The organism is Streptacidiphilus jeojiensis, assembly GCF_042510965.1.
GTDB classification, from domain to species: domain Bacteria; phylum Actinomycetota; class Actinomycetes; order Streptomycetales; family Streptomycetaceae; genus Streptacidiphilus; species Streptacidiphilus jeojiensis.
In genome coordinates this window covers 283,655-372,829 of sequence record NZ_JBEUKS010000010.1, presented here as the reverse complement: position 1 = coordinate 372,829, position 89,175 = coordinate 283,655, and the positions used below count along the sequence as shown (strand labels likewise).

Sequence of the window (89,175 nt, the reverse complement as noted above, 5' to 3'; positions counted from 1 at the left end):
GTTTCGGTGGTCATAGCGTGAGGGAAACGCCCGGTAACATCCCGAACCCGGAAGCTAAGCCTCACAGCGCCGATGGTACTGCAGGGGGGACCCTGTGGGAGAGTAGGACGCCGCCGAACAACCATTAACAGGAAGCCCCCTGACCACCGGTCAGGGGGCTTCTCTGCATTCCCCGCCAGTGCGGTGGGGGAGGCCGGCCGCCGCAGGTGGGGCGGCTGCTGTGGGTGGCTTACATGGCGCCACCGTTGCCGCCCGCCCCCGTCCGTGGCTTGTTGCTGTTGCTCGGCTTCGCCTCGCGGGCCAACTACAGCGGGGGAGCGGGGCCGGTGCCGGGCGCCGTTGCCGGGTGCGGGCGTGCAGAAACGGTTCTGCGGCCGGGCCTCGCGCGAACCGGGGTCGATTCTCGTACGTCGGGTCACTCGTGGTACGCCAGGACCGGGTCAAATGGGGCATTACGGCATGATCAAGTGACACCTTGTCCCGAAAGTGACCCCGGTTCAGTCCAAGGCCCGCTCGCACCTCGGCAGGAACGGTTCTGCACCGCCCCGCACCCACCCGCCGCCCGGCAACGGACCCCAACCCGCCCCCGGCTCCTCGTAGTTGGCCGCGAGCGGAGCGAGCCACCTTAGCCACCAACGCACCAACGCGCCCCATGGAAGTGATGGCGGATCACCGGGAGCGAACACGCACCGGCAACCCGGCCACAAGACGGGGGCTCGGCAGCAAAACAGACCCCGCACCACCTCCGACCTGCCCCGACCTGCCGCCGATGCCGCGCGCTCAGTGGTCCCGCCGAAAGGTGTTCGAGTCAGCTGCGCCAAGTAGGTTGCAAGATCCGAGCGGGGCCGCGAATGTGTCGGTAACTGTGTTCAACGGCACCATACTTGGAGGCGAATCAGACAATGACCGACCAGGGCTCAGCCCCATCCTCGACCTCGGAATCCACCTCGACCGAGAGTCCGGCAGCACCGCTGCCGGGTGTCTACCGGGTCGACCCGGATCAGACCGTGATCCGGTTCCGAGCTCGTTCCATGTTCGGCCTGGTTCCGGTGAGCGGTACGTTCACGGTGGGGCAGGGGGAGTTCACTGTTGCCGAGGACGTCGCGGCATCGACGATCGACGTAACCGTGCTGGCGGAGAGCTTCGCGAGCGGTAACGCCAAGCGGGATGAGCACATCCGCTCCGCCGACTACCTGGAGGCGGCCGCGCACCACGACATCGTGTTCCGAAGCGCGAGCATCCAGCAGGGGAGCGCGACCACTGCCCCCGGTGAGCTCACCGTTCGTGGCGTGACGCAGCCCTGCGTGCTGACTATCGCCACAGTGACCGGCGACGACAAGACCGTGACGGCCAAGGCCAGCACGACGGTTGACCGCTATGCGTTCGGGCTCACCAAGCAGAAGGGCATGGTGGGACGCCAGACCAGTCTGGAGATTGACGTCGTTGCCGTTCGGGAGTCCGGCTCGGCCACCTCGGTGGTCTCGAGCGAGGCTCCGGCTGAAGCCGCCGAGGAGGTCGCTGTGCCGCCGGCTGAGGCTGAAGCCCCGGTTGAGGCCCCCGCTGAGGCGCCGGCCGAGCCGGTGACCGAAGCCCCCGTTGAGCCCGTCGCCGAGGCTTCAACAGAGGCTCCGGCAGAGGAGGCGACGGAGGAAGCGTCAGAGGAACCGGCCGAGGCGGTGACCGCCGAGACGGCGGCCGAGGCCGCCCCGGAGGCCTCGACCGAAGCGCCGGAGCGACCCGCGGACTAGCGCCAGGACCAGGACTGGGCGAGCTGCCAGTGCCCGCCTGGGCCCAGCCAGGTGTGGCCTGGCGGTCGCCTCCGTGCCCCGCTCAGGCCCCGCTCCCGCCACGGGTTCACCCGTGGCGTTCGGTGGCCCAGAGCAGTAGTCCTGCCGCGGGGAGTGCCGCGCCGAGGGTGGCGACTGCCGGCCACCCGTCGGCGCGGTAGGCCGTGGAGGCGACTTGCGAGCCCAGTGCGCCGCCGAGGAAGAAGGTGGCCATGTAGGCGCTGTTGAGCCGGGCGCGTGAGGCCGGGTCGAGTTGGAAGATGACGTGCTGGCCAAGGATGAGGGTGGTCTGCACGGCCATGTCCAGCAGGATCGCCGCCGCGCCGAGGGCGATGATGCTGTGTCGGCCGACGCCGGCGAGGCCGAAGGCCAGGGCCGCGGTGAGCAGCGCCGCTGCCGTCATCGGTCGGACCAGGCCGCGGTCGGCCCAGCGTCCGGCCAGTGGCGCGATCAGCACGCCGCCCGCGCCGACCAGGGCGAACAGGCCCACGCCCAGCTGGTTGTAGTGGAAGGGCGCGCCGGTGAGGACGAAGGAGACGGTGGTCCAGAAGGCGCTGAAGGCGCCGAACATGGTCGCCTGGTAGAGGGCTCGCCGTCGCAGGGCCGGGTGCTGCCGCATCAGGCGAGCGGTGGAGCGCAGGAGCGCCGGGTACGGCGCGCCGGTGCGCGGTCGGCGCGTCGGGAGGGTCGTGCGGAGCACCAGGGCCAGGACGGCCATCAGCGCGGCCGAGGTGAGGTAGACCACCCGCCAGTCGGTGGCCTGCGCCAGCAGGCTGCCGAGGGTGCGGGAGAGCAGGATGCCGGCCAGCAGCCCGCTCATCACCTGTCCGACGATGCGGCCGCGGATGTGGCTGGGGGCCAGATCAGCGGCGTACGGCACGAGGATCTGGACCACGACGAGGGTGGTGGCGAACAGCAGCGTCGCGCCGAGCAGCAGGGCGTATCCGGGTGCGGTGCCGGCCACGACCAGGGAGGCGGCGGTGATGCCCAGCAGCACCGTGACGAGTCGTCGGTTCTCCAGCCGGTCGCCCAGCGGGACGATGAACAGCAGGCCCAGCGCGTAACCGATCTGGCTGATCGTCACGAGCCAGCCGGCGGTGGCCGCGTCGATGCCGAAGACCTGGCGCAGGCTGCTGAGCAGTGGCTGGGCGTAGTAGAGGTTGGCGACGGCCAGTCCGCAGGCCACGGCCAACAGCAGGACCAGTCGGCGCGGCGGTTCTCCCGCCCCGGTCGAGGCGAGTGCGCCATCGACCTCGCCCTCAGTCTCGACGGCGGCAGTGGCAGCGGCAGCGGTGAACTTGGGCGACGGCTGGGACACGTGTGTCCCCCCTTCGATGGCAGCGGTCAGGTGAACCAGTCAAACCGGTTCCTGACGCTACCAGTTAAACCGGTTCGCGCAGTACTGTGTTCCGCATGACGGTCACTACTCGTGCAGCTGGGGAAGCAGCGGACAGAGGGGCAGAGGTGGTCCGCTTCCGGGAGGGGGCGGGCAGGCTCTCGCTCGACTTCATTCGTACGCTCCGGTACCGGGGCACCATCGGTTCCGTCGAGGAACTGCCCGATGTGTCCGCCCTGGTGGGCTGGATCACGCAGTGCGGACCCTGTGCGCTGGCGCTGGATGCCGAGCTGGTCGATCCGACGGTGGTGCGGGATGCACGGAGCCTGCGGGAGGCGGTCCACGAGCTGATCTCCGCCGCACGCAGCCCGGGCGGGGTGAGCTCGTCCAGCTTCCTGTCCCGTGAGCTGGTGAACCGGGCGGCTGCCGTCGCGGCTCCGACGCCGCGCGTCGATCCGTCGGGGGCTCTGCTCTGGATCGCCACCGATCCGGTCGCGGCCACGCTGTCGCTGGTGGCGAGGGACGCCGTCGACCTGGTCACCTCCCCGGCGATGGAGCGGGTGAGGGAGTGTGCCGATCCGACCTGCGGGGCGCTGTTCGTCGACAACTCCCGTCCCGGAAAGCGCCGGTGGTGCTCGATGGGCGCCTGCGGCAATCGCGCGAAGAAGAGCACGATCCGCAGCAAGGCCGCCCAGAGCCGGGACCAGGGGAAGGGCCAGGGGAAGGGCCAGGGGAAGGACGGCTCGGCCTGAGCCGGGCGGGGCTTGGCCCCAACCCGCTCCCGGTCAGTGCTGGACGGCGGCGGCCGGGGTGGCAGGCGCGGTCGGGAGCAGACCCAGGGCCCGGAAGCTGATCCGCTGGTCGAACCAGAGCAGGGTGACGGTCGCGGCGGTCATCAGGAAAGCCATCGTCAGGTGGCCCGCGGCGCTGGTGATCTGGGCTCCGGCGAGGCCGAGGAGCAGGTGCGCTCCCGCCCGCAGCGCGATCAGCCCGATGGCGATGGCACGGGTGCGGCTGTTCTTCAGCATGGCCTTGACCAGCTTGCGACGCTTTCCCAGGACCGTGATCCCGACGATCATGTTCACCGCGCCTAGTGCGGCGAGCACCGTCCAGGCGTCGGGGCTGGTCTTCAGGATGTCGTAGGCGCCACCCATCAGGCCCTCGAAGCCGAAGAACCAGACCGGCAGCGGCTTCAGGTTCTTCAGCGCCTCGGCATCGGCCTGCGCCTTCGCCTCGGCCTTGGCGGTCTGCTCCTCCACCGAGGCGGCCTTCTTGCTGAACCTGTCGGAGATGCTGATGCTCATGGTGTGTCCGCCCCCTGGGTCGTTCCGTCGATCCGCCGGCTCCCTGCCGACATGGATCATCCTGGCCCGGATGAGGGGCGCTGCAGCAGAGCCGCACATCCCGACCTGAGCAGTACATTTGTCATACGCGGCTCAGGTCCGGACGTCATTTCCGCAGCTCACTACGGTTCCTGAGTCGGTCCCTGGCCCTCTTCCTGCCCCTGCCCCTGCCCCTGCCCCGGACCCTGCGCGTCCTGCACCGGATGCAGTTGCACACCGGCCTGCTCGGCGAGCGCGAGGTCCAGGCTCTCCCTGCGGATCCGGCGGTCCAGGTACAGCAGGCCGTTGGTGAGCGGCGTCAGCGGCATCGCGAGCACCGTGACGAGCGCGCCGCCGACCGCCGCCGTCAGGTAGAAGAACGCCACCGCGCCGAAGCCGATGTGCGGCGTGGCGGCGGTGTCGGGGGTCCGCGAGAGCTGGTCGAACACCGGCAGCGAGCCGATCACCACGGCGGGGATCAGGATGAGCTGACCGACGACCGAGCCCACCAGGCTGACCAGGTAGGGGATGCCGAGGCTCCGCCACCAGGCGCCGCCGTTGAGCTTCCAGGCCCGGCGCAGCGCGGCGACCGGCCGCTGGTTCTCCAGCACCACGACGGGGATCACCAGCACCAGCCGCACCGTCACGTACAGCACCGCGACCATCGCGGGCAGCCAGAACAGCAGCAGCGTCGCCCCGAAGGCCGCGCCGCTCTGCGCGGCGGCGCCGATGCCCGCGGCCAGGCCGACGGCCACCACCAGTACGGCCAGGACGCCGCCGGCGAGCAGCAGGCAGACCGCGAGCACCCGCCACAGGTGCGGCCTCGACTCCCGCCACACCTGGCGCACCGTCACCTTCTGTCCCAGGACCGCATGGCGCAGCACCGCGGTGCTGGTGGTCGAGCCCACCAGATAGCAGGCCAGGGCGCCGAGCGCGATGATGAGGACGGCACCGCCGCCGAAGCCGGCCATGGTGAGGCCCTGTCCGGTGCTGGGGGTGAACGAGGAGTTGTCGCTGGCGGCGTCGTAGATGCTGTGCAGCGGGCCGTAGGCGAAGGCGGCCAGTGTGCCGAGCAGCAGGGCGCTGCCGAGGGCGGTCAGCAGCAGCGGGACGTAGACCGCCAGGAAGTGGCGGCGCAGGGTGCCGAAGACCCCGCTGAAGATGTCCCCCACGGACAGCGGGTGCAGCGGTATCACGCCCGGCTTGGGCGGACGCGGCGGCAGCGGGACGTAGCCCCAGCCGGGATAGCCGGGATGGCCGGGATAGCCCGGAGAGCCGGGGTAGCCGGGCCCGGGCCCGCCCGGACCACCGGGTGGCCGGCCGCCCGTGGCCCACCCGCCGGGACCGCCGCCGGGCCCACCCGGTCCGCCGGGACCGCCCCACCCCGTGTTGCCGCTCATCGCTCCGCTGCTCTTCTCTCTTGCGTGCTCGCTCCCGTGGAGTCACGAGCGTACGGGAGCGCCTTCCGTCGACGAACCTTCGATGCGGAAGCGTTGTGCGGCCTTCCGGTCCGCGAGCAGCAGCAGTTCGCCCTTGTCCAGGGCCCCGGGGGCGGTCGCGGACTCGGTCTCCGCCGGGCCGGACCCCAGCGCGGTCAGCAGGCCGTCGATGCCGGGGGCCGGCAGCGGGCCGAGCACGGCGCGGGCGTCCGCGTTTGTCCACAGGCTGTGGACGGCGCGCTCGTCCCAGCGCAGCCGGGCCTGTTCGGGGGAGCGGAAGACGGCGACCCCGGCCAGGCCGAGCGGGCCGCCGCGGGCCATCAGTTCGGGCAGGCCCGGGAAGGGCGCGACTGCGGCCGCGTTGTCCAGCAGGCAGAGCAGTGGTGGGTCGAGCCGACCGGAGGATGACCGTACGGCCATGCGCCGGCCGCGCTCGACCACGTCTTCCACGAGCGCGCTCAGCAGGGGCATCACGCTGCGCTGTGCGGAACCGTTACTGCCGACCCTGGTCTCGGTGGCGCGACCCAGTACGTAGAGCGTTCCCCGATGGCGCAGGACTGACTCCACATCAAGACTGTCAGTTGCCGAGGAAGAGGCTGAGGGCGCGCAGGCCTGCTGCACCTGGAGTTCGGACAGCGATTCCAGTGCGCCGCCGATGCGTTGCAGCGCGGAGTCGCGCAGCTCGGTCGAGTGGGTGAGCACCGTCTGCAGTTCGCCGTCCCAGCCGTCAGCGGCGGTGTGCGGGTCGGCGTTGCGCAGGATGCCCAGCGCCTCCTGGCGGTTGGTGCCGGAGGCCCAGCGCTGGATGTGCCGGAACGGGCGCCCGTCCAGCGCGGCAGCGTGCAGCCAGCAGCGGAGCACCGTCTGCGCGGTCTCCTGGATGCCGCGCTCGTGCGAGGCGCTGGAGGAGCTGGTGGAGCCGTCGCCGCGGGCTGTCGGGGCAAGCAGCGCACGGGCCCGGGCGGAGGCGACCGAGGGGTCGTCACAGTGGTCGTGCGGGGCCCAGCGGACCCGGGCGTCGGGGTCGTCGAGGGCGTCGACCAGTCGCAGCGGGTCGTAGAGGCGGGCGTCCCGGTGCGCGGGACGGGCCTCCCAGAGCGCGAGGTCGTCGGTGACGACGAGGACCGCCCCGGTCGCGGTCTCCACGGCCCGCTGCAGCAGCCGGCGCCGGTACGGGGCGGCTCCGACGTCCGGCACCAGCAGCGCGGTCATGCCCGCGGGGAAGGCGAAGGCCCGGGAGGCCGGGGCCGGGACCGGAGCCGGAGCCGGGGCGGCGGCAGGGGGAGGCCCGTCGGCGGCCTTGTGGATGGAGACGGGGGCGGAGCCGGTGACGGGCTCGGCGAGCGGTGGCGCGGTCCGGGGCTCGGGCACCGTAGCGGGCGTGGGCATCGCAGCGGGCGCCGCCGCCGCGCCACCCGTCCGTGCGGGCCCCGCCGTCGGATAGGACTCCTCCGGCCGGTACGGTTCCTGCGCCCGGTGCGCCTGCCGTGCGCTGCGCAGCCGCATCCACGCCGTCAGTATCGTCAGCGCCAGCGCGATCAGCAGTGCCAGCAGGACGAAGAAGGTGCTCCAGAAGGCCGTCGGCGACGGCAGCTGCGGCACCGGCGTGCCGGGCCAGGCCGCGCCCATGCTGTTCGGCTGGGTGGCCAGGTTCCGGATCGCCGTCGGCGTCCCGGCGAACGGCAGCGGATGCGGCAGGTGACCATGGGTCACCAGCGCGCCCAGGGCCGTGGACAGCCACACCAGGGTGGTGGTGCCGAGCAGCGTCGCCAGTACCCCGACGATGGCTCCGTCCGGTATGCCCCTGCGCGGCGGTACGCCGGCGCCGCTGCTGCCGTCCCAGCTCCTTCCGTCCCCCGGCCGCCCCCGGCCGCCCGGCTGCATCGACGACATCATGCCGCCGGGTCGTCCGCGAGCTGTTTGGAAGCCCGGGTGCGTTCGATAATGGCGTCCTCCGTCATCGCGCGGTCGGTGAAGACGAGCGGTCTCTCGTGCTCGGTGATCAGGTGCTTCACCACCTGGACGTTGCCGTTGACGTCCCACACCGCGATACCGGGCGACAGCGTGGGGATGATCTCCACCGCCCAGCGCGGCAGGCCCAGTACCCGTCCGGTGGCCCTGGCCTCGTCGGCCTTCTGCATGTAGATGGTCCTGGTCGAGGCCATCTTCAGGATCGCCGACGCCTCCTTGGCGGCCGCGCCGTCCATCACATCGGAGAGGTGGTGCACCACCGCCACGAACGACAGGCCCAGTCGCCGTCCGAACTTCAGCAGCCGCTGGAACAGCTGGGCCACGAAGGGGGAGTTGATGATGTGCCAGGCCTCCTCGACCAGGAAGATGCGCTTCTTCCGGTCGGGGCGCAGCCAGGTGTGCTCCAGCCAGACGCCGACGATCGCCATCAGGATCGGCATGGCGATGGAGTTGCGGTCGATGTGCGACAGGTCGAAGACGATCAGCGGGGCGTCGAGGTCGATGTCGGTGGTGGTCGGCCCGTCGAACATGCCGCGCAGGTCGCCGTCGACCAGCCGGTCCAGGACCAGGGCGACGTCCAGGCCCCAGGTCTGGATGTCCTCCAGGGAGACGCCCAGTGCGTCCACGGAGTCGGTGTTGGGGGAGCGCAGCGTGTCGATGATGTCGCCGAGGATCGGCTGGCGCTCGGTCCTGGTGGCGATGACATGGGCGTGCGCGGCCTTCAGCGCGAAGCCGGCCCGTTCGTCCAGGCCGCGGCCCATCGCCACCTCGATGATGGTGCGCAGCAGTGCCAGCTGGCCGGTGAGGGTGATCGCCGGGTCCAGCGGATTGAGCTTCACCCCGCCGTTGAGGGCCGCCTGCGGGTCGAGGCGCACCGGCGTTATCCCCAGCGCCCGGGCGATCAGGTTCCACTCGCCGACGCCGTCCTCGCCCTGTGCGTCCAGCACCACCACCTGGCGGTCGCGGAAACGCAGTTGGCGCAGTACGTAGGTCTTCTCCAGCGCCGACTTGCCGTTGCCGGACTCGCCGAGCACCAGCCAGTGCGGGGCCGGCAGCTGCTGCCCGTACAGCTGGAAGGGGTCGTAGACGTAGCCCTTGCCGCTGTAGACCTCCCGGCCGATGATCACCCCTGAGTCGCCGAGCCCGGGCGCGGCCGTCGGCAGGTAGACCGCCTGGGCCTGGCCGGTGGAGGTGCGGACCGGGAGCCGGGTGGTCTCCATCTTGCCGAACAGGAAACTGGTGAAGGCGTCGGTCAGGCCGCCCACAGGTGCTGCCATGCAATGCCTCCAGGGTCTGCGGGGATCGGGGGACTACGGGTTCGCGGGACTGCTGGCTCGTGGGTCTGCGGGGTTCGCGGGACGGGGTCAGCGGCGGATGCCGGTGGCGAACGGGAGGGTGTTGACGAAAGCCCGGTGGTGCTCCCGGTCGCACCACTCCAGCTTGAGGTAGCTCTTGCCGGCGGAGGCGCGGATCGTCCGCTTGTCCCGGGCGAGCGCCTCCGGCGTGCGGGAGCTCACCGTGATGTAGCCGACCAGGTTCACGCCCGCCGCGCCGGAGGCGAGGTCCTCGCCGCGCTGGTCGACCCGGCCGCTGTGGGCCGCGTCGCGCGGGTCGACGGTGCGGTTCATCTTCGCCTGGCGGCTGGCCTCGGCGTCGTCGTTGGTCTTCTCGGTCAGCATCCGCTCGATGGCGACGTCGGTGGGCTCCAGGTCCATGGTGACCGCGACGGTGCGGATCACGTCCGGAGTGTGCACCAGCAGCGGGGCCAGGAAGTTCACGCCGACCGGGGTCAGCGGCCACTCCTTCACCCAGGCCGTGGCGTGGCACCAGGGCTCGCGGGTGCCGGACTCGCGGGTCTTGGCCTGGAGGAAGTTGGCGTCGGTGGCGTCCAGCTCGGCCGGCCAGGCGTTGCGCCGGGACATCGCCTGGATGTGGTCGATCTGGTGGTCCGGGTCGTACATGGAGTGCAGCAGGGACGCCAGCCGGGCCTGGCCCAGCGGCTGCCGGACCCGGATGTCGGCCTCGGCCAGCCGGGCGCAGATGTCGGTCAGCTCACGGGCCATCACCGCGGCCAGGCCCTCGTCGCCGCGTGCCCTTATGTGCGCGGTCCGGCCGATGGCGTGGGCCTCGGCGGCCAGCTCCCTGGTGTACGGCATGCAGGCGACCAGGTAGGCGCGGTGCTGCTCGGAGGAGGTGGAGACCATTGACTGCAGCTGGTCGTAGGACTCCTTCAGCCACTGCGGCGAGTCCGGGTCGCCGCGCCGGGCGACGTCCTTGGCGTGCGCGTCCGGGTCGGCCGGCAGGGTGCGTGCCAGCACCTGGAGCCGGGTCACGAAGCCGTCGCCGTTGGCGACGTGCTTGAGCAGCGTCCCGAAGCGCTCGACCAGGGCCTCCTGGTCCTCGGAGTCGCGCAGGCCGACGCCCGGTCCCTCGATCTCGATCGCCGCGGTGACGGTCTTCCGGGTGAGGTGCAGCAGCACGGTCACCTCGTCCGGGCCGAACGGCGCGGCGAGCCAGCGGATCCGTCCGATCCCGGGCGGCGGCCCGATCTCGACCTCTCGGCCGTCCAGCTTGGTGCCGGCCTCCATCACCCCGGACCGGTAGGTGGCCATGGCCGAGGAGCGGACGGTGCGGCGGTAGCTGCGGTTGATCTCGGCCCACTTGTAGATGGTCCGCTTGCGGTAGGGCAGGTAGACGACGGCGAAGGCCATCAGCGGGAAGGCGACCAGGCCGATCAGCCGCAGCGGGAGGAAGGAGGTGAACAGCAGCCCCCACATCATCCCCAGGAACGCCCCGAAGATGATCAGGAAGACCTCGCCGGTCTCCCGGTTCTTCCCGATCAGGGCGTTCGGTTTGGCCTTGCCGATCAGGTAGGTGCGTCGGTAGCCACCGACTGGCTGGGTGGTCACGGCCGCGCCCCCTTGCTCATGGTGCTGTTACCCGTACCTGCGGGGGCGCGGTCGGACACGCCCCCGTTGTTCTGTGCCGGGGGCGCGGCTGCGCCGCCCCGGGGGCCTCGTGAGCCGTGCGCGGCGATGCCCGGTGTGACGCTGCCGCCGCCCGCGCCGCCGCCGCGGTTGCCGCCGCCCTGTTCGGACTCGCGTCCGGCGTGGGTGTTGATGCCCTGCTTCATGAAGTTCGCGGGGCCGTTCACCACGGCCGAGCCCGCGCTCACCGCGGAGGCGCGGGCCTGCCGCATCGCCGCCATGTCGTCGCCGAAGCCCGGTACGAAGCGGTAGATCGCGGTGCTGGCGAAGATCGAGAGGGCGAGGATCGCCAGTCCGGCGAGGACGGTGGAGAAGGCGTCGTTCGCCCCGGCGTTGGAGGCGATGGCTCCGGCGAGGCCCAGGATGATCACGATCACGGGTTTGATCAGGTCCACCGCGACCATCAGCCCGGCCCAGCGGCGTACGTGCTTCCACAGCTGACGGTCCACCAGGCCCGCGTAGACGGCGGTGCCGAGGAGCGCGCCGACGTAGAGCATCGCGGCCCGGATCAGCATCTCCAGCCACAGCACGGCGGCGGCGAGGATCGCCACCAGGGAGACCAGGACCTGGATGATCGGGCCGCCACCGAGGTTCCCTCCGGTGAGGGTGTCGGCGAAGGTGCCCAGGTAGTTGGTGGTGTCGGTCTTGGTCCCCGACGCGATGGCGGCGGTGATCCCGTCGGTGGCGCTGACGACGGTGTAGAGGACGAGCGGGGTGAACGCGGAGGCGATCACGGTCAGCCAGAGGAAGCCGACGGCCTCTCCTATCGCCGTGTAGATCGGCACACCGCGGACGGCCCGCTTGGCCACGGCGAGGAGCCAGAAGATCAGCGTCAGGAAGGTGGAGGCGGCGAAGACCACGGCGTACTGCTTCAGGAAGGTCGGGTTGGTGAAGTCGACATTGGTGGTCGAGTTGATCCCGTCCGAGAGCTTCCGCACCACCCATGCGGCGGCGGTGGAACACCCGTTCGCCAGCGACTGCAACGGGTCCAGCGTGGAGGTGCTGGGGAGCGGGGAGGTGTTGGAGTTCTGGTTCTCGCACAGTGACTTGCCCAGCCCGACCAGGCCACTGCAGTTCTTGGGGGTCGCCGACGGAGACGGGGAGGCCGTGGCTGCGGCTGCCAGGTTGGCCAATGACAGCATGGCCAACTGAAGCAGTGTCACCGAGCCACCGATTACGGCGATGCGGCGCTTACCTGGCATAGCGGAACCCCCCGAACTGCGAAACAGCGCTGCTGATGGCACCGGAGTCGGAGGCGGCCTGACTGCCACTGATCGGGACCGGTCCGTCCTTCTGGTTGTAGCCGGACATCTTCCAGTCTCCGTTCACCCAGCGAAGCTGCAGCACCTCGGTGAACCAGTACTCAGCGACCGGCTTGACCGACCCGGTGCCGGCGATGCCGCCGAGGGCGTTGCACCACACTTCTACGGTGGCGGTACCGCTGCTGTAGCTGTCGTTCTTGCTTCCGACCGGGATCGTCCGGGACACGAAGGTCTGCCCGGCCGGTGCGGCGCCGTTCACGAGTCCGAAGGTCTTCGCCTGGGCCTGGTAGGAAGTGTCCGACCGCGCCTGCAGGGCCGACTCGGCCGAGGGGTCGGTGATCGTGTGCAGTATCGTGTGCCGGCTCGCGTCCGCGTACATGTCGGCCGAACCCAGCGCCACCGCGTAGTTCACCGCTGCTGACTGGGCGCCCTCGCTGGTGTGCGGGAAGCCGGTGGCGATGCCGTTCTGGGTGGTGGTCACCGGTTGGGTGCCGGTCGGGGCCGTGGCCTGGTCGCCGGAGGTGCCGGTGGCGGCCTTCGCCGCCCCGCTCGACGGCGTCGAGCCCGCGGCGGTCGTGGATCCGCCGGTACGGTTCAGCACCGCCACCGCCAGCACCAGCACCGCCACCATCGCCAGGACCGCGACCAGCGTCCGCAGGGATCGACGACCACCCGCCTCCGGTGCGCCGGGTGACGGAGTCCCGGCCGGATAGCGGGTACGCGTATGCGGCTGGTCGTCAGGCGCTGACACAGCGGCCCCCTTGGGACGAGGGTGGGCAGGTAGACAGTTGTCGGCTTACGGGCGGACAGGGACGATGCGGACAGGGACGATCGCGACAGTGGCACCCGGACGGCGGCCCGTGGGGAGAGCTTTGCCGAACCGGTACATATCGTCGTACGGCAGGGTGATCAGATTAGACGTCTCGTCAGATCGCCATGCCATACACAATGGTGAACAAGGTACCGAGCGATCCGATGATGAACACGCCGGTCAAACCGGCGACGATCAGTCCCTTCCCCTGCTCCGCACTGAAGGTGTCCCGCAGTGCCGTGGCGCCGATCCGCTGCTTCGCCGCGCCCCAGATGGCGATGGCGAGACAGCCGAGGATGGCGACGGCCATGATGACCTCCACCATCGTCTTGGCCTCGGAGCCGAGACTGGCGAAGGGGCCCCAGTTGGGGGCGATCCCGCCGATGATGGTGTTGATGTCACCCTTGCTGGCACTGAGATACAAAACAATCACCTACCTGATCATCATTCAAAGCCCAGCACCCGGCCGTGGTGTAGGGCCCGGCCCTATTGTTGGCCAGAACCGAAGTCGACTTGGCCACTTTCCAGAGGATCGTCGTTGAGTTGTGTGCCACAGATGCCAACATTGGGCCTCATGGGTCCTGCAGCAGCTTGGTCGAGCCTACCGCTAACCGTGTGTATCACCAGTGATTGCGCAGAGCAACGCCCTGGTCCAGACTCTGTGGGGGCATCTGCGGGCACTCGAGGCAAAGGCCGGTGGCACATGCGCTCTACCTCGCCACTACTGCACTCCCCCCTTCCCGACATCCTGACGCCCGACATCAAGACGCACGGCGCTTCGTGACGGCCCGTCGGGCCTGGGCCCTCATCAGCGGAGGCGGCGTCACCGCTCTCGGTGTCGCACTCTTCGTCGTCATTGGCACATACACCGCCTCCGGGTCGATGCTGCAGGCCCAGGCCCAGGGGGCGGTGCAACTGGCGCCCGGGACCGTGCCGTCGAGCTATGCCGCGCTGATCCAGAAATGGGGCACCCTGTGCCCCGAACTGACGCCCCCTCTGCTCGCGGCGCAGATGTACCAGGAGAGCGGGTTCAACCCCAAGGCGGTGAGTCCGGTCGGTGCGCAGGGGATCGCCCAGTTCATGCCGGCGACCTGGGCCATCTACGGGATCGACCCCACTCATACCCATACACCGGACGTGTGGAACCCCGCGGATGCCATTCCCTCCGCCGCGACCTACGACTGCGCCCTGGCCAAGGACACCGCCAACGTCCCCGGCAACCACACCTCCAACATGCTGGCCGCCTACAACGCGGGCCCGTACGCCGTCATAAGCGCCCAGGGCGTCCCCTCCTTCTCGGAGACGCAGAACTACGTCACCTCCATCACCAAGCTGGCGGAGTCCTTCACCGGGGCCACCACCATCAGTTTCTCCAGCCAGGCGGCCGGGGCGATCTACTACGCCCAGAGCAAGCTGGGCACCCCGTACCTCTGGGGCGGGGAGGGGCTGGCCTCGCAGAACTACCGGTTCGACTGCTCGGGGCTCACCCAGGCGGCGTACGCCAGCGTGGGCATCACCCTGCCGCGGGTCGCCGCCGACCAGTGGTACGCCGGTCCGCATCCGACCCGCAGTCAGCTCCAGCCGGGCGACCTGGTGTTCTTCTCGCACGACCCGCACGACCCGACCCAGATCCACCATGTGGGGATCTACGTCGGCGGCGGCATGATGATCAACGCACCGCACACCGGAGCGGTGATCCGCTACGACTCCGTCGACTCCGAGGGCGACTACTTCGGCGCCACCCGGGTCACCGCGGGCGGTGCCGCGGCGCTGCCGACCCTGCAGCCCGGCGGAACCATCGCCAACGGCGGAGTACCGGTCACCAGCTGAGATGCGGGGCCGGCCCGCCGGTCCCGGTCCCGTCCCCCGGCCCCGCCGCCGTCTCACCCCTTGAGCAAGTGTCACGGACCGGGACCGGGCTTGTGGCGGAGCCGTGAGCGTCGCGTCACGTTCCAATAACTTCGGCCGCCCCCGGAACACTTTGGGCGATTCGCGCCGTTGTGCCCGATGCAGGGAGAGGACACTTGACCTTGCCGTACCGGAGCCCCGGCGTTCGGGACTCCTCTCCGTCGAAGCACGGCGAGTCGGGCGAAGAGATCGCGGAGGTCTGGCGTGGCGACGGTGGTGCTGCTGTCCGACGGCGAGGGCGGGGACATCGACTGGTCCCTGACCTCTACCATCAACGGTCTGGCCCGCGACCTTCCGCAGGCGGTCGACAGCGTGCTCGGGTTCCTCGGCGAGTACGGGGTGCCGCTGGCGTCGGTGCTGGTCCTGCTCGGCGCCTGGCTGCAGGCCCGGCGCCGCCCCGACGCGGCCGAGTCGGTGGCCGGAGTGCTCTGGGCCGGGCTGGCCGCCGGTGTGGCGCTGATCCTGAACGTCCCGGTGCGGGCGCTGGTGGAGCGGCCCCGCCCGTTCGTCTCACATCCCGGGCAGCTCGACCTCTTGATGGACCATCAGGCCAACGGCTCGTTCGCCAGCGACCACGCCACCTTCACCATGGCGCTCGCGGTCGGCCTGCTCCTGGTCAACCGCAGGTACGGGATGATCGCGCTCGGCCTGGCCGGGTTCGAGGGCCTGCTGCGGGTCTTCATGGGCGTCCACTACCCCACCGACGTCGTCGGCGGCTTCGCCCTCGGCACGGCCACCACCCTGCTGCTGGCGCCGATCGCGATGGCGGTGCTGGCCCCGTTGGTGCATGCGTTGACCCGCTCCTCGCTGGCGCCGCTGGTCCGTTCGGAGCGCCGGGTCCGCGGCACCCGGGCGACCGGTCGGCCGAGCACGTCCCTGGCCGGCGCCCCGGACAGCCCCGACACCCCGGACGAGCTGGCCGCATAACTGCCGGCCCTGCCCGGGGCCGCCGCTCACCCCAGCGGCACCGACTGCGGGAAGTGGAACATCCCGCCGGGGTCGTAGGTCCGCTTCACCGAGCGCAGCCGGGCCGCGTTGCCGCCGTAGTAGGCCTGCTCCCAACCCGTCAGATGCGGGTCGATGTAGTTCTGGTAGGCCTGTCCGCTGGAGTACGGGCGCATCGCCGACCAGACCCCGGTCAGCCAGGACCAGGAGCGGTCCGCCCCGTTTCCGCCCACCACGCCGTCCGGGTAGTTGGCGGTGTACTGCGCCATGAACAGCCCGTCGCGGTGCACGAAGGCGGTGTCCGCGGCGCCGACCCGGTTGATGGCACCGCCCAGCGCGTCGAAGGCCACCCCCGCGCTGCCGCCGGCGGGTCCGGTCCGGGGGTAGCGGTTGATCGCGGCGACCAGGGCCTCGGCCCCGGCCTCGCTGAGCGGGCGGGTGAACACGTCCGACTTGGCGCCGTAGGACTCACGGGTGACCCGGCCCGAGGGGTTCTGCCCCGGCAGGCTGCCGGCCAGGTGCGAGGCGGCCTGGGACCACCCCGACACCCCGCCCATCACCTGCATGGTCTCCAGGTAGGAGCGGGTGTGCAGGGACACCGACGAGGGGGTCACGGCCAGCCGGTCGACCTGGTTCGACAGTTCGCTCTGCGGGCCCAGGTAGTTGACGGTGGTGCCGAGCTGGGTGCGTCCGTCCGCCCACACCAGCAGGTGCAGGTCGGCCCAGAGTGCGTCAGGCGCGCTGGGCGCCCAGGCCTGCCAGGCCCGGATCACCGCGGCCGCCTTGGACCACGGCCAGCTGAGGAAGCCGTAGGCGCACTGCGCCGCCGGACGGGTGCGGAACGACAGCGAGGTGACCACGCCGAAGTTGCCCCCGCCCCCGCCGCGCAGGGCCCAGAAGAGGTCGGGATTGCTCGATGCGCTGGCCGTGCGGATCTGCCCGTCGGCGGTCACCACCTCGGCGCTGCTGAGGTTGTCGCAGGTCAGGCCGTAGGCGCGACCGGTGACGCCGACGCCGCCGCCGAGGGTGAGACCGGTCACGCCGACCGTCGGGCAGGAGCCCGCCGGGATGGTGACGCCCCGTCCGGCCAGGCCGGTGTAGACGTCGATCAGTCGCGCCCCCGCCCCTACCGTGGCGCTGCCGCCGGAGGCGGAGACCGAGCCCAGCTTGCCGACGTCCAGCACCAGGCCGCTCCCCGAGGACCAGCCGCCGTAGCTGTGCCCGCCGCTGCGCGCGGCCACCGGGACCCCGTGCCTGCGGGCGAAGGCCAGACAGGTCGCCACGTCGTGCGCCCCGGCGACATAGGCGACGCCGCTCGGCTGCAGCGAGTCGTACTGCGGTTGGAAGAGGTGACGGGCCGAGTCGTAGCGGCTGTCGCCGGGCCGGATCAGCAGCCCGTCGAGGTCCTTGGCGAGCGCGGTCCAGTCCGCGGCCCTGGCCGGGGTGGTGGCGGCGGTCGAGGCGGAGGGGGCGCTGGAAGCGGAGGAGGAGGTGGTCGAAGCGGTCGCGACCGCGGTCGTCCCCGAGCCGGCCGCGGTCGTGCCGGTGCCGCCGCCCTTCGAACAGGCCGTCAGACCCGCCACCGCGACCGCGCCGGCGGCCCCGGCCCGCAGCACGGTCCGCCTGGAGGTGATCGTTTCGTCCATGCCGGACCTCTTCTCGGAGCAGCAGCCGCACCATCTCGATCGCTGTGACGTCGGAACCGTACCCGCCGGTTCGCCCCGCACTGCGGTACCTACTGCTCCGCCTCGTGTTTCGCGGCGTCCTTGCGGGCCTTGTCCCGTGAGCGCCGGGCCGCGGACACCCAGCCGCAGCTGCAGCGTGCCGTCGCGAAGGAGCCCTTCTCCTTGACGGTCGTGCTGTGGGTCACGGCCGTTGGAGCGGTCCCGGGGATTCCGGGTGCCCCCGGCGGCCCGGGTATCGGGGACGGGGAGTCCGACTGGTCGCTGTGCACACCAGCCACGGTAACCCGGCCCGATCCGGAACCACGTCCCCCGGTGGGCCGTAACCTCCGGCACCTTCCCTCGTTGGTGCTGGGGAGCCCGGATTCGGGTGTTGGAGTTGGTGCAGGTGCTGTACGAGGGATGGGTGTGCTCCGTGGTCAACCGACAGGGCCTTCGCGCCGCAGGCGCCGTATCGGTCGCCGCCGCCATGACCGGCCTGCTGGCCGGGCTGCTGTCGGGCTGCTCCAGTGCGGGCAGCGGCAGCAGCTCCGACGCGGCCGCGGCCGCGGCGAAGGCGGGTTCTTCGGACACCCTCGCCGCAGATCCGCTGACCGCGGTCCGGAACGCCGCCGACATCACCGGCCGCACCGGTTCGGTGCAGGACACCACCACCCTGCAGACCTCCTCGCCCAGCAAGAAGGTCACCCTGCACGGGACCGGCGTGTACGACTACAGCACCCGTCTCGGCCGGATGGAGGTCACCGTCCCGCCCGGCGGCAGCACCACCGGCAAGCTCGTTGAGGTGGTCAGCCCCGGCATCGTCTACATGCAGAACAGCGGGGCCAAGGTCCCGGCGGGCAAGTGGGTGGAGGTCAACGTCCAGCAGCTGGCCGACGGGAACCTGGTGAGCAGCGGGGCGACGGATCCCGCCAGTGCCGCCAACGCCCTGCGCGGGGTGCTGACCGCGAAGCTGGTGGACTCCAGTACGGTCGGCGGCGTCCTGCTCAAGCACTACAAGGGCACCCTGGACCTGGCCAAGGCGTCGGCCGCGACCGGTGGCGGCGCCGGGGCCGGCCTCGCCCTCGGGGCCAGGACGTTCACGGTCAAGCAGGTTCCCTACGAGGTCTGGCTGGACGCGCACGGCCGGATCCACCGGATCACCGAGGACTTCACCTTCAGCCAGGTCGCCGGCTCGACCGCGGCCAAGGACCAGGTCCAGGTGGTGTCGGACTCGGTCTTCTCGGACTTCGGCGTCCCGGTGAAGGTGTCGCTGCCCGCGTCCAAGGACATCTACGGGGCCCAGTCCTCGAAGTGACGTCCCCGAAGTGACGCAGTGGGCTGCTGTGGGCCTGGCGGCTCCGGTAGTGCGGTTGTCCCAAACGGGGGGCAGGGAAATGACCCAGATGTGCCATGCGCGCCCCCAGTGCGCTCCCTACTCTGGTCGGAGGGTCGACTACTCCGTTCCCTGACGAGGAGGTGGTTCGTGTGGCTGCGCACGACCCGGTGGCCCTCGCGGAGATTGAGCTGTACGGCGAGTTGATCATCGCCGCTGCGGCCACCCCGTTCGACCGCCTCTCGCCGGACCGCATCGACCAGGTTCTCCGAGTGGCCGCGAACCGTCCGAACGATCATGCCGACGACGAGCCGGAGCGACAGCTTCCGAGGGTTCCCGCCCAGCGCGAGGGCCTCGCCTAGTCAGCTCCGCAGCAGGCGGGCGATGGCCGCCGTGGCCTCGGCGACCTTGTCGTCGCCCTCGGGCTCACCGCTGTCGACCGCTTCTGCGACACAGTGCCGCAGGTGGTCCTCCAGCAGGCTCAGCGCGAAGGACTGGAGCGCCTTGGTACTGGCCGACACCTGGGTCAGGATGTCGATGCAGTAGACGTCCTCCTCCACCATGCGCTGAAGCCCCCGGATCTGACCCTCGATCCGGCGCAGCCGCTTGATGTGCGCGTCCCGTTTGGGACTGTATCCGTGCGGACCGTGCGGGGACTCCGGGGACGGCGCCGCTTCGCCGACCGCCTCCGCTACTGCTGCCGCTGTGTTTTCCGCCACCCCTCCATCGTATGGCGTGCGGGTGGGGACGGGGCATTCGTGAAGACGCTGTGAACGCGGCGGCATCGGGGGGAAGCTTTCCGGCCGACCATCCGTCACACTGATGGTGCACAGCCCCTGCGCGGCATCCTGCTGTTCTGTAGGCGAGGATGAATCCAGGCACGGGTGCCGGCGCTGCCACCCCAGTGGACCCCAGTGGAAAGGCGGAGCCCACGCAGCGCCTAGCATCGCATCGACCGCACCCTGTACTTCGGAGACCTCTGTGCGTATTCGTCTGACCCCCCGGGAGACGAGCTTCTATGACATGTTCGCCGCATCGGCGGACAACCTTGTCACGGGCTCGAAGCTCCTGCTGGAACTGCTCGGCGCGGACGTCTCAGCGCGGCCGGAACTCGCCGAACGGATGCGCGCCGCAGAACACGCGGGCGACGACACCACGCATGCGATCTTCCACCAGTTGAACTCCTCCTTCATCACCCCGTTCGACCGGGAGGACATCTACAACCTGGCGTCGTCGCTGGACGACATCATGGACTTCATGGAGGAGGCGGTCGACCTGGTCGTCCTCTATGAGATCGAGGCCCTGCCCAAGGGCGTCGAGCAGCAGATCGAGGTGCTGGCCCGGGCCGCCGACCTGACGGCCGCGGCCATGCCCAACCTGCGCACCATGGACAACCTCGCGGAGTACTGGATCGAGGTCAACCGGCTGGAGAACCAGGCCGACCAGATCCACCGCAAGCTGCTCGCCCATCTCTTCGGCGGCAGCTACGAGGCCATCGAGGTGCTGAAGCTGAAGCAGATCGTGGACGTCCTCGAAGAGGCCGCCGACGCGTTCGAACATGTGGCGAACACGGTGGAGACCATCGCCGTCAAGGAGTCCTGAGCCCGTTGCTCCAGCTTTTCGGGGAGCGACCCCCCGAACCCCCACGAAACCCCACGTCGGCCAGCGTCCCCTGCGCCCAGATTCTGCCTGGAGAAGCTGAGTGAACATGCTCGGACTGATCCTTGTCGTGGGCGTGGCGTTCGGCTTCGCCTACACCAACGGATTCCACGACTCCGCCAATGCGATCGCGACCTCGGTGTCGACCAGGGCACTGACGCCCCGGGTCGCGCTGATGATGGCCGCGGTGATGAACCTGGCCGGCGCCTTCCTCGGGGTCGGTGTCGCACAGACCGTCAGCAAGGGGATCATCGAGACGCCGCACGGCACCAAGGGGATGGTGATCCTCTGGGCGGCGCTGATCGGTGCCATCACCTGGAACCTGATCACCTGGTACTTCGGCCTGCCGTCCTCCTCCACCCATGCGCTGTTCGGCGGGATGGTGGGCGCGGCGATCGTCGGTGGCACCGACGTCTACTGGTCCGGGGTGTGGGAGAAGGTGATCATCCCGATGATCACCTCACCGGTGGTCGGCCTGATCCTCGGCTTCCTGGTGATGCTCGCCATCATGTGGATCTTCCGTCGGGCCAACCCGCACCGGGCCAAGCGCAACTTCCGGATGGCGCAGACCGTCTCGGCGGCGGCGATGGCGCTGGGCCACGGGCTCCAGGACTCGCAGAAGACCATGGGCATCGTGGTGATGGCGCTGACCATCTCCAACCACTACTCCGGCACCGACATCCCGATCTGGGTGAAGGCCAGCACCGCGCTGGCGCTGTCGCTGGGAACCTGGGCCGGCGGCTGGCGCATCATGCGCACGCTGGGCCGGAAGATCATCGAGCTGGACCCCCCGCAGGGGTTCGCCGCGGAGTCGGTCGGCGCGACGATCCTGTACGTCACGGCCTACGCCTACAAGGTGCCGGTCTCCACGACCCACATCATCACCTCGGCGATCATGGGTGTCGGCGCGACCAAGCGGGTGCGGGCCGTTCGCTGGGGCGTGGCGAAGAACATCGTGATCGGGTGGTTCCTGACGATGCCGGCTGCGGGGATCGTTGCCGCGGTGGTGTTCTGGATCAGCTGGGCGATTATCGGCTGACCGTTCGTCGGGGTTGCTGTTCGCGCAGTTCCCCGCGCCCCTATAGATGTGGTGAAGGGCCCGCTCACAGGTGAGCGGGCCCTTCCAGTACTCCGTGGCGGCACCGCCTAGCAGCGCCACGGAGTAGTACACGCGCGCAGAGATCCGCCAGGCACCTCTTTTAGGGGCGCGGGGAACTGCGCGAACAGCAACCCCGAACGACGGGTCAGCCGAACCGCCCCGAGATGTAGTCCTCGGTGGCCTGGACCGACGGGTTGGAGAAGATCTTCTCCGTGGCGTCGATCTCGATCAGCCGACCCGGCTGACCCACCGCCGAGAGGTTGAAGAACGCGGTGCGGTCGCTCACCCGCGCGGCCTGCTGCATGTTGTGGGTCACGATGACGATGGTGAACTGCTCCTTGAGCTCCCCGATCAGGTCCTCGATGGCGAGGGTGGAGATCGGGTCCAGGGCGGAGCAGGGCTCGTCCATCAGCAGGACCTGGGGCTCGACCGCGATGGCGCGGGCGATGCAGAGGCGCTGCTGCTGGCCGCCGGAGAGGCCGGCGCCGGGGCGGTCGAGGCGGTCCTTGACCTCGTTCCAGAGGTTGGCGCCCTTGAGCGAGCGCTCCACCGCCTCGTCGACCATCTTCTTGTTGCGCACCCCGTTGAGCTTGAGGCCCGCCGCCACGTTCTCCTTGATGGACATGGTGGGGAAGGGGTTGGGGCGCTGGAAGACCATGCCGACGGTACGGCGCACGGCGACCGGGTCGATCCCGTTGCCGTACAGGTCCTCGTTGTCGAGCATGACCTTGCCCTCGACCCTCGCCCCGGGCACGACCTCGTGCATCCGGTTCAGGGTCCGCAGGAAGGTGGACTTGCCGCAGCCGGACGGGCCGATGAAGGCTGTCACGGAGCGGGGTTCGACGGTCATGGAGATGTCCTCGACCGCTCGGAAGTTGCCGTAGTAGGCGTTCAGCCCGCTGACGTCGATGCGCTTGGCCATGATGTGTGGTGTCCGTTCGATGAGTCTGGGGTGTCCTGCGACATGATCAAGACGCGACCAGCCGACGCGCGTCAGCGCGAAGCCTTCGGGGCCTTCCAGCGGGCGATCCCGCGGGCGACCAGGTTGAGCAGCATGACCAGCGCGATCAGCACCAGCGCACCGCCCCAGGCCCGCGCCTCGGAGGCGTCGGTCCCGGCGGAGTACTGCTGGTACACATACAGCGGCAGTGAGGACTGCGGGTCCTTGAAGGGATTGGTGTTGATCACATCAGTGCCGAAGACCAGCATCAGGATGGGTGCGGTCTCGCCGATGATGCGGGCGATGGCCAGCATCACGCCGGTGGTGATCCCGCCGATGGCGGTGGGGAGCACGACCCGGAGGATGGTCAGCCACTTGGGCACGCCCAGCGCGAGACTGGCCTCGCGCAGCTCGTTGGGGACGAGCTTGAGCATCTCCTCGGTGGAGCGGACCACGACCGGCAGCATCAGGATCATCAGCGCCAGGCTGCCGGCGAAGCCGGTGTACTGCTGGTCGAGGATCACGATCCAGAAGGTCAGGATGAACAGGCCCGCGACGATCGAGGGGACACCGGTCATCACGTCGACGAAGAAGCTCACGGCCTTGGCCAGCGGGCCGCCGGTGCCGTACTCGACCAGGTAGACCGCGGTCAGGATGCCGAGCGGGGCGGCGACCAGGGTGGCGATGCCGACCTGCTCCAGGGTGGCGATGAGCGCGTGGTAGAGCCCGCCGCCGACCTGGTTGGGCGAGATCAGGTTCATCGAGTGGGTCAGGAAGGTGCCGTTGATGACCCCGGCGCCCTTGGAGATGGTGTAGTACAGCAGGCCGAACAGCGGCAGCAGGGCGAGCAGGAAGGCCACCCAGACCAGACTGCTGACCAGGCCGTTCTTCGCCTGGCGCGGACCCTCGACCTGACGGGCCAGCAGGTACTGGCCGACCACGAAGAAGATCGCGGCCATCAGGCCCCACTGGAGCTTGCTGGTGATGTCGAGGCCCAGGCCCAGGCCGACCGCCAGGGCGACGGCGACCACGATGGTCGCGGCCGGGGCCCAGCGGGGGAGCCGGCGCTCCTTCAGCGAACCGTTCAGCGGGGAGCGGCGCGGGGAGGTGGTGATGGTGCTCATCAGGCGTTCGCCCCCGAGTATTCCTTGCGACGGGCGATGATCAGGCGAGCACCACCGTTGACCAGCAGCGTGATGAGGAACAGGACCAGGCCGGAGGCGATCAGCGCGTCACGGCCGACACCCTGCGACTCGCCGAACTGGGTGGCGATGTTCTGGGCGATGGTGCTGCCGCCCGGGTCGGTGAGGTGGAAGCTGAGCAGCAGGCTGGGGGAGAGCACGGTGGCCACGGCCATGGTCTCGCCGAGGGCGCGGCCGAGGCCCAGCATCGAGGCGCTGATGATGCCGGAGCGGGCGAACGGGAGCACCGAGGTGCGGATGACCTCCCAGCGGGTGGCGCCGAGCGCCAGTGCCGCCTCCTCGTACATCCGGGGCACCTGCAGGAAGATCTCGCGGCTGACCGCGGTGATGATCGGCAGGATCATGATGGCCAGCAGCACGCCCACGCTGAACAGGCTGCGCGGCTGGGCGCCGGGCTGGGACTGGCCGAAGATGTAGGTCCAGCCGAAGTACTGGTTCAGCCAGGCGTTGACCCCGAGCATGTGCGGCACCAGGAACAACGCGCCCCAGAGGCCGTAGACGATGCTGGGGACGGCGGCGAGCAGGTCGATCACGTAGCCGAGGGCCTGTGCCATCCGGCGCGGTGCGTAGTGCGAGATGAACAGGGCCACCCCGATCGCCACCGGCACGGCGATGATCATGGCGATGACGGCGCTGACGACGGTGCCGAAGGCCAGTACCGCGATCCCGAAGGAGAGCGGGGCCCCTTCCTGGGTGTTCCACTCGAAGGTGGTGAGGAAGTTGCCCTGGTCGTGGCTGATCGCGTTGACGGAGCGGATGGTGAGGAAGACCGCGATGGCGGCCATCACCACCAGCAGCACGATGCCGGAGCCGCGCGAGGAGCCGGCGAAGAGCCGGTCGCCTATGCGGACCTTGCCCCTGCCCCGCTGGGGGCCGGCCAGGGCGGGAACGGTTGCGGACGTGCCGGAACCCCGCCGCGGCCCCTTGGGGCTGTCGACGAGGAGGTCATCCTTGGAGGGTGGCACGTCCTGCGGAGGTGCCGTGTCGGGTGTGTCCATGACTTCTCCGGTCTGGGTGGCGGCGTCGTGGGGACGTCGCCTGGCGGCGGTGCACCGGACTGACGGTCGGTCGGAACTGCGGATGCGGTGGAACGGGTGGTGCAGATTCGGGTGGTGCCCGGTGGCGCCGGCCGGTCCTGTCTCCCCCCCAGGGACAGGACCGGCCGGCACCGGCTGTGGTGCTGCGTCCTACCGGGTGGGACTAGGAGAGCGCGGCGATCTCGGCGGCGACCTTGGCCTGGAGCGCGGCCGGCAGCGGGAAGTAGCCGAGCGAGCCGATCGAGCTCTGGCCGGCGGCGCTGACGGTGTAGTTCAGGAAGGCCTTCAGGGCCGGCAGGGTGGCGGCCTTGTTGCCCTTGTCGCAGACGATCTCGTAGGTCAGCAGGGTGATCGGGTAGGCACCCTCGGCCTTGGTGGCGTAGTTGAGCTTCTGCGCCAGGTCCGCGCCGGTGCCGACGGTGGTGGCGTCCGCGACCGCCGCGGAGGCGTTGGCGGCGGTGGCCTCGACCGGGGCGGAGGCGCCGGTCGCGATCTTCGCGGTGCTGATGTTGCCCGCGGTGGCGTAGGAGAGCTCGAAGTACGAGATCGCGCCCTTGACCGACTTCACCTGGGCGGCGAGGCCCGAGGAACCGGTGGCGGACTGGCCCGACTTGGCCGGCCACAGCTTGTTGGCCGTGTAGGGGAAGTCGGAGGCCGCGGTGGCCGCCAGGTAGGCGGTGAAGTTGGCGGTGGTGCCCGAGCCGTCCGAGCGGTGGAAGGTCTGGATCGCCAGGTTCGGCAGCGTGGCGGTGGGGTTGAGCGCCTTGATGGCCGCGTCGTTCCAGTTGGTGATCTTGCCGTTGAAGATCTTCGCCAGGGTGGGGGCGTCCAGGATCAGGCCGGTCACGCCGGGGACGTTGTAGCCGATCGCGATGGGGCCACCGACCATGGGCAGGTCGATCGCGGTGCCGCCGGGGCAGGCGCTCGCGGCGGCGGCGACGTCGGCCGGCTTCAGGGCGGCGTCGGAGCCGGCGAAGGCGACCTTGCCGGACTCGAAGCTGGTGATACCGGCGCCGGAGCCGTTGGCGTTGTAGTTGACGGTCACGCCGGGGCACTTGGCCTGGAAGTCCTTGACCCACTGGGTCACGGCGTTGGCCTGGGCGGTGGAACCGGCGCCCAGCAGCTGGCCGCTGCCGCAGTCGGAGGCGGCCGCGCTGCTGGAGCCCGCGGCGGCGGTGGTGGCAGCGGCGCTGGTGTTGCTGCTGCTGGCGTTGTTGTTGTCGGAGCCGCACGCCGCGAGCGTCAGCGAGCTGACGACCGCCACGGCGCCGATGGCGAGGGCCTTGGTGCGGCCGTTCCGCTGGAGCTTCACTTGGTGTCCCTTTCTGGGGGCCGCAGGCCGGGACCACCGTTTCGGTTGGCTCTGACCTGGGGCTTCGCTGATGTCCGGGGCCTGACGACCTCCGATAACCAGGACGTTAAGCCGGTGAGGTGAAGCGCCAGGCCAGCCCAAATGAACGGAAGGTGAACCTCGGACGGACGCCGGGATACGCAGTGCGGTAGTAACGGTTTCGCCACGGTGACAGCACGACCGGATAAACCTGACGGTTTTTCAGGGACGGCGTCAGAACTGCTCGCCGAGCAGCTCCTCCAGCAGCGCGTCGACCAGTTCGCGGTCGTGCTCGTAGCTCAGCCGCTTGCGCGCCTCGGCGGCCGGCAGCCAGACCAGCCGGTCCACCTCGCGGTTGGGCGCGAAGGCCCCGCTGACCCGGACCGCGGCCCAGTAGCGCACCCGCTTGGGCCTGCCCCTGACGGTGTAGTGCCGGGTCGGCAGCCGGAAGCACAGCCGCACCCGCAGGCCGGTCTCCTCCAGCGCCTCCCGCCGGGCGGCGTCCTTGGAGCGCTCCCCGGGCTCCAGCTTGCCCTTGGGGAAGGTCCAGTCGAACCGCTTGGGCCGGTGCACCAGCGCCAGCTCCGGCTCCTCGGCCGACCCCTTCCCCGGCTGCCACAGCACCACTCCGGCGGCCCGGATCGGCTGCTGCTTGACGAGAAGGACCCGGTCGGGCGAGCGGTCGGAGTTCAGCGAGTGGTCAGCCATGCGTCGGTCAGCCATCCGGAGCGGTAGAGGTCGGGCCAGGTCGTGCCGAAGGCGTGGCGCGTGGCTTCCACCTCCAGGCGTTGATCAGCATGGACCACGCCGAGGACGTAGCCGGTGGCGGGGGTTATCCGGGGCGTCAGCGCGGCCAGGGCGGCGGCCTCGGCGGCCTCGGCGGCGTCGCGGTGCCGGCCGAGGATCCGGCCCAGCTCGGTGAGGGCCGCCAGCGGGGGGCCGGCCTGCCGGCCGAGCAGCGGTGCGCACAGCTCCAGCGCGTAGCGGGTGCGCTGCACCATGTCGTGCACCTGGCGCCAGGGCTGGTCGTCGCCGGGTTCGTGCAGGCAGTCCCCGTTGTAGGCGACGGCCGCGCGTTCCAGCGGCAGCGCCTCGGCGGCCGCGGTCAGCGCGGCGGCCTCGGCGGCGGCGCAGGAGAGCAGTTCACCGGCCGGGGCGTCGCCGCCGCCGGCCCGCAGCGGCAGGTCGGAGACCAGCAGCGTCATCCGGTCGGCCAGCGCGTGGAAGCGCGCCGAGCCCAGCTCCTGCAGGGCGGCGGTGTGGGCCCGGGAGCGGCCCAGGGTGAGCTGGCGCTCCAGCAGCGCCCGGGCCTTGGGCGCGCCGGGGTGCCGGGCCAGCAGGCCCTCGGCCTCGCGCGGACGCGGGACCGGCCCGGCGGTGGCGGCGCCGGCGGGCGGCTGACCGGCCGGGAGCTGACCGGCCGGCAGCTGGGCGGCGCTGGCGGCGGGGTCCGTGCTGGTGAGCGAGTCCAGGCCGGCCAGCAGCCGGCTCAGCCTGCGGCCGTAGGCCCGTTCCTGGCCGAGGACGGCCCCGAGCCGGGACAGCTCCTCCCGCATCTCCCGTGCCCAGGCCGGGTCCAGCAGCGACTCGAAGGTGTGCAGCGCCGCGCCGACCCGGCGCAGCGTGTGCAGGTCCACCGAGGGCAGACCGCGCAGGAAGTCCCCGGCCTGTGTCGCGAGGTGCACCGAGAGGAGCTCGGCGGCGGAGCCGTCGTCCAGCAGCGCCGAGACCCGGCCCGGTGGGCTGCCCGGATGCGGCCGACTCTGGTGCGTCACCCTCTTGGCAGCCGACGGGGCCTCTGCGGCCGGGGTTGCGTCGGTCATGGTGCGTAAGTCCCCGTCGTCGTCGTTGCGGTCCCCGGGCGGCCCTTCGGGGCGCCCCGGTGTGTCAGGCGGTCGAGCCACTCTGGCCCCAGCCACCGGTACTGCGCTTGCGCCGCCGCGAGTCGATCAGCAGCTCCTGGACGTTGCGCAGGGGTCTGCCCTCGGCGTCGTGGGAGTGCCTGGTCCAGGTGCCGTCGGCGCCCAGGTGCCAGGACGAGGTGTCGTCGGCGGTGCCCAGGTCCAGCAGCCCGGCGAGCTCGCTGCGGTGGCCCGGGTCGGTGACCCGCAGCAGCGCCTCGATCCGGCGGTCCAGGTTGCGGTGCATCATGTCGGCGCTGCCGATCCACACCTCGGGGTCGCCGCCGTTGCCGAAGACGAACACCCGGGAGTGCTCCAGGAACCGGCCGAGGATGCTGCGGACCCGGATGTTGTCCGAGAGTCCGGGCACTCCGGGCCGGATCGCGCAGATCCCGCGCACCCACACGTCGACCGGTACGCCGGCCTGCGAGGCGCGGTAGAGGGCGTCGATGACGGCCTCGTCCACGATGGAGTTGACCTTGATCTGGATCCGGGCCGGACGGCCGGCCCGGTGGTGGGTGATCTCGTCGTGGATCCGCTGGACCAGGCCCTGCCGCAGCGAGCGCGGGGCGACCAGCAGCCGCCGGTAGGACTCCCGCCGGGAGTAGCCGGAGAGCCGGTTGAACAGGTCCGAGAGGTCCGCGCCGACCTGCTGGTCGGCGGTGAGCACGCCCAGGTCCTCGTACATGCGGGCGGTCTTGGGGTGGTAGTTCCCGGTGCCGACGTGCGCGTAGCGGCGCAGCGTGTCGCCCTCCTGACGGACCACCAGCGACAGCTTGCTGTGCGTCTTCAGCCCGATCAGGCCGTAGACCACGTGGCAGCCGGCCTCCTCCAGCTTGCGGGCCCACTTGATGTTGGCCTGCTCGTCGAAGCGGGCCTTGATCTCGACCAGGACCAGCACCTGCTTGCCGGACTCGGCGGCGTCGATCAGGGCGTCCACGATCGGGGAGTCGCCGGAGGTCCGGTACAGGGTCTGCTTGATGGCCAGCACGTCGGGGTCGTTGGCGGCCTGCTCCAGGAAGGCCTGCACCGAGGTGGAGAAGCTGTCGTACGGGTGGTGCAGCAGCACGTCGCGCTCGCGCACGGCGGCGAAGATGTCCGGCTGGGAGGCCGATTCGACGTCGGACAGGCCGCGCGCGGTGCTCGCGATGAACGCCGGGTACTTCAGCTCGGGCCGGTCCAGACCGGCGATGGCGAACAGGCCGGTCAGGTCCAGCGGCCCGGGCAGCGGGTACACCTCGGACTCGGAGATGTTCAGCTCGCGGACCAGCAGGTCGAGGACGTAGGGGTCGATGGACTCCTCGACCTCCAGCCGCACCGGCGGCCCGAAGCGGCGCCGCATCAGCTCCTTCTCCAGGGCCTTGAGGATGTTCTCGGTGTCGTCCTCCTCGACCTCGAGGTCCTCGTTGCGGGTCACCCGGAAGGCGTGGTGCTCCAGTACCTCCATGCCCGGGAAGAGCTCCTCCAGGTAGGCGCCCATCACGTCCTCCAGCGGGACGTAGCGCTGCGGCGAGGCCTCCAGGAAGCGGTGCAGCGACTGCGGGACCTTGACCCTGGCGAAGTGCTTGTGGCCGCTGATCGGGTTGCGCACCACCACGGCCAGGTTGAGCGACAGGCCGGAGATGTAGGGGAACGGGTGCGCCGGGTCGACCGCGAGCGGGGTGAGCACCGGGAAGATCTGCTGCCGGAACAGGACCAGCAGCCGGCCCTGCTCCTTGTCGGTCAGATCGCTCCAGCGCACCAGTTCGATGCCCTCGGCGGCCAGCTCGGGCAGCAGGTCCTGCTGGAAGCAGGCGGCGTGCCGGGCCATCAGCTCCCGGGACCGGCCCCATATCTTCTCCAGCACCTCGCGCGGCTGGAGCCCTGCGGCCGAACGGGTGGCGACGCCGGTGGCGATCCGGCGCTTCAGGCCGGCGACGCGGACCATGAAGAACTCGTCCAGGTTGCTGCCGAAGATCGCCAGGAACTTGACCCGTTCCAGCAGCGGGGTCTCCGGGTCCTCGGCGAGCTCCAGCACCCGCTCGTTGAACGCCAGCCAGCTGCGCTCCCGGTCCAGGAAGCGGTTGGCGGGCAGTTCCTCCTCGAACTCGGCGAACTCGGCGAGCTCCCGGCTGTCCGGGAGCAGCGTCGGGACGCCGTTGGCGGACACGGCGGTGGTCGCAGGGGTGGTGGCCGGTGTGGCGGCAGGTCGGGCGGCGGTCATGGTGGGCAGCTCCTCCTGCAGGGTGTCCGGCATCGTCGTTGCCCCTGCGGCTTGCATTTCGTGATCTTTGCAACGGCGTCTGAACTGGAAGTGAATAGCGGGTGGCCTACAGGAAAGCTGACGCGGACGCCTCAGCGCGGGCCACTCAGTCGCTGCTCAGCCGGTACATCAGGTCCACCTCGTACACCGTGAAGCCCAGTTTCTCGTATACCCGCACGGCGGCCGGGTTATCGGCGTCCACGTAGAGCAGCACCGTGCCGAGGCCCCGGTCCCGGCCCAGGTAGCGCAGCCCGACCGAGGTCAGCGCCCTGCCGAGGCCGTTGCCCTGCTCGGAAGGACTGACCCCGACGACATAGACCTCTCCCATGTCCCCCTCCACCTTGGTCCAGTGGAAGCCGACCAGCTCGTCGCCGCGGGTGGCCAGGAAGAACCCGGCCGGGTCGAACCAGGGCTCGGCGAGCCGTTCGGCCAGGTCCTGCTCGGTCCAGCCGCCCTGCTCGGGGTGGTGGGCGAAGGCGGCGGCGTTGAGCGCCAGCCAGGCCCCGTCGTCCTGGCCCGGACGGAAGCTGCGCAGTTCGACGCCCTCGGGGAGGGTGATCTCCAGGTCCTCCACCGGGAGCGGGCGGCGCATCTGCCGCAGCTCCCGCACCAGCTCGAAGCCCAGCTCCTCGGCCAGCCGCCGGGCCCCGGGGTGGCCGCCGTGCGCCCAGGCCGTGGTGGCACCGGCCGCGACGGCGGCCTGCGCCAGCGCCCGTCCGTGGCCCCGGCGGCGCCGGGCCGGGGCCACCGCCAGCTCGGCCGTGCCGGAGCCGTCCACCTGGGCGTAGCCGACCAGCTCGCCGTCGTCGTCCCGCTGCAGCAGGTGCCGCACCCCGGGCCTGGGGTTCCGCAGCGCCAGCCGCCCCTGCTCCGAGACGGCCGTCCGGCCGTCGCTCCGCTCCGCCGTCGCCAGCAGCAGCTGTATCGCCGCCAGCTCCGACCCGTCCACCGTCTCGACCACCTGAACCGCGTCCATCCTGCGACTCTAGGCCGCTCCGTCCACCGCCCGCACCGGCACCACCGCGATGGCGGCCACTCCGCAGACGGCCGCGCAGGCGAAGGCGGTGCCGTAGCCGGAGGCGCTGATCAGCGCGCCGACCACCGGCGGGGCCAGCGAGGCGGTCAGGTTCTGGCCGATGTTCTGCACGCCCAGGGCCCGGCCGGCCCAGCGGGGCCCGGCCAGCTCGGCCACCGAGGTGAACGACAGCCCGTTGGTGCTGGCGGAGAGCCCGCAGAGCAGGACCAGCAGCACCACCGACGCCGCTGAGGGCCACCACTGCGCGCAGGCGGCCAGCAGCAGCGAGGCGGCGCCCACCGCGCCTGCCAGCGCCCGCATCGGCCGCAGCCGGCTGCCGACCGCGTCGGACCAGCGGCCGGCGCCGATCCGGCAGCAGGCGGCCAGGGCCTGCCCGCAGGCCATCAGCTGGCCGGCCGCGACCGGCGACCAGTGCCGGACGTCGGTCAGGAAGACCAGCCCGAAGGCGCCCACGGTGAACTGCGGCCACACCATCAGCGCGCTGGCCCCGTGGATCCGCCACAGCGTCCGCGAGCCCCGGTACGGCAAGGCCGGACGGGCGCCGCCGGGGGCGGTCCGCGGCGGCCGGGGAGGGTCCACCACAAGCAGCGCCACCAGCACGGTCATCACCGCGCTCAGCAGGGTCACGAACAGCAGCGCGCCGCGCAGCCCGTACGCCGCCGCCAGCGGGGGCATCGACACCGCCGCCACCAGCATCCCCAGCGGGGTGGAGGTCTGCCTGATGCCCATCGCCAGTCCGCGCTGCTCCGGCGGGAACCAGCCCAGCACGACCCGTCCGCTGGCCGCCGACACCGAGGCCCCGGCCGCGCCCGCCAGCGCGAACATCAGGCCCAGCAGCACCAGGCCGTGGACCAGCAGGGCCGCGGTCAGCGCCAGCGTCGCCAGCCCCAGGCCGGACGCCAGCACCACCCGCTCGCCGTAGCGGTCGGCGGCGGCGCCCCACGCGTACAGGGCCAGCAGCAGTCCGACGGTCGGGCAGGCCACCAGCAGTCCGGCCTGCGAGAGGCTCAACCGCTCGCTGCCACGCAGCACCGGGATCAGGTAGGGAAGCCCGTAGACGAAGGCGAACGAGCTGGTCTGCGCGGCGGTGCCGAGCGCCAGCATCAGCCAGCGCCGGCTGCCGCCCCCGGCCGTCGCTGCCGTCCCGGTACCGGCCTTCGTGTCGGTGATCCCCATGGCTCTGCCTCCCCGCAGTCGCTTCTGCCTGCGGGGCCATCATGGCGGACCATCCAGTTGTTGGGACAGATCGTCTCAGATCCCGGACTTCAGCTCCTCGTCCGCGGTGATCTGCGGGGTGTTCTGCACGGTCGGCGGGGTCGGCGGCGGGGGCGTGGGAGCCCCGGGCAGCTGCACCGTCGCCAGCGCGCCGCCGGTCGAGCCGTCCGGCCCGGGCGCCGCCGCGGCCAGCGAGACCTCGCCGCCGGCGTCGCGGATGGTCTGCGCGACGATGGCCAGGCCCAGGCCCGACCCTGGCATCTGCCGGGCGGAGGGGGAGCGCCAGAAGCGGTCGAAGACGTGCGGCAGGTCCTCGGTCGGGATGCCCGGACCGTGGTCCCGCACCGTCAGGGTGCCGAAGCGCAGCGAGACGTCGATGCTGCCGCCGGGCGGGCTGAACTTCACCGCGTTGTCCAGCAGGTTGATCACCGCACGCTCCATCGAGTGCGCGTCGGCCCGCACGTACCAGGGCCGCAGCTCGACGTTGAAGACCAGCCCGGGACCGCGCAGCCGGGCCCGGTCCAGCGCGCGGGCGGCGATGTCGTGCAGCGGCAGCACCTCCAGCGGCTTGGAGCCCTTCGGCCGGGACGGCCGGGACAGTTCCAGCAGGTCCACGATCAGCGTGGACAGCTCCACCATCTGCGCCTTCATATTGCCGAGCATCCGGTTGCGGGTCGCCTCCGGCAGCGCCCGCCCGGTCTCCTCGCTGCGCACCAGCAGGTCGACATTGGTCCGCAGCGAGGTCAGCGGGGTGCGCAGCTCGTGCCCGGCGTCCGCGATCAGCTGCGACTGCCGGTCCCGGGACCTGGCCAGCGCCGTGCTCATGGAGTTGAACGACTCGCTCAACCGGGCGATCTCGTCCTTTCCGGACACCGTGATGGTCGTCCCCAGCTCCTCGGTGCGGGCGATGTGCTCCACGGCCTCGGTCAGCCGGTCCACCGGCTTGAGCGCCGCACGCGCCACCAGCAGTCCGATTCCGGCCGCACCCAGCACACCGGCGACGGCGACGCCGCACAGGATCAGCAGCAGGCTCTGCAGCGAGGACTCGAGGTCGTGCAGCGGGTAGGCGACCAGCAGGACGGCCTGGGACCCGTCGTAGGTCCCGCCGCTGACACGGACGCCGGTCACCCGGACGAGCGCCTTGGTGCCGTCGGTGTAGGTGCCGTCGCGGATGATGGTGTCACCGACGGCGAGCGACGAGTCCGACGTCTGGACGGTGATGCCCCTGGTGCCGGACTGGGGGATGCACACCTCCTGGCTCGTCGTGGTGGGAACGACGAGTTGGGCGTCGACACCGCCCAGGGGGCTGTGCCCGTCGCCCGGGCCGCCGGGCCCCAGCAGACCGCTGGAGTTCGCGCTCCTGTTGACGGCCGCGGCCGCGGCCGCGGTGGTGCGGCAGGTTGCGTCGTTGAAGGCGTTGCTGCTCACGTAGGCCGTCGTCAGCGACGTCCTGGCCTGGCTGTACAGCTGGTCCCTGACGATGAAGAAGCAGGAGAACGCGGCCGCGGCGATCGCCACGGCCACGGCCGCGGCGGTCAGGATCGACAGCCTTCCCCGGAGCGACATCCGGGTGAACCAGCCCGCGAAGCGGTGCCCCTGCTTCGCGGGTTCCTCCGCGGCGACAGCCGTGTCCGCGCTCACGTCCCGCTACCTGCGCGGAGCGCGTACCCCACGCCGCGGACCGTGTGCACCAGCCGGGGCATCCCGCCGGCCTCGGTCTTGCGGCGCAGGTACATCACGTACACGTCCAGCGAGTTCGACGACGGTTCGAAGTCGAAGCCCCAGACGGCCTTGAGGATCTGCTCGCGGGTCAGCACCTGGCGCGGGTGCGCCAGGAACATCTCCAGCAGCATGTACTCGGTGCGGGTCAGCTCCACCGGCTGGCCCGCCCGGGTCACCTCGCGGGTGGTGGTGTTCATCCGCAGGTCCTCGAAGGCGAGCACCTCGTCCTCGGCCGCGCCGCCGACCCCGGCCGCCTGGGCGATGGAGTTGCGCCGCAGCAGCGCCCTGACCCTGGCCAGCAGCTCGTCCAGTTCGAACGGCTTGGCCAGGTAGTCGTCGGCGCCCACGTCCAGACCGGTGACCCGGTCGCCCACCGCGTCCCGGGCCGTCAGCATCAGCACCGGGACGGTGTCCCCGCGGGACCGCAGCCGGCGGACGGTGGTCAGACCGTCCATCCGCGGCATCATGATGTCCAGCAGCACCAGGTCGGGCGACTTCTCGGCGATGGCGTCCAACGCCTCCAAGCCGTCCGAGGCGGTGGTCACCTCGTAGCCCTCGAAGGCGAGGCTGCTCTCCAGGGCGTCGCGCAGCGCGGGCTCGTCGTCGACGACCAGGACACGGGCGAGCGCGTCCTCGGTCGACGACGGGTCGTTGGCTGCGGGCTGCGCGGCGGAGGCACTCATCTGGCTGTTTCCTCGGATTCCTCGGGTACGGACACGATGGCATCTGTCCGCGATTGTCCGTCACGGGCGGGCCCCGCGTCAGGACGACGTCGTGTCGTGACTCCGCGACTTCGCGCCGCGGGCGTCAGGAGGTGATGTTCTGCCCGGCCTGGAGCTGCGGCAGGACCGCCTTCACCGCGTTGATCGGGATGGCGAAGCCCAGGCCGACGCTGCCGGCCTCGCTGCTGGAGCTGCTGCTGGAGGACGAGCTGTACATCGAGGCGTTGATCCCGATGACCTCCCCGGAGCTGTTGAGCAGCGGGCCGCCGGAGTTGCCGGGGTTGAGCGAGGCGTCGGTCTGGATCGCGTTGTAGGTCGCGGTCTGGCTGCTGGAGGAGCTGCCGGAGCCGGAGGAACCGCTGCCGCCCTGCTCACCGGACCAGCTTGGGAAGCCGAAGCCGCCGTTGGACTGGGTGGTGCTCTCGCTGACGTCCACGGTGACCTTGCGGTTCAGCGCGCTGACGATGCCGGAGGTGACGGTGCCGGTGAGGCCGTCCGGGTTGCCGATGGCGACCACGGAGTCGCCGATCGCGACCGAGCTGGAGTCGCCGAGCGAGGCGGGCTTGAGGCCGCTGACGTTCTCCGCCTTGATCACGGCGACGTCCAGGCCGGCGTCGGTGCCCACGATGCTGCCGGTGGCGGTCTTGCCGTCACTGAAGGTGATCTTGATGGTGGCGCTGCTGTCGCTCGCCGCCGCGGAGATCACGTGGTAGTTGGTCAGGATCTGGCCGGTGGAGGTCAGGATGATGCCGGTGCCGATGTCCTCGCTGTTGCCCGAGTCCACCGTGATCTGCACGGTGCTGGGCGTGACGGCGGACGCTATCGCGGCGGTGTTGCTGGTGGTCTTGGAGTCGGAGGTGACCACCGCGCCGGTGCTGTAGTTGGCGGTGGTGCTGCGCTGGGCGCTGATCACACCGCCGGCGACCCCGCCGGCCAGCGCGGAGACCAGGGCCACGGCCGCCACCAGGGCGATCGGACGGCGCAGCCGGCTGCGCTTCTTCGGGGCGGGCTCGGCCGCGTGGTGGGCGAGCTCGCCGGGGCCGCCGTCACCGGTGCCGCCCCAGCCGCTGCCGCCCGCGTACGGCGCGGGGGCGGGCATCGGGGGGCCGGGGAGCGGTGCGGGGTTGCCGGGGAAGACGGTGCCCTCGATGGGCGCCTCGCCGTAGTGGGCCGCCGGCGCGTGCTCCGGCATGGGGGGCAGCGGCACCGTCGGGTCGACGCCCGCGCCGTCACCACTGGTGTAGGGGTACACGCCCGGCTCGGGGGCGCCTTCAGAATTCCGGTGCGTCTCGCTCATGGCTTCAATTTCCGCCCGCAACATGAGAGCCCACTGAGAGCAAGCTCATAGCCCCACGAAAGAATCAAGGCCCATGCTCCGCTCAGATGAGTGTCGGCTCCACGCCGGGTCAGAGCTGCGCTCCGGCCCTCCGACGGTAAGTTCCGCCCGGCCTATCCGCAGCCGCACGAGCGCCTGGTCACCAGCCTGCTGGGGAAGCGCCGCACCCGCGGCGTGTCCGATCCGGGCACCAGCAGCGAGTCGTCCAGCACCAGGTCCACCGCGGCCTTGGCCATGGCGTCCCGGTCCGAGGCGATGGTGGTCAGCGGCGGGTCGCAGAACGCCGCCTCGGGGATGTCGTCGAAGCCGGCCAGGGCCAGGTCCTCGGGGATCCTGACGCCGACCTCGCGCGCCGCCCTGGCCACGCCGATGGCCTGGTCGTCGGTGGAGCAGAAGATCGCCGGGGGGCGGTCGGGGGAGCGCAGCAGCTCCACGGCGACGGCCCTGGCCCCGTAGCGGTCGAAGGGCGCGTCGATGAGCCGGCCCTCGGTGCCCAGGCCGGCCGCGCTCATGGCCCGGCGCCAGCCCTCGATGTGGTCGATCACCGGGTCGCCCGGGGCGGGCGAGGCGACCGGGCCGCCGAAGCAGGCCACATAGGGGTGCCCGTGCCCGAGCAGGTGCTCGACCGCCAGCTGGGCGCCGCCCACGTCGTCGGTGACCACGGCGACGTCCTCGGCGCTCTCCGGGCGGCGGTGCAGCAGCACCACCCGGGAGTCGTCCTGGGCCGCGAACTCGGTCGCGGCCTGCTGCGAGGGTCCCTGGCTGATCAGGATCAGCCCGGAGACGCGCATGCCCAGGAAGGCCCGGACGTAGTGCATCTCACGGTCGCCGACGTAGTCGGAGTTCCCTATCAGCACGATCTTGCCGCGCTCCGAGGCCACCCGTTCCACCGCGTGCGAGAGCTCGGCGAAGAACGGCTGGCGGGCGTCGGGCACGACCATGCCGATGAGGTTGGTACGGCGGCTCGCCATCGCCTGGGCGACGCTGTTGGGGCGGTAGCCGAGTTGCGCTATCGCCGCGAGCACGCGTTCGCGGGTCGCCGGGGCGACCGGGCGGGGGCCATTGTTGATGACGTAGCTGACGACCGCGGTCGAGGTCCCTGCCAGCCTGGCCACGTCGTCGCGGGTCACCTTGGGCACGGCGGCAGTCTACGCGCCTCACCGAACTGTGGTGGACCTGTCCAGAACCGAGCACTCCGGTCGGTGACCGAGCGGGCGTGCGGAAGGTGTCCGGAAGCCCCCGGACACCTTCCGCACGCCCGCTGGAACGGAGCGGCGGCTCAGACCTCCGCGTCCGCCTCGATCGGCTCGACGGCACCGACGGCCGGCGGGAACGCAGCGTCGCCGTCGGGGCGGGGGATGCTCCCCTTGTCGCCCTTCTCCGGCACCACGAAGCGGTAGCCGACGTTGCGGACCGTGCCGATCAGCTGCTCGTGCTCCGGGCCGAGCTTCGCCCGCAGCCGGCGGACGTGCACGTCCACGGTGCGGGTGCCGCCGAAGTAGTCGTAGCCCCAGACCTCCTGCAGCAGCTGCGCCCGGGTGAAGACCCGGCCGGGGTGCTGCGCCAGGTACTTGATGAGCTCGAACTCCTTGAAGGTCAGGTCCAGCACCCGGCCCTTGAGCTTGGCGCTGTAGGTCGCCTCGTCCACGGACAGGTCGCCGTTGCGGATCTCCATCGGGCTGTCGTCCTGGACCACCTGCATCCGGCCGGTGGCCAGCCGCAGCCGCGCCTCGACCTCGGCCGGGCCGGCCGTGTCCAGCAGCACGTCGTCGATGCCCCACTCGGCGGTGACGGCGGCCAGGCCGCCCTCGGTCACGATCAGGACCACCGGCGCACCGGGTCCGGTGGAGCGGATCAGCTGGCACAGGCTGCGGATGTGCGGCAGGTCGCGGCGGCCGTCGACGAGGACCACATCGGCACTGGGGGTGTCCACGAGGGCGGAGCCCTCGGCGGGGGCCACGCGTACGTTGTGCAGCAGCAGGCCGAGTGCGGGCAGTACCTCGGCGGACGGCTGCAGGGCGTTGGTGAGCAGCAGCAGAGAACTCATACCCGGTTAGTCCCCTTTCCGGGTGGGACGGTGAGGGTGGCGGCTCCGTGGGTTCCGGCCGGGCACACGGCGTTGTGCGTTCCGTCCGGAGAAGCCTCTCGCAGGTCACGCGTTCAGGATCTGTAACCACAAAAGGACCCGGGGGCGACTCTGCCCGGATCCCTTGGAGAAGGAGAATAGCCCACATGGACGCTGTCGCGAAGGGTCTGACCAGGACTGGTACGGATGTGCGGCCATGGAACGCCCCCGCCGAAGCACTGCTGCTGACTGTCGACGGCGTACGTATCCATGCAGCTCACCGCCCGCTGAGCGGTTCCGGGGAGTCCGCTGGGAGGGACCTCGCGGTGGTCGTCGCGCACGGCTTCACCGGCGCGGTGGAACGGCCCGCGCTGCAACGCGCCGCCGGGGTGCTGTCCCAGTATGCGGGCGTGGTGACCTTCTCCTTCCGCGGCCACGGCAGGTCCGGCGGGCTGTCCACGGTCGGCGACCGGGAGGTGGACGACCTCCAGGCGGCCGTCGACTGGGCCCGCTCGCTGGGTTACCGCCGGATCGTCACCGCCGGCTTCTCCATGGGCGGCGCGGTGGTGGTGCGCCACGCCGCGCTGTACGGGGGAGTGGCGGCGGTGGCCACGGTCAGCGCGCCGGCCCGCTGGTACTACCGGGGCACCGTCCCGATGCGGCGGCTGCACTGGGTGGTGATGCGCCCGCTGGGCCGGGTGGTGGGCCGGCTCGGGCTGCGGACCCGGATCGACCCCAAGGAGTGGCAGGAGATCCCGGTGCCGCCGGTGGAGGCGGCGGCACTGCTGGCCGAACGGGGCATCCCGCTGCTGGTGGTGCACGGGGACAGCGACCCCTACTTCCCGCTGGACCACCCGCGCTCGCTGCATCGGGCCGCCGCCGCGAAGGGCAGCTCGCAGCTCTGGATCGAGCCCGGCTTCGGCCACGCCGAGAACGCGGCGGACGAGGCCTTGCTCGAACGTGTGGGCGAGTGGCTGACCAGCGCGCGGTGACGGAAGCGGGTCCAGGAGTCCATGATGGCCCGATGCGAGGTTCCACTGAGGAGGGTGAGATGACCGCTGGTCCGGCATCCGCCGAGGCAGCAGGCGTACAGGAGGGTGTGCACCGTTCCCCCGGGGGGCGACCCCCGGTACCGACCGGAGTGATCCGCTACTGGGCGGCGGCTAAGGCCGAGGCGGGCACGGGCGAGGAGCCCTACCGCGCGGCGACGCTCGCCGCGGCGCTGGAGGCCGCGCGTGCGCTGCACTCCGACCGGCCGCGGTTCGCACAGGTCCTCGGCCTGTGCTCGTTCCTGGTGGACGGCGACCCGGTCGGCAGCCGCGACCACGCCGACGTCGAGCTGGCGCAGGGCGGCACCGTCGAGGTCCTGCCGCCGTTCGCGGGAGGGTGACGCAGAGCATGTCCGGATATTCGGGTTCCCCCATCTTCCCCGCCGAGGGTCGTCAGCCGTCCGAGTGGAACGAGGCCGAGCAGACCTCGCTGCTGCCGCCCTATCCGCAGGGCCCGCCGGACGCCGCCGCGGCGCCTCCGCCGACCTCGCGCTTCGGCCAGATCCACGAGCGCTACGCGACCACCGAGGTGCCGCTGCCGCAGGAGCTGATCCAGCCTCAGTTCCCGTCCCAGGAACAGGGGCAGGGGCAGGGCCAGGGCCAGGCCGGTCCTGGCTGGCCGTCCGAGTGGGAGCGCGGGGCGGCCCCGGCCGCCGCGCCGGCGCCCCCGACCGGCTGGCAGCCCCAGCAGCAGCCGGGCGCCCAGCAGTGGCAGCAGCAGCCGGGCGTCCCGCCGCAGGCCCAGTCCTGGCCCGCCCCGGACGCCGAGGCCACCGCCTTCCTCCCGCCGGTCCCGCCGCAGCCCGGCGCCCCCGGCTGGCAGCAGCCGGCTCAGGGCGCCGACGCCTTCCTCCCGCCGCAGGCCCAACCCGGTGCCCAGCAGTGGCAACAGCCCGGCGTCCCGCCGCAGGTCCAGCCCTGGGGCACCCCGGACGCCGAGGCAACCGCCTTCCTCCCGCCGGTCCCGCCGCAGCCACAGCCAGGAAGCCCCCCGGGCTGGCAGCAGCCGGGCACCCCGGGCGGCGACGCGGAGGCCACCGCCTTCCTCCCGCCGGTCCCGCCGCAGCCGCAGCCGGGCACCCCCGGCTGGCAGCAGTTGGGCACCCCGGGTGGTGACGCCGAGGCCACCGCATACCTGCCGCCGGTGCCGCCGGCCGGCGCGGCCGCCCCGCCGTACCCGGTCCAAGCGGCCCGGGCGGAGGCCCCCGCGCCCGAGTACTTCGACGCCCTGGGCGCCCAGCCGCAGTCCCAGCCGCTCGCCTACGGTGCGCCGACCTCGCTCCGGGAGACCTTCGCCGCCGCGCAGCCCACCGGACCGGCCGGGGAGTTCGCCCCGCCGCCACCGCAGCCGCTGGAGGCGCAGCCGGGCGGCTCGCTGCGCGAGGCCTTCGCGGCGGCGCAGCCCACCGGTCCGACCGCCCCGGAGGCCGCGGCCCACCCCCAGGGCCCGGCCGCACCGGCCGTTCCCGCCCAGGCCGCCCGCAAGGGCTCGCCGATCGTCGACCCGGGCATCCAGCCCGCCGCCGCGACCGCGGCGATCGCGGTGCTGCTGACCCTGGCCGCGCTGCTCGGCCGTCCCGCCCTGGTCGTCCCGACGCTGCTGCTGCAGGCGGTGACCTCCGCCGGATGGTTCCGGCTGAACGGCATGTGGCCCGCCCGGCAGGGCATCGCCCTGGCCGCGCTCGGCGGCGTCACCGCGGACGCGGCGATGCTGGCCGCCTCCGGCGGCACCGCGCCGGCCGTGCTGGCGGGCACCCTCGGCGGGTTCTTCCTGCTGGTGCTGATCCTGCAGATCTTCCGGCCCAGCAACCCCGACGAGCGCTTCTACGCCCTGACGGTGAGCGCCTCGGCGACGGTGATGACCGTCCTCGCGGGCTGCTTCCTGGCCGCCGGGTCGGTCACCCACCACGGCTGGTCGACCGGCGCCGCGGTCACCGCGGGCGCGCTGTCCGCGGCCGTCGCCACCGCGGTCTCCGCACTGCCGATGCTCCCGGCCAAGGCCGGCTTCGGCGCCGGTGCGGCGGCCAGCCTGCTGGTCGGGGCCCTGCTGGGGGCCGCGACCGGACTCGGCGCGGGCGGGGGCCTGCTGCTCGGCCTGGCCGCGGGCGCCTGCGCCCTGGTCGGCCGCCGGGTCGCCGGGTACGACTTCCCGTCCCGCTTCGTCCATCTGACGGCGGGTGTCGCGGTGCCGCTGGCCTGCGCGGCTCCGGCCGTCTTCCTGGTGGGTCACCTGCTCGCGGGGTAGACGTGGCAGCAGTACCCCGGGCGGTCCGCGGAACCGCGGACCGCCCGGCCGCTGTCTTCTCCGGCACGTCCGTCCAAGGAGGACTCCATGCGCGCCGCGCGCCGACTGCTGATCGTCCTGATCGTCCTCGCCGCCCTGTTCGTCGCGGCCGACAGGATCACCCTGCACTTCGCCGAGAGCGAGGCCGCGAGCAAGATCCAGTCCGAGCGGAACCTCTCGCAGAAACCGAGCGTCAGCATCGGGGGCTTCCCCTTCCTGACCCAGCTCGCCTCCAAGAAGTTCGACGAGGTGAAGATGAGCGCCTCCGACCTGACCGTGAACGACGGCAAGGGCGGGCCCAACATCCAGCTGCAGAACTTCCGCATCGACGCCAAGAACGTGAAGGTCACCGGCAACTACAGCGGGATCGTCGCCGGCAGCGGCACCGGGACCGCCCGGATCTCCTACGCGGACCTCTCCGCCGCGCTGCCGAACCAGGTCACCGTCGCCTACGGCGGCACCCCGGGCAAGGTGAAGGTCTCCGGCAAGGTCGACCTCCCGGTGCTGGGGTCGCAGCAGGTCTCCGGCACCGCCGACATCAGCGTGGTGGACGGCAACGGCATCAGCCTGACCAACCTCAGCGGGATCACCGGGGTCGACCCGACCGTGGCGAGCCTGGTCGCGTCCTTCCTCCAGCCCAAGCTGCAACTCGCCGGTCTGCCCAGCGGCCTCAGGCTGGACTCGGTGCAGCCGGGCCCGGACGGCATCGACATCACGGTCTCCGGCACCAACGTCTCGCTCAGCAACTAGCGGGTGTCCCGATCCGCGAGACGGGGTGTCCACCGCCGTCTCGCGGATCGGTGGAACACCCCTCCCCGGTCCCCCCGCGCCCCCGTCCGCACCCGGCCGGATCCGCGGCCGCTGCCGTTGATATCAACATACGGACCGTTTCATCTCAGAGTTCAAGACACCGATGACAGCACGCGCTCCGTTCCCTAGCATCGGAGCCATGAAGCGACAGGCGGATCTCACGAAGCGGCGGGCGGTAGACCTGTGCCGCGTGGCTGCCTGCCTCTGTCGAATGCGCTGACAGGGCGTCGCTCCGTCCGTTTCCAGGACGGTTCCGCCCGCAGGCCGCGGGCTCGCTGAGCCCGCAACACCGCGTACATCTCGCAGACCACCGCCGCGCTGTCCCACGATCCGGACTCCCCTCCGGACGCACGTCCGCGCGGCGCCGCTCTTCCGCAACTGCCCCGGATGGAGAATCCCCATGAGCCGCAGTGACGTCCTGGTAAGCGCCGACTGGGTCCAGGACCACCTGGACGACCCGAAGGTCGTCGTCGTCGAGGTCGACGAGGACACCGCCGCGTACGACAAGAACCACATCCGCAACGCCGTCCGGATCGACTGGAAGAAGGACCTCCAGGACCCGGTCCGCCGCGACTTCGTGGACCAGGCCGGCTTCGAGGCGCTGCTGTCCGCCAAGGGCATCGCCAACGACGACACCGTCGTCCTCTACGGCGGCAACAACAACTGGTTCGCCTCCTACGCCTTCTGGTACTTCAAGCTGTACGGCCACGGCGACGTCCGCCTGCTGGACGGCGGCCGCAAGAAGTGGGAGCTCGACTCCCGCGACCTGGTCGACGGCTCCGCTGTCCCCGAGCGCGCCGCCACCGAGTACAAGGCGCAGGCCCAGGACACCTCGATCCGCGCCTTCCGTGACGACGTGGTCGCCGCGATCGGCGCCAAGAACCTGGTCGACGTCCGCTCGCCAGACGAGTTCTCCGGCCGCCTGCTCGCCCCCGCGCACCTCCCGCAGGAGCAGTCGCAGCGCCCCGGCCACGTCCCGAGCGCCCGCAACATCCCGTGGTCCAAGAACGCCAACGACGACGGCACCTTCAAGTCGGACGAGGAGCTGAAGGCCCTCTACGAGGAGGAGAACGTCGACCTCTCGAAGGACACCATCGCGTACTGCCGCATCGGCGAGCGCTCCGCGCTCACCTGGTTCGTGCTGCACCAGCTGCTCGGCCAGACCAACGTCAAGAACTACGACGGTTCCTGGACCGAGTACGGCAGCCTCGTCGGCGTTCCGATCGAGCTCGGCTCCAACTGACCCCCTGAAGGAGAACACCATGTGTGGAGCGAAGGCCGGCGGCCCCGATCTGGCAGGAGTTGACGTGGCGAGCGAGACCATCATCCAGGGTTCGGTGACCCGGGACGGCGAGCCGGTCAACGGCTATGTCCGTCTGCTCGACGAGGGCGGCGAGTTCACCGCCGAGGTGCCGACCTCCGCGACCGGACAGTTCCGCTTCTTCGCGGCCCCCGGCACCTGGACGCTCCGCGCCCTGGTGCCCGGTGCGACCGTCGACCGCGTGGTCGCGGCCCAGCAGGGCGCGGTGGCCGAGGTCGCCATCGCCGTCTGACCGGCACACCCGCACCAATGACGAAGCCCGCCCGGCTCCCCCCCCAGGCGGGCTTCGCCGTTTCACGGCTGCGGCGGGCGCGTCCTTCTGCTTTTAGGGGCGCGAGGAACTGCGCGGCCAACCAAAGCAGACCGTCAGTAAACCAGCGCCTGAACCCCGTCCCCCATAACCTCGCTCACAAAAACCTGCGCGCCGGCGATCCGCACCCCCTCCACCACGTCGCCCGAGGCGATCCCCCGCCGCGCCGCACACTGCGTACACAACGTCACCCGCCCCGCGCCCAGCACCGCGTCCAGCAGCTCCGGCAGCGGCGCCGCCTCAGGGAGCTCGAACTCCGCTGCCCGCCCCGGCAGGGCGAACCACGCGGACTCGCCGGTGAGCCACAGCGACACCTCCACCCCGCTGGCGACGGCGACCGCCGCCACCGTGAACGCCTGCGAGCACCGCTCCGGCGCGTCCGCTCCCGCGGTGACCTTGATGACCAGCTTCTTCGACATACCGCCACCCTAGAAGCCCGACGTGGCGGGGCTCACCGCGAGTGCCCGCCCTCCGGCGACTAGAATCGGCGGAAGACCCTTTCCCTCCCCCGAGGAGCACCCGCGTGTCCAGCCTTGAGTACTTCTTCGACGGCCTGCTGATCGTCATCGCACTCGCCGTCGTCTGGTTCGCCGTGTTCTCGGTGAAGAAGCTCTACCAGGGCCAGCGCTGACATGGTCGCCAAGATCGAGGTCCCGTCCGGCCTGCACAAGGACGTCGTCTCGCTGGCCTTCCTGCTCGGCACCTGGGAAGGGGCCGGCGTCCACGACTTCCCCGGCGCGGAGAAGTGCAACTTCGGCCAGGAGATCGTGTTCCGCCACGACGGCCGGGCGTTCCTGGAGTACCGCTCCCGCAGCTGGGTGCTGGACGCCGAGGGCAACAAGGTGCGTCCGCTGGAGAGCGAGACCGGTTTCTGGCGGGTCACCAGCAACCAGCACGGCACCAGCGGCGCCCGCGAGGTGCAGTTCTCCTCGGTCCGCGACGACGGCACCGTGGAGATCTGGTACGGCGAGCTGGCCGACGGCAAGCCGCAGATCGAGCTGGCCACCGACGCGGTCGCCCGGATCGAGGGCGCGGCCCCGTACAGCGGCGGCAAGCGCCTGTACGGGCTGGTCAACGGCGAGCTGATGTGGGTGGGCGAGAAGTCCGCCCCCGAGGTGCCGCTGCGCCCCTACATGTCGGGCCAGCTCAAGAAGGTGCTGAACCCGGCGCAGCTGGTCCAGGACGTCTCCGACCTCCCGGACGACGGCATCGCCTTCTTCCGCTGAACAACACATCAGGGCCGCCCGCTCCCGCACCCCCATAGACTCGGGGTGCGGGCTTTTTGGGGCGCGCAGTCCGGCGTGCAGAGGGGCGACGTGGTGAGCGGCATCGACTGGCAGACGGATCTGAGAGCGCGTGGGTACCGGCTCACCCCGCAGCGCCAGCTGGTGCTGCAGGCCGTGGACAGCCTGGGCCACGCCACGCCCGACGACGTCCTCACCGAGGTCCGCCGCACCGCCACCGGCGTCAACATCTCCACGGTCTACCGCACGCTGGACCTGCTGGAGGAGCTCGGACTGGTCTCGCACGCCCACCTGGGCCACGGCGCGCCCACCTACCACCTGGCCGACCGGCACCAGCACATGCACCTGGTCTGCCGGGACTGCGAGAAGGTCACCGAGACCGATGTCTCGCTCGCGGCGCCGCTGGTGGAATCACTGAGGGCCAGCCATGGTTTCGAGACTGACGTGAAGCACTTCGCCATCTTCGGCCGTTGTGCCGACTGCTGCCGCAAGACCGGCCCGACCGAGGACGCTGACCAGTGACGACCACGCAGACCACCCCCGCCAGCCCGCTGCTGACCTCCGTCCGCGGCGCTGTCGCCGCCGACGGCGTGGACGCGCCGGTCGCCGCGCACTACGGCGAACTCTCCCGCGAGCAGCGCGAACTGGTCGCCGGCCGGGGCTTCGTCGACCTGTCGCACCGCGGTGTGGTCACCGTCAGCGGCCCGGACCGGCTGAGCTGGCTGCACCTGCTGCTGACCCAGCACGTCAGCGAGCTGCCGCCGCAGCAGGCGACCGAGGCGCTGATCCTCTCCCCGCACGGCCACATCGAGCACGCCCTCTACCTGGTCGACGACGGCGCCACCACCTGGATGCACGTCGAGCCCGGGACCCAGGGCGAGCTGGTGGCCTACCTGGAGAAGATGAAGTTCTTCAACCAGGTCGAGATCGCCGACGCCACCGCCGACTACGCGGTGGTCTTCCTCCCGGCCGGCTCCACGGCCTCGGCCGAGGGCGCCGCCGCCGTCCGCGAGCTTCCCTACGGCCGCGACCTGTTCCTGCCGCGCGCCGGGCTGGCCGAGCTGACGGCGGCCTTCGGCGCTCCGTCCGGGCTGTGGGCCTACGAGGCGCTGCGGATCGAGGCGTACCGGCCGCGGTTGGGCTTCGAGACCGACCACCGCACCATCCCGCACGAGCTGGGCTGGCTGGAGACCGCGGTCCACCTGCAGAAGGGCTGCTACCGGGGCCAGGAGACGGTGGCCCGGGTGCACAACCTGGGCCGGCCGCCGCGCCGCCTGGTCTTCCTGCACCTGGACGGCAGCATGGAGGTGCTGCCGCCGCACGGCACCGAGGTCCGCCTCGCCGCGGACGGCGCCGATGGCCGTCCGGTCGGCTTCGTCACCTCCTCGGCCCGGCACCACGAGCTGGGGCCGGTGGCGCTGGCGGTGGTGAAGCGGAACACCGCGCCGGACGCCCCGCTGCTGGCCGGCACCGTGCCGGCGGCGCAGGAGACCGTGGTCCCGCAGTAGCTCGGCCTCCGACGGCGGCTCAGAACTCCAGCAGCACCGTGAACGGGCCGTCGTTCACCAGCGAGACCTTCATGTCCGCGCCGAAGCGGCCGGTCTCCACGGTCGCGCCCAGCGCCCGCAGCTGTGCGACGACCTCGTCCACCAGCGGCTCGGCGACCGGCCCCGGCGCGGCGGCGTTCCAGGTGGGGCGGCGGCCCTTGCGGGCGTCGCCGTAGAGGGTGAACTGACTGATCACCAGCAGCGGGGCGTCCAGGTCGGAGCAGGACTTCTCGCCCTCCAACACCCGAAGCGACCAGAGCTTGCGGGCGAGCAGCGCCGCCTGCTCGGCGGTGTCCTCGTGGGTGACCCCGACCAGGACGCAGAGCCCCGGGCCGAGGATGGAGCCCACCACCTCCCCCTCGACGGTCACCTTCGCTTCGGTCACGACCTGAGCCACAGCACGCATGGCCCCATTCTGGTGCAGTCCCCGGCTGCTCCGACCAGGGGGCTTGCACGGATCATCCGCACGCCCCCTCGCCGACCGCCCGCAGGGCGTTGCGCAGGGAATATGCACCGGTCGTATGAGCCACCCGAATTCGCCAGGGGGTCCGTTGCGGCCGATTGGGTGCAGCTCGCCTGCGCTGGGCAGGTAGGGAGTGGGAGCATGCGAACTGAACGTACGGGCTGATGGTGCGGCGGCTGAGTGTGCGACGACTGAGTGTGCGGCGCGGGACGGACGATTTCGGGATGGCGAGTGTGGTGGGCGACAGGTACGACACGGGGACGGATCGCATCCCGGCGCGGGGGCGGGGGACCGTACCCGGGGCACCGGCCGTACCCGTGGGAGCGGACGCGCTCGGCCGCCTCGGCATCGAGGAACTGCGGACGCTGCGGCGCCAGGCCCAGGAGGACGAGGCCGACCTCTCCTACCTCCGCCGGCTGCTGCACGGCCGGGTGGACATCCTGCGCGCCGAGCTCACCCGCCGCAGCGGGCGGACCGCGGCCGCGAACACCCTTCTGGAGCAACTGGCCGCGATCCTCACCGACGTGCCCTCCCAGGTCCGCAACTCGGCCCGGCACCTCACCCTGAACACCCCGCGCAGCGAGGAGTTCCAGGCCCTCGCCGACGAACTGATGGACGACGTGGCCCTCGCCGACCTGGAGTCCCAGTCGGACGTGGCGCTCCAGGCGGCCTGCATCAGGCTCACCGCCCACGAGCGGATGCTCTCGGGGCGCAGGCAGGGGCTGCAGCGGACGGTGGACGGTTGCAGCGCGGAGATCACCCGCAGGTACCGTGAGGGGGAAGCGCGCGTCGACGATCTGCTCTCCGGAGGCTGAACCACCATGAACACCCAGGCCACCCCGGTCGTACCGCAGCCCCCCGTCCCCGACTCGGCGGTGCTCGCCGAGGTGGTCCGCTCGGGATTCACCGAGGGCCGGCACCGCGGCTCCCTGGTGGTCCTGGCCGCCGACGGCTCGGTCGACTTCGCCCTGGGCGTTCCGGAGCTGCCGGTCTTCCCGCGCTCCAGCAACAAGCCGATGCAGGCGGCGGCGATCCTGCACACCGGACTCCACCTCGACGGTGAACTGCTGGCCCTGGCGGCGGCCAGCCACTCCGCAGAAACGTTTCACCTGGACGGTGTCCGCAAGATCCTGGCCGGGGCCGGACTGACCGAGCAGGCACTGCAGACCCCACCCTCGCTGCCGCTGGACCCGGTCGAGTCGGAGGCCTGGATCCGCTGCGGCGGCCACCCCGAGCCGATCCTGATGGACTGCTCGGGCAAGCACGCCGCGATGCTGGCGACCTGCGTGGCCAACGGCTGGGACACCGGCTCCTACCTGGAGCTGGAGCACCCGGTGCAGCAGCAGGCGCTGGCCACGGTGCAACAGCTGAGCGGCGAGCAGGTCTCCGCGATAGGCACCGACGGCTGCGGTGCGCCGCTGATGGCCGTCAGCCTCACCGGTCTGGCCCGCGCGTTCCGGGCCATCGCCCTGGCCGACCCGGGCACCCCCGAGCGGCGGGTCGCCGACGCGATGCGGGCCCACCCGGAGTACGTGGCGGGCACCCGCCGGATCGACACCTGGCTGATGCGCGGGATCCCCGGGGCGGTGGCCAAGATGGGCGCCGAGGCGGTCCAGGCGGTGGCCCTGGACGACGGCCGGGCGCTGGCCTTCAAGATCGAGGACGGCGGCTACCGGGCCGTCGGACCGGTCCTGGCCGCGGTGCTCCGCCGGATGGGCGTCACCGCCGCTGGCGACGCCCTCGGCCGCATCGCCTCGGCCCCGCTCTACGGCGGCGGCCATCCGGTCGGCGAGGTGCGCGCGGCGTTCTGAGGGTTCTTCGGCTGCGGCGTGTGCCTGGTTGATCGCGCAGTTCCCCGCGCCCCTGAGGTGCTGCAACTGAGCCAGTTGCAGTCGGTAGGGGCGCGGGGAACTGCGCGACAAGCCATGCACATCCCGCACCCGAAAGCCCGTCAGGCCCCGTCGCCGCCGGTCAGCCGGGTGAACGCCTCCAGATTGCGGGTGGACTCCCCCCGCTTCGTGCGCCACTCCCACTCGCGCCGGATCGCCGTGGCGAACCCCAGCTCCAGCAGGGTGTTGAAGGGCTCGTCCGCGCTGCTCAGCACCGCGCCCAGGAGCCGGTCCACCTCCTCCGGCGTCACCGCCGCCAGCGGCAGCCGGCCGGCCAGGTAGACGTCGCCGAGCCGGTCGATCGCGTAGGCGATCCCGTACAGCCGGGTGTTGCGCTCCAGCAACCAGCGGTAGAACGCCTCGTGGTTCTCGTCGGGGTGGCGGACCACGAAGGCGTTGATGCTGAGGGTGTGCTCGCCGACCCGCAGCGAGCAGGTGGTGGAGAGCTTGCGGGTGCCCGGCAGGGTCGCCACGCAGGTGTACGGATCGCCGGAGGGCTGCTCCCAGGCCACCCCGGCGTCGTCCAGTGCCGACTGCAATACCGACAGTGCCCGCGCGCGGGCACTGTCCTCGTCCTCGACGTCCATGCCCTGACGTTACCGCGCGGTACCCAGCGCCTCGCGGTACACCTCGATGGTCTCCGCCGCCGCGCCGGTCCAGCCGAAGTTGCCGGCGTGGCAGGCCGCGGCCGCGCCCATCCGCAGGCCCAGGTCCGGGGCGTCGACCAGATGGTGCAGTGTGTGGGCCCATTCGCGGGGGTCGTGCCCCTGCACCAGGAAGCCGGTCTCGCCGTCGCGGACGGCCACCGGCAGGCCGCCGACCGAGGCGGCGACCACGGGAGTGCCGCAGGCCTGGGCCTCCAGGGCGACCAGTCCGAAGGACTCGCTGTAGGAGGGCATCACCAGGGCGCTGGCGGCGCGGTACCAGTCGGCGAGCTCGGACTGGCAGACCGGGGGGTGGAACCGGACCACATCGGATATGCCCAGCTGGGCGGCGAGCTTGTGCAGGCTCTCGGGACGGGCCAGCCCGCTGCCGCTGGGTCCGCCGACGACTGGGACCACCAGCCGGTCACGCAGTGAGGGATCCCGCTCCAGCAGTTCGGCGACGGCCTTCAGCAGCACGTCGGGGGCCTTGAGCGGCTGTATCCGACCGGCGAAGAGCAGCACCGTCGCGTCCACCGGCAAGCCCAGCCGGGCCCGGATCTCCGCGCGGGCGGCCGTCATCGCGCGGGGCCCGCTATGGTCCACCGCGTCGCCGACCGTGCCGACCGGCGTGGCCGTGGCCGGCCGGAAGACCTCCAGGTTCACCCCGGGGTGCACCACGGAGAGCTGGTCGGCCCGGGCACCGTAGTGCTCGGCCAGCTCGTGCGCCTCCTCGGTGGTGTTGGCGATGAGGCGGTCGGCGGCCTCCACGACCTGGCTCTCGCCGATGATCCTGGCGGTGGGCTCGGGGGTGTCGCCGACGGCGAGAGCGGCGTTCTTGACCTTGGCCATGGTGTGCATGGTGTGCACCAGCGGCACGCCCCAGCGCTCCGCCGCCAGCCAGCCCACCTGGCCGGAGAGCCAGTAGTGGGAGTGCACCAGGTCGTAGTAGCCGGGCCGGAAGCCCGCCTCGGCGCGGAGCACGCCGTGGGTGAAGGCGCAGAGCTGCGCGGGCAGGTCCTCCTTCAGCAGTCCCTCGAAGGGGCCTGCGGTGACGTGCCGGACCAGCACGCCCGGGGCCAGCTCCACGGTGGGCGGCAGGTCGGACGCGGTGGCCCGGGTGAAGATCTCCACCTCGACGCCGAGGGCGGCCAGCCGCTTGGAGAGCTCGACGATGTAGACGTTCATGCCCCCCGCGTCACCCGTTCCCGGCTGGTGCAGCGGGGAGGTGTGCACGCTCAGCATTGCCACGCGGGCAGGGCGCAGGGTCACCGCTCGTCCTTTCGCTCCGGCTCCGGCCGCACCGCGACCCGTCAACAGTGGGGGAACAGAATCCCGCGCCCGGTGATTCCCCCTTTTCCGGGGCCATCTGCCCTGAACAGCCGGGGTATCGCCGGAGCGGGGCCGCGTAGGCTGCCTGACATGCGTGTACGTACAGCGGGCGGCCGGGCCGCGCGTCCGGTGGGGGCGGTGACACGAGGTACCACCAATCCCAATCGGCTGCGTCGTATGGACCGCTGGATCGTGGCGGAACTCACCCCGGCGCTCCGGGCCGCGGACCCGCCCCCGGTCGCGGTCGACCTCGGCTACGGCGCGGCTCCGTGGACGGCCGTGGAACTGCGCAGCCGCCTGGCGGCGGTCCGGGCGGACGTGCGGGTGGTCGGCATCGAGATCGAACCGGAGCGGGTCGCCGTCGCCCAGCGCTATGCGAGGCCTCCGGAGCTGACCTTCCGGCGCGGCGGCTTCGAGGTCCCGCTGGACGGCCTGGACGGCCAGGAGGGTGCGGGCGGCCCGGGCCGGGCTCCCGGGGCCGGGGGCGCGCTGCTGATCCGGGCCGCGAACGTGCTGCGCCAGTACGAGGAGGCCCAGGTGGCGGAGGCCTGGGCGCTGCTCCGGGCCCGGCTGGCGCCGGGCGGACTGCTGGTCGAGGGCACCTGCGACGAGATCGGCCGCCGCCACGTCTGGGTGGCCCTGGACCGCGAGGGCCCCCGGACGCTGACCCTCGCAGCCCGCCTCGGCGGCCTGGAGCGCCCGTCCGACCTGGCCGAACGCCTGCCCAAGGCGCTGATCCACCGCAATGTCCCGGGCGAGCCGGTGCACGCCTTCCTCCGCGACCTGGACCGGGCCTGGGCCGCGGCGGCGCCCTACGCGGACTTCGGCGCCCGGCAGCGCTGGATCGCGACCGCCCGCACGGTGTCCGCCGACTGGCCGCTGGTCGGCGGCCCGCGGCGGTGGCGGCTGGGGGAGTTGACGGTCCGTTGGGACGCGGTCGCACCGGCTCCGGCATAGCGTCCGGCCGGCGTCGATGAGGGAACATCAAGTCCGGTCTCAGCCGGGTTTCACGTTCGGTTCTTACCTTGAGGCGCATGAGCTGGCAGAAGAAGATCAATGACACCCTGTCGGAGCGCGTCGGAATACGGGTCGTGCGCAACCGGCCCACCACCCCCGGGACGCAGCTGTCAGCCGGCAAGGTGTCGAGCGAAGCCAGACCGCCCGCCGATCCGGAGACCGACCGGCTGGTGAAGGCCCCGGTCTTCGTCCTGTCCACCCCGCGCGCCGGGTCCACGCTGCTGCGGGTCCTGCTCAACAGCCACTCCCAGCTGCACGCCCCGCACGAGACCCATGTCCGCCGCTTCACCGTGAAGGCCACCACGGAGCCGGCCGTCCAGGCGATGGAGGCGATGGGCCACAACGCAGCCGATGTCGAGCACCTGCTGTGGGACCGGGTCCTGCACCGGGAGCTGGTGCGCAGCGGCAAGCGGTACTTCGTGGAGAAGACCCCCAGCAACGTCTTCGTCTGGCAGCGCCTGGCGACCTGCTGGCCGGACGGACGCTTCATCGTGCTGCTGCGCCACCCCTGTTCCATCGTCAGGTCCTGGTACGAGGGGAATCCGCAGGAACGGCCGATGGAGCTGGCGCTGAAGCACACCCGCAACTACATGGAGTACCTGGAACACGCCAGGCGCGAACTCGACGCCCTCACCGTCCGCTACGAGGACCTGACCGCCGACCCGGCCCTGCAGACCCGGCGGATCTGCGACTACCTCGGCATCGGCTGGGAGCCCGGGATGCTCCAGTACGGCCGCAAGGACCACGGGGAGTTCGTCAAGGGCATCGGCGACTGGAGCGAGAAGATCCAGTCCGGAGCGGTGCAGGCCGGGCGCCCGCTGCCGAGGCCGCAGGACGTCCCGGCGGAACTGCTTCCGTACGCGAGGGCCTGGGGGTACCAGGTCGACGCCTGAGACCGTGCATCGGAGACCGTGCATCGGAGGTCGAGCTCGCGGCGGCCGGTTCGATGACCATTCTGGGGGTGGTCCGGCCGGACTAGCAGGCGATACGAACCACTTTCACTCGAACGAGTTATCGAATACTTATGGCGTGTTGACGCCCCCTCAGTCCACCATGGACCCATGCCCCAAGCCCGGTCCCGTGCATCACAGGCCCAACTCCCGGCGCACGGACTCGAACACCTCGAACGCCTCGCCCCCGAACAGCACGAACCGCACCTCGACCACCTGACTCTCCGTCCCCAATGCCACCTCCTGCACCGTCCGCAGCGCGATCCTCGCGGCATCGCGTACCGGCCAGCCGTAGATGCCGGTCGACACGGCCGGCACGGCCACCGTCCGTGCCCCCAACTCGTCCGCCACGCGCAGCGATTCGCGGTAGCAGGAGGCCAGCAGTTCGGCCCGGCCGGGTTCGCCCGCCGCATACCGGGGGCCGACCGTGTGGATCACCCAGCGCGCAGGCAGCCGCCCGGCCGTCGTCGCCACCGCCCTGCCGGTCGCCAGCCCCTTGCCGTAGTGCGAGGCCCGCAGCGCCCGACAGGCAGCCAGAATCTCCGGCCCGCCCTTCCGGTGAATCGCCCCGTCGACTCCACCTCCGCCCAGCAGCGAGCTGTTGGCGGCGTTCACCACCGCGTCCACCGCCTGCTCGGTGATATCACCCTGAACCGACGTGATCTCCATCACGCACTCCCTTCGATCGGTCGCACGCTATCGCTCCAGTTCCGGTGCGGGCAGCGGGTTATTCGTCGCCCCGGGCGTCCCGTCGCAGGCCACGGGTACCGCAGGTCACTTCGGCAGCTGTGCGGCCCGGTGTGCGGAGGGCCTGTGGAGATCACGTTAGGGTCACGGGAACAGAGCAGGTTCGTGGTGTCTTATGGGCACTGCGTCCGCCGGTCAACCGTTGCACAGCCAGGGAGAGGGAGGTATCGCTGATGCCCGCGATCGAACGCGCGCACGACCCGCAGTCGAGCATGGCCAGTCCGCGGCCGATACCGCGCCCGCGCCCTGCCACGGTCTCCGCCGCGCCGGCCCCTCCCGCGGTCACCCCGGCCGGTGGCGCCCTCTCCGTGCTGCTCATCGACGACAGCCCGCAGGACGCCGAAGCGTTCCACAACCTGCTCGCCGAGGTCGGCCCGGAGGTGGAGCTGCGCTGGGCCCGCACCCTGGACGCCGGCACGGCCATGCTCAACGCCGACACCGCCTGCGTCCTGCTCGACCTGGAACTCCCGGACAGCGGCGGTCTGGACGGCCTGCGCCGACTGCTGCGCCGCGCGCCCCGCACCGCCGTGCTCGCCGTCACCAGCACCGCCGACGTGCACCTCGGCGCCGCCGCGGTCGCGGCCGGCGCCCAGGACTTCCTGGTCAAGCAGGAGATCGACGGCCGGCTGCTGACCCGCGCGGTCCGCTACGCCGTGGAGCGCAAGCGGGCCGACGAGTCCCAGCGCAGGCTGGTCGAGGCGGAGCTGCGCGGTCAGGAGAACGCCCGCCTGCAGCGGCACCTGCTGCCCACCCCGCTGCTGGAGGGCTCGGGCCTGGCCTTCCACGCCCGCTACCGCCCCGGCCGCCGCCGCGCGCTGCTCGGCGGCGACTTCTACGACGCCGTGCGCACCGCCGACGGCACCGTCCATGTCGTCATCGGCGACGTCTGCGGCCACGGTCCGGACGAGGCCGCGCTCGGCGTGGCGCTGCGGATCGCCTGGCGCACCCTGGTCTTCGCCGGGCTCCAGGGTGAGGCCCTGCTCGGCACGCTGCAGCGGGTGCTGGAGCACGAGCGCCGCAGCGAGGAGATCTTCGCGACCCTCTGCATGCTCGCCATCGAGCCCGAGAGCGAGTACGCCGAACTGCACCTCGCCGGCCACCCCGCGCCGCTGCTGCTGCGCGAGGACCGCGATCCCGAGCTGCTGCCCTACGACTTCGGCGGCCCGGCCCTGGGCCTGCTGCCGATGCTCGGCGACACCGGGGAGGAGCAGTGGCCGCCGCGCAAGGTCAGGCTGGGCGCGGAGTGGGGGCTGATGCTCTACACCGACGGCCTGATCGAGGGCCGGATAGGGGCGGGCACGCGCCGACTCGGCCAGGAGGGGCTGATCGCCATGATCGGCGACCACCAGGAGAGCGGTCTGCGCGACGAACTGCTGATCGACACGGCCATGTCCGAGGTCGAGGACCTCAACGGCGGCGCGCTCGCCGACGACGTCGCCGTGCTGCTGCTCACCCGCAGCGGCAGCGCGCCGGTCACCTACGTGTAAGTCCTACGCCCGGCCCCCGGCGCCGGCAGGGGACCGCGGGGGTCACCAGGGTCCGTACGGCCCCATGTTGCTCCGGTCGTCCTTTTTGCCGCCCAGGCGGCCCTTGCCGCGCCGCTGCGGCGAGATCGCCCGGATCCGGGGGCGCACGTCCACCATGTAGACGATCGCCGCCACCAGGCCGATCAGGCTGAGCATCTGACCCAGGCCGGGCACCGAGAAAATGCTCACCGCCACCGCCAGGCCCAGCACGATCAGCCAGAACGGCTTGGTCTGCTTGTCCACGGCCCGGTAGGCGTCCTCGCGCCGGAACGCGGCGTCGATGAAGACGAACACCTTGAACGCGAGCAGGGCGAGCATCAGCCACCCCAGCACATTGCTGAACCAGTCAACCAGGATGCCGCCAGCCAGCTGCTCGACCATCACATCTCCTTAGGCCCCGCACAGTCCTGCCGGATTCTGCGGCACATCGTCCCACGGGGCTGCCCCCGCTGGATTGAACGAAAGGAACGCGCCGGAGGTGCCCGACGCGTCCCTTCCTTCCCTGCTGACCGCCTGTTCAGGCCTCGATCAGGCCTTGGGCGTGCTCTTCCGCGGCGTGGTGCGCTTGGCGGCCGGCTTGGCCGGGGCCTCCGGCTCGACCGCAGCGGCCGCGTCAACGGTCTTGTCGGCGGCGGTCGCGGCGACCTGGTCGACCTCGGCCGCGAAGGCGTCGGCCTTGGACTCGGCCTTGCCGGCGATGCCGACGAGCTCGTCCGCGGTCTCCTTGCGCTGGCGGTCCACCACGACCTTGCCGCGCTCGGCCAACTCGTCGTAGACCTCGCGGGCCTTGACGGCCAGCTCGGCGGCCCGGCCGACCGACTGCAGCGCCAGGTCCTGGGCCTTCTCCTGCAGCGACTTGAAGTCACCGGGCAGGCTGGACACCGTCTCGCTGACCTTGGCCTGGGCCCCGGTCAGCCGCGCCTGGGCCTCCTTCAGCCGGGTCGCGGCCTGCTCCTGCACGACCTTGCGGTCGGTGGCGGCGAGGGTGGCCGCCTTCTCGGGCACCTCGCGCAGCTTCTCCACCGCGAGGTCGCCGGCGCCCGCGAGCGCGTACAGCGGCGTGGGGTCCGAAAGGGTCTTGCGCAGATCGTCAGTGATGGGCATGGGAGTTCCTCCCCTGGTCGGGATCTTCGTGGGTCCTGCCGGCAGGTGTCCCCGCCTCCGCCTCGCCGGTCTCGCCCTCGTGGGCGTTCTCCTTGAGGAAGGAGTCGTAGACGGCGAGCAGCACCTGCTTCTGCCGCTCGTTGATCAGTGAGTCCGCGAAGATCGCCGCCCGGAGTTCCAGGCCGGCCTCCTCGCGCTCGTCGAGGATCCCCGCCTGCACGTACAGCGTCTCCGCCGAGATCCGCAGCGCCTTGGCGATCTGCTGCAGGATCTCCGCACTCGGCTTCCTCAACCCGCGCTCGATCTGGCTGAGATACGGATTGGACACCCCGGCGGCGTCGGCGAGCTGACGCAGTGAGTACTGCGCATGCCGCCGCTGCTCACGGATGTACTCGCCGAGCGAGCCGACGTTCAGTGAGGCCATGCCTCCACCATGCACCTCTGGTGCTAACTATTGCAAGCACATCGCTTGCAACTGTGACCCATGTCGCCCACCGCATCACTCGATCCAGTGACTCAGGGTGTCCTTCCGCGGGTCCTGCCGTTCGCTGACCGATCAGTCGCCGGCTCGCTGCAGATCGTTGGCTCCAGCGGCTTCGTCCAGATCGGCGGCCCCGACGGCAGCGGCTGCGCGGCCGACCGGATCGCCGGCTCGGTGGAGCTGCGGGCCGACCAGGGCGGCGTGGACCTGGTCGGAAACCGGATCGGCGGCACCTTGGACTGCGCCGCCAACACGCCCCCGCCCGGCAACGAGGGGAAGCCCAACACGGTGACCGGCCCGCGAACCGAACAGTGCGCGCTGCTCTAGCCGTTCGGTCCCCTGACACAGCAGCCGTCGATGGCTGATGCTGCGTCAGGGGCAGGCCGCGACCGGCGGGGCCTCACTGTTCGCAGACCTCGCCGCCACGGTGCCGCCCGCGCCCGTGCCTGCCTCCGCGCCGCTGCGTGGCCGCAGCGCGCCGGCGAGCAGGGCCATCAGCGCCGCCATCACCGTGACCAGTCCGAACGCCGCCGGGTAGGAGAAGGCGCCCGCGGTCCAGCCGGTCGCGGCCGGTGCGATCAGGCCGGACAGGTAGGTGATGGTGGCGACGCCGGCCACCCCCTCGCCCGCCGACGCGCCGGTCCGGCCCGCCGCGGCGAAGACCAGCGGGACGACCACGGCGATGCCGATGCCGATCATTGCCAACCCCACCATGCAGAGCCAGGGGGTGCGGGCCGACACCATCACCGCGCCGCCGGCCGCGGCGAGGCCGCCGCCGGCGCGGACCACCGCCACCGCGCCGAACCGGCGGACGAAGCGGTCGCCGAGCAGGCGGGTGGCGGCCATGCAGGAGGCGAACAGGGTGAAGGCCAGCGCGGCACCCCCCGGGCCGGCGCCGGCCACCTTGGTGACGTAGACCCCGGCCCAGTTGGTGCTGGCCCCCTCGGTGAAGGTGCCGAAGAAGCCCACCACGCCGATGCCCAGGATCGCCCTGGTCGGTAGCGAGAAGCGGCGCGGGGCCGGGGCGCCGGCCGCCGACGTGCCGTCGGGCGCCAGGCCCCGTCCGGCGACCAGCGCGACGGCCAGCAGCATGGCCGCGGTGGCGAGCAGGTGGGGCCGTGCCCCGATGCGGTAGTGCGCCGCCAGGATGCCCAGCCCGCCGGCCAGCAGGCTGCCGACGCACCAGAGCCCGTGCAGCCCGCTGATGATCGAGCGTCCCAACCGGCGTTCCACCGAGACGGCGTGGGCGTTCATCACCACGTCGCTGATCCCCGCCCCGGCGCCGAACAGCAGGAACGCACCGAACAGGAAGGGCGGCGAGGGGGCCAGTACCGGCAGCGGCAGCAGCACGCACCACAGGGCGATCAGCAGCCGTACGGTGCGCCGCCCGCCCAGGCGGTGCGCCAGCCGGCTGGCCATCGGCATCGCCACGAAGGCGCCGACGGGCGGGCAGAAGAGCACCATGCCCAGCAGTCCGGGGCTGAGGTGGTAGTGGGAGCTGAGCCAGGGGATGCAGGTGGTCAGGGTTCCGGCCACGGCCCCGTGCACGGCGAAGACCAGGGCGATGGCGCGGTGGTGCGTCAGGTATCGGGTCACGGGGATAAATTATCAGGCAGGCTTCCTGATGAAAAGAGTCAACAGGCAGGCTTCCTGACTAATATGGCCGCATGAGCGTTCCCACCGGCAGCCGCAACCCTGCCTCCGCGAAGACTGTGACGGCGGCGAAGACCGTGACTGGGGCGAAGACCGCGACTCCGGCCATGGCCCGCGCGATCAACGACCGGCTGGCCCTGGACCTGCTGCTGGAGCACGGACCGCTCTCCGCCCCCCAGCTGCGCGACCTCACCGGACTGTCCCGCCCCACCGTCGCCGACCTGGTGGAACGGCTGCGCGAGGCCGGCCTGGTCGAAGCCGGCGGTGAGTCCGGCGAGGAGCGGCGCGGCCCCAACGCCCGGCTGTACGCGCTGGTCGCCGGGCGGGCCCATGTCGCCGGGGTGGACGTCCGGCGCCGCGGGGTCGAGGTCACCGTCGCCGACCTCACCGGACGTACGGTCGGCCGGGCCGAAGGACCGTCAGGACCCGACCTGACGGCGGACATCGCCCGGGCGGTGACGGAGGCCGCCGGGGGCCGCCCGCTGCACGCGGTGGTGCTGGGGGCTCCCGGGCTGGTGCACCCGCACACCAGCGACCTGCGCAGTTGCGCGGGGATCGCGGGATGGAGCGACGACCTGCTGCCCCGGCTCCCGGAGCGGCTCGCGGTCGACGGCGTCCGCCCCGAGGTGCTGCTGGAGAACGAGACCAATCTCGCCGCCGTGGCCGAGCTTCGGACCGGATCGGCCGTGGGACGGGAGGACTTCGTCCTCTTCTGGCTGGACGAGGGGGTCGGCGGAGCGGTCGTCCTCGGCGGGCGGGTCCGGCGCGGGGTCTCCGGCGGCGCCGGGGAGTTCGGCACGCTGCAGGTCGCCGGCGGCGACTTCTGCTACGCGGTGAACCCGCGGACCGCGGCCGACCTGGGGGACGCGGTGCTGGCCGAGCGGATCGCCGCCGGGGCGGCCGACGTGGTCCGGGTCCTGGACCCGGGCCTGGTGGTACTCGGCGGCAACGTCGGCCGCGCAGGCGGCGAAGCCCTGGCCGCCCGGGTCGCGGACCACCTCTCCAGGCTCACCCCCGTACCCACCGAGGTCCGCGCGACCGCCGTCGAGGACAACGCCGTCCTCCAGGGCGCTGTACTGACAGCCCTCGACCTCACCCGCGACCGGGTATTCAGCCCGGCCTCCTGAGCGCGTCGCACCTCCCGGCGGACCGTCAGCGAGCGGCCGAAGGGGCGGGTGCCAGGCCGTCGGCGATCAGGCCGGTGAGGACTGCTTCGCCCAGGGTCTGGACGGCGGACTGCGGGCGGACCATCACGGTGATCTCCTTGATCCGGTTCTGCTCGTCGAAGTGCAGCAGGTCGATGCCGTGGATCTGCTTGCCGTTCACGGTGGCGCGGAACAGCAGGATCGCCGACGCGGCCTCGGCGCCGTCGCTGCTGGTCTCCGAGGTGCCGTCGAACCGTCCGACGTAGTGGAAGTCCTCGAAGGTGCGCAGCAGGACCCGGAACAGGCCCAGCACCATCGGCCTGCCCTCGAACGGCGTGAACTTGACCGGGCTGTAGAGCCGGACGTCCTCGGTGAACAGGTCCTCGAGAGCGGTCAGGTCGTGGCTGTCGACGGCGCTGCGGAAGCGGTCCGCGGTGGCGGCGGTGGTGGCCATGGGCCCTCCTTGATACTCATGGATATGACTATTCCTGTTCATGACTACCATGGGGAACGGACCGGTGAACAGGGGCGAGCAGGAGAGGTGGTTCCATGGCACTGCGCCACGCCGTGCTGGCGGCACTGCTGGACGAGGAGTTGAGCGGCTACCAGCTGACCAAGGCGTTCGACCTGGGCGTGGCGAACTTCTGGCACGCGCTGCCGCAGCAGCTCTACGCCGAGTTGGCCAAGCTGGAGCAGGACGGGCTGATCGCCGGCCGGGAGGTGGTCCAGGAGGCGCGGCCCAACAAGCGTCTCTTCCAGGTGACCGAGGCCGGACTGGCCGAGCTGGAGCGGTTCGCCGCGACCGCCACCAAGCCCTCCTTCATCCGCGACGACCTTCTGGTGAAGGTGCAGAGCGCCGACCATGTCGACACCGGTGCGCTGATCGCCCAGCTCACCGAGCGGGCGGCGTTCGCCGAGGCCAAGATCGGGCTCTTCGACGAACTGCTGCGGAAGATGCGCGGTGACCGCAGCGAGCAGGAGTACCTGCGCCACGGCGAACGGATCGGCCCCTACCTCACCTGCCTGCGCGGCCTGGCCTTCGAGCAGGGCAACCGGGACTGGTGCGAGCGTGCCGTGACGGTCCTGCGGGAACGGCGATCCGGCTCACGCCCGGCCGTCCGCACCACCGTCGCCACTCAGCAACCGGACGGCCCTGAGTAGCCGCGCCTGCCTGGTCTCCGGCGTGAGCGCCTGGAGCAACGGCAGGATCAGCTGATAGCGACCGGTCCTGTCGAGCGCCTCGAATGCCCTCCTGGCCTCAGGATCCGCGTCGAGCGCCGCCGTCAGGTCGGGCGGTGTCGTCGCCGCCTTCTGCGATGCGTAGGCCGCCGCCCACCGCCCGTCCTGCTGCGCCCTGCGGACCTCGGCCAGCCCGGGTTCCCGCATCCGTCCGGCGGCCACCAGCTCTACCACCTTGTCGACATTCACCTGCGACCAGAGGCTCTTCGCTCGACGCGGCACGTACTTCTGGAGGTAGTACTGCCCGTCGAACGACCGCCGTTGCCCGGAGACCCAGCCGTAGCAGAGCCCGACGTCGACCAGCTCGTCGTCGGTGACCGTCGGGATGCCGGAGTTCTTCTTGGCCACCTTGATCCATACGCCCTCGTGACGCAGGTGATGATCGGTCAGCCAGCTCTCGAACGCCTCGGCGTCCGGAAAAGCGATGATCTCCACGCCGTCGAGTTCATCCATGGGCCAGACCCTATGCGGCGGGGTGGTCCGCGGCGAGCAGCCAGCGCCAGCGCCGGCGTTCGGTGACCAGAGCGGCTGCGGCCAGCAGGCTCACCACGACCGCCGCCCAGACCGGCCAGGCCACCCAGGAGGAGACCACGGCCGCCGCCAGCTGCAGCAGCACCAGCAGGACGGTGGCCCAGCCCGGAACCGCGACGATCACCTTGGCCTTGTCCCCGGGCGTGGAGAACACCGTCGGCAGGCCGATCAGCACCACCACGGACAACGCAGCCAGCAGCCACGAACGTCCGGACAGCGCCCAGGGCGTGGCCACCCACGCGACAAGCTCCGTCGCGAACCGCAACACGGAGGCGACCCGATCGTCCGGCGGCCCGGAGGACGCGTCTGCTGCAGCGGCGTCAGTCACCAGGGGACGATCTCACGCCGACGGCCGGCGCCGCCAGAGGGGTCGTTACCGACACCCGGCACCGTCGTGATTGGTCCGGCTCCGGCCACCGTCCGTGGCAGGATGCGCGCCCATGACGAACCACCGGGAGACCCGCGAGGAGACCGAAGCAGTAACAGACCGGGGTTCACGGCCAGGCACCCGCGAGGCGTCGGTCGGAGACGAACCACCACGCCGGCCGAGTCGGTCGCTGTACCGGGACCGCGACTATCTGATGCTCTGGTCGGGGCAGGCCGTGAACAACGTCGGCGACGCCGTCAGCAGTGTGGCCCTCCCGCTGCTGGCCATCACGCTGCTGCACATCAACGCGCTGCAGGCCGGATCCCTGCGGGCGGCAGAGCAGTTGACCGCACTGTTCTCGGTGCCGCTGGGGGTGCTGGTCGACAGGGTGCGCAAACGCAGGCTGATGATCGGTACGGACCTGCTGCGCACGTCGGTGACCGTACTCGTCCCCGTCGCGGGCCTCGCGGGCTTCCTGTCCTTCCCACTGCTGATCGGTGTCGCGCTGGTGATGGGGTTGCTGGACTCGCTGTTCTCCATCGCCTACTCCAGCCATCTGCCCGACTTCCTGCCGGAGCGTCACCGGATGCAGGGCACAGCCCAGTTGGGAACCGGGAAGTTCGGCGCCCTATCCGGCGGCTACGCCCTCGGCGGCGTCCTGGTCTCGGTCGCCGGCGCGTCCCGCACCCTGCTGTTGGACTCCGCCTCGTACCTGGTCAGCGCCCTGACCCTGCTGGCGGTCCGCCGCCCGGACCCGCTGCCGGCACCCCGGACCTCGGGGGCCGTTCCGCGGGGCTCGGCCACCGGCTCCGCAGGGCTTTCGGCGACACTCGCCGGATGGCGGCAGGAGCTCGGGGTCGGCGTCCAGTGCCTGCGTGCCGATCCGCAACTGGGCGTCCTCGCCGTCACCATGACCTGGATCTCGTTCGCTCTGGCGCTGGCTGCTGCCGTGGAGATGCTGTTCCTGGTCGAGGATCTGCATGCCTCCTCGCTGGGCATCGGGCTGGTGCTGGGACTGCCGGTTCTGGCCGGAGTCCCGGGCAGCCAGCTCTCGGTCCGGCTGATGCGGCGTTTCGGACCGGCCCGGGTGATGCGTGTCGCCATCGTCGGCTACGCACCCGTCGTGGCGGCTCCGGCCCTTGCCCCGGCCGGGACCGTCGGACTCGTCGTCGCCGGTTGCGGCTGGGCCGCCCTGATCCTGGTGGCCGGTGTCTACAACGCCTCCAACAACGTCCTGCGCCAGCAGATCACCCCAGCTGCCGCGCGAGGCCGGGTCAATGCCTCCATCCGCGCCATGGCCGCGTCCGCGAGGTTGGTCGCCCTGCTGATCGGTGGGGCCGTCGGCACCATGCTGGGACTGCGGTGCGTGATGGTGGTCTCGGCGCTGGCCCTGGTCGGGCCGGCGGTGCTGCTGCTCTCGTCCAGCAGCTTCGGTTCAGGCCCGGTCGTGCCCGTGCCCCAGAGTCGGACCTGACGCCGCACCGCGACCGACCTGCTCGGCGGTCCGGCGGAGCCGACGGACCACTGAGCCGATCGCCCGCGGCTCTTCCCGCCGGCGCAGTTTCCGCCACGGTTTCTGAGTGAATGTCAGTACGGATCGCATGCCATCGACCTACCCTGGCGGCTGACAGCACCGGGGAGCCGAGCGGTACGGGGGAGGCGGGGGCACCGTGGCACAGGAGGCGGAGCAGCCGGATCGGACGGGCAGGACCGACAGAGCGGGCGGAACGGACAGTACGTACGGGGCGGACAGCACGTACGGGACGGACCACGCGCCGTCCGCCGACCTGAACATGGACATACCGCATCCGTCGCGGATGTACGACTACTACCTCGGCGGCAAGGACAACTTCCCCGCCGACCGCGAGGCCGCCGAGCAGGTGCTGAGCATCGTGCCGGAGATGCGGATGGCCGCCAGGATGAACCGGGCCTTCCTGGGCCGCGCCGTCCGCCACGCGGCGGCCGCCGGCATCGTCCAGTTCCTGGACGTCGGGACGGGCATTCCGACGGCAGGCAACACCCATGAGGTCGCCCAGCAGGTCAACCCGCGGGCCCGGGTGGCCTATGTCGACAACGACCCGATCGTGCTCACCCACGCCCGCGCACTGATGGCGGGGCCCGGCCACGGGGAGACCCATGTGGTCCAGGCCGATCTGCGGGAACCCGCACGGATCCTGGGCGATCCGACGGTACGGCGGATCATCGACTTCGGCGAGCCCGTCGCCCTGGTCCTGGCCGCGATCGTGCACTTCGTCCCGGACGAGGACGGTCCGCACGACATCGTCGAGCAACTGCTGAAGCCGCTGCCGGCTGGCAGCATGCTGATCCTCAGCCATGGCTCCTGGGAGGCCGAGGGGGAGGACTTCTCCGACCGTGCCGAGCAGATCAAGACCCCCTACAGCCGCGCCAGCGCGCAACTGCACCTGCGCTCCCGCGCCGAGATCGACCGGTTCTTCACCGGGGTGGACGTGATCGAGCCCGGCGTGGTGCCGGTCTCCAACTGGCGGGCCCGGGCGACCCACGAGGAGTGGCTGGGCGCCCGCGGCTTCTTCGGCGGCGTCGGCGTCAAGCCCTGACCGTCGTCAAGCCCTGACCGTCGCGGTCGTGGTGGCTGCCGGGCCTCCGCCGTGGAACGGACGATCATGGCAGGTGAGCAGGGTCACCCCCACGCGCCCGCCACGTTCCGCCCCCAGGTTCCGCTCCCAGGACGTCCGCGCCGTCACAACGGCTGCGTTCCGTCGGTCAGAGCAGTGACCGACGCGACGAAGGAATGGGATCGATGGACGACGAGACGAACGACAAGGAGTTCCTGGCCCGGCGCTTCGAGGAGCACCGCGGCCATCTGCGCTCGGTGGCCTACCGCATGCTCGGCTCGCTCACCGAGGCCGACGACGCCGTCCAGGAGGCCTGGCTGCGGCTCAGCCGCACCGAGGAGCGGGCGGAGGCCGAGGAGATCGAGAACCTGGGCGGCTGGCTGACCACGGTCGTCGCCCGGGTGTCGCTCTCCATGCTGCGCTCGCGCCGGATCCGCAGGGAGGAGTCGCTGGACGCGGAGTTCTTCGTCCCCGACCCGATCATCGAACGCATCGAGGGGGGCACGGGGACGGGCGGCAGCGCCGCCGACGATCCCGAGCAGCAGGCGCTGCTCGCCGACTCGGTCGGGCTGGCCCTGCTGGTCGTGCTGCAGACGCTGACCCCGGCCGAACGGCTCGCTTTCGTGCTGCACGACATGTTCGCGGTGCCGTTCGAGGAGATCGCCCCGATCGTGGAGCGCACCCCGGCCGCCGCCCGGCAGCTGGCCAGCCGGGCCCGCCGCCGGGTGCAGGGCACGGCCCCGGTCCCCGACCCCGACATCGCCCAGCAGCGCCGGGTCGTCGACGCCTTCCTCGCCGCGGCCCGGGGCGGGGACTTCGAGGCGCTGCTCACCGTCCTGGACCCGGACGCGGTGCTGCGCGCCGACGCCGGCGTGCTGCCCGGCGCCGCCGCCTCCCGTCTGGTGCGCGGTGCGCATGCGGTGGCCGAGCAGGTGATGGGCTTCCGCCAGCTCGCCGAGTTCTCCCGTCCGGCGCTGGTCAACGGGGCGTACGGGCTGGTCACCGCGCCCGGCGGGGTGCCGGTCTCGGTGGCCGGGTTCACCGTCGTCAACGGCAGGATCCTGGAGATGAACCTGCTGGCCGACCCCGAGCGGCTCGGCCGTCTGGACCTCACCGTCCTCGGAGCCTTCCCGGCGGCGGAGGAGAAGTGACCCGCCCCTCCGTCAGCTGACCCTGACCCGACCCTCCGTCAGCCGGCCGTGGCCGCCGCCCCGTCGGTGGCCTCGGCGAAGGCCGGGGTCCGGTACGCGGCGGAGACCGTCGTACGGTCGAACACCCGCCAGGTCGCGGCCGAGACCAGGGCCGCGACCACGAACCCGGCCCAGTAGGGCGCGGTGATCCCGAAGCGTGCCGCGACCACGCCGCCGAGCACCGCGCCGACGCAGTTGCCGCCGGCCGCGACGAACAGGTTGGTGCTGCCGACCCGTCCCTGCATATGAGGAGGCGTCAGCCGCTGCCGCAGCGAGCTGGCCACGATGGTCCAGAGCGAGCCGTGCAGGCCGAAGGCGAAGAGCGCGAAGCCGATGAACCAGGCGCTGTGCGAGGTGGCCAGCGCCAGGTGCAGCCCGGCCTCGACGAGCAGGCCGACCCTGATCGTCCAGGTCGCGCCGACCCGGCCGATGAGCCGGTCGCCGACGACCGACCCGAGGATGCCGCCGACGGCCATGCAGGTGAAGAGCGCGCCGTAGCCGACGGAGCCGAGGTGGAGCCGCTCCCTGGCCAGCAGCACCAGTACGGCGGTGGCGGCGGTGAGGGTCACGTTCAGCAGCCCGATCAGTACCGCCATGGTGCGCAGCAGCCGCTGCCGCATCAGCCAGCGGAAGCCCTCGCCGATGTCGGCCAGGACCGACGAACGCGGCGCGCGCCCGGTCCCCGGCCCGGCCCCGGCCCCGTCACTGGCCCCGGTTCCCGCCCCGTCCCCGGCCGCGGCCTTCCGTGGCTCGGCCCGGTACCTTCCGGCGACGGTCCCGATCAGGACGGCGCTGGCCGCGTAGGTCCCGGCGTTGACGAAGAAGGGGATGCTCGCCGCCAGCAGGAACAGGAACCCGCCGAGGGGCCCCGCGACCATCTGCTGCATCAGCGTCACCCCGCCGACCAGCCAACCGTTCGCCCGCTCCAGCCGCTCCCGCGGCACCACCGCCGGGATCATCGCCTGGCTCGCCGAACGGAACACCACCTCACCGGTGTTGACGACGAACAGCACCGCGTAGAGCAGCGCGATGCTGGGGTGGCCGGTCGCGATCGCCGCCGCCAGCGCGGCCATCGCCGCCACCCGGACCCAGTCCACCACGATCATCAGCCGCCGCCGGTCCACCCGGTCCACCAGCACCCCGCCGGGCAGCGCGAACAGCAGCCACGGCAGCCAGGCGACCCCCGCCGCGGCGGACACCACCACCGGGTTGCTGGTACGGGACGCCACCAGCAGCGGTGCCGCGATCGTGGAGAGCCCGCTGCCCAGGGCGGACGTCGTACCCGCCGCCCACAGCCTGGCGAAGCGCGGGCCCAGCGGAGCCGTGGGAGAGGGCGGAGCGGGCTCAGGCGTTCGGGGCGGTTCAGGCATTTCGGGCGACCGGTCGCATGCCTGCTGATCCCTTGCCATGAGCACGAACCTACCAACGGGGCCCGACAACACCGAAGGGGTTTTCCGTGCTTGAACATGTTCAAAAATCCGTCTAGAGTCCTGACCGACGCAGAAACTGAACGCGTTCAAAACTCACGCACGGTCTCTCACGCGAGGTGCACCATGGACCGCACAGTCATCACCTATGTCCTCTACCTGGCGCTCAGCATCGGGCTCACCATCTGGGTGGCCCGAACCCTCAGCAACAGCGGCAGGGTCTTCCTCGCCGACGTCTTCCACGGGAGCGAGAAGCTCGCGGACGCCGTGAACCACCTCCTGGTGGTCGGCTTCTACCTGGTCAACCTGGGGTTCGTGGCCCTCTGGCTGCGCGGCGGCGACACCGACGTGCAGAACGTCAGGGGCATCTTCACCGCCCTGTCCTACAAGGTCGGCACGGTGCTGCTGGTCCTCGGCGTGCTGCATCTGCTGAACGTCTACGTCCTCAACCGGATCCGCCGCCGCGGCATGATCGACAGCGAGCAGCGCCCGCCGGTCCCGCCGCAGGGCTGGACCCCGGCCGCGCCGCTCCCGCAGGCCTGAGCCGGTGCCGCCGATGACCTCCGCCGGCCAGGACCGGGACCAGGACCGGGGCTCCGGCGACGCCCCGGTCCTGTGGTTGACGGTCCTCTACGACCCGAGCTGCCCGCTCTGCCGACATGTGAAGGGCTGGCTGGAGCGGCAGCGCAAGCTCGTCCCGATGGACTTCGTCCCGGCCGGATCCCGTCAGGCGAGGGTGCGCTTCCCGGCCCTGGACCACGCCCGCACCCTCCGCGAGATCACCGTGATCGGCGACTCCGGACAGGTGTACGAGGGGTCGGCGGCCTGGGTGGTCTGCCTCTGGGCGCTGCACGGCTACCGGGACATGTCACACCGCTTCAGCACCCCGGCCGGGGCACCGCTCGCCAAGGGCATGGTCCTCGCCGCCGCCAAGTGGCGCGCGCGGTCCAAGCGGCCCCGGCGCAGGCCTTCCGGCCGACCGACTGCACAGGGGACAGCCGGTTGGCCGGGAACAGCGCCGGTCCGGATAGGGGAATGGGTCTGGAACGGTCGCCACTGGGAGGCAGCTGCCGCCGCGTCCGACTGCGGCGACACCTGTACCCCGCCGGGCGGCTAGCCTCAGGAACGTGAACGACGCCGTGCCGACCGAGCCCCCCGCCCCCGATCCTGCTCCGGCCACCCCGGGCCAGGCCCCGGCCCCAGCCCCGGTCTCGACCCCGGTCTCGGCGAAGGGCGAGCAGACCCGGGCCCTGATCCTGGAGACCGCGATGCGGCTCTTCCAGGAGCGCGGCTACGACAAGACGACGATGCGGGCCATCGCCGCCGAAGCGGGAGTCTCGGTCGGCAACGCGTACTACTACTACGCCGGCAAGGAGTTCCTGATCCAGGGCTTCTACGACCGGATGACCCACGAACACGCCGTCGACGCCCGGGCCCGTCTCGCGGGCACCACGGACTTCGCGGAGCGGCTGCAGATCGCCCTGGAGTCCTGGGTCGACTGCGCCGCCCCGTACCACGAGTTCGCCGCCCAGTTCTTCCGCACGGCGGCCGACCCCAACAGCGCCCTCAGCCCGTTCTCCAACGAGTCCCACCCGGCCCGCACCACCGCTGTCGCCATCTTCCGCGAGGTGATCGACGGCTCCCAGCTCGGCCCCAAGCTCGATCCCGAGCTGGAGGAACTCCTCCCCGACCTGCTCTGGCTGCACCTCATGGTCATCGTCCTCTACTGGGTCTTCGACCGCACCGAGGACACCGAACGCACCCGAGCCTTCGTGGCCCGCTGCGCCCCCTTCGTTGCCAAGGTGGTCGCCCTGTCCCGGTACCGGGTCTTCCGCCCCCTGGTCCGCGACGCGGTCGACATGATCCAGGACTTCGTCCTCCCCACCATCGGCAAAGCCGCCCCGGCCCAGGGGCGGCGAGGGGTCAGAAACCGTCCGGGCACCACGGCCTGAAGTCCACTCGGAGCAGTGCGTCGGCCCGGGCTGCGCCGCCGGGGCGGAGTTCGTCGACCAGGCCGGCCGCGTGCAGCCGGGCGGTGGAGTCGTTGCCGGTGTAGAGGGTGCCCAACTCGCGGACGTCCAGGGCCAGATCGGCCTGCTCGCCGTCGCCGGCCCGGGTGAACCGTCCGGTGCCGTCCGCTGCCGCCTCCAGGGCCCAGCGGCCGTCGACGTAGCCGAGACGGTCGGTGACCTGGAGGACGACGCGGCCGGCTGCGGCATAGCTGCGGGCGGCGAAGGCGGTGGGGGCGTCGAGGATCCGCAGCCAGACGAAGTCGGAGCTGCTGTCGCCGCCGTCCACACACGCGCGGGGGTCGTCGAGGAGCAGCGGCAGCGGGTCGTCCGGGGCGATGTTGGGAATCTCGACCCGCTCGATCCAGTCGACCTGCAGCGCGTAGCGCCACAGCGCGGCAGCGGCGGCCCGGTCCACCGCGAAGTGGTCGCGGACCTTGAGCGCCGAGCGGGTGATCATGTTGGGCCACTCGTCGGTGACCGTGTACGCGAGCAGCCCGGCCGGACGGCCGGACGGATCGCGGTAGATCACGACCAGCGGTTCCTTCCACGACTTGTCCGGGTTCTGCAGATCCCCGCTGCGCAGCCGCCAGTTGATTGCCTTGCGGTCGATCGCCCCGGGCTGGGTGCGCCGGAAGCGCTCGTGCAGTTCGGGGCCGTTCTTGCGGTACTCCTCCATCGTCTGCAGCTCGAAGCTGCCGCCCTCCGCCGAGGCGGGGACGCGTACCCCGCCGGCCAGCCGGCTGTGGACGGTCACGCCCTTGTGCTGGGTGGCCGGGCCGAAGCCGAACCGGCCGTAGATGCGGTACTCGGCGGCGACGAGGATGGCGAGGCTGTCGCCGCGTTCGGCGGCGGTGGCCAGGTCCTGGGTCATCATCCGGGTCAGCAGACCGCGCCTGCGGTGGGTCTGCGAGACGGTGACGTTGGTGATGGCGTCGGTGGTCAGCGAGGCACCGCCGGGCACCGTCAGCTCGCGTACGGTGCTGCGGAACGTGCCCACGCAGCGCGCGCCGTCGAAGGCGCCGAGCGAGCGTCCGGGGACGAACTGCTCCCGGATGAAGTCCGGTGACCCGTCGCCCTTCGCCTCCATGAACCCGCTGCTCAGGGCCCTGCCCCACTCGGCGAGGTCCCCTTCCTGCACCACTCGGATCTCGATGCCGTCGCTGTCCGTCTGCCCACGGGTCGTCAGTGTCGTCGCCATACCGGGCACCTTACGATCCCGTCCCCCGGACGGCATCCGGGTTTCTCCGACGAGATGCCATGGAATGCCATGTCCTGCCACCCCGCAGGAACGGTTCGGCACTCCGAGGGCGGAACCATGCTGGTTGAGGGCCGGAGATTCCGCCTACGCTGGAGACAGTCGTGGACCCTTCCGGAGGAGACATGAGTACCGTGCTGACACCACCTGAGGAGTCTCTCACTCCGGAACCCGTGCCGGACTGGCTGATGCCGCCGCCGCAGGGCTTCACGGCAGAGGATCTCGACCGACTCACCGGCCTGCCCCCGCACACCGAGCTCATCGACGGGAGTCTGGTCCTGGTGAGTCCACAGGTCGATTACCACTCGCTCGCCATCGACCTCCTGGTCGCAGGCCTGCGCCGACAAGCCCCCGACACCCTTCGTGCCCGACGTGAGATGACGGTCCAGCTCGGAAAGCGCCAGCGTCCGGAGCCCGACCTGCTGCTGATCCGGGCAGATGCCGATCCCGGCCCCAAGCGCACCTTCTACCAGCCCTCGGATGTGCTCCTGGTCGCCGAGGTCGTCTCCGAGGAGTCCGCGGAACGCGATCGCAAGCGCAAGCCGCAGCTGTACGCCAAAGCCGGCATCCCGCACTTCTGGCTGGTCGAGATCGTGAACGCGGCGCTCGAGGTGCATGTCTACCAACTCGACGAGGTGACCGAGTCCTACGCGCTGCTCGGCATCCACCGCGACCGGCTGGAACTCCCCGCGCCCTTCCCGGTGGACATCGACCTCACGGAGTTGCAGCGGATGTGACCGCGGGCCCCTCCGCGACCACCACCGTGGGCGCGGGCCCGGTGTCCCGGCCGCGCAGCAGCCAGACGTAGCCTGCCGCAGCCACAGCACCCAGCAGGGTGCAGCTGAGCCAGACCGCACCGGCCCCGGAGGAGGCCAGCAGGAAGCCGGCCGACAACGGCGCCAGGAACGAGGCCCCGGACCAGGCCAGCGAGTAGACGCCCTGGTACCGCCCCCGGGCGTGGACCGGGGAGAGTTCGGCGACGATGGCCATGCCCGGCGGGACCCGCAGCATCTCGCCGGCCGTCCACACGGTCACCGTCAGGGCGTAGAACCAGGCACCGCCCGCGAAGGCGGTGAGGCCGAATCCGCAGCCGGTGAGCATCGCGGCCACGCTCAGCATCAGCGCCCGGCTGCGGCCTTGGATGATCCGCGTGATCGGGATCTGCAGCAGCACGATCAGCACCCCGTTGAGACTGACCACCAGGCCGTAGTCGGCGGGGGAGAAGCCCTGACGGCCCATCACGATGGGCAGGGCGATGCTGCCCTGGCCGTCCACGAAGGCGGCCAGGAAGGTCAGCCCGACGAACGCCATGAAGACCGGGTCGCGCAGCACCGCCCCCAGCCCGACCGGAGCAGGAACAGCAGCGGCAGCGGAAGCGGGTGCCGCCGCAGACGACGCAACCGGTGCGTCGGCCGCCTCCGGTCGGGTCTCCGGCACCCGGGTGAACACCACCACCGCGCAGAGCAGGGTCGTCCCTGCGTCCCCGACGAACAGCAGCAGGTAGCCGTGCGCCGCGATCAGCCCGGCTGCCGCCGCCGAGACGGCGAAGCCGATGTTGATGGCCCAGTAGTTGAGGGAGAAGGCCCGCACCCGGTCCTCGGGCCGGACCACGTCCGCCATGATCGCGGAGACCGCCGGGCGGGAGGCGTTGCTGGTGAAGCCCAGAACCGCAGCCGCCGCCGCGATCGCCCAGGCCGGATGCGCCAGGCCCAGCGCCAGCGTCATCACCGCCGTGCTGGTCTGGGCGACCAGTAGCGTCGGGCGCCGCCCGATCCGGTCCGCGAGCACGCCGCCGGCGACCGAGGCGGCACTGCCGCCGAGCCCGTAGAGCGAGGCGACCAGGCCGGCGAAGGCGGGGCTGAAGCCCCGGTCGATGGTGAGGTAGAGGGCCAGGAAGGTCACCACGAAACCGCCGAGCCGGTTCACCAGGGTGCTGGTCCAGAGCCACCAGAACGCCGCAGGCAGCCCGCCGACCGTTTCCCTGGCCGCCGTCGCCAGCCGCTCGCCCGGGCCGGGCCGATGCAGGGGTGACGAGGGCGTTCCAGGCATGGCAGTGCTCCTGAGCGGCAGAAGTAAGTGTCACATAAGCGCTTCGGAGATTACCCACCGGACCGCCCGGGGCGCCACCCGTTAAGTGAAAGACGCAGCGTGCTCGACTAGGCTTCTGGCCATGGCTGAAGCTCCCTACCGTCTTGTCCTGCTCCGCCACGGCGAGAGCCAGTGGAACGAGAAGAACCTCTTCACCGGCTGGGTCGATGTCGACCTGAACGAGAAGGGCGAGAAGGAGGCCGTACGCGGTGGCGAGCTCCTCGCCGCCGAGGGTCTCCTCCCCGACGTTCTGCACACCTCACTGCTGCGCCGAGCGATCCGCACCGCCCAGATCGCCCTCGACCGGGCCGACCGCCACTGGATCCCGGTGCGTCGCTCCTGGCGCCTGAACGAGCGTCACTACGGTGCGCTCCAGGGCAAGGACAAGGCCCAGACCCTGGCCGAGTTCGGCGAGGAGCAGTTCATGCTCTGGCGCCGCTCGTACGACACCCCGCCGCCCGTACTCGCCGCCGACGCCGAGTACTCGCAGGCGGACGACCCCCGCTACGCACTGATCCCCGCCGACGTCCGGCCGCAGACCGAATGCCTCAAGGACGTCGTCGAGCGGATGCTGCCCTACTGGTACGACTCGATCGTCCCGGACCTCGCGGACGGCCGCACCGTCCTGGTCACCGCGCACGGCAACTCCCTGCGCGCCCTCTTGAAGCACCTCGACGGCATCTCCGACGCGGACATCGCCGCCCTCAACATCCCCACCGGAATCCCGCTCCTGTACGAGCTGGACGCCGACTACCAGCCGCTCACCAAGGGCGGCCGCTACCTGGACCCGGAGGCGGCCGCCGTCGCCGCCCAGGCCGTGGCCAACCAGGGCAAGAAGAAGTAGGCCCGAGCACCGAACGCAAAGCAGAGGACCCCGACCGACGGCACACCACCGTCGGTCGGGGTCCTCTCGTCTGCGGTGGCCGGCGGCCGGCGACCGGCGGCCGTCAGCAGCGGCGCGTCAGTGGCAGCAACCGCCGCCGCACTGGCAGGTGCCGCCGGACTGGCAGCCGCAGCCGCAACCCGAGCCGCAGCCGCAGGCGGCCACCAGTGGCAGCGGGATGCGGAGCGTCTGCTCGGGGCCGGGTTCGGTGGGATCAGCCCTGATCGGGGCGGGCGGGGTCGGGGACTGAGTCATCGGTGGTGGACCTCCTTCAGGCGGTCATGCCTACGACTCAGTGAAGCCCCCCGCCTACGCAGCGTCAACGGGCGTACGGGATCATCCCGTACGCCCGCCCGCGCGCCCCCGCTGCCAAGGGCTGTCGTGCGGCTAGGCCTCGGGCACGAACTCGTCGGCGTGCTCGCCGGTCACCAGGAACACCACGCGCTTGGCGACCGACACCGCGTGGTCCGCGAAGCGCTCGTAGTAGCGCCCGCACAGGGTCACGTCCACGGCCGTCTCGATGCCGTGCCGCCAGCGGTCGTCCAGCAGGTGCGAGAACAGCTGGCGGTGCAGCTCGTCCATCGCGTCGTCGTCCCGCTCCAGCTCCAGCGCCGCGTCCACGTCCTTGGACGCGATCACCTGGCCGGCCTTGGCGACCAGGCGCTGGGCCAGCTGACCCATCTCCAGGACGATGGGGTGCAGGTCGGCGGGGACCGCCGACTCGGGGTAGCGCAGCCGGGCCAGCTTGGCCACGTGCCGGGCCAGGTCGCCGGCCCGCTCCAGGTCCGCGCTCATCCGCAGCGAGGTGACCACGATGCGCAGGTCGGTGGCGACCGGCTGCTGGCGGGCCAGCAGGTCGATGGCCCGGTTCTCCAGCTCGTGGTGCAGTGCGTCGACCTTCTCGTCCGCGGCGATGACGCTCTCCGCCAGTGCGAGGTCGGCGTCGAGCAGCGCCGTGGTCGCCCGGCCCATGGCGGACCCCACCAGACGGGCCATCTCGACCAGGCCGTCGCCGATCGAATCGAGTTCCTCGTGGTAAGCGTCGCGCATCGGTCCTGTCCTCCTGCTTGTCCCAGCTGTCTGTACCAGGGCTGTCCGTGTTAGGGGCGTGCGAGTCAACCATGCGCCGTTCGGACGTACCGCTTGCTCAGTGCGAGTGAACCACTTGCGACGCCAAGGTGAATTCTCGGCGACCTGGGGCTGATGCCCTTATCCAGGGGTTACAGCAGGTCACCACCATGCGCTTACGCTGAACGCATGGACGTGACCGTGGCTGAAGCCGCAGCGAGCGCGCTAGCCGGGCTCGGAGTCGGCCTCACCGCCGCGCTGTCCTTCCGCTGGAGCGAGAAGGATCGCAAGAAGAGTGCCAAACGGGTGGAGCAGCAGCCCGAGCCCGAGCTGCCGCCCGGTGTCGACACCGTGCTGTCGGTGCTGCGCTCCTGCGCGGTGGTGCTCGACGACAGCGATCAGGTGATCAAGGCCAGCTCGGCCGCGTACGCCCTCGGACTGGTCCGGGGCGGTGCCATCGCGGTGAACGAGATGCTCGCCATGGCCCGGCTGACCCGGCGCGACGGCGAGATACGGCAGGCCGACCTGGACATCCCCCGGGGCGGCGGCAAGCAGACCGGTGACGCCCTGGCCGTCTCGGTCCGGGTCGCCCCGCTCGGTTCCCGGCTGGTCCTGGTCCTGGTCGAGGACCTGACCGAGGCCCGCCGGATCGAGGCGGTCCGACGCGACTTCGTGGCCAATGTGTCGCACGAGCTGAAGACCCCGGTGGGCGCCCTGTCCCTGCTCTCCGAGGCCGTCCAGGACGCCAGCGACGACCCCGAGGCGGTCCGCCGCTTCGCCGGCCGGATGCTGATCGAGGCCACCCGGCTCACCAGCCTGGTCCAGGAGATCATCGAACTCTCCCGGGTCCAGGACGACGACCGGCTGGTCGACGCCGAGCCGGTAGCCGTGGACGAGCTGGTCGCCGAGGCGATGGACCGCTGTCGGCACCAGGCCGCGGCCAAGCAGATCACCATGGCGGCCGGCGGGATCGCCGGCCTCTATCTGCACGGCAACCGCGGCCAGCTGGCGGCGGCGCTGGGCAACCTGGTCGAGAACGCCGTCAACTACAGTCCGGTACGGACCCGGGTCGCCATCGCCGCCCGCAAGGTCCCCGGCTCCAGGGTCGACACGGTCGAGATATCGGTCACCGACCAGGGCACCGGGATCTCCGAGAAGGACCGCGAGCGGATCTTCGAGCGCTTCTACCGGGTCGACCCGGCCCGGTCCCGGGCCACCGGCGGCACCGGCCTCGGCCTGTCCATCGTGAAACACGTCGCCGCCTCCCACGGCGGCACGGTCTCGGTGTGGAGCGTCGAGGGCCAGGGCTCCACCTTCACCCTGCGCCTCCCCACCACCACCCCCGCCGGCACGGCGACCACCGCCGGCACCGACGCCGCACCAACCGCCGAGACCGACATCGAGACCGACATCGAGTCCGACAGCGAGATCGGTATCGACAGCGACGTCGACGGCCGCACCGAAGCCGAGCCCGAGCCCGTGACCGAACACCCCCTGCCTGTCCACCACCCTGCCCCGGAGGTCCAGTCGTGACCCGTGTGCTTGTCGTAGAGGACGAGGAGTCCTTCAGCGATGCCCTGTCCTACATGCTCCGCAAGGAGGGTTTCGAGGTGGCCATCGCCGCCACCGGCCCCGACGCACTGGACCAGTTCGAACGCAACGGCGCCGACCTGGTCCTGCTGGACCTGATGCTGCCCGGACTGCCCGGCACCGAGGTCTGCCGCCAGCTGCGGGCCAAGTCCAGCGTCCCCGTGATCATGGTCACGGCCAAGGACAGCGAGATCGACAAGGTGGTCGGCCTGGAGATAGGGGCTGACGACTACGTCACCAAGCCCTACTCCACCCGCGAGCTGGTCGCCCGCATCCGCGCGGTGCTCCGCCGCCGCGGCGAGCCGGAGACCACCGTCGGCGGCCCCGGCGCGCTGGAGGCGGGACCGGTCCGGATGGACGTGGACCGGCACGTGGTGACCGTCGACGGCGCCAAGGTCGACCTGCCGCTGAAGGAGTTCGACCTGCTGGAGATGCTGCTGCGCAACGCCGGTCGGGTGCTCACCCGGATGCAGTTGATAGACCGCGTCTGGGGTGCGGACTATGTCGGTGACACCAAGACCCTCGACGTGCACGTGAAGCGCCTGCGGGCAAAGATCGAGCCTGACCCGGGGGCCCCGCGCTACCTGGTCACGGTCCGCGGCCTCGGCTACAAGTTCGAGCCGTAAGCCGCCGGAACCCGGCCCACCCACCTCATGGCTGTGCCCCGGACGGATGAAGCGTCCGGGGCACAGCCATGTCGTCTGCCGTCCGGCCTCAGGGGGTCGAGGTCGCCGAAGCCGAGGCGGAGGCGGAGGCCGAGGCACTGGCCGAGGCGCTCGCCTTGCCCGTCGCCGGGGTGGTGGCGGGAGTGCTGGCGGCCACCGTGGGGGCGACGGTCGGCGCGTACGAGGTGTACTCGCCGGTGCCCGCGTTCACCAGGGCCTGCACGGTGACCGACCCGGCGTTGGCGAAGGTGAAGGTGATCGTGGCGTTCTGCCCCGGCTTCTCGTTGAGCGTCGGGACGGTCGCCGCCACCTGGTCCGGGCCGCTCAGCAGCAGCGAGCCGCCGGCCGGGACGGTCGCCGCCCCGCTCAGGGTCGCCTGGGTGCTGCCGTCGACGGTGACCCCGGTCAGGGTGTCGTCGGCGGACCCGTTGTTGGCGATGTTGACGGTGACGTTGGCAGGCGCGTTGCCGGCGGCGTCGGTGACCACCACGATGCCGTTGAGCTTCAGGGCCGAGTCGCCCTTGACGATGGAGGTGGCGGCGCTGTCGGGCTTCACCTGCAGGGTCGCCGCGTTGGACCCCGCGGAGCAGGCGGCGAGGATGGGAGCGGTCGCGAGGATGACGGCGGCGACTGCGCCGCGACGAAGACTGCGGCTCACGGCGGTGACTTCTCCTTGGACGTGCTGGGTCCTGGCAGGACGGCTGTCTGTGGGAGACCGCCGCGATCAGATTACCGAGCCTCTTTATCCGCTCCACACGGGGTGGCCCCGTGTCGCGTCCCCGTCCCGAACGCCACACCCGCCCCGGACATCTGCGAAAGCCGTTCAGTCGAAGATCAGATAACGTTTCGATTACGTCTTCCGCGTAAGATCAATAGCGGGTCGGCGAGGTGTGACCGGTTCGTGCGCAAGCGCTCCGACCTGCGGGAAGCTCTCCTCGAACTGGGGTCGCAGCACGCGGCAGGGGTGGTTGTCAAGCCCTGAGACTGGCTCTGACCTGCGAAAACACCCTTCGGATATGGCTGCAACCGTGTTATTCTGGAAAGCCACGGAAGGGGTACCTGTCACATGACGTTCAAGGTTGGCGACACCGTGGTCTACCCCCATCACGGGGCCGCGCTGATCGAGGCAATCGAAATTCGCCAGATCAAGGGTGTGGACAAGACCTACCTGGTGCTGAAGGTGCAGCAGGGTGACCTGACGCTCCGCGTACCTGCGGAGAACGCAGAGTTCGTAGGCGTCCGCGACGTGGTCGGCCAGGATGGGTTGGACCGGGTCTTCGAGGTGCTGCGTGCACCGTACACCGAGGAGCCCACCAACTGGTCCCGCCGCTACAAGGCGAACCTGGAGAAGCTTGCTTCGGGTGACGTTATCAAGGTCGCGGAGGTTGTGCGCGACCTTTGGCGACGTGAGCGCGAGCGCGGGCTGTCCGCTGGTGAGAAGCGGATGCTGGCCAAGGCCAGGCAGATTCTGGTCAGTGAGCTGGCACTCGCTGAGAACACCAACGAGGACAAGGCCGAAACGCTGCTCGACGAGGTTCTCGCCTCCTGAGCCTGGTTGAGTCGCTGTTCGGCCGAACAGTCCCTCGTGCACAGCTGTAGTGGTGCATGCAGTGTGAATCAGCGCCCGTCGTTGCCACGGCGGGCGCTGAGTCATGTCCACCGGGCGCCGGGCGATGGAACCTTGAGTGATGGAACCCCGCGCGCGGGCGGCCGGGCCGCGCCGGTACTGTGCCGTTCCGGGAGTGCTTGCCACCCCCGGTGCCGGGACGAGCAGGACGAGCTCCACGGAAGGCGCTCGGCCCAGCACGCCTTGGCCATACCCACTTCGCCGAAGGAACAAAACCTGAACGCCGCAGCAGTGGTCCCCGCCGCAGGTCGGGGCGAACGACTGGGCCCCGGTGCCCCCAAGGCCCTGCGAGAACTGGGTGGTGTGCCGCTCCTGGTGCACGCCGTCCGCGCGCTGGCGCGCTCCCGCGCGGTGACCCTGGTCGTGGTGGTCGCCCCCGTGGACGGCGTCGCCCAGGTCCGCCAACTGCTCGACGACTACGGCGTGGACGGGCACGACAGCGCCCGGATCGCGGTGGTGCCCGGCGGAGCCACCCGGCAGGAGTCGGTCCGGCTGGGCCTGGCCGTGATCCCCGAGGACGTCGACGTGGTGCTGGTGCACGACGCCGCCCGGCCGCTGGTGCCGGTGGACGTGGTGGACGCGGTCGCCCGCGCCGTCGCCGACGGCGCCGAGGCGGTGGTCCCGGCCGTCCCGCTGGCCGACACGGTCAAGCAGGTCCGGCCCACCGGTGTGCCCGGCCGTCCCGAACCGGTGGTGGCCACCCCGGACCGGTCCACCCTGCGCGCGGTGCAGACCCCGCAGGGGTTCCGCCGCGAGGTGCTGCTGCGGGTGCACGAGAAGGCGCTCAACGACGGGATCGAGGCCACCGACGACGCCGGCCTGGTCGAGCGCTACGCCGGCAGCGTGGTGGTGGTGCCCGGGCACGAGGAGGCGTTCAAGGTGACCAGGCCGCTGGACCTGGTGCTGGCCGAGGCGGTACTGGCGAGGCGGAGGGCGCTCGATGAGTTCTGAACCCGTGGTGAGGCTGCCCCGCACGGGGATCGGCACGGACGTGCACGCCTTCGAGGCCGGCCGCGAGCTCTGGGTGGCCGGGCTGCGCTGGGACGGCTACGAGCACGGCCTGGCCGGGCACTCCGACGGCGACGTCGCCGCCCACGCCGCCTGCGACGCGCTGTTCTCCGCGGCCGGGATCGGCGACCTGGGTGCGCACTTCGGCACCGACCGGCCCGAGTGGTCCGGCGCCTCCGGGGTACGGCTGCTGGCCGAGGCCGGACGGATCGTCAGGGCGGCCGGCTTCGAGATCGGCAATGTGGCGGTCCAGGTCGTCGGGGTGCGGCCGAAGGTCGGCAAGCGGCGCGAGGAGGCGCAGCAGGCGCTCTCCGCCGCGCTGGGCGCCCCCGTCTCGGTCTCCGGGACCACCACGGACGGGCTCGGCCTGACCGGGCGCGCCGAGGGGCTCGCGGCGCTGGCGACGGCCCTGGTGTACCCGGCGTCCTGAGGGGCCGTCACTCCTTCGGGGGCGGCATGGGAACGGCCGGGCGCAGGCTGAGACCGGCTCTCCGCATGGACGGACCGCACCCAGCAGCCCCGGGGACATCCGGTAAAAGCTACGGCGATGTGAACGGATCCGGGCCCTGTGCCCCGTTGGGGCCAGGGCACCCCGCTCTTCCCACTACGCTTGACGGTGTGAGTATTCGCCTGTACGACACCAGCGCCAGCCAGGTACGCGACTTCGTCCCGCTCGTGCCGGGCTGCGTCTCGATCTACCTGTGCGGTGCGACCGTGCAGGCCGCCCCGCACATCGGGCACATCCGCTCCGGGCTGAACTTCGACGTGATGCGTCGCTGGTTCGCGTACCGGGGCTACGACGTCACCTTCGTGCGGAACATCACCGACATCGACGACAAGATCATCGAGAAGTCGCGGCTCTCCGGGCTGCCCTGGTGGCAGATCGGCTACGCCAACGAGCGCGCCTTCAACGAGGGCTACGACGCGCTGGGCTGCCTGCCGCCGACCGGGGAGCCCCGGGCCACCGGGCACGTCCCGGAGATGATCGAGATGATGCGGACGCTGATCGGGAACGGCCACGCCTACGAGGCGGACGGCAACGTCTACTTCAGCGTCACCTCCTACCCGGACTACCTGTCGCTGTCGCACCAGGAACTGGACAACCTGCGCCAGCCATCGGGCGAGGGCGAGACCGGCAAGCGGGACCAGCGCGACTTCGCGCTGTGGAAGTCCGTCAAGCCCGGTGAGCCGAGCTGGGAGACACCGTGGGGGCGCGGCCGTCCGGGCTGGCACCTGGAGTGCTCGGCGATGGCGCACAAGTACCTGGGCGCCGCCTTCGACATCCACGGCGGCGGGCGCGACCTGATCTTCCCGCACCACGAGAACGAGATCGCGCAGTCCAAGGCGTTCGGCGACGACTTCGCCTCGTACTGGCTGCACAACGCCTGGGTGACGCTCAGCGGCGAGAAGATGAGCAAGTCGCTGGGGAACTCGGTGCTGGTCTCCGAGATGGTGCAGAAGTGGCGGCCGATCGTGCTGCGCTACTACCTGGGCACCCCGCACTACCGCTCCACCATCGAGTACAGCGAGGAGGCCCTGCGCGAGGCCGAGACCGCGTTCGCCCGGATCGAGAGCTTCGCGCAGCGGGTCGTCGAGCAGCACGGCGAGGTCACCGCGGCCGTGCACGTGCCCCCGGCGTTCGGCGAGGCGATGGACGACGACTTCGGCGTTCCGCAGGCGCTGGCCATCGTCCACACGGCCGTCCGGCAGGGCAATGCGGCGCTGGCGGCGGACGACAAGGAGAACGCGGTAGCGCGTCTGGCCGAGGTCCGTGCGATGCTCGGTGTGCTGGGTCTCGATCCGCTGGACGCCATGTGGGCCGGTCCGGCACAGGGCGAGGACCTGCACGGTGTGGTGGACGCGCTGGTCAAGCTGGTGCTGGAGCAGCGGCAGGCGGCGCGCGAGCGCAAGGACTACGCGACCTCCGACGCCATCAGGGACCGGCTCACCCAGGCCGGGCTCGCCATCGAGGACCGCGCCGACGGCTCGCGCTGGACGCTCGGCTGATCAAGCGTATGCAAGCACGCATACGGGTACGTACGCAGATTTTGTATTCATGGAAGCAGGACTGAACTGATGGCCGGCAACAGCCAGCGCAGGAACCGCCGCAACCCCGGCTCGAAGAAGGGCCCGTCGGTCGGAACCGGTGGCCACAGCCGGAAGGCACTGGAGGGGAAGGGCCCGACGCCCAAGGCGTCGGAGCGCAAGGGGCACAAGAAGAACCGGATGGCCAACGCCGCCGCCAAGCGCGCCACCACGGGCAACAAGTCCCGCGGCTCCGCCCGGCGCGGCGGCAAGGCGAGTTCCGAGCTGGTCTACGGCCGCAACTCGGTGGTCGAGGCGCTGCAGGGCGGGGTGCCGGCCTCGGCGCTCTACGTCCAGCAGTTCATCGACAACGACGAGCGGGTGCGCGAGGCGCTGACGCTGGCCAACGAGCGGGGCGTCCCGCTCATGGAGGCCCCGCGGATGCAGCTGGACAACCTCGCCGAGGGCCACAACCACCAGGGCCTCATCCTGCAGGTGCCGCCGTACGACTACGCGCACCCGGACGACCTGCTGGCGCGGGCCGCCGACAACCACGAGGACGCGCTGATCGTGGCCCTGGACGGGATCACCGACTCGCGGAACCTGGGCGCCATCGTCCGTTCCGTGGCGGCCTTCGACGGGCACGGCGTGGTCATCCCCGAGCGGCGGGCCGCCGGGATGACGGCCGGCGCCTGGAAGACCTCCTCCGGCGCGGCCGCCCGGGTCCCGGTGGCCCGGATGACCAACATGACCAGGACGCTGGAGGCATACCAGAAGGCCGGCTGCTTCGTGGTGGGCCTGGCGGCCGACGGCGAGGCCGAGCTGAGCGACCTCGAGGCGCTGACCGGCCCGGTGGTGATCGTGATCGGCTCGGAGGGCAAGGGCCTGTCCCGGCTGGTCTCGGAGACCTGCGACCTGACGGTGCGGATCCCGATGCCCGGCGCCGCCGAGTCGCTGAACGCGGGCGTCGCGGCCGGCATCGTGCTCTACGAGGCCGCCCGGCTGCGCAACAAGGGCTGATCGGACCGGACAAGGACGTTCGGACGCGTCGTCACCCTCGCTGTACCGCTCGTTCGGGCGTATGAGCGAGGGTTTCGGCGTGTCGCGGGGGATCGCCGGATCGGGTGACCCCCGGGGGTGTCCAAATGGCCTCTCGCTCGGTTAGTGAGATGTGGACACCAGAACACCTAACCGCCCTCAGGGGGGACGCGCCGAGGGGAGCGACGGTGGACCGGGGCTGTACGCGGTCAAGGTACCGACCGACCCGGCCCGGCTGAGCAGCACGACAGCGAGCTTCCGGGTGCGCCTCGGCGCCGCCGTGACCCCGCTGATCGATGCTCAGGTGGCCGCGCCCGCCTTCGCCGCGCCCCCCGTCGACTCCGGCTACTCCGGGATGAACCCCGACCAGACGCAGCCGATGCTGGTCCTGACCCCGCTGATGGAGGCGGGCGCCCTGGCGGGTGTGGCCGGAGCGGCCGGGACCGCGGGAGCGTCGGGCGTCGCCGGCGAGGCACGCCCGCGGCGCCCGCGCCGGGTCACCCCGATCACCTGGACCGGCGGGGCCGCCCCGCTGCTCGACGCCGTGCGGCAGGGCGGCGTCGGGCCGGACGCGGCCACCGGGGTGCTCCCGGTGCAGTCGTCCGCCTCGCCGGTCGAGACGCAGCTGATGCCGCAGTTCCCGGTCCCGCCGGAGGCCGAGGACGGCTACGGCCAGGGCCTGGGCCACGCCCCGGGCGGCGGTCTGGACGACGGGGTGACCTACGTCGGCGGGCGGCAGCCCTGGGGCTCCGGCCCCGAGTACCAGTTGGAGGCGCGGGAGTCGGGAGAACCGGTTCGCCACGCCTGGTACCCGGGCCGCCGCGTCGACCTGGGCCTGGTGCTGCTGCCGCTACGGATCTTCCTGGGCGGCATCTCCATCTACGCCGGGTTCAGCAAGGTCTCCGACCCCGTCTACTTCGACGGCGGGGTTCGCGGCTCGATGATGCACTGGCTGCAGTCGCTGCACCCCTGGCCGATGGCCCAGCCGCTGATGCAGTTCGCCCTGGCGCACCCGGTGGGAGCCGGGCTCGCGGTCGCCTTCATCCAGATCGTGGTGGGCGTGCTGTCCATCCTCGGGCTGTGGCAGCGGCTGGCGGCCGGTACGGCCATGCTGCTGTCGGCGGCGCTGCTGGTGACGGTGAGCTGGCGGACCGGCCCGGCCTACGACGCGCCGGACATCATCTTCCTGGCCGCCTGGAGCCCGCTGCTGCTGGCCGGCGCGCCGCTGTTCTCGCTGGACGGACGGCTGGCCATTGAGGCCTGGCACCGGCTCGGTGAGCGCACCCCGGTCGCGGTGCTGCGGCGGCGGGTGCTGCGCCGCGGCTTCGTGGTGGCGACCGTGGTGATCGGCTGCACCCTGCTGCTGGGCTCGGCGCTCGGCGCAGCGGTGCGCGACCACCGGATCGGGACCACCGTCGTCCCCTCGGAGTCCGGAGTGCCCACCGACTACCCGAGCCCGGTCTACCCGAGCACCGGCGCCCCGTCGGCGGGCGGGCAGGGGTCGGCGCACCCGTCCTCGGCCGCACCGTCCGCCTCGAACTCGCCGTCGGCCGCGGCGACGACGGCGGCCCCGTCGCACCGACCGACCCCGCGGCACAGCAGCAGCACCCACAGCGGCAGCTCGTCCAGCACGGGTACGGGGGGCAGCAGCCCGTCGTCCGGTGGCGTCAGCAGCACGCCGTCGCACCACCACAGCAGCTCGCCGACGCCGAAGAGCAGCAGCGGTGGCACCAACGGGGTGATCGGCGGCCTGCTGGGCACCAGCGCCCCCGCCCCGCTGCCGCTGCTGGGGATGCCGGGCAGCGGCGCGGGCACCGGCGGAGCGCCGGTGACCTGAGCGCCGGTCTCCCGACGCGCGAGCGGGGAACGGGGAACGGCCCCGGAACGACGTCGATGTCGTTCCGGGGCCGCTCTGCTGTCGGGTCTCCGGCCGGACAGGCCGGTGTGCTCTGGGCTACTGGGAGTCGCGGGCCGCGGCGAGCTCCTTGGCGGCCTCGGAGAGGTCCTTCGCGGTGTCGATGGCGCGCCAGTAGACGCCCTGGGGCAGCTCCCAGCCGGACAGGCGCCGCTCACGGGCCAGCCGGGGGAAGGTGCTGCGCTCGTGGTCGCCGAGGTCGGGCAGCATGCCGGTGAACGCGGCCGAGAAGACGTACACGCCGGCGTTGACCAGGTACGGCGACGGCGGGGCCTCGATGAAGTCGAGGACGTTGCCGAACTGGTCGGTGTCCACGGTGCCCCAGGGGAGCCGTGGACGGGCCAGGGAGAGGGTGGCGTGGGCGTCGCGCTCGGCGTGGAAGTCGGCCATGTCGCGGAGCCGGAAGCGGGTCCAGATGTCGCCGTTGGTGGCGTACCAGGGCTCGTCCTTGCGGGGGAGCGCGGTGGCGGCGAACTTCAGGCCGCCGCCGCGGCCGAGCGGCTCGGTCTCCACGACGGTGGAGACGTTGAGGGGGAGCGCTGCGGTCTTGAGCCAGTCCTGGAGGACCTCGGCCAGATGGCCGCAGGAGATGACGACATCGGTGACGCCCTCCTCCGCCAGCCACTGGAGCTGGTGGCCGACGATCGGAATCCCGGTGCCCGGGATCTCGATCATCGGCTTGGGACGGGTGTCGGTGTAGGGGCGAAGCCTGGATCCCTGTCCACCGGCCAGGATCACGGCCTGGGTCACCGGAGGGGACGAGAGCGGCGAGCGCTCCATGGAGGGGATGAGGTCAGCGGTCATGGGGAGAACCCTAGACGGAGCTGCGCCGCTCCCGTACCAGGGCCTGACGGCGGAGTGGGCACGGGAGCAGCTGGTGGTACGGGTGGAGCGGGCGCGGCGTGTGGTGCGCGTGGTGCGGGGGACCGGGGGTCAGCCCGCCGCGGAGAGGGTGCCGACGGCGAAGGAGCCGTCGCAGACGGGGCGCGCGAAGGACTGGGCGCGCTTCACGTCGCCCTGGTACTTGCGCACGGCGGCCTGCCCGAGGTCACGGGCGAGGTCGGTGCAGTAGCGGGTCAGCGACGGCTGCTGCTGCATGGCCTGCGCCAGCTGGTCCAGGGCGGCGCCCGGGTCCTGGGTGCGCAGGGTCTGCAGCAGGCGGGCCCGGAGCGCGTCCTGCGGGGTGGTCGCCTGCTGCCGCACCGCGTCGGAGCTGTTGCCGGAGGTACTGCTGGAGGCGGCCAGGACCTGCTGGTCGCCGGAGCCGGACGGAGCCCAGGGGACGCGGGTCACCGCAAGGGTGCCGGTCGTCACGAGGATGACGGGCAGGACGAAGGCGAGGGTCTTGCCGAGGCGGTTCGCTAGCTGCTTCACGACCAAGATGGTAGCGATGGGTGATGATTTGGCGACATTCGGTCACTCCAATGAGTGACGTCATTTTTGCAGCGGGCGCCGTCGGACCATCCGGACATGAAACGTCCCCGACGGCCGTGGTGGCCGTCGGGGAGGTTGTCGACTTGTCGTCAGTCGCTGAGGCGGGCGCCCGAGGAGGTGGAGAAGACGTGCGTCTCGCCGGCGCGCGGGACCACGTGCAGGACCTCGCCCTTCTGCGGGACGGCGCGGCCGCTCACGCGGACCACCAGGTCCTTGGACTCGTCGCCGACCTTGGCGGTGCCGTAGACGTAGCCGTCGGCGCCGAGCTCCTCGACGACGTTGACGGTGACGGCCAGGCCGGCGCCGCCCTTGGCGAGCGAGTCGCCCTCGCCGACCAGGTCCAGGTGCTCGGGGCGGACGCCGATGGTGACGGTGCGGTCGCCGGCGGAGGCGGCCTCGTCCACGGCGGCACGGGAGACCGGGATGACCGACTCGCCGAACTTGACGCCGCCGTCGGCCAGCGGGACCTCGACCAGGTTCATCGCGGGCGAGCCGATGAAGCCGGCCACGAACAGGTTGTTCGGGCGGTCGTACATGTTGCGGGGGGTGTCGACCTGCTGGAGCAGACCGTCCTTGAGCACCGCGACCCGGTCGCCCATGGTCATGGCCTCGACCTGGTCGTGGGTGACGTAGACGGTGGTGATGCCCAGGCGGCGCTGGAGCGAGGCGATCTGGGTGCGGGTCTGCACGCGGAGCTTGGCGTCCAGGTTGGACAGCGGCTCGTCCATGAGGAAGACCTGCGGCTCGCGGACGATCGCGCGGCCCATCGCGACACGCTGGCGCTGACCGCCGGAGAGCGCCTTCGGCTTGCGGTCGAGGTACTCGGTCAGGTCGAGGATCTTGCCGGCCTCCTCGACCTTCTTGCGGATCTCGGCCTTGTTGACGCCGGCGATCTTCAGGGCGAAGCCCATGTTGTCGGCGACGGTCATGTGCGGGTACAGCGCGTAGTTCTGGAACACCATGGCGATGTTCCGGTCCTTGGGGGGGAGGTGCGTGACGTCGCGGTCACCGATGCGGATGGAGCCGCCGTTCACGTCCTCCAGGCCCGCGAGCATCCGCAGGCTGGTCGACTTGCCGCAGCCGGAGGGGCCGACGAGGACGAGGAACTCGCCGTCGGCAATGTCCAGGTCCAGGGCGTCGACGGCAGGCTTGGTGCCGCCGGGGTAGATCCGGGTGGCCTTGTCGAAAGTCACCGTAGGCATGCTGCTGCTCTCCTTCACCGGCAGGAACGTGCCGGACGATCCGAGTAAAGGCGGATGGTGGTTCGCCCCTCCGCGTACCCGCCGTGCCGACCCGCCGGAGCGGCGCGGTGCGATGCGCTGATGAGGTCTAGTCCACCCGCGAAAGGTGAACTGCAGGTGACGCTACCTGCCAGGATGCGCCCCTGTCAGTACCTTCCGAGCACCCAAAACGACCACCTCTGCGCCTTACAACCTCTCAAATCACCCGAACCCGGACGCCCACCCCCGACAAAACAACGACCAACCCGACCACCCCGCCCGGTAGACTGCCCTCGGTCCTGCCGTGGCACGCCGCGGACAGGCACCACGCCTCCTTAGCTCAGCTGGCCAGAGCAACGCACTTGTAATGCGTAGGTCGTCGGTTCGAATCCGACAGGGGGCTCACATCGAAGCCCCGGTCAGATCGCTCTGACCGGGGCTTTCGTGGCTATCGGAGCCGTCTGCGGCGGAGAGCGCGAGCGTTTCTCGCGGCGCTGGTCTCAGTTTTCACCTGGGGCCAGACCGCGCCCCCATGCAGCGTGCCGCCTCTTCGGCCGGCGCAGGCCCGATCCATGTTGTGTGGGACGACGGCAGACTGGACGGCAACTGGGAGGGCCTGTGGGTTCTGTGGGAAGCGGCTTCTATGTCACCCGCCGACGGGTGGACCCACGCCATCCGGGAGGTTGGCCACAAGCAGGGCAGCCGCTTCTTCGGGAGTGCGTGTTTCACCCAGCAACCGCTCGTAGCGCGTCGCGTAGACCTTGTATCCGGGGTTGCTGGACACGATGAAGGGCAACTCCTCCTCTCCCAGGTCAAACGGCCACGGCGGCGGGGCGAGCCGCATGAACTTCAGGCAGCCGTGTGACGGAAAGGGGAACAGGGCACGCAGCCGGGGCTGTTCGTAGGCTGCCTGCACAACCAGCGGATCACCCTGGCGTCCTTCCGTGCGTTCCAGCAGACAGCGCCAAGCGGTGGCGATGTCAGGGGCTTCGGGCATGACATGATCTTCGTTCCCAAAGCCATTCGAGACAAGCGCCCAGGCTCAACCTGGGCCGTGCGAGGCAGACCAACGTCGCCCAACAACGACCACCGTCGTCGGCTCTCCCGCGGCTCAGGATTCCGCCCCAGGTCGAGATCGTCCGTGGGGTTGACGGCGGTAGTATCCGGCGTGCTCATACCCTGGCGATCCAGCGTCGACGTGTTCGCTCAGATCATGCGACGTCACGGCCTGGATCCTGATGCCGTAGACAATGTTGAGACAGCCTGGGTCGCGTTCGGAGAGTTCCTCCAGACCGGTGTCGATGGAATTCAAGGCCCCGATGAAGATGGCGACGGGTTCATCGTGGAGTGGGGGAGGTGGGGGTGGAACGATCATCGGCCAGCACTTTCCTTCGGTCGCCAGTTGGCCGTGAGCGACTCCGGCGACCGGGGTGACCCGTACTGGCAGCCGGACTACTGGAAGGTCGACCTCCAGATGAGCTTCGCTCCCGACCCCGCTTGGGACGATCTCGAGCGCGTCCCCTTCCACGACACGGGATTCGACTTCAAGGAGATCGGACCGTTGAGGACTGCTGCGCTCGTGGAGAGTCGCAGCTTCGTGCAGTCATATCCACAGCTCCGGGCCATGTGGCAGGGGCGACCGGTGCACAGTTGTCTCATGTTCGAGCAGGCGGGGTAGAGACAAGACGGCTCAGGCGCCCGACAGTTCGAGCCGCAGCACCCGCGCTGTCGGCGTCGTCAGCCTGAGCAGGTCAGCGATGCCATGGCCACATGTTCTTTGGGACGAAGAGGCCGCGGAGATGTCGACGCAGGGCAAGCAACTGTCGGGTCGGGCGGAGAGGGACATGGGCAACCAGGACATCGAGCGCATAGCCATCAACTACGTCATTGCCCTGGAGCGCACGAAAGGCCGCGAGCCCCTGGACGTCAGTACAAAGGGGTACCGGTATGACGTCGACAGTCCGCCTCGCAAGATCGAGGTCAAAGCCTTTGGAGGGTCGGCGCGTGGTGCGTCGATACCCTTTGAGGAGCGGCAGTTGGCCGAGGCGGAGGAGGACCCAGAACACTTCTACGTCTACGTGGTCGACAACGTGGGCCAGCCCGATGGCGCCATGAGTGTGCGAGTGCTTCATGGCCAGGTGCTTAGGGTGTTGATCGAACGAGCCAAGCCGTCCCGCACGTACTGGTCGACCCTCCGAGTAGCTGAGTACGATGC

At 71.2% G+C, this 89,175-nt stretch carries 92 protein-coding genes, 1 tRNA gene and 1 rRNA gene (1 of these 94 running past the window's edge); 46 read left to right on the top strand and 48 right to left on the bottom strand.

Annotation, left to right across the window (positions count from 1 at the left end):
• The first annotated feature begins 2 nt into the window (after positions 1–2).
• Both rrf and ABUW04_RS27540 read left to right on the top strand, forming a co-directional pair.
• Positions 3–119 (top strand): 5S ribosomal RNA (rrf, locus tag ABUW04_RS27545).
• Positions 120–902: 783 nt separating this feature from the next.
• Positions 903–1,748, top strand: coding sequence for a YceI family protein (locus tag ABUW04_RS27540; RefSeq protein ID WP_380566964.1), 846 nt, complete (start codon positions 903–905; stop codon positions 1,746–1,748).
• A gap of 106 nt (positions 1,749–1,854) precedes the next feature.
• On the opposite strand, the gene ABUW04_RS27535 is transcribed toward ABUW04_RS27540, so the two are convergent.
• Positions 1,855–3,105, bottom strand: a complete 1,251-nt coding sequence (locus ABUW04_RS27535) for an MFS transporter (protein WP_380566963.1) — start codon at positions 3,103–3,105, stop codon at positions 1,855–1,857.
• A 146-nt stretch (positions 3,106–3,251) separates the two neighbouring features.
• Between ABUW04_RS27535 and ABUW04_RS27530 the strand changes: the two genes are divergently transcribed.
• Positions 3,252–3,875, top strand: a complete 624-nt coding sequence (locus tag ABUW04_RS27530) for a CGNR zinc finger domain-containing protein (protein ID WP_380566962.1) — start codon at positions 3,252–3,254, stop codon at positions 3,873–3,875.
• Between the two features lie 33 nt (positions 3,876–3,908).
• On the opposite strand, the gene ABUW04_RS27525 is transcribed toward ABUW04_RS27530, so the two are convergent.
• The 8 genes from ABUW04_RS27525 to ABUW04_RS27490 form a co-directional block, all read right to left on the bottom strand.
• Positions 3,909–4,427 (bottom strand): hypothetical protein, encoded by a 519-nt coding sequence (locus ABUW04_RS27525; protein WP_380566961.1) that lies wholly within the window; start codon positions 4,425–4,427, stop codon positions 3,909–3,911.
• 161 nt (positions 4,428–4,588) lie between these two features.
• Positions 4,589–5,845 carry a hypothetical protein gene (locus tag ABUW04_RS27520; RefSeq protein WP_380566959.1) on the bottom strand — a complete coding sequence of 419 codons (1,257 nt, stop codon included), beginning with the start codon at positions 5,843–5,845 and terminating at the stop codon, positions 4,589–4,591.
• Between the two features lie 42 nt (positions 5,846–5,887).
• Entirely contained in the window at positions 5,888–7,780 is a 1,893-nt protein-coding gene (locus ABUW04_RS27515; RefSeq protein WP_380566958.1) for a TraM recognition domain-containing protein, read from the bottom strand.
• Positions 7,777–9,132: an ATP-binding protein gene (locus ABUW04_RS27510; protein WP_030255885.1), complete on the bottom strand. Its 1,356-nt coding sequence runs from the start codon at positions 9,130–9,132 to the stop codon at positions 7,777–7,779. Before ABUW04_RS27510 ends, ABUW04_RS27515 begins: the two co-directional genes overlap by 4 nt.
• A gap of 87 nt (positions 9,133–9,219) precedes the next feature.
• Complete coding sequence (locus ABUW04_RS27505) at positions 9,220–10,764, bottom strand: SCO6880 family protein (protein ID WP_030255882.1); 1,545 nt, start codon at positions 10,762–10,764, stop codon at positions 9,220–9,222.
• Positions 10,761–12,044, bottom strand: coding sequence for a hypothetical protein (locus tag ABUW04_RS27500; protein WP_380566957.1), 1,284 nt, complete (start codon positions 12,042–12,044; stop codon positions 10,761–10,763). Before ABUW04_RS27500 ends, ABUW04_RS27505 begins: the two co-directional genes overlap by 4 nt.
• On the bottom strand, positions 12,034–12,855 hold the full coding sequence (locus ABUW04_RS27495) for a hypothetical protein (protein ID WP_030255876.1): 822 nt from the start codon (positions 12,853–12,855) through the stop codon (positions 12,034–12,036). The genes ABUW04_RS27500 and ABUW04_RS27495 overlap by 11 nt, the downstream gene beginning before the upstream one ends.
• Before the next feature lie 175 nt (positions 12,856–13,030).
• A complete protein-coding gene (locus ABUW04_RS27490; RefSeq protein ID WP_030255873.1) occupies positions 13,031–13,339 on the bottom strand; it encodes a hypothetical protein in 309 nt (102 codons plus the stop codon).
• A gap of 356 nt (positions 13,340–13,695) precedes the next feature.
• On the opposite strand from ABUW04_RS27490, the gene ABUW04_RS27485 reads away from it, so the two are divergent.
• Together ABUW04_RS27485 and ABUW04_RS27480 are read left to right on the top strand one after the other, a co-directional pair.
• Positions 13,696–14,745, top strand: a complete 1,050-nt coding sequence (locus ABUW04_RS27485) for a bifunctional lytic transglycosylase/C40 family peptidase (RefSeq protein ID WP_380566955.1) — start codon at positions 13,696–13,698, stop codon at positions 14,743–14,745.
• A 282-nt stretch (positions 14,746–15,027) separates the two neighbouring features.
• Positions 15,028–15,750, top strand: a complete 723-nt coding sequence (locus tag ABUW04_RS27480; protein WP_380566953.1) for a phosphatase PAP2 family protein — start codon at positions 15,028–15,030, stop codon at positions 15,748–15,750.
• Positions 15,751–15,776: 26 nt separating this feature from the next.
• Here ABUW04_RS27480 and ABUW04_RS27475 read toward each other — a convergent pair whose 3' ends face one another.
• Complete coding sequence (locus ABUW04_RS27475; protein ID WP_380566952.1) at positions 15,777–17,414, bottom strand: FAD-binding oxidoreductase; 1,638 nt, start codon at positions 17,412–17,414, stop codon at positions 15,777–15,779.
• 89 nt (positions 17,415–17,503) lie between these two features.
• Positions 17,504–17,638, bottom strand: a complete 135-nt coding sequence (locus ABUW04_RS27470) for a hypothetical protein (protein WP_269665010.1) — start codon at positions 17,636–17,638, stop codon at positions 17,504–17,506.
• A 227-nt stretch (positions 17,639–17,865) separates the two neighbouring features.
• Here ABUW04_RS27470 and ABUW04_RS27465 point away from each other — a divergent pair, with 227 nt between their 5' ends.
• Positions 17,866–18,747, top strand: a complete 882-nt coding sequence (locus tag ABUW04_RS27465) for a hypothetical protein (protein ID WP_030255862.1) — start codon at positions 17,866–17,868, stop codon at positions 18,745–18,747.
• A gap of 161 nt (positions 18,748–18,908) precedes the next feature.
• On the top strand, positions 18,909–19,127 hold the full coding sequence (locus ABUW04_RS27460; RefSeq protein WP_037595657.1) for a hypothetical protein: 219 nt from the start codon (positions 18,909–18,911) through the stop codon (positions 19,125–19,127).
• Here the strand turns inward: ABUW04_RS27460 and ABUW04_RS27455 are convergent, their stop codons facing one another.
• Positions 19,128–19,484 (bottom strand): metal-sensitive transcriptional regulator, encoded by a 357-nt coding sequence (locus ABUW04_RS27455; RefSeq protein WP_030255860.1) that lies wholly within the window; start codon positions 19,482–19,484, stop codon positions 19,128–19,130.
• Between the two features lie 262 nt (positions 19,485–19,746).
• Here ABUW04_RS27455 and ABUW04_RS27450 point away from each other — a divergent pair, with 262 nt between their 5' ends.
• Entirely contained in the window at positions 19,747–20,367 is a 621-nt protein-coding gene (locus tag ABUW04_RS27450) for a DUF47 domain-containing protein (protein WP_030255858.1), read from the top strand.
• 106 nt (positions 20,368–20,473) lie between these two features.
• Complete coding sequence (locus ABUW04_RS27445; protein ID WP_380525323.1) at positions 20,474–21,463, top strand: inorganic phosphate transporter; 990 nt, start codon at positions 20,474–20,476, stop codon at positions 21,461–21,463.
• A 205-nt stretch (positions 21,464–21,668) separates the two neighbouring features.
• On the opposite strand, the gene pstB is transcribed toward ABUW04_RS27445, so the two are convergent.
• The 14 genes from pstB to ABUW04_RS27375 form a co-directional block, all read right to left on the bottom strand.
• Positions 21,669–22,445, bottom strand: a complete 777-nt coding sequence (gene pstB / locus ABUW04_RS27440; RefSeq protein WP_030255854.1) for a phosphate ABC transporter ATP-binding protein PstB — start codon at positions 22,443–22,445, stop codon at positions 21,669–21,671.
• Positions 22,446–22,516: 71 nt separating this feature from the next.
• The gene (gene pstA / locus ABUW04_RS27435) at positions 22,517–23,587 is read right to left on the bottom strand and encodes a phosphate ABC transporter permease PstA (protein ID WP_030255851.1); all 1,071 of its coding nucleotides are present in this window, start codon (positions 23,585–23,587) and stop codon (positions 22,517–22,519) included.
• Complete coding sequence (gene pstC / locus ABUW04_RS27430) at positions 23,587–24,663, bottom strand: phosphate ABC transporter permease subunit PstC (RefSeq protein WP_084714484.1); 1,077 nt, start codon at positions 24,661–24,663, stop codon at positions 23,587–23,589. Before pstC ends, pstA begins: the two co-directional genes overlap by 1 nt.
• A 202-nt stretch (positions 24,664–24,865) precedes the next feature.
• Positions 24,866–26,014: a phosphate ABC transporter substrate-binding protein PstS gene (pstS, locus tag ABUW04_RS27425; RefSeq protein ID WP_030255845.1), complete on the bottom strand. Its 1,149-nt coding sequence runs from the start codon at positions 26,012–26,014 to the stop codon at positions 24,866–24,868.
• 252 nt (positions 26,015–26,266) lie between these two features.
• Positions 26,267–26,740, bottom strand: coding sequence for an NUDIX hydrolase (locus ABUW04_RS27420; protein WP_051725468.1), 474 nt, complete (start codon positions 26,738–26,740; stop codon positions 26,267–26,269).
• Positions 26,722–27,855 carry a CHAD domain-containing protein gene (locus tag ABUW04_RS27415; protein ID WP_380566951.1) on the bottom strand — a complete coding sequence of 378 codons (1,134 nt, stop codon included), beginning with the start codon at positions 27,853–27,855 and terminating at the stop codon, positions 26,722–26,724. Before ABUW04_RS27415 ends, ABUW04_RS27420 begins: the two co-directional genes overlap by 19 nt.
• Positions 27,856–27,919: 64 nt before the next feature.
• Positions 27,920–30,136 carry an RNA degradosome polyphosphate kinase gene (locus ABUW04_RS27410; protein WP_380525310.1) on the bottom strand — a complete coding sequence of 739 codons (2,217 nt, stop codon included), beginning with the start codon at positions 30,134–30,136 and terminating at the stop codon, positions 27,920–27,922.
• A 145-nt stretch (positions 30,137–30,281) separates the two neighbouring features.
• Complete coding sequence (gene mshD, locus ABUW04_RS27405) at positions 30,282–31,151, bottom strand: mycothiol synthase (protein WP_380566950.1); 870 nt, start codon at positions 31,149–31,151, stop codon at positions 30,282–30,284.
• A gap of 9 nt (positions 31,152–31,160) precedes the next feature.
• Complete coding sequence (locus tag ABUW04_RS27400) at positions 31,161–32,387, bottom strand: MFS transporter (RefSeq protein ID WP_380566949.1); 1,227 nt, start codon at positions 32,385–32,387, stop codon at positions 31,161–31,163.
• A 75-nt stretch (positions 32,388–32,462) separates the two neighbouring features.
• Positions 32,463–33,992, bottom strand: a complete 1,530-nt coding sequence (locus ABUW04_RS27395; RefSeq protein ID WP_449341756.1) for a HAMP domain-containing sensor histidine kinase — start codon at positions 33,990–33,992, stop codon at positions 32,463–32,465.
• 71 nt (positions 33,993–34,063) lie between these two features.
• Entirely contained in the window at positions 34,064–34,831 is a 768-nt protein-coding gene (locus tag ABUW04_RS27390; RefSeq protein WP_030255828.1) for a response regulator transcription factor, read from the bottom strand.
• Between the two features lie 124 nt (positions 34,832–34,955).
• Positions 34,956–36,167, bottom strand: a complete 1,212-nt coding sequence (locus ABUW04_RS27385) for a S1C family serine protease (RefSeq protein WP_380566947.1) — start codon at positions 36,165–36,167, stop codon at positions 34,956–34,958.
• Positions 36,168–36,319: 152 nt separating this feature from the next.
• On the bottom strand, positions 36,320–37,345 hold the full coding sequence (locus ABUW04_RS27380) for a LacI family DNA-binding transcriptional regulator (protein WP_030255825.1): 1,026 nt from the start codon (positions 37,343–37,345) through the stop codon (positions 36,320–36,322).
• A 140-nt stretch (positions 37,346–37,485) separates the two neighbouring features.
• A complete protein-coding gene (locus tag ABUW04_RS27375; protein ID WP_030255823.1) occupies positions 37,486–38,253 on the bottom strand; it encodes a response regulator transcription factor in 768 nt (255 codons plus the stop codon).
• Positions 38,254–38,438: 185 nt separating this feature from the next.
• Between ABUW04_RS27375 and ABUW04_RS27370 the strand changes: the two genes are divergently transcribed.
• From ABUW04_RS27370 to ABUW04_RS27340, 7 genes are all read left to right on the top strand, one after another.
• Entirely contained in the window at positions 38,439–39,263 is an 825-nt protein-coding gene (locus tag ABUW04_RS27370) for an alpha/beta hydrolase (protein ID WP_380566946.1), read from the top strand.
• A 152-nt stretch (positions 39,264–39,415) separates the two neighbouring features.
• Positions 39,416–39,661, top strand: a complete 246-nt coding sequence (locus ABUW04_RS27365) for a MoaD/ThiS family protein (protein WP_380566979.1) — start codon at positions 39,416–39,418, stop codon at positions 39,659–39,661.
• Positions 39,662–39,669: 8 nt separating this feature from the next.
• A complete protein-coding gene (locus ABUW04_RS27360; RefSeq protein WP_380566945.1) occupies positions 39,670–41,565 on the top strand; it encodes a hypothetical protein in 1,896 nt (631 codons plus the stop codon).
• Positions 41,566–41,652: 87 nt separating this feature from the next.
• Complete coding sequence (locus ABUW04_RS27355; RefSeq protein ID WP_380566944.1) at positions 41,653–42,354, top strand: LmeA family phospholipid-binding protein; 702 nt, start codon at positions 41,653–41,655, stop codon at positions 42,352–42,354.
• Positions 42,355–42,517: 163 nt separating this feature from the next.
• The gene (locus ABUW04_RS27350; protein WP_380566943.1) at positions 42,518–42,634 is read left to right on the top strand and encodes an Ms5788A family Cys-rich leader peptide; all 117 of its coding nucleotides are present in this window, start codon (positions 42,518–42,520) and stop codon (positions 42,632–42,634) included.
• Between the two features lie 180 nt (positions 42,635–42,814).
• On the top strand, positions 42,815–43,657 hold the full coding sequence (locus tag ABUW04_RS27345) for a sulfurtransferase (RefSeq protein WP_030255812.1): 843 nt from the start codon (positions 42,815–42,817) through the stop codon (positions 43,655–43,657).
• Positions 43,658–43,676: 19 nt separating this feature from the next.
• Entirely contained in the window at positions 43,677–43,967 is a 291-nt protein-coding gene (locus ABUW04_RS27340) for a DUF1416 domain-containing protein (RefSeq protein WP_030255809.1), read from the top strand.
• A gap of 134 nt (positions 43,968–44,101) precedes the next feature.
• Here the strand turns inward: ABUW04_RS27340 and ABUW04_RS27335 are convergent, their stop codons facing one another.
• Positions 44,102–44,464: a DsrE family protein gene (locus ABUW04_RS27335; RefSeq protein WP_380566942.1), complete on the bottom strand. Its 363-nt coding sequence runs from the start codon at positions 44,462–44,464 to the stop codon at positions 44,102–44,104.
• Between the two features lie 213 nt (positions 44,465–44,677).
• Between ABUW04_RS27335 and ABUW04_RS27330 the strand changes: the two genes are divergently transcribed.
• The 3 genes from ABUW04_RS27330 (at position 44,678) to ygfZ (ending at position 46,797) form a co-directional block, all read left to right on the top strand.
• Positions 44,678–45,271: an FABP family protein gene (locus tag ABUW04_RS27330; RefSeq protein WP_030255805.1), complete on the top strand. Its 594-nt coding sequence runs from the start codon at positions 44,678–44,680 to the stop codon at positions 45,269–45,271.
• 93 nt (positions 45,272–45,364) lie between these two features.
• Entirely contained in the window at positions 45,365–45,811 is a 447-nt protein-coding gene (locus ABUW04_RS27325; protein ID WP_380566941.1) for a Fur family transcriptional regulator, read from the top strand.
• Positions 45,808–46,797 (top strand): CAF17-like 4Fe-4S cluster assembly/insertion protein YgfZ, encoded by a 990-nt coding sequence (ygfZ, locus tag ABUW04_RS27320; protein WP_380566940.1) that lies wholly within the window; start codon positions 45,808–45,810, stop codon positions 46,795–46,797. The genes ABUW04_RS27325 and ygfZ overlap by 4 nt, the downstream gene beginning before the upstream one ends.
• Positions 46,798–46,816: 19 nt before the next feature.
• On the opposite strand, the gene dtd is transcribed toward ygfZ, so the two are convergent.
• Positions 46,817–47,242: a D-aminoacyl-tRNA deacylase gene (dtd, locus tag ABUW04_RS27315; protein WP_030255799.1), complete on the bottom strand. Its 426-nt coding sequence runs from the start codon at positions 47,240–47,242 to the stop codon at positions 46,817–46,819.
• A gap of 374 nt (positions 47,243–47,616) precedes the next feature.
• Here dtd and ABUW04_RS27310 point away from each other — a divergent pair, with 374 nt between their 5' ends.
• On the top strand, positions 47,617–48,114 hold the full coding sequence (locus ABUW04_RS27310; RefSeq protein ID WP_037595654.1) for an RsiG family protein: 498 nt from the start codon (positions 47,617–47,619) through the stop codon (positions 48,112–48,114).
• 6 nt (positions 48,115–48,120) lie between these two features.
• Entirely contained in the window at positions 48,121–49,110 is a 990-nt protein-coding gene (locus tag ABUW04_RS27305; protein ID WP_380566939.1) for an asparaginase, read from the top strand.
• 140 nt (positions 49,111–49,250) lie between these two features.
• Here ABUW04_RS27305 and ABUW04_RS27300 read toward each other — a convergent pair whose 3' ends face one another.
• Both ABUW04_RS27300 and ABUW04_RS27295 read right to left on the bottom strand, forming a co-directional pair.
• Positions 49,251–49,775, bottom strand: a complete 525-nt coding sequence (locus ABUW04_RS27300; RefSeq protein WP_380566938.1) for a type III secretion system chaperone family protein — start codon at positions 49,773–49,775, stop codon at positions 49,251–49,253.
• Between the two features lie 9 nt (positions 49,776–49,784).
• A complete protein-coding gene (locus ABUW04_RS27295) occupies positions 49,785–51,074 on the bottom strand; it encodes a glycosyltransferase (RefSeq protein ID WP_380566978.1) in 1,290 nt (429 codons plus the stop codon).
• A 177-nt stretch (positions 51,075–51,251) separates the two neighbouring features.
• Here ABUW04_RS27295 and ABUW04_RS27290 point away from each other — a divergent pair, with 177 nt between their 5' ends.
• Both ABUW04_RS27290 and ABUW04_RS27285 read left to right on the top strand, forming a co-directional pair.
• Entirely contained in the window at positions 51,252–52,118 is an 867-nt protein-coding gene (locus tag ABUW04_RS27290) for a class I SAM-dependent methyltransferase (RefSeq protein ID WP_380566937.1), read from the top strand.
• Positions 52,119–52,195: 77 nt separating this feature from the next.
• The gene (locus tag ABUW04_RS27285; protein WP_380566936.1) at positions 52,196–53,071 is read left to right on the top strand and encodes a sulfotransferase family protein; all 876 of its coding nucleotides are present in this window, start codon (positions 52,196–52,198) and stop codon (positions 53,069–53,071) included.
• Positions 53,072–53,263: 192 nt separating this feature from the next.
• Here the strand turns inward: ABUW04_RS27285 and ABUW04_RS27280 are convergent, their stop codons facing one another.
• Positions 53,264–53,800: an O-acetyl-ADP-ribose deacetylase gene (locus ABUW04_RS27280; RefSeq protein ID WP_030255785.1), complete on the bottom strand. Its 537-nt coding sequence runs from the start codon at positions 53,798–53,800 to the stop codon at positions 53,264–53,266.
• Between the two features lie 248 nt (positions 53,801–54,048).
• On the opposite strand from ABUW04_RS27280, the gene ABUW04_RS27275 reads away from it, so the two are divergent.
• Positions 54,049–55,362 carry a PP2C family protein-serine/threonine phosphatase gene (locus ABUW04_RS27275; protein WP_084714475.1) on the top strand — a complete coding sequence of 438 codons (1,314 nt, stop codon included), beginning with the start codon at positions 54,049–54,051 and terminating at the stop codon, positions 55,360–55,362.
• 42 nt (positions 55,363–55,404) lie between these two features.
• On the opposite strand, the gene ABUW04_RS27270 is transcribed toward ABUW04_RS27275, so the two are convergent.
• From ABUW04_RS27270 to ABUW04_RS27260, 3 genes are all read right to left on the bottom strand, one after another.
• Positions 55,405–55,758, bottom strand: a complete 354-nt coding sequence (locus ABUW04_RS27270; protein WP_030255780.1) for a DUF2516 family protein — start codon at positions 55,756–55,758, stop codon at positions 55,405–55,407.
• Positions 55,759–55,929: 171 nt separating this feature from the next.
• Complete coding sequence (locus ABUW04_RS27265) at positions 55,930–56,505, bottom strand: hypothetical protein (RefSeq protein WP_380566935.1); 576 nt, start codon at positions 56,503–56,505, stop codon at positions 55,930–55,932.
• Positions 56,492–56,929 (bottom strand): helix-turn-helix domain-containing protein, encoded by a 438-nt coding sequence (locus tag ABUW04_RS27260; RefSeq protein ID WP_051725462.1) that lies wholly within the window; start codon positions 56,927–56,929, stop codon positions 56,492–56,494. The genes ABUW04_RS27265 and ABUW04_RS27260 overlap by 14 nt, the downstream gene beginning before the upstream one ends.
• Positions 56,930–57,016: 87 nt before the next feature.
• Between ABUW04_RS27260 and ABUW04_RS27255 the strand changes: the two genes are divergently transcribed.
• Positions 57,017–57,313: a hypothetical protein gene (locus ABUW04_RS27255; RefSeq protein ID WP_380566934.1), complete on the top strand. Its 297-nt coding sequence runs from the start codon at positions 57,017–57,019 to the stop codon at positions 57,311–57,313.
• 45 nt (positions 57,314–57,358) lie between these two features.
• Here ABUW04_RS27255 and ABUW04_RS27250 read toward each other — a convergent pair whose 3' ends face one another.
• Positions 57,359–58,582 carry an MFS transporter gene (locus tag ABUW04_RS27250; RefSeq protein WP_380566933.1) on the bottom strand — a complete coding sequence of 408 codons (1,224 nt, stop codon included), beginning with the start codon at positions 58,580–58,582 and terminating at the stop codon, positions 57,359–57,361.
• A gap of 164 nt (positions 58,583–58,746) precedes the next feature.
• Here ABUW04_RS27250 and ABUW04_RS27245 point away from each other — a divergent pair, with 164 nt between their 5' ends.
• The gene (locus ABUW04_RS27245; RefSeq protein ID WP_380566976.1) at positions 58,747–59,766 is read left to right on the top strand and encodes an ROK family transcriptional regulator; all 1,020 of its coding nucleotides are present in this window, start codon (positions 58,747–58,749) and stop codon (positions 59,764–59,766) included.
• 25 nt (positions 59,767–59,791) lie between these two features.
• Here the strand turns inward: ABUW04_RS27245 and ABUW04_RS27240 are convergent, their stop codons facing one another.
• Complete coding sequence (locus tag ABUW04_RS27240; RefSeq protein ID WP_380566932.1) at positions 59,792–60,238, bottom strand: nuclear transport factor 2 family protein; 447 nt, start codon at positions 60,236–60,238, stop codon at positions 59,792–59,794.
• Positions 60,239–60,333: 95 nt separating this feature from the next.
• On the opposite strand from ABUW04_RS27240, the gene ABUW04_RS27235 reads away from it, so the two are divergent.
• Positions 60,334–60,945 carry a PadR family transcriptional regulator gene (locus ABUW04_RS27235; RefSeq protein WP_380566931.1) on the top strand — a complete coding sequence of 204 codons (612 nt, stop codon included), beginning with the start codon at positions 60,334–60,336 and terminating at the stop codon, positions 60,943–60,945.
• Here the strand turns inward: ABUW04_RS27235 and ABUW04_RS27230 are convergent.
• A complete protein-coding gene (locus ABUW04_RS27230) occupies positions 60,889–61,476 on the bottom strand; it encodes a YdeI/OmpD-associated family protein (RefSeq protein ID WP_380566930.1) in 588 nt (195 codons plus the stop codon). The two genes, ABUW04_RS27235 and ABUW04_RS27230, sit on opposite strands and share 57 nt — an antisense overlap.
• Before the next feature lie 10 nt (positions 61,477–61,486).
• Complete coding sequence (locus tag ABUW04_RS27225; protein ID WP_380566929.1) at positions 61,487–61,789, bottom strand: hypothetical protein; 303 nt, start codon at positions 61,787–61,789, stop codon at positions 61,487–61,489.
• A 205-nt stretch (positions 61,790–61,994) separates the two neighbouring features.
• Here ABUW04_RS27225 and ABUW04_RS27220 point away from each other — a divergent pair, with 205 nt between their 5' ends.
• From ABUW04_RS27220 to ABUW04_RS27210, 3 genes are all read left to right on the top strand, one after another.
• Entirely contained in the window at positions 61,995–63,395 is a 1,401-nt protein-coding gene (locus ABUW04_RS27220) for an MFS transporter (RefSeq protein ID WP_380566928.1), read from the top strand.
• A gap of 196 nt (positions 63,396–63,591) precedes the next feature.
• Positions 63,592–64,497 (top strand): SAM-dependent methyltransferase, encoded by a 906-nt coding sequence (locus tag ABUW04_RS27215; protein ID WP_380566927.1) that lies wholly within the window; start codon positions 63,592–63,594, stop codon positions 64,495–64,497.
• A 203-nt stretch (positions 64,498–64,700) separates the two neighbouring features.
• A complete protein-coding gene (locus tag ABUW04_RS27210) occupies positions 64,701–65,666 on the top strand; it encodes a sigma-70 family RNA polymerase sigma factor (protein ID WP_380566926.1) in 966 nt (321 codons plus the stop codon).
• A gap of 38 nt (positions 65,667–65,704) precedes the next feature.
• On the opposite strand, the gene ABUW04_RS27205 is transcribed toward ABUW04_RS27210, so the two are convergent.
• Positions 65,705–67,075, bottom strand: a complete 1,371-nt coding sequence (locus ABUW04_RS27205; protein ID WP_380566925.1) for an MFS transporter — start codon at positions 67,073–67,075, stop codon at positions 65,705–65,707.
• A gap of 183 nt (positions 67,076–67,258) precedes the next feature.
• Here ABUW04_RS27205 and ABUW04_RS27200 point away from each other — a divergent pair, with 183 nt between their 5' ends.
• From ABUW04_RS27200 to ABUW04_RS27190, 3 genes are read left to right on the top strand one after another with little or no spacing between them, the layout of a single operon-like run.
• Positions 67,259–67,675, top strand: coding sequence for a hypothetical protein (locus ABUW04_RS27200; RefSeq protein ID WP_380566924.1), 417 nt, complete (start codon positions 67,259–67,261; stop codon positions 67,673–67,675).
• A 13-nt stretch (positions 67,676–67,688) separates the two neighbouring features.
• The gene (locus ABUW04_RS27195; protein ID WP_380566923.1) at positions 67,689–68,249 is read left to right on the top strand and encodes a thiol-disulfide oxidoreductase DCC family protein; all 561 of its coding nucleotides are present in this window, start codon (positions 67,689–67,691) and stop codon (positions 68,247–68,249) included.
• Between the two features lie 10 nt (positions 68,250–68,259).
• Positions 68,260–69,084 (top strand): TetR/AcrR family transcriptional regulator, encoded by an 825-nt coding sequence (locus ABUW04_RS27190; protein WP_380566922.1) that lies wholly within the window; start codon positions 68,260–68,262, stop codon positions 69,082–69,084.
• Here the strand turns inward: ABUW04_RS27190 and ABUW04_RS27185 are convergent.
• Positions 69,056–70,342 carry a GNAT family N-acetyltransferase gene (locus tag ABUW04_RS27185; protein WP_380566921.1) on the bottom strand — a complete coding sequence of 429 codons (1,287 nt, stop codon included), beginning with the start codon at positions 70,340–70,342 and terminating at the stop codon, positions 69,056–69,058. The two genes, ABUW04_RS27190 and ABUW04_RS27185, sit on opposite strands and share 29 nt — an antisense overlap.
• Positions 70,343–70,524: 182 nt before the next feature.
• On the opposite strand from ABUW04_RS27185, the gene ABUW04_RS27180 reads away from it, so the two are divergent.
• Entirely contained in the window at positions 70,525–71,136 is a 612-nt protein-coding gene (locus ABUW04_RS27180) for a Uma2 family endonuclease (RefSeq protein ID WP_380566920.1), read from the top strand.
• Here the strand turns inward: ABUW04_RS27180 and ABUW04_RS27175 are convergent.
• On the bottom strand, positions 71,114–72,448 hold the full coding sequence (locus ABUW04_RS27175; protein ID WP_380566919.1) for an MDR family MFS transporter: 1,335 nt from the start codon (positions 72,446–72,448) through the stop codon (positions 71,114–71,116). The two genes, ABUW04_RS27180 and ABUW04_RS27175, sit on opposite strands and share 23 nt — an antisense overlap.
• Before the next feature lie 121 nt (positions 72,449–72,569).
• Between ABUW04_RS27175 and ABUW04_RS27170 the strand changes: the two genes are divergently transcribed.
• Positions 72,570–73,331 (top strand): phosphoglyceromutase, encoded by a 762-nt coding sequence (locus tag ABUW04_RS27170; protein ID WP_380566918.1) that lies wholly within the window; start codon positions 72,570–72,572, stop codon positions 73,329–73,331.
• Positions 73,332–73,448: 117 nt separating this feature from the next.
• On the opposite strand, the gene ABUW04_RS27165 is transcribed toward ABUW04_RS27170, so the two are convergent.
• Positions 73,449–73,625 carry a hypothetical protein gene (locus tag ABUW04_RS27165; RefSeq protein ID WP_157623802.1) on the bottom strand — a complete coding sequence of 59 codons (177 nt, stop codon included), beginning with the start codon at positions 73,623–73,625 and terminating at the stop codon, positions 73,449–73,451.
• 132 nt (positions 73,626–73,757) lie between these two features.
• Entirely contained in the window at positions 73,758–74,420 is a 663-nt protein-coding gene (gene phoU / locus ABUW04_RS27160; RefSeq protein WP_380566917.1) for a phosphate signaling complex protein PhoU, read from the bottom strand.
• A gap of 207 nt (positions 74,421–74,627) precedes the next feature.
• On the opposite strand from phoU, the gene ABUW04_RS27155 reads away from it, so the two are divergent.
• Both ABUW04_RS27155 and ABUW04_RS27150 read left to right on the top strand, forming a co-directional pair.
• Positions 74,628–75,971: a sensor histidine kinase gene (locus ABUW04_RS27155; RefSeq protein WP_380566916.1), complete on the top strand. Its 1,344-nt coding sequence runs from the start codon at positions 74,628–74,630 to the stop codon at positions 75,969–75,971.
• The gene (locus ABUW04_RS27150) at positions 75,968–76,654 is read left to right on the top strand and encodes a response regulator transcription factor (RefSeq protein WP_030255711.1); all 687 of its coding nucleotides are present in this window, start codon (positions 75,968–75,970) and stop codon (positions 76,652–76,654) included. The genes ABUW04_RS27155 and ABUW04_RS27150 overlap by 4 nt, the downstream gene beginning before the upstream one ends.
• Positions 76,655–76,742: 88 nt before the next feature.
• On the opposite strand, the gene ABUW04_RS27145 is transcribed toward ABUW04_RS27150, so the two are convergent.
• Complete coding sequence (locus ABUW04_RS27145) at positions 76,743–77,351, bottom strand: DUF461 domain-containing protein (protein ID WP_380566915.1); 609 nt, start codon at positions 77,349–77,351, stop codon at positions 76,743–76,745.
• Between the two features lie 408 nt (positions 77,352–77,759).
• On the opposite strand from ABUW04_RS27145, the gene ABUW04_RS27140 reads away from it, so the two are divergent.
• The 6 genes from ABUW04_RS27140 to ABUW04_RS27115 all read left to right on the top strand — a co-directional run bounded on the left by ABUW04_RS27140 (position 77,760) and on the right by ABUW04_RS27115 (position 84,228).
• Complete coding sequence (locus tag ABUW04_RS27140) at positions 77,760–78,242, top strand: CarD family transcriptional regulator (RefSeq protein ID WP_030255707.1); 483 nt, start codon at positions 77,760–77,762, stop codon at positions 78,240–78,242.
• A 261-nt stretch (positions 78,243–78,503) separates the two neighbouring features.
• A complete protein-coding gene (gene ispD, locus ABUW04_RS27135; RefSeq protein WP_232242192.1) occupies positions 78,504–79,271 on the top strand; it encodes a 2-C-methyl-D-erythritol 4-phosphate cytidylyltransferase in 768 nt (255 codons plus the stop codon).
• Positions 79,261–79,758: a 2-C-methyl-D-erythritol 2,4-cyclodiphosphate synthase gene (ispF, locus tag ABUW04_RS27130; RefSeq protein ID WP_030255703.1), complete on the top strand. Its 498-nt coding sequence runs from the start codon at positions 79,261–79,263 to the stop codon at positions 79,756–79,758. The genes ispD and ispF overlap by 11 nt, the downstream gene beginning before the upstream one ends.
• Before the next feature lie 188 nt (positions 79,759–79,946).
• Positions 79,947–81,335, top strand: coding sequence for a cysteine--tRNA ligase (gene cysS, locus ABUW04_RS27125; protein ID WP_030255702.1), 1,389 nt, complete (start codon positions 79,947–79,949; stop codon positions 81,333–81,335).
• A gap of 69 nt (positions 81,336–81,404) precedes the next feature.
• Positions 81,405–82,373: a 23S rRNA (guanosine(2251)-2'-O)-methyltransferase RlmB gene (rlmB, locus tag ABUW04_RS27120; RefSeq protein WP_380566914.1), complete on the top strand. Its 969-nt coding sequence runs from the start codon at positions 81,405–81,407 to the stop codon at positions 82,371–82,373.
• A gap of 151 nt (positions 82,374–82,524) precedes the next feature.
• A complete protein-coding gene (locus ABUW04_RS27115) occupies positions 82,525–84,228 on the top strand; it encodes a DoxX family protein (protein WP_380566913.1) in 1,704 nt (567 codons plus the stop codon).
• A 117-nt stretch (positions 84,229–84,345) separates the two neighbouring features.
• Here ABUW04_RS27115 and ABUW04_RS27110 read toward each other — a convergent pair whose 3' ends face one another.
• From ABUW04_RS27110 to ABUW04_RS27100, 3 genes are all read right to left on the bottom strand, one after another.
• Positions 84,346–85,110: a nucleotidyltransferase family protein gene (locus ABUW04_RS27110; RefSeq protein ID WP_380566912.1), complete on the bottom strand. Its 765-nt coding sequence runs from the start codon at positions 85,108–85,110 to the stop codon at positions 84,346–84,348.
• 129 nt (positions 85,111–85,239) lie between these two features.
• Entirely contained in the window at positions 85,240–85,680 is a 441-nt protein-coding gene (locus ABUW04_RS27105; RefSeq protein WP_030255694.1) for a hypothetical protein, read from the bottom strand.
• 149 nt (positions 85,681–85,829) lie between these two features.
• Positions 85,830–86,942 carry an ABC transporter ATP-binding protein gene (locus tag ABUW04_RS27100; RefSeq protein WP_030255692.1) on the bottom strand — a complete coding sequence of 371 codons (1,113 nt, stop codon included), beginning with the start codon at positions 86,940–86,942 and terminating at the stop codon, positions 85,830–85,832.
• 347 nt (positions 86,943–87,289) lie between these two features.
• On the opposite strand from ABUW04_RS27100, the gene ABUW04_RS27095 reads away from it, so the two are divergent.
• Positions 87,290–87,363: transfer RNA gene (locus tag ABUW04_RS27095), tRNA-Thr, on the top strand.
• A gap of 243 nt (positions 87,364–87,606) precedes the next feature.
• Here ABUW04_RS27095 and ABUW04_RS27090 read toward each other — a convergent pair.
• Positions 87,607–87,957: a DUF6193 family natural product biosynthesis protein gene (locus tag ABUW04_RS27090; RefSeq protein ID WP_380566911.1), complete on the bottom strand. Its 351-nt coding sequence runs from the start codon at positions 87,955–87,957 to the stop codon at positions 87,607–87,609.
• A gap of 150 nt (positions 87,958–88,107) precedes the next feature.
• On the opposite strand from ABUW04_RS27090, the gene ABUW04_RS27085 reads away from it, so the two are divergent.
• Positions 88,108–88,638: a hypothetical protein gene (locus ABUW04_RS27085; RefSeq protein WP_380566910.1), complete on the top strand. Its 531-nt coding sequence runs from the start codon at positions 88,108–88,110 to the stop codon at positions 88,636–88,638.
• Between the two features lie 166 nt (positions 88,639–88,804).
• Positions 88,805–89,175: the 5' portion of a protein NO VEIN domain-containing protein gene (locus tag ABUW04_RS27080; protein WP_380566909.1), read on the top strand. 19 nt of this gene lie beyond the right edge of the window; only the first 371 of its 390 coding nucleotides appear in the window; it begins with the start codon at positions 88,805–88,807; its stop codon lies beyond the right edge, outside the window.

Bases quoted from the DNA above. Each gene is read 5' to 3' on its own strand.
- ABUW04_RS27540 (WP_380566964.1), top strand. From the start codon at position 903: ATGACCGACCAGGGCTCAGCCCCATCCTCGACCTCGGAATCCACCTCG.
- ABUW04_RS27525 (WP_380566961.1), bottom strand. From the start codon at position 4,427: ATGAGCATCAGCATCTCCGACAGGTTCAGCAAGAAGGCCGCCTCGGTG.
- ABUW04_RS27520 (WP_380566959.1), bottom strand. From the start codon at position 5,845: ATGAGCGGCAACACGGGGTGGGGCGGTCCCGGCGGACCGGGTGGGCCC.
- ABUW04_RS27515 (WP_380566958.1), bottom strand. From the start codon at position 7,780: ATGATGTCGTCGATGCAGCCGGGCGGCCGGGGGCGGCCGGGGGACGGA.
- ABUW04_RS27510 (WP_030255885.1), bottom strand. From the start codon at position 9,132: ATGGCAGCACCTGTGGGCGGCCTGACCGACGCCTTCACCAGTTTCCTG.
- ABUW04_RS27500 (WP_380566957.1), bottom strand. From the start codon at position 12,044: ATGCCAGGTAAGCGCCGCATCGCCGTAATCGGTGGCTCGGTGACACTG.
- ABUW04_RS27475 (WP_380566952.1), bottom strand. From the start codon at position 17,414: ATGGACGAAACGATCACCTCCAGGCGGACCGTGCTGCGGGCCGGGGCC.
- ABUW04_RS27445 (WP_380525323.1), top strand. From the start codon at position 20,474: ATGCTCGGACTGATCCTTGTCGTGGGCGTGGCGTTCGGCTTCGCCTAC.
- pstB (WP_030255854.1), bottom strand. From the start codon at position 22,445: ATGGCCAAGCGCATCGACGTCAGCGGGCTGAACGCCTACTACGGCAAC.
- pstA (WP_030255851.1), bottom strand. From the start codon at position 23,587: ATGAGCACCATCACCACCTCCCCGCGCCGCTCCCCGCTGAACGGTTCG.
- pstC (WP_084714484.1), bottom strand. From the start codon at position 24,663: ATGGACACACCCGACACGGCACCTCCGCAGGACGTGCCACCCTCCAAG.
- ABUW04_RS27420 (WP_051725468.1), bottom strand. From the start codon at position 26,740: ATGGCTGACCACTCGCTGAACTCCGACCGCTCGCCCGACCGGGTCCTT.
- ABUW04_RS27415 (WP_380566951.1), bottom strand. From the start codon at position 27,855: ATGACCGACGCAACCCCGGCCGCAGAGGCCCCGTCGGCTGCCAAGAGG.
- ABUW04_RS27410 (WP_380525310.1), bottom strand. From the start codon at position 30,136: ATGACCGCCGCCCGACCTGCCGCCACACCGGCCACCACCCCTGCGACC.
- mshD (WP_380566950.1), bottom strand. From the start codon at position 31,151: ATGGACGCGGTTCAGGTGGTCGAGACGGTGGACGGGTCGGAGCTGGCG.
- ABUW04_RS27400 (WP_380566949.1), bottom strand. From the start codon at position 32,387: ATGGGGATCACCGACACGAAGGCCGGTACCGGGACGGCAGCGACGGCC.
- ABUW04_RS27395 (WP_449341756.1), bottom strand. From the start codon at position 33,992: ATGTCGCTCCGGGGAAGGCTGTCGATCCTGACCGCCGCGGCCGTGGCC.
- ABUW04_RS27390 (WP_030255828.1), bottom strand. From the start codon at position 34,831: ATGAGTGCCTCCGCCGCGCAGCCCGCAGCCAACGACCCGTCGTCGACC.
- ABUW04_RS27385 (WP_380566947.1), bottom strand. From the start codon at position 36,167: ATGAGCGAGACGCACCGGAATTCTGAAGGCGCCCCCGAGCCGGGCGTG.
- ABUW04_RS27375 (WP_030255823.1), bottom strand. From the start codon at position 38,253: ATGAGTTCTCTGCTGCTGCTCACCAACGCCCTGCAGCCGTCCGCCGAG.
- ABUW04_RS27370 (WP_380566946.1), top strand. From the start codon at position 38,439: ATGGACGCTGTCGCGAAGGGTCTGACCAGGACTGGTACGGATGTGCGG.
- ABUW04_RS27360 (WP_380566945.1), top strand. From the start codon at position 39,670: ATGTCCGGATATTCGGGTTCCCCCATCTTCCCCGCCGAGGGTCGTCAG.
- ABUW04_RS27355 (WP_380566944.1), top strand. From the start codon at position 41,653: ATGCGCGCCGCGCGCCGACTGCTGATCGTCCTGATCGTCCTCGCCGCC.
- ABUW04_RS27350 (WP_380566943.1), top strand. From the start codon at position 42,518: ATGACAGCACGCGCTCCGTTCCCTAGCATCGGAGCCATGAAGCGACAG.
- ABUW04_RS27345 (WP_030255812.1), top strand. From the start codon at position 42,815: ATGAGCCGCAGTGACGTCCTGGTAAGCGCCGACTGGGTCCAGGACCAC.
- ABUW04_RS27340 (WP_030255809.1), top strand. From the start codon at position 43,677: ATGTGTGGAGCGAAGGCCGGCGGCCCCGATCTGGCAGGAGTTGACGTG.
- ABUW04_RS27335 (WP_380566942.1), bottom strand. From the start codon at position 44,464: ATGTCGAAGAAGCTGGTCATCAAGGTCACCGCGGGAGCGGACGCGCCG.
- ABUW04_RS27330 (WP_030255805.1), top strand. From the start codon at position 44,678: ATGGTCGCCAAGATCGAGGTCCCGTCCGGCCTGCACAAGGACGTCGTC.
- dtd (WP_030255799.1), bottom strand. From the start codon at position 47,242: ATGCGTGCTGTGGCTCAGGTCGTGACCGAAGCGAAGGTGACCGTCGAG.
- ABUW04_RS27305 (WP_380566939.1), top strand. From the start codon at position 48,121: ATGAACACCCAGGCCACCCCGGTCGTACCGCAGCCCCCCGTCCCCGAC.
- ABUW04_RS27300 (WP_380566938.1), bottom strand. From the start codon at position 49,775: ATGGACGTCGAGGACGAGGACAGTGCCCGCGCGCGGGCACTGTCGGTA.
- ABUW04_RS27295 (WP_380566978.1), bottom strand. From the start codon at position 51,074: ATGCTGAGCGTGCACACCTCCCCGCTGCACCAGCCGGGAACGGGTGAC.
- ABUW04_RS27290 (WP_380566937.1), top strand. From the start codon at position 51,252: ATGCGTGTACGTACAGCGGGCGGCCGGGCCGCGCGTCCGGTGGGGGCG.
- ABUW04_RS27285 (WP_380566936.1), top strand. From the start codon at position 52,196: ATGAGCTGGCAGAAGAAGATCAATGACACCCTGTCGGAGCGCGTCGGA.
- ABUW04_RS27275 (WP_084714475.1), top strand. From the start codon at position 54,049: ATGCCCGCGATCGAACGCGCGCACGACCCGCAGTCGAGCATGGCCAGT.
- ABUW04_RS27265 (WP_380566935.1), bottom strand. From the start codon at position 56,505: ATGCCCATCACTGACGATCTGCGCAAGACCCTTTCGGACCCCACGCCG.
- ABUW04_RS27260 (WP_051725462.1), bottom strand. From the start codon at position 56,929: ATGGCCTCACTGAACGTCGGCTCGCTCGGCGAGTACATCCGTGAGCAG.
- ABUW04_RS27245 (WP_380566976.1), top strand. From the start codon at position 58,747: ATGGCCCGCGCGATCAACGACCGGCTGGCCCTGGACCTGCTGCTGGAG.
- ABUW04_RS27240 (WP_380566932.1), bottom strand. From the start codon at position 60,238: ATGGCCACCACCGCCGCCACCGCGGACCGCTTCCGCAGCGCCGTCGAC.
- ABUW04_RS27235 (WP_380566931.1), top strand. From the start codon at position 60,334: ATGGCACTGCGCCACGCCGTGCTGGCGGCACTGCTGGACGAGGAGTTG.
- ABUW04_RS27230 (WP_380566930.1), bottom strand. From the start codon at position 61,476: ATGGATGAACTCGACGGCGTGGAGATCATCGCTTTTCCGGACGCCGAG.
- ABUW04_RS27220 (WP_380566928.1), top strand. From the start codon at position 61,995: ATGACGAACCACCGGGAGACCCGCGAGGAGACCGAAGCAGTAACAGAC.
- ABUW04_RS27210 (WP_380566926.1), top strand. From the start codon at position 64,701: ATGGACGACGAGACGAACGACAAGGAGTTCCTGGCCCGGCGCTTCGAG.
- ABUW04_RS27205 (WP_380566925.1), bottom strand. From the start codon at position 67,075: ATGCCTGAACCGCCCCGAACGCCTGAGCCCGCTCCGCCCTCTCCCACG.
- ABUW04_RS27200 (WP_380566924.1), top strand. From the start codon at position 67,259: ATGGACCGCACAGTCATCACCTATGTCCTCTACCTGGCGCTCAGCATC.
- ABUW04_RS27195 (WP_380566923.1), top strand. From the start codon at position 67,689: ATGACCTCCGCCGGCCAGGACCGGGACCAGGACCGGGGCTCCGGCGAC.
- ABUW04_RS27185 (WP_380566921.1), bottom strand. From the start codon at position 70,342: ATGGCGACGACACTGACGACCCGTGGGCAGACGGACAGCGACGGCATC.
- ABUW04_RS27180 (WP_380566920.1), top strand. From the start codon at position 70,525: ATGAGTACCGTGCTGACACCACCTGAGGAGTCTCTCACTCCGGAACCC.
- ABUW04_RS27175 (WP_380566919.1), bottom strand. From the start codon at position 72,448: ATGCCTGGAACGCCCTCGTCACCCCTGCATCGGCCCGGCCCGGGCGAG.
- ABUW04_RS27170 (WP_380566918.1), top strand. From the start codon at position 72,570: ATGGCTGAAGCTCCCTACCGTCTTGTCCTGCTCCGCCACGGCGAGAGC.
- ABUW04_RS27165 (WP_157623802.1), bottom strand. From the start codon at position 73,625: ATGACTCAGTCCCCGACCCCGCCCGCCCCGATCAGGGCTGATCCCACC.
- phoU (WP_380566917.1), bottom strand. From the start codon at position 74,420: ATGCGCGACGCTTACCACGAGGAACTCGATTCGATCGGCGACGGCCTG.
- ABUW04_RS27155 (WP_380566916.1), top strand. From the start codon at position 74,628: ATGGACGTGACCGTGGCTGAAGCCGCAGCGAGCGCGCTAGCCGGGCTC.
- ABUW04_RS27140 (WP_030255707.1), top strand. From the start codon at position 77,760: ATGACGTTCAAGGTTGGCGACACCGTGGTCTACCCCCATCACGGGGCC.
- ispF (WP_030255703.1), top strand. From the start codon at position 79,261: ATGAGTTCTGAACCCGTGGTGAGGCTGCCCCGCACGGGGATCGGCACG.
- rlmB (WP_380566914.1), top strand. From the start codon at position 81,405: ATGGCCGGCAACAGCCAGCGCAGGAACCGCCGCAACCCCGGCTCGAAG.
- ABUW04_RS27110 (WP_380566912.1), bottom strand. From the start codon at position 85,110: ATGACCGCTGACCTCATCCCCTCCATGGAGCGCTCGCCGCTCTCGTCC.
- ABUW04_RS27100 (WP_030255692.1), bottom strand. From the start codon at position 86,942: ATGCCTACGGTGACTTTCGACAAGGCCACCCGGATCTACCCCGGCGGC.
- ABUW04_RS27090 (WP_380566911.1), bottom strand. From the start codon at position 87,957: ATGCCCGAAGCCCCTGACATCGCCACCGCTTGGCGCTGTCTGCTGGAA.